109 protein-coding genes and 1 tRNA gene (2 of these 110 only partly in view) are annotated in these 112,123 nt (G+C 71.7%); 65 read left to right on the forward strand and 45 right to left on the reverse strand.

Translation table 11 applies throughout. The annotated features are described in order from the left end of the window. On the forward strand, positions 1-26 hold the 3' end of the coding sequence (locus tag QNA09_RS04420; RefSeq protein WP_010593051.1) for a cupin domain-containing protein. The gene continues 301 nt to the left of window position 1, outside the view; only the last 26 of its 327 coding nucleotides appear in the window; its start codon lies beyond the left edge, outside the window; its stop codon occupies positions 24-26. Between the two features lie 4 nt (positions 27-30). On the opposite strand, the gene QNA09_RS04425 is transcribed toward QNA09_RS04420, so the two are convergent. Together QNA09_RS04425 and QNA09_RS04430 are read right to left on the reverse strand one after the other, a co-directional pair. Then, complete coding sequence (locus QNA09_RS04425; RefSeq protein ID WP_010593050.1) at positions 31-1,557, reverse strand: carboxylesterase/lipase family protein; 1,527 nt, start codon at positions 1,555-1,557, stop codon at positions 31-33. Positions 1,558-1,595: 38 nt separating this feature from the next. After that, on the reverse strand, positions 1,596-2,831 hold the full coding sequence (locus tag QNA09_RS04430) for a hypothetical protein (RefSeq protein WP_119699493.1): 1,236 nt from the start codon (positions 2,829-2,831) through the stop codon (positions 1,596-1,598). A gap of 58 nt (positions 2,832-2,889) precedes the next feature. Between QNA09_RS04430 and QNA09_RS04435 the strand changes: the two genes are divergently transcribed. The 3 genes from QNA09_RS04435 (at position 2,890) to QNA09_RS04445 (ending at position 6,052) form a co-directional block, all read left to right on the forward strand. Then, complete coding sequence (locus QNA09_RS04435) at positions 2,890-3,495, forward strand: TetR/AcrR family transcriptional regulator (RefSeq protein WP_017679424.1); 606 nt, start codon at positions 2,890-2,892, stop codon at positions 3,493-3,495. Beyond that, entirely contained in the window at positions 3,492-5,126 is a 1,635-nt protein-coding gene (locus QNA09_RS04440; protein ID WP_119699494.1) for an acyl-CoA dehydrogenase family protein, read from the forward strand. Before QNA09_RS04435 ends, QNA09_RS04440 begins: the two co-directional genes overlap by 4 nt. A 110-nt stretch (positions 5,127-5,236) precedes the next feature. After that, positions 5,237-6,052 carry an FAD:protein FMN transferase gene (locus QNA09_RS04445; RefSeq protein ID WP_119699495.1) on the forward strand — a complete coding sequence of 272 codons (816 nt, stop codon included), beginning with the start codon at positions 5,237-5,239 and terminating at the stop codon, positions 6,050-6,052. Between the two features lie 87 nt (positions 6,053-6,139). Here QNA09_RS04445 and pgi read toward each other — a convergent pair whose 3' ends face one another. Then, the gene (gene pgi, locus QNA09_RS04450; RefSeq protein ID WP_119699496.1) at positions 6,140-7,774 is read right to left on the reverse strand and encodes a glucose-6-phosphate isomerase; all 1,635 of its coding nucleotides are present in this window, start codon (positions 7,772-7,774) and stop codon (positions 6,140-6,142) included. Positions 7,775-7,853: 79 nt separating this feature from the next. Between pgi and QNA09_RS04455 the strand changes: the two genes are divergently transcribed. Further along, entirely contained in the window at positions 7,854-9,305 is a 1,452-nt protein-coding gene (locus QNA09_RS04455) for an NAD-dependent succinate-semialdehyde dehydrogenase (RefSeq protein WP_026137462.1), read from the forward strand. 133 nt (positions 9,306-9,438) lie between these two features. Here QNA09_RS04455 and QNA09_RS04460 read toward each other — a convergent pair whose 3' ends face one another. Continuing rightward, positions 9,439-9,747 carry a chorismate mutase gene (locus tag QNA09_RS04460; RefSeq protein WP_003937752.1) on the reverse strand — a complete coding sequence of 103 codons (309 nt, stop codon included), beginning with the start codon at positions 9,745-9,747 and terminating at the stop codon, positions 9,439-9,441. 289 nt (positions 9,748-10,036) lie between these two features. Here QNA09_RS04460 and pcrA point away from each other — a divergent pair, with 289 nt between their 5' ends. Further along, complete coding sequence (gene pcrA, locus QNA09_RS04465; protein WP_162919283.1) at positions 10,037-12,475, forward strand: DNA helicase PcrA; 2,439 nt, start codon at positions 10,037-10,039, stop codon at positions 12,473-12,475. Between the two features lie 64 nt (positions 12,476-12,539). Here pcrA and QNA09_RS04470 read toward each other — a convergent pair whose 3' ends face one another. Beyond that, the gene (locus QNA09_RS04470) at positions 12,540-13,583 is read right to left on the reverse strand and encodes a M23 family metallopeptidase (RefSeq protein WP_010593041.1); all 1,044 of its coding nucleotides are present in this window, start codon (positions 13,581-13,583) and stop codon (positions 12,540-12,542) included. A 226-nt stretch (positions 13,584-13,809) separates the two neighbouring features. Here QNA09_RS04470 and QNA09_RS04475 point away from each other — a divergent pair, with 226 nt between their 5' ends. The 3 genes from QNA09_RS04475 to sucD all read left to right on the forward strand — a co-directional run bounded on the left by QNA09_RS04475 (position 13,810) and on the right by sucD (position 17,750). Further along, complete coding sequence (locus tag QNA09_RS04475) at positions 13,810-15,519, forward strand: hypothetical protein (RefSeq protein WP_010593040.1); 1,710 nt, start codon at positions 13,810-13,812, stop codon at positions 15,517-15,519. Between the two features lie 143 nt (positions 15,520-15,662). Next, on the forward strand, positions 15,663-16,832 hold the full coding sequence (sucC, locus tag QNA09_RS04480; RefSeq protein WP_010593039.1) for an ADP-forming succinate--CoA ligase subunit beta: 1,170 nt from the start codon (positions 15,663-15,665) through the stop codon (positions 16,830-16,832). Positions 16,833-16,847: 15 nt separating this feature from the next. After that, positions 16,848-17,750, forward strand: coding sequence for a succinate--CoA ligase subunit alpha (gene sucD, locus QNA09_RS04485; protein ID WP_010593038.1), 903 nt, complete (start codon positions 16,848-16,850; stop codon positions 17,748-17,750). Between the two features lie 81 nt (positions 17,751-17,831). Here the strand turns inward: sucD and QNA09_RS04490 are convergent, their stop codons facing one another. After that, complete coding sequence (locus QNA09_RS04490; RefSeq protein ID WP_017679430.1) at positions 17,832-18,455, reverse strand: YigZ family protein; 624 nt, start codon at positions 18,453-18,455, stop codon at positions 17,832-17,834. A 107-nt stretch (positions 18,456-18,562) separates the two neighbouring features. Between QNA09_RS04490 and QNA09_RS04495 the strand changes: the two genes are divergently transcribed. The 4 genes from QNA09_RS04495 (at position 18,563) to purH (ending at position 23,771) form a co-directional block, all read left to right on the forward strand. Next, complete coding sequence (locus QNA09_RS04495) at positions 18,563-19,795, forward strand: DUF5336 domain-containing protein (protein ID WP_248957468.1); 1,233 nt, start codon at positions 18,563-18,565, stop codon at positions 19,793-19,795. Positions 19,796-19,861: 66 nt separating this feature from the next. After that, a complete protein-coding gene (locus tag QNA09_RS04500) occupies positions 19,862-21,517 on the forward strand; it encodes a DUF6350 family protein (RefSeq protein ID WP_119699499.1) in 1,656 nt (551 codons plus the stop codon). Positions 21,518-21,571: 54 nt separating this feature from the next. Then, positions 21,572-22,219 carry a phosphoribosylglycinamide formyltransferase gene (gene purN, locus QNA09_RS04505; protein WP_082335532.1) on the forward strand — a complete coding sequence of 216 codons (648 nt, stop codon included), beginning with the start codon at positions 21,572-21,574 and terminating at the stop codon, positions 22,217-22,219. Further along, positions 22,206-23,771, forward strand: coding sequence for a bifunctional phosphoribosylaminoimidazolecarboxamide formyltransferase/IMP cyclohydrolase (gene purH / locus QNA09_RS04510; protein ID WP_010593033.1), 1,566 nt, complete (start codon positions 22,206-22,208; stop codon positions 23,769-23,771). The genes purN and purH overlap by 14 nt, the downstream gene beginning before the upstream one ends. Positions 23,772-23,798: 27 nt before the next feature. On the opposite strand, the gene QNA09_RS04515 is transcribed toward purH, so the two are convergent. The 3 genes from QNA09_RS04515 to QNA09_RS04525 form a co-directional block, all read right to left on the reverse strand. Next, entirely contained in the window at positions 23,799-24,035 is a 237-nt protein-coding gene (locus tag QNA09_RS04515; RefSeq protein ID WP_006945013.1) for a hypothetical protein, read from the reverse strand. A 315-nt stretch (positions 24,036-24,350) separates the two neighbouring features. Further along, a complete protein-coding gene (locus QNA09_RS04520; RefSeq protein WP_048774052.1) occupies positions 24,351-25,310 on the reverse strand; it encodes a S9 family peptidase in 960 nt (319 codons plus the stop codon). A gap of 22 nt (positions 25,311-25,332) precedes the next feature. After that, on the reverse strand, positions 25,333-25,905 hold the full coding sequence (locus tag QNA09_RS04525; RefSeq protein ID WP_010593031.1) for a DUF4126 domain-containing protein: 573 nt from the start codon (positions 25,903-25,905) through the stop codon (positions 25,333-25,335). A gap of 143 nt (positions 25,906-26,048) precedes the next feature. Between QNA09_RS04525 and QNA09_RS04530 the strand changes: the two genes are divergently transcribed. Both QNA09_RS04530 and QNA09_RS04535 read left to right on the forward strand, forming a co-directional pair. Beyond that, complete coding sequence (locus QNA09_RS04530; RefSeq protein ID WP_119699500.1) at positions 26,049-27,434, forward strand: sigma 54-interacting transcriptional regulator; 1,386 nt, start codon at positions 26,049-26,051, stop codon at positions 27,432-27,434. Beyond that, complete coding sequence (locus QNA09_RS04535; RefSeq protein WP_040274399.1) at positions 27,434-29,371, forward strand: VWA domain-containing protein; 1,938 nt, start codon at positions 27,434-27,436, stop codon at positions 29,369-29,371. Before QNA09_RS04530 ends, QNA09_RS04535 begins: the two co-directional genes overlap by 1 nt. Before the next feature lie 51 nt (positions 29,372-29,422). Here QNA09_RS04535 and QNA09_RS04540 read toward each other — a convergent pair whose 3' ends face one another. From QNA09_RS04540 to QNA09_RS04550, 3 genes are read right to left on the reverse strand one after another with little or no spacing between them, the layout of a single operon-like run. Continuing rightward, positions 29,423-30,589, reverse strand: a complete 1,167-nt coding sequence (locus QNA09_RS04540; RefSeq protein ID WP_017679437.1) for an MFS transporter — start codon at positions 30,587-30,589, stop codon at positions 29,423-29,425. 3 nt (positions 30,590-30,592) lie between these two features. After that, positions 30,593-30,985: a hypothetical protein gene (locus QNA09_RS04545; RefSeq protein ID WP_010593027.1), complete on the reverse strand. Its 393-nt coding sequence runs from the start codon at positions 30,983-30,985 to the stop codon at positions 30,593-30,595. 23 nt (positions 30,986-31,008) lie between these two features. After that, a complete protein-coding gene (locus QNA09_RS04550) occupies positions 31,009-31,935 on the reverse strand; it encodes an AEC family transporter (RefSeq protein ID WP_029539917.1) in 927 nt (308 codons plus the stop codon). A 169-nt stretch (positions 31,936-32,104) separates the two neighbouring features. Between QNA09_RS04550 and QNA09_RS04555 the strand changes: the two genes are divergently transcribed. Further along, positions 32,105-32,263, forward strand: coding sequence for a hypothetical protein (locus tag QNA09_RS04555; protein ID WP_017679440.1), 159 nt, complete (start codon positions 32,105-32,107; stop codon positions 32,261-32,263). 24 nt (positions 32,264-32,287) lie between these two features. Here QNA09_RS04555 and QNA09_RS04560 read toward each other — a convergent pair whose 3' ends face one another. Next, complete coding sequence (locus QNA09_RS04560; protein ID WP_010593025.1) at positions 32,288-33,004, reverse strand: GntR family transcriptional regulator; 717 nt, start codon at positions 33,002-33,004, stop codon at positions 32,288-32,290. Positions 33,005-33,100: 96 nt separating this feature from the next. On the opposite strand from QNA09_RS04560, the gene QNA09_RS04565 reads away from it, so the two are divergent. Genes QNA09_RS04565 through QNA09_RS04590 form a run of 6 tightly spaced genes read left to right on the forward strand, consistent with a single transcriptional unit; the run spans position 33,101 to position 39,389 of the window. Further along, complete coding sequence (locus QNA09_RS04565) at positions 33,101-34,231, forward strand: TIGR03364 family FAD-dependent oxidoreductase (RefSeq protein ID WP_119699501.1); 1,131 nt, start codon at positions 33,101-33,103, stop codon at positions 34,229-34,231. Positions 34,232-34,263: 32 nt separating this feature from the next. Beyond that, a complete protein-coding gene (locus QNA09_RS04570; protein ID WP_010593023.1) occupies positions 34,264-34,941 on the forward strand; it encodes a phosphonatase-like hydrolase in 678 nt (225 codons plus the stop codon). Between the two features lie 30 nt (positions 34,942-34,971). Next, positions 34,972-35,940 (forward strand): phosphate/phosphite/phosphonate ABC transporter substrate-binding protein, encoded by a 969-nt coding sequence (locus tag QNA09_RS04575; protein WP_048771991.1) that lies wholly within the window; start codon positions 34,972-34,974, stop codon positions 35,938-35,940. Between the two features lie 22 nt (positions 35,941-35,962). Further along, on the forward strand, positions 35,963-36,802 hold the full coding sequence (phnC, locus tag QNA09_RS04580; protein ID WP_059174866.1) for a phosphonate ABC transporter ATP-binding protein: 840 nt from the start codon (positions 35,963-35,965) through the stop codon (positions 36,800-36,802). Next, entirely contained in the window at positions 36,799-38,400 is a 1,602-nt protein-coding gene (phnE, locus tag QNA09_RS04585) for a phosphonate ABC transporter, permease protein PhnE (protein WP_017679444.1), read from the forward strand. The genes phnC and phnE overlap by 4 nt, the downstream gene beginning before the upstream one ends. Continuing rightward, on the forward strand, positions 38,376-39,389 hold the full coding sequence (locus tag QNA09_RS04590; RefSeq protein WP_119699502.1) for a zinc-binding dehydrogenase: 1,014 nt from the start codon (positions 38,376-38,378) through the stop codon (positions 39,387-39,389). The genes phnE and QNA09_RS04590 overlap by 25 nt, the downstream gene beginning before the upstream one ends. A 73-nt stretch (positions 39,390-39,462) precedes the next feature. Here the strand turns inward: QNA09_RS04590 and QNA09_RS04595 are convergent, their stop codons facing one another. The 5 genes from QNA09_RS04595 to rpmB all read right to left on the reverse strand — a co-directional run bounded on the left by QNA09_RS04595 (position 39,463) and on the right by rpmB (position 41,503). Next, positions 39,463-40,329 (reverse strand): DUF559 domain-containing protein, encoded by an 867-nt coding sequence (locus QNA09_RS04595; RefSeq protein WP_119700276.1) that lies wholly within the window; start codon positions 40,327-40,329, stop codon positions 39,463-39,465. Between the two features lie 193 nt (positions 40,330-40,522). Beyond that, positions 40,523-40,783, reverse strand: coding sequence for a 30S ribosomal protein S18 (gene rpsR / locus QNA09_RS04600; RefSeq protein WP_003937779.1), 261 nt, complete (start codon positions 40,781-40,783; stop codon positions 40,523-40,525). A 10-nt stretch (positions 40,784-40,793) separates the two neighbouring features. After that, positions 40,794-41,099: a 30S ribosomal protein S14 gene (gene rpsN / locus QNA09_RS04605; RefSeq protein ID WP_017679447.1), complete on the reverse strand. Its 306-nt coding sequence runs from the start codon at positions 41,097-41,099 to the stop codon at positions 40,794-40,796. A 3-nt stretch (positions 41,100-41,102) separates the two neighbouring features. Beyond that, positions 41,103-41,267 (reverse strand): 50S ribosomal protein L33, encoded by a 165-nt coding sequence (rpmG, locus tag QNA09_RS04610; RefSeq protein ID WP_003937781.1) that lies wholly within the window; start codon positions 41,265-41,267, stop codon positions 41,103-41,105. Then, positions 41,267-41,503, reverse strand: a complete 237-nt coding sequence (gene rpmB, locus QNA09_RS04615) for a 50S ribosomal protein L28 (protein WP_017679448.1) — start codon at positions 41,501-41,503, stop codon at positions 41,267-41,269. Before rpmB ends, rpmG begins: the two co-directional genes overlap by 1 nt. A 117-nt stretch (positions 41,504-41,620) precedes the next feature. Between rpmB and mrf the strand changes: the two genes are divergently transcribed. From mrf to QNA09_RS04665, 9 genes are all read left to right on the forward strand, one after another. Then, the gene (gene mrf, locus QNA09_RS04620) at positions 41,621-42,835 is read left to right on the forward strand and encodes a ribosome hibernation factor-recruiting GTPase MRF (RefSeq protein ID WP_119699503.1); all 1,215 of its coding nucleotides are present in this window, start codon (positions 41,621-41,623) and stop codon (positions 42,833-42,835) included. After that, positions 42,832-43,086 carry a type B 50S ribosomal protein L31 gene (locus QNA09_RS04625; protein WP_040274429.1) on the forward strand — a complete coding sequence of 85 codons (255 nt, stop codon included), beginning with the start codon at positions 42,832-42,834 and terminating at the stop codon, positions 43,084-43,086. The genes mrf and QNA09_RS04625 overlap by 4 nt, the downstream gene beginning before the upstream one ends. A gap of 24 nt (positions 43,087-43,110) precedes the next feature. Next, positions 43,111-43,284: a 50S ribosomal protein L32 gene (gene rpmF, locus QNA09_RS04630; RefSeq protein WP_040274431.1), complete on the forward strand. Its 174-nt coding sequence runs from the start codon at positions 43,111-43,113 to the stop codon at positions 43,282-43,284. Between the two features lie 97 nt (positions 43,285-43,381). Then, on the forward strand, positions 43,382-44,068 hold the full coding sequence (locus QNA09_RS04635; protein WP_017679452.1) for a response regulator transcription factor: 687 nt from the start codon (positions 43,382-43,384) through the stop codon (positions 44,066-44,068). 38 nt (positions 44,069-44,106) lie between these two features. After that, positions 44,107-45,495 carry a HAMP domain-containing sensor histidine kinase gene (locus QNA09_RS04640; protein WP_017679453.1) on the forward strand — a complete coding sequence of 463 codons (1,389 nt, stop codon included), beginning with the start codon at positions 44,107-44,109 and terminating at the stop codon, positions 45,493-45,495. 103 nt (positions 45,496-45,598) lie between these two features. Further along, complete coding sequence (locus tag QNA09_RS04645; protein WP_010593013.1) at positions 45,599-46,846, forward strand: S1C family serine protease; 1,248 nt, start codon at positions 45,599-45,601, stop codon at positions 46,844-46,846. Positions 46,847-46,920: 74 nt separating this feature from the next. Continuing rightward, the gene (locus QNA09_RS04650; protein ID WP_026137469.1) at positions 46,921-47,418 is read left to right on the forward strand and encodes a molybdenum cofactor biosynthesis protein B; all 498 of its coding nucleotides are present in this window, start codon (positions 46,921-46,923) and stop codon (positions 47,416-47,418) included. 784 nt (positions 47,419-48,202) lie between these two features. Continuing rightward, entirely contained in the window at positions 48,203-49,018 is an 816-nt protein-coding gene (locus tag QNA09_RS04660; RefSeq protein ID WP_010593011.1) for an MspA family porin, read from the forward strand. A 52-nt stretch (positions 49,019-49,070) separates the two neighbouring features. Next, entirely contained in the window at positions 49,071-49,709 is a 639-nt protein-coding gene (locus QNA09_RS04665; RefSeq protein ID WP_010593010.1) for an MspA family porin, read from the forward strand. 91 nt (positions 49,710-49,800) lie between these two features. Here the strand turns inward: QNA09_RS04665 and mscL are convergent, their stop codons facing one another. The 4 genes from mscL to QNA09_RS04685 all read right to left on the reverse strand — a co-directional run bounded on the left by mscL (position 49,801) and on the right by QNA09_RS04685 (position 52,171). Beyond that, positions 49,801-50,232: a large conductance mechanosensitive channel protein MscL gene (gene mscL / locus QNA09_RS04670; RefSeq protein ID WP_003937793.1), complete on the reverse strand. Its 432-nt coding sequence runs from the start codon at positions 50,230-50,232 to the stop codon at positions 49,801-49,803. Positions 50,233-50,397: 165 nt separating this feature from the next. Continuing rightward, positions 50,398-51,087, reverse strand: coding sequence for an RcpC/CpaB family pilus assembly protein (locus QNA09_RS04675; RefSeq protein ID WP_017679458.1), 690 nt, complete (start codon positions 51,085-51,087; stop codon positions 50,398-50,400). A 97-nt stretch (positions 51,088-51,184) separates the two neighbouring features. After that, positions 51,185-51,496, reverse strand: a complete 312-nt coding sequence (locus tag QNA09_RS04680) for an FmdB family zinc ribbon protein (protein WP_119699504.1) — start codon at positions 51,494-51,496, stop codon at positions 51,185-51,187. Positions 51,497-51,565: 69 nt separating this feature from the next. After that, the gene (locus tag QNA09_RS04685) at positions 51,566-52,171 is read right to left on the reverse strand and encodes a 5-formyltetrahydrofolate cyclo-ligase (protein ID WP_017679460.1); all 606 of its coding nucleotides are present in this window, start codon (positions 52,169-52,171) and stop codon (positions 51,566-51,568) included. A gap of 61 nt (positions 52,172-52,232) precedes the next feature. Between QNA09_RS04685 and QNA09_RS04690 the strand changes: the two genes are divergently transcribed. The 4 genes from QNA09_RS04690 to glpR all read left to right on the forward strand — a co-directional run bounded on the left by QNA09_RS04690 (position 52,233) and on the right by glpR (position 56,145). Then, positions 52,233-53,144 (forward strand): UTP--glucose-1-phosphate uridylyltransferase, encoded by a 912-nt coding sequence (locus QNA09_RS04690; protein ID WP_003937797.1) that lies wholly within the window; start codon positions 52,233-52,235, stop codon positions 53,142-53,144. Between the two features lie 32 nt (positions 53,145-53,176). Then, on the forward strand, positions 53,177-54,436 hold the full coding sequence (glp, locus tag QNA09_RS04695) for a gephyrin-like molybdotransferase Glp (RefSeq protein WP_010593006.1): 1,260 nt from the start codon (positions 53,177-53,179) through the stop codon (positions 54,434-54,436). Beyond that, positions 54,436-55,071, forward strand: coding sequence for a GNAT family N-acetyltransferase (locus QNA09_RS04700; protein WP_010593005.1), 636 nt, complete (start codon positions 54,436-54,438; stop codon positions 55,069-55,071). The genes glp and QNA09_RS04700 overlap by 1 nt, the downstream gene beginning before the upstream one ends. A 225-nt stretch (positions 55,072-55,296) precedes the next feature. Further along, positions 55,297-56,145 (forward strand): gephyrin-like molybdotransferase receptor GlpR, encoded by an 849-nt coding sequence (gene glpR / locus QNA09_RS04705; RefSeq protein WP_010593004.1) that lies wholly within the window; start codon positions 55,297-55,299, stop codon positions 56,143-56,145. A gap of 22 nt (positions 56,146-56,167) precedes the next feature. On the opposite strand, the gene QNA09_RS04710 is transcribed toward glpR, so the two are convergent. Both QNA09_RS04710 and QNA09_RS04715 read right to left on the reverse strand, forming a co-directional pair. Then, complete coding sequence (locus QNA09_RS04710; protein ID WP_017679461.1) at positions 56,168-56,959, reverse strand: class I SAM-dependent methyltransferase; 792 nt, start codon at positions 56,957-56,959, stop codon at positions 56,168-56,170. Continuing rightward, positions 56,956-58,605, reverse strand: a complete 1,650-nt coding sequence (locus QNA09_RS04715) for a LuxR C-terminal-related transcriptional regulator (protein ID WP_272942267.1) — start codon at positions 58,603-58,605, stop codon at positions 56,956-56,958. The genes QNA09_RS04710 and QNA09_RS04715 overlap by 4 nt, the downstream gene beginning before the upstream one ends. Positions 58,606-58,704: 99 nt before the next feature. Between QNA09_RS04715 and QNA09_RS04720 the strand changes: the two genes are divergently transcribed. The 3 genes from QNA09_RS04720 (at position 58,705) to QNA09_RS04730 (ending at position 60,007) form a co-directional block, all read left to right on the forward strand. After that, positions 58,705-58,780, forward strand: a tRNA-Ala gene (locus QNA09_RS04720). A 110-nt stretch (positions 58,781-58,890) separates the two neighbouring features. Then, positions 58,891-59,034, forward strand: coding sequence for a hypothetical protein (locus tag QNA09_RS04725; protein ID WP_155621893.1), 144 nt, complete (start codon positions 58,891-58,893; stop codon positions 59,032-59,034). Positions 59,035-59,146: 112 nt separating this feature from the next. Beyond that, positions 59,147-60,007: an SDR family oxidoreductase gene (locus QNA09_RS04730; RefSeq protein ID WP_010593001.1), complete on the forward strand. Its 861-nt coding sequence runs from the start codon at positions 59,147-59,149 to the stop codon at positions 60,005-60,007. A gap of 3 nt (positions 60,008-60,010) precedes the next feature. Here QNA09_RS04730 and QNA09_RS04735 read toward each other — a convergent pair whose 3' ends face one another. Together QNA09_RS04735 and QNA09_RS04740 are read right to left on the reverse strand one after the other, a co-directional pair. After that, on the reverse strand, positions 60,011-60,673 hold the full coding sequence (locus QNA09_RS04735; protein WP_119699505.1) for an ABC transporter ATP-binding protein: 663 nt from the start codon (positions 60,671-60,673) through the stop codon (positions 60,011-60,013). Between the two features lie 35 nt (positions 60,674-60,708). Next, entirely contained in the window at positions 60,709-61,779 is a 1,071-nt protein-coding gene (locus QNA09_RS04740; protein WP_119700277.1) for an ABC transporter permease, read from the reverse strand. A 112-nt stretch (positions 61,780-61,891) separates the two neighbouring features. Between QNA09_RS04740 and QNA09_RS04745 the strand changes: the two genes are divergently transcribed. Together QNA09_RS04745 and QNA09_RS04750 are read left to right on the forward strand one after the other, a co-directional pair. Then, entirely contained in the window at positions 61,892-63,073 is a 1,182-nt protein-coding gene (locus QNA09_RS04745; protein ID WP_051009366.1) for a sensor histidine kinase, read from the forward strand. Next, positions 63,070-63,687 (forward strand): response regulator transcription factor, encoded by a 618-nt coding sequence (locus QNA09_RS04750; protein ID WP_010592997.1) that lies wholly within the window; start codon positions 63,070-63,072, stop codon positions 63,685-63,687. Before QNA09_RS04745 ends, QNA09_RS04750 begins: the two co-directional genes overlap by 4 nt. Positions 63,688-63,690: 3 nt before the next feature. Here QNA09_RS04750 and QNA09_RS04755 read toward each other — a convergent pair whose 3' ends face one another. After that, positions 63,691-64,158: an FABP family protein gene (locus QNA09_RS04755; protein ID WP_010592996.1), complete on the reverse strand. Its 468-nt coding sequence runs from the start codon at positions 64,156-64,158 to the stop codon at positions 63,691-63,693. A gap of 115 nt (positions 64,159-64,273) precedes the next feature. Here QNA09_RS04755 and arcA point away from each other — a divergent pair, with 115 nt between their 5' ends. Continuing rightward, on the forward strand, positions 64,274-65,506 hold the full coding sequence (gene arcA, locus QNA09_RS04760) for an arginine deiminase (protein WP_010592995.1): 1,233 nt from the start codon (positions 64,274-64,276) through the stop codon (positions 65,504-65,506). Here arcA and arsC read toward each other — a convergent pair. Continuing rightward, a complete protein-coding gene (gene arsC, locus QNA09_RS04765) occupies positions 65,503-65,850 on the reverse strand; it encodes an arsenate reductase (glutaredoxin) (RefSeq protein ID WP_026137470.1) in 348 nt (115 codons plus the stop codon). The two genes, arcA and arsC, sit on opposite strands and share 4 nt — an antisense overlap. A gap of 114 nt (positions 65,851-65,964) precedes the next feature. On the opposite strand from arsC, the gene QNA09_RS04770 reads away from it, so the two are divergent. Next, entirely contained in the window at positions 65,965-66,327 is a 363-nt protein-coding gene (locus QNA09_RS04770; RefSeq protein ID WP_017679470.1) for a GntR family transcriptional regulator, read from the forward strand. A 36-nt stretch (positions 66,328-66,363) separates the two neighbouring features. After that, entirely contained in the window at positions 66,364-66,924 is a 561-nt protein-coding gene (locus tag QNA09_RS04775) for a cyclopropane-fatty-acyl-phospholipid synthase family protein (protein WP_017679471.1), read from the forward strand. Here QNA09_RS04775 and QNA09_RS04780 read toward each other — a convergent pair. Beyond that, positions 66,875-68,383 (reverse strand): dolichyl-phosphate-mannose--protein mannosyltransferase, encoded by a 1,509-nt coding sequence (locus tag QNA09_RS04780; protein ID WP_172603539.1) that lies wholly within the window; start codon positions 68,381-68,383, stop codon positions 66,875-66,877. The two genes, QNA09_RS04775 and QNA09_RS04780, sit on opposite strands and share 50 nt — an antisense overlap. 71 nt (positions 68,384-68,454) lie before the next feature. On the opposite strand from QNA09_RS04780, the gene rsmI reads away from it, so the two are divergent. The 3 genes from rsmI to QNA09_RS04795 all read left to right on the forward strand — a co-directional run bounded on the left by rsmI (position 68,455) and on the right by QNA09_RS04795 (position 75,110). Further along, positions 68,455-69,315 (forward strand): 16S rRNA (cytidine(1402)-2'-O)-methyltransferase, encoded by an 861-nt coding sequence (gene rsmI / locus QNA09_RS04785; protein WP_119699506.1) that lies wholly within the window; start codon positions 68,455-68,457, stop codon positions 69,313-69,315. A gap of 33 nt (positions 69,316-69,348) precedes the next feature. Further along, a complete protein-coding gene (locus tag QNA09_RS04790) occupies positions 69,349-70,743 on the forward strand; it encodes a sodium:alanine symporter family protein (RefSeq protein WP_119699507.1) in 1,395 nt (464 codons plus the stop codon). Positions 70,744-71,126: 383 nt separating this feature from the next. After that, the gene (locus QNA09_RS04795) at positions 71,127-75,110 is read left to right on the forward strand and encodes an AAA family ATPase (RefSeq protein ID WP_119700278.1); all 3,984 of its coding nucleotides are present in this window, start codon (positions 71,127-71,129) and stop codon (positions 75,108-75,110) included. On the opposite strand, the gene QNA09_RS04800 is transcribed toward QNA09_RS04795, so the two are convergent. From QNA09_RS04800 to metG, 5 genes are all read right to left on the reverse strand, one after another. Further along, on the reverse strand, positions 75,049-76,347 hold the full coding sequence (locus tag QNA09_RS04800) for an aminodeoxychorismate synthase component I (RefSeq protein ID WP_010592987.1): 1,299 nt from the start codon (positions 76,345-76,347) through the stop codon (positions 75,049-75,051). The genes QNA09_RS04795 and QNA09_RS04800 overlap by 62 nt on opposite strands. A gap of 50 nt (positions 76,348-76,397) precedes the next feature. Continuing rightward, entirely contained in the window at positions 76,398-77,318 is a 921-nt protein-coding gene (locus QNA09_RS04805; RefSeq protein WP_010592986.1) for an RNA polymerase sigma-70 factor, read from the reverse strand. Beyond that, on the reverse strand, positions 77,315-78,460 hold the full coding sequence (locus tag QNA09_RS04810) for an NAD(P)/FAD-dependent oxidoreductase (RefSeq protein ID WP_230831635.1): 1,146 nt from the start codon (positions 78,458-78,460) through the stop codon (positions 77,315-77,317). The genes QNA09_RS04805 and QNA09_RS04810 overlap by 4 nt, the downstream gene beginning before the upstream one ends. Before the next feature lie 93 nt (positions 78,461-78,553). Further along, positions 78,554-79,732, reverse strand: coding sequence for a DUF2786 domain-containing protein (locus QNA09_RS04815; RefSeq protein ID WP_010592984.1), 1,179 nt, complete (start codon positions 79,730-79,732; stop codon positions 78,554-78,556). A gap of 40 nt (positions 79,733-79,772) precedes the next feature. Then, positions 79,773-81,320 carry a methionine--tRNA ligase gene (gene metG / locus QNA09_RS04820; protein WP_010592983.1) on the reverse strand — a complete coding sequence of 516 codons (1,548 nt, stop codon included), beginning with the start codon at positions 81,318-81,320 and terminating at the stop codon, positions 79,773-79,775. 36 nt (positions 81,321-81,356) lie between these two features. On the opposite strand from metG, the gene QNA09_RS04825 reads away from it, so the two are divergent. Continuing rightward, positions 81,357-82,187, forward strand: a complete 831-nt coding sequence (locus QNA09_RS04825) for a TatD family hydrolase (protein ID WP_010592982.1) — start codon at positions 81,357-81,359, stop codon at positions 82,185-82,187. 44 nt (positions 82,188-82,231) lie between these two features. Then, positions 82,232-83,299, forward strand: coding sequence for a maleylacetate reductase (locus tag QNA09_RS04830; protein ID WP_010592981.1), 1,068 nt, complete (start codon positions 82,232-82,234; stop codon positions 83,297-83,299). A 189-nt stretch (positions 83,300-83,488) separates the two neighbouring features. Here QNA09_RS04830 and QNA09_RS04835 read toward each other — a convergent pair whose 3' ends face one another. Together QNA09_RS04835 and QNA09_RS04840 are read right to left on the reverse strand one after the other, a co-directional pair. Then, entirely contained in the window at positions 83,489-84,469 is a 981-nt protein-coding gene (locus QNA09_RS04835; RefSeq protein ID WP_010592980.1) for a pirin family protein, read from the reverse strand. Continuing rightward, on the reverse strand, positions 84,470-84,979 hold the full coding sequence (locus QNA09_RS04840; protein ID WP_010592979.1) for a VOC family protein: 510 nt from the start codon (positions 84,977-84,979) through the stop codon (positions 84,470-84,472). It abuts the gene before it with no gap. Between the two features lie 193 nt (positions 84,980-85,172). Here QNA09_RS04840 and QNA09_RS04845 point away from each other — a divergent pair, with 193 nt between their 5' ends. The 6 genes from QNA09_RS04845 (at position 85,173) to QNA09_RS04870 (ending at position 89,932) form a co-directional block, all read left to right on the forward strand. Beyond that, complete coding sequence (locus tag QNA09_RS04845; RefSeq protein WP_010592978.1) at positions 85,173-85,598, forward strand: DoxX family protein; 426 nt, start codon at positions 85,173-85,175, stop codon at positions 85,596-85,598. Between the two features lie 708 nt (positions 85,599-86,306). Continuing rightward, positions 86,307-87,434, forward strand: coding sequence for a resuscitation-promoting factor (locus QNA09_RS04850; protein ID WP_010592977.1), 1,128 nt, complete (start codon positions 86,307-86,309; stop codon positions 87,432-87,434). A 242-nt stretch (positions 87,435-87,676) separates the two neighbouring features. Further along, positions 87,677-87,841 (forward strand): hypothetical protein, encoded by a 165-nt coding sequence (locus QNA09_RS04855; protein ID WP_161800535.1) that lies wholly within the window; start codon positions 87,677-87,679, stop codon positions 87,839-87,841. Positions 87,842-87,976: 135 nt separating this feature from the next. After that, the gene (gene rsmA / locus QNA09_RS04860; protein WP_119700279.1) at positions 87,977-88,867 is read left to right on the forward strand and encodes a 16S rRNA (adenine(1518)-N(6)/adenine(1519)-N(6))-dimethyltransferase RsmA; all 891 of its coding nucleotides are present in this window, start codon (positions 87,977-87,979) and stop codon (positions 88,865-88,867) included. A 240-nt stretch (positions 88,868-89,107) separates the two neighbouring features. Then, the gene (locus tag QNA09_RS04865) at positions 89,108-89,314 is read left to right on the forward strand and encodes a cold-shock protein (RefSeq protein WP_003937832.1); all 207 of its coding nucleotides are present in this window, start codon (positions 89,108-89,110) and stop codon (positions 89,312-89,314) included. Positions 89,315-89,725: 411 nt separating this feature from the next. Then, positions 89,726-89,932: a cold-shock protein gene (locus QNA09_RS04870; protein WP_003937833.1), complete on the forward strand. Its 207-nt coding sequence runs from the start codon at positions 89,726-89,728 to the stop codon at positions 89,930-89,932. An 81-nt stretch (positions 89,933-90,013) separates the two neighbouring features. Here QNA09_RS04870 and QNA09_RS04875 read toward each other — a convergent pair whose 3' ends face one another. Further along, entirely contained in the window at positions 90,014-91,003 is a 990-nt protein-coding gene (locus QNA09_RS04875) for a YafY family protein (protein ID WP_010592975.1), read from the reverse strand. A 75-nt stretch (positions 91,004-91,078) separates the two neighbouring features. Here QNA09_RS04875 and QNA09_RS04880 point away from each other — a divergent pair, with 75 nt between their 5' ends. Continuing rightward, positions 91,079-92,005 carry a 4-(cytidine 5'-diphospho)-2-C-methyl-D-erythritol kinase gene (locus tag QNA09_RS04880; RefSeq protein ID WP_010592974.1) on the forward strand — a complete coding sequence of 309 codons (927 nt, stop codon included), beginning with the start codon at positions 91,079-91,081 and terminating at the stop codon, positions 92,003-92,005. A gap of 21 nt (positions 92,006-92,026) precedes the next feature. Next, positions 92,027-93,823 (forward strand): ABC-F family ATP-binding cassette domain-containing protein, encoded by a 1,797-nt coding sequence (locus QNA09_RS04885; protein ID WP_017679489.1) that lies wholly within the window; start codon positions 92,027-92,029, stop codon positions 93,821-93,823. A gap of 100 nt (positions 93,824-93,923) precedes the next feature. On the opposite strand, the gene QNA09_RS04890 is transcribed toward QNA09_RS04885, so the two are convergent. Together QNA09_RS04890 and QNA09_RS04895 are read right to left on the reverse strand one after the other, a co-directional pair. Beyond that, entirely contained in the window at positions 93,924-94,718 is a 795-nt protein-coding gene (locus tag QNA09_RS04890; RefSeq protein WP_017679490.1) for an enoyl-CoA hydratase-related protein, read from the reverse strand. Then, positions 94,715-96,229 (reverse strand): hypothetical protein, encoded by a 1,515-nt coding sequence (locus QNA09_RS04895; protein WP_064065649.1) that lies wholly within the window; start codon positions 96,227-96,229, stop codon positions 94,715-94,717. Before QNA09_RS04895 ends, QNA09_RS04890 begins: the two co-directional genes overlap by 4 nt. 91 nt (positions 96,230-96,320) lie before the next feature. Between QNA09_RS04895 and QNA09_RS04900 the strand changes: the two genes are divergently transcribed. The 4 genes from QNA09_RS04900 to QNA09_RS04915 all read left to right on the forward strand — a co-directional run bounded on the left by QNA09_RS04900 (position 96,321) and on the right by QNA09_RS04915 (position 99,133). Beyond that, on the forward strand, positions 96,321-96,944 hold the full coding sequence (locus QNA09_RS04900) for a TetR/AcrR family transcriptional regulator (RefSeq protein ID WP_119699508.1): 624 nt from the start codon (positions 96,321-96,323) through the stop codon (positions 96,942-96,944). Positions 96,945-97,041: 97 nt separating this feature from the next. Next, positions 97,042-97,521 (forward strand): nuclear transport factor 2 family protein, encoded by a 480-nt coding sequence (locus QNA09_RS04905; RefSeq protein ID WP_119699509.1) that lies wholly within the window; start codon positions 97,042-97,044, stop codon positions 97,519-97,521. A 44-nt stretch (positions 97,522-97,565) separates the two neighbouring features. Continuing rightward, positions 97,566-98,012 carry a glyoxalase/bleomycin resistance/extradiol dioxygenase family protein gene (locus QNA09_RS04910; RefSeq protein ID WP_017679494.1) on the forward strand — a complete coding sequence of 149 codons (447 nt, stop codon included), beginning with the start codon at positions 97,566-97,568 and terminating at the stop codon, positions 98,010-98,012. Positions 98,013-98,095: 83 nt separating this feature from the next. Beyond that, the gene (locus tag QNA09_RS04915) at positions 98,096-99,133 is read left to right on the forward strand and encodes an enoyl-CoA hydratase/isomerase family protein (RefSeq protein WP_017679495.1); all 1,038 of its coding nucleotides are present in this window, start codon (positions 98,096-98,098) and stop codon (positions 99,131-99,133) included. Between the two features lie 95 nt (positions 99,134-99,228). On the opposite strand, the gene QNA09_RS04920 is transcribed toward QNA09_RS04915, so the two are convergent. Continuing rightward, the gene (locus QNA09_RS04920) at positions 99,229-99,762 is read right to left on the reverse strand and encodes a hypothetical protein (RefSeq protein ID WP_119699510.1); all 534 of its coding nucleotides are present in this window, start codon (positions 99,760-99,762) and stop codon (positions 99,229-99,231) included. 104 nt (positions 99,763-99,866) lie between these two features. Continuing rightward, positions 99,867-101,537, reverse strand: a complete 1,671-nt coding sequence (locus QNA09_RS04925) for a peptide chain release factor 3 (RefSeq protein ID WP_010592964.1) — start codon at positions 101,535-101,537, stop codon at positions 99,867-99,869. Between the two features lie 217 nt (positions 101,538-101,754). Between QNA09_RS04925 and QNA09_RS04930 the strand changes: the two genes are divergently transcribed. Then, a complete protein-coding gene (locus QNA09_RS04930; protein ID WP_010592963.1) occupies positions 101,755-103,389 on the forward strand; it encodes a fatty acyl-AMP ligase in 1,635 nt (544 codons plus the stop codon). Positions 103,390-103,434: 45 nt separating this feature from the next. Here QNA09_RS04930 and pth read toward each other — a convergent pair whose 3' ends face one another. The 4 genes from pth to QNA09_RS04950 all read right to left on the reverse strand — a co-directional run bounded on the left by pth (position 103,435) and on the right by QNA09_RS04950 (position 107,658). After that, a complete protein-coding gene (gene pth, locus QNA09_RS04935; protein WP_010592962.1) occupies positions 103,435-104,007 on the reverse strand; it encodes an aminoacyl-tRNA hydrolase in 573 nt (190 codons plus the stop codon). A gap of 103 nt (positions 104,008-104,110) precedes the next feature. Further along, positions 104,111-104,716, reverse strand: a complete 606-nt coding sequence (locus tag QNA09_RS04940; protein ID WP_010592961.1) for a 50S ribosomal protein L25/general stress protein Ctc — start codon at positions 104,714-104,716, stop codon at positions 104,111-104,113. Positions 104,717-104,921: 205 nt separating this feature from the next. After that, the gene (locus QNA09_RS04945) at positions 104,922-106,391 is read right to left on the reverse strand and encodes an FAD-dependent oxidoreductase (RefSeq protein ID WP_010592960.1); all 1,470 of its coding nucleotides are present in this window, start codon (positions 106,389-106,391) and stop codon (positions 104,922-104,924) included. Between the two features lie 88 nt (positions 106,392-106,479). Further along, positions 106,480-107,658: an aminotransferase class V-fold PLP-dependent enzyme gene (locus tag QNA09_RS04950; protein WP_119699511.1), complete on the reverse strand. Its 1,179-nt coding sequence runs from the start codon at positions 107,656-107,658 to the stop codon at positions 106,480-106,482. A 45-nt stretch (positions 107,659-107,703) separates the two neighbouring features. Here QNA09_RS04950 and QNA09_RS04955 point away from each other — a divergent pair, with 45 nt between their 5' ends. The 4 genes from QNA09_RS04955 to egtC form a co-directional block, all read left to right on the forward strand. Continuing rightward, positions 107,704-108,945 (forward strand): APC family permease, encoded by a 1,242-nt coding sequence (locus tag QNA09_RS04955; RefSeq protein WP_119699512.1) that lies wholly within the window; start codon positions 107,704-107,706, stop codon positions 108,943-108,945. Between the two features lie 79 nt (positions 108,946-109,024). Further along, on the forward strand, positions 109,025-110,257 hold the full coding sequence (gene egtA, locus QNA09_RS04960; protein WP_017679502.1) for an ergothioneine biosynthesis glutamate--cysteine ligase EgtA: 1,233 nt from the start codon (positions 109,025-109,027) through the stop codon (positions 110,255-110,257). Beyond that, positions 110,254-111,549 (forward strand): ergothioneine biosynthesis protein EgtB, encoded by a 1,296-nt coding sequence (egtB, locus tag QNA09_RS04965; RefSeq protein WP_040274471.1) that lies wholly within the window; start codon positions 110,254-110,256, stop codon positions 111,547-111,549. Before egtA ends, egtB begins: the two co-directional genes overlap by 4 nt. After that, a protein-coding gene (egtC, locus tag QNA09_RS04970; RefSeq protein WP_026137478.1) for an ergothioneine biosynthesis protein EgtC crosses the window boundary here: on the forward strand, positions 111,542-112,123 show its 5' portion. It continues 165 nt past the right edge of the window; 582 of the gene's 747 nt are visible here — the first part of the coding sequence; its start codon is at positions 111,542-111,544; the stop codon falls past the right edge of the window. The genes egtB and egtC overlap by 8 nt, the downstream gene beginning before the upstream one ends.

The following is a 112,123-nucleotide window of genomic DNA, read 5'->3' on the forward strand; positions in this document are numbered from 1 at the left end:
TGTTCCTGCTGACCGTGGTCAAGTGAGCGCTCACCGCTGCGGCAGCGCCACTCCGCGGTAGCCGCGGTACCCGGCCCAGGCGAGTCGCCGCTCCCGCCACGGGTCGTACTCCACGTGCGTCGGGTCGTCGAAGACGACGGTGGCGCGGTCGTGTTCGTCGTAGCGCGGCCACGACGGCAGCGGCTCTCCCACGTGCGCGAAGTGCAGCCATTGGCGCTGCACCGCGTCGCTCACCGTGCGCAGCGCACGCCGGCCCCCGGCGGCGGTGACCACCCGTCCCAGGGCGGTGTCGGCCTGGCCGAACACGGAGAGCAGTTCGAAGGCGTGGGTGGCGTGGAAGCCGGTCCAGCGCAGCAGCGGCGGCGCGTAGTCGAACCGGTAGCTGTAGGTGGGGGCGTGGCGGGAGTGGGCCTGGGCGATCTCGATCGAGGGATGCCAGAACGTGAGGTCGCCGCCGAGGTCGACGGCCGCCCGGGCGTCCGGATACCCGGGATAGGCCGCGACGACGCGTTCCTGCGCCGTGGGATCGGTGAGCCCGAACATCTGCTCGATGCGGAGTTGATTGGTCGGCAGCGCGTCGAGGACCCGCGGGAACAGCGTCCCCTCCCGGGCGTTGGTGCCGATGACGAGCGGAACCCGATGTGCGGCACCGGTTTCGTAGGCCTCGACGGGGGTGGTGGGGAGGTAGTCGCCGTCGACGACGGGACCGAACGCGTGCAGACCGGGAGTCTCGTGCAGGATGCGCCCGCTGAGCCGCCGGGCGGCACGGCCGAAGTCGACCGGAGTGGCGGACCCGAGTGCCTCGACCGCGGAATCCCGGTCTGCGCCGAGCAGTTCGACGAAACGTCGCGCCCACTCGGCCGCATGCTCGGCGTCGACGACGAGGTTGGGTGCCGAACTCTGGGCGACGGCGCGGGCGAACAGTCCTTCGGCCGCCGGGGTGGCGAGCAGCGTGGTCACGGCATTGCCGCCGGCGGACTCGCCGAAGATCGTGATGTTGTCGGGGTCGCCGCCGAAGGCGGCGATGTTGCGGCGCACCCACGCCAGCGCGGCAACCTGGTCGCGTAGTCCGAGATTGGAGTCGAACGGTCTTTCGGCCGTGGAGAATTCGGTGAAGTCGAGATAGCCGAGGCTGCCGAGCCGGTAGTTGATCGACACGTAGATCAGGTCACCGCGGCGTACCAGCGATTCCCCGCCGTAGAGCGGCAGCGCCGTAGTGCCCAGCGTGTAGGCGCCGCCGTGGATGAACACCATCACCGGTCGGGGTGCCGCGGCGGGGGCCGCGGGTGCCAGCACGTTGAGCGTCAGGCAGTCCTCGCTCGCGGGCTGCTGTTTCCGGAAGCCGATGGTCAGGCCCCGTGGGTGCTGGCTCGCCGCGGCACCGAAGTGCGTGGCGTCGCGCTCGCCGGTCCACGGCTGCACCGGTTGCGGGGCGCGCAGTCGCAGCGGGCCGACCGGAGGAGCTGCGTAGGGGACTCCGCGCCAGGCGAGCAGGTCGCCGATGCGGGTGCCCCGCAGGGCACCGTCGGAAACTGTGACAAGGGTCTCGTCCGCCATGTTCGAACTGTACGTGACGGCCGGTCATAGGTGCCGCGTTACCAGTGCCGGCCGTGCAGGCCGTGGGCGGCGAGCTCGGCGTCGGTGTGGGCGCGCAGGGTGGCCCGGGTGGGGAAGCACTCGTCGTCGAGTGCGACGAGGGCCAAGGTGTAGCGGTCCCCCTGACGGCACAGGTATGCGGCGAGCCGGGTGGATGTCGCGGCCCGGGCGGTCGCGAGTCCCGGGTGGACGGCGCGGGTCGCGACGCCGGTGGTGCGGTGCGGCCCGAAGCCGTCGAGCACCGCGGGCAACGGTCCGATATTGGAGCACAGCAGGTCCCGCTCACCGGCCCCGGCGGCGAGGCGCGCGGCGAGCCGGTCGGGCAGCAGTTGCAGCGCCTCGTCCGGCAGGCCGTGCGGCGCCCCCTCCCGGCCGCGGGTGTACGCCTCCCGGGCGTGGTGGCGGATCGACGCCGGGGTGTCGGATGCGTCGACCACCACCTCCGTCATCGTCACCCCGTTGCCGGCGCCGGGGAGCCCGGGTGCGGCGGTGCGGCCGTCGACGGGTACCGCGATCCGCACTGGCCAGTCGAGTCCGGCGCGGTGCGCGATGCCCGCGGCGACGGCGAGGAAGAGCGAGTTGGGGGTGCCGCCGGACGTGTCGGCGGCGGTGTCCCAGGCACTCGCGTCCACGTCGAGCAGCGACGTGCGCGCGGGCGAGCGGATCGGACGGGGTTGCGGGGGCTTGTCGGTGCCGCGGGCCCAGCGGGCCCGGCGCAGGCCGCGGGCGACGCGCCGGACCAGCCGCGCCGCGTCGCGGATGTCGGAGACGCGCTCGGGGTCGGACGGACGGATCCGCTCGGCCAGTGCGTCGGCGACGGCGTCGATCAGACCGCGCGCGTCGGCGAGCACGTGCGAGCACACCAGCGAGACGACCGTTCCGCCGCCCTCGACGCGGGTGGCGGTCAGCGCCCAGCCCGGTCCGAGTTCGGGGTCGACGTCCACTTCCGCCTGCTGGTCCGCCCAGGTGAGGACGTCGGTGGTGGGGATCGGCTCGGGTGGGTAGCGCAGCGGGTAGCTGCGCAGGCCCGGCTCGAGCCGGGGGCGGGCGCCCGGGACGTGCGGGCGAACCACGCGGCGGCCGAGGGGGCCGCGGCCGAGTGCGTCGTGCAGCGAGATCAGCAGGGGGGCGCCCACGGTGTCGCCGGTGCGCCACAGTCCCTGCAGTGCGACGGGCAGGCCGAGGCCGCGATGTCTGTACAGGAAGATCTCGTCCACCACGCTGAGCCGGTTCACGGTCCCGACGGTAGCCGCCGTCCTTGACCCAAGCTGTGAATCGAGGTTCAATTCTTTCGTGGCCTACCGCCGGACCCCCGCCGTGCAGCAGCGGCTCGACGCGCAACGCGAGGCGATCGCCGACGCCGCCGTGAGCCTGCTGTCCGAGCGCGGCTACCAGGGACTGTCCATCGCGGCGGTCGCCGAGCGCGCCGGCGTCGCCACCGGCAGCGTCTACCGGCACTACGCCGACAAGTCCGAACTGATGGTGCGCATCTTCCGCAGCCTGTGCGGCCGGGAGGTCGACGCCGTCGTCGCGGCCGCCGACGCGGCCCGGCCGGACGGTGCGGCCGCACAGGTGGCCGCCGTCGTCGAGACCTTCGCCCGCCGCGCCCTGCGCAACCCCACCCTCGCATACGCCCTGCTCGCCGAACCCGTCGACGCGGCCGTCGACGCCGAACGCCTGGTGCTGCGCCGCGCCTTCGCGGCGGCGTTCGAGGACGCCGTGCGCCGCGGTGTCGACTCGGGCGATCTCACCTCTCGCAACCCGGCGCTGTCCGCCGCCGCCCTCGTCGGGGCGGTCGGCGAGGTTCTCACCGGCCCGCTGCAGTCCGGCGTGGCCGCCACCGACACCGTCCCCGAACTCGTCGCATTCGCCCTACGCGCACTAGGAGCCCGGCCATGACCGAATCACCCACGTTTCCCGCCACCCACGAGGTGTTCAACCAGGTGCCTGACCTCGTGCCGTACCAGGCGGCCGACGACGCGGCACTGCTCGAGGGCCTGCGCCGCGAAGGAGCCGCCTGGGCCGAGGACGAAGTCCGGGAGATCGGCGCGCTCGCCGGAGGGACGCGTGCGCAGGAATGGGGCAGGCTCGTCGACGAGTACCCGCCCGTGCTGCACACCCACGATCGCTACGGGCACCGCGTCGACGAGGTGGAGTTCCATCCGCACTGGCACGACCTCATGACGGTGGCCGTCGAGCACGGCATGCACGCGGCACCGTGGCGCGACCCCCGGGCCGGGGCGCACGTCGCCCGGGCCGCCAAGTTCTACGTGTGGGGCCAGGCCGAAGCGGGACACATGTGCCCGATCTCCATGACGTACGCGGTGATACCGGCGCTGCGGCACAATCCCGAACTCGCCGCGACGTACGAGCCGCTGCTCACCGCCCCGCACTACGACTTCGGGCTCCGGGAACCGTCCACCAAGCGCGGCCTGATCGCCGGCATGTCCATGACCGAGAAGCAGGGCGGATCGGACGTGCGGGCCAACACGACGACCGCGACCCCTCAGGCGGACGGCAGTTACCGCATCGTCGGACACAAGTGGTTCACCTCCGCACCGATGTCGGACATGTTCCTCACGCTGGCGCAGACCACCAGCGGCCTCTCGTGCTTCCTGCTGCCGCGGGTGCTTCCCGACGGCAGCCGCAACCGCATCCGCATCCAGCGGCTCAAGGACAAGCTCGGGAACAAGTCGAACGCGTCCTCCGAGATCGAGTACGAGGGCGCAACCGGCTGGCTCGTCGGCGCGGAGGGCCGCGGCGTCAACACCATCATCGAGATGGTGAACATGACGCGCCTGGACTGCGTGATCGGCTCGGCGACCGGAATGCGCGCGGCGACGCTGCGCGCCGTCCACCACGCCCGCCACCGGAAGGCGTTCGGCGCCCTGCTCGTCGCCCAGCCGCTCATGCGGAACGTGCTCGCCGACCTGATCGTCGAGACGGAAGCCGCGACGACCATGATGATGCGGCTGGCCGGTGCGACGGACCGCGCATCGACGGATCCGCAGGAGGCGGCGCTGCGCCGCATCGCCCTCGCGGTCACCAAGTACTGGGTGTGCAAGCGCGCCCCCGCCCACGCCGCGGAGGCCCTCGAATGCCTCGGCGGCAACGGCTACGCCGAGGAATCCGGGATGCCGCGGCTGTACCGCGAGGCACCGCTCATGTCGATCTGGGAAGGCTCGGGCAACGTCGCCGCCCTCGACGCACTGCGCGCGATGGTCAAGCAGCCCGAGACCGTGGACGCGTTCTTCGCCGAGGTACGCCTGGCCGAGGGCGCCGACTCCCGGCTCGACGACGCCGTGGCGCGCGTCGGCAAGGAACTCGCCGATCTCGAGAACGTCGAGTACCGGGCCCGCCGGATCGTGGAACTGATGGCGCTGGTCCTGCAGGGTGCACAGCTCGTGCGGCACGGGCATCCGGCCGTCGCGGACGCCTTCTGCGCCACCCGGCTGGGCGACGACTGGGGCATCGCCCTGGGGACCATGCCCACCGGCCTGGACACCGCGGCGATCCTCGCGCGCGTCTGATCCGCGGCGACCCTCACGCGAGCCGACGGGCGACGACCCACAGGGCATCCTGGAGGTCAGGGCATACTGGAGGTAACGACAACGATCGTCGAGCGAGCCCGGAGCCCCTCATGATCAGAAGCAGCGAATGGCGGGAATGGGGGGTCCCGGTGACGGTGGCCGTCACGGAGTACGCCGCCCTGGCGGAGGCCGAAACGCGGGTGCGTGCCGCGATCGCGGAATCCGAGGCGGCGTGCAACCCGCAGCGCGGCGACGCGGAGATCCACGAGGTCAACCTCGCCCAGGGCATTCCCGTCCAGGTCAGCCCGCGGCTGTCGGCGTTGCTGCGCTCGGCGCTCTGGGTCGCCCGGATGACCGACGGGACGGTGAGTCCCTTGGCGGCCGACGACGCAGGGATCGACGAGGACGCCACCCCGCCCATCCATCCGCTCCCCGATTACAGCGACATCCACCTCGACGGCGAGACCGTGCTGGCCCCGTTCGGCGTCAACCTCGACATCACCGAGACGGCCAGGGCCGACACCGCCGATCGGGCCGCCGCGACCGTGGCCCGCAGCCTCGAATGCGGTGTCCTGGTGCGGATGGGCGACGTGACGGCCACCGCCGGTCACAGTCCCGCCGGTGGGTGGCAGGTGTCCGTCCCCGGCGCCGGGACCGTCGAACTCCCGGCCGGAAGCGCCATAGCGACGCGCGTGCGCGACGACTCCGACGCAGAGCAGGACGGCGGAAAGGACGTCTCCGGACGGTGGGTGCAGGTCACCGTCATCGCCGAGGACGCGTTGTGGGCCGACGCCGCGGCCGCGGCAGCTCTGCGCCGCGGAGCGCCCGCGGTGCGGTGGCTCGAGCAGTACGACCTGGCCGCCCGCCTCGTCGACGGCGACCGGGTCCACACGACCCGCCGCTGGTCCCGCCCGCACGCCGCCTGAGCGGCAGAGCTTGCGCCCGAATCGGCGGGCTTGCCCCCGTTTCCGCAGTCGGAAACCGGTGCAAGCCCGCCACAACGGGTGTCTGCTCTAGTTCTTACGCCACCGCCGGATGGTGCGGACGAGGGTGTCGGTGGAGGTGTCGCCGGTGTCGGGGTCCGCCGCGCCGGTCAGGGCGGGTGTCAGTTGCAGGGCCTGGGTCTTGCCGAGTTCGACGCCCCACTGGTCGAACGAATCGATACCCCAGATCACCCCCTGGACGAACACCTGATGCTCGTACAGGGCGATCAACTGGCCCAGCGTCGCCGGCGTCAGCGCCGGGGCGAGCAGGGTGGTCGAGGGCCGGTTGCCGGGCATCACCTTGTGCGCCACCAGCGCCGGGTCGGTGCCGTCGGCGGCGACCTCGGCCGCGGTCTTGCCGAACGCGAGCACCTTGGCCTGGGCGAGCATGTTCGCCAGCAGCACCTGGTGCATGCTGCCGGTGCCGTCGATGGTGGGCAGATCCTCGAGCGCGGTGGCGAACCCGACGAAGTCGGCCGGGATCAGCCGGGTGCCCTGGTGCAGCAGCTGGAAGAACGCGTGCTGACCGTTCGTGCCCGGCTCACCCCAGAAGATCTCCCCGGTGTCGTGGTCGACGGGGCTGCCGTCGAGTCGCACCGACTTGCCGTTCGACTCCATGGTCAGCTGCTGCAGATACGCCGGCAGCCGCGCCAGGTCCTGGCTGTAGGGCAGCACTGCCCGCGTCTGCGCTCCCAGCACCGACGCGTACCACACCCCCAGCAGCCCGAGCAGCACCGGCGCGTTCGCCTCGAGCGGCGCGGTGGCGAAGTGCTCGTCGACGGTGTGCATCCCGGCCAGGAATTCGGCGAACCGCACCGGGCCGATCGCGCACATCACCGACAGGCCGATCGCCGAACCCACCGAGTACCGCCCACCCACCCAGTCCCAGAACCCGAACATGTTCGCCGGGTCGATACCGAACTCGGCGACCTTGGCGGCATTGGTGGACACCGCCACGAAGTGCGCCGCGACGGCGTCCTCGCCGAGGGCGGCGACCAGCCAGCGCCGCGCGGCGGTGGCGTTGGTGAGCGTTTCGATGGTGGTGAACGTCTTCGACGCCACCACGAACAGCGTCCGGGCCGGATCCAGGTCGGACAGCTGCGCGGTCAGATCCGCCGGATCGATGTTGGCGACGAACCGGGCGTCCGGGCCGTCGGCGTAGTGCCGCAACGCCCGCGCCACCATCGCTGGGCCCAGGTCCGAGCCGCCGATGCCGATGTTGATCACCGTGGTGATCGTCTCCCCGGTGGCGCCGCGCCAGGTGCCGGAGCGGACCTGCTCGGCGAAGCCGGCCATCGCGTCGAGCACGGTGTGGACGTCGGGGACCACGTCGGCGCCGTCCACGGGCAGCGTCGCCGACCGCGGCAGCCGCAGCGCGGTGTGCAGCACCGCCCGGTCCTCGGTGCTGTTGATGCGTTCCCCGGCGAGCATCGCGTCGCGGCGGGATTCGACCCCGGCGGCCCGGGCCAGATCCAGCAGCAACGCGACGGTGGTGTCGGTGATGCGGTGCTTGCTGTAGTCGATGTACCAGTCGCCCGCGGTCACCGACAACCGCTGCGCCCGACCCGGATCCGCCGCGAACAACCCTCGCAGATCCACCGCCTCGAGCTCCGAACGGTGCTGGGACAGCTGCTGCCACGGTGCGGTTCGAGTCACGTCGCTCATGAATTCAGAGCCTAGTGCGGGCCCGTAGTTACCGGCGGGTTCGGAACCCGCCCGGGTCCCGGAGCGCATGATGTGGGACATGGACACCGAAGAACTGATCCGGACCGTACCGACAGAACTGTTCCTCGGCGGGGAATGGGTGGCCGCCGAGAACGGCGCCACCTTCACCGTCCACGATCCCGCCACCGGCGACATCCTCACCGACGTCGCCGACGCGAGCCCCGCCGACGCCGTCCGCGCCCTCGACGCCGCGGTGGCCGCCCAGCACGAGTGGGCGGCGACCGCGCCGCGCGAGCGGGGTGAACTGCTGCGTTCGGTGTTCGCGAGGATCACCGAACGGGCCGAGGACTTCGCGCTCCTGATGACTCTCGAAATGGGCAAGGCCCTGCCGGAGAGCCGGGCCGAGGCCAAGTACGGGGCCGAGTTCTTCCGCTGGTTCGCCGAGGAGGCGGTGCGGATCTCGGGGCGCTACACGCACGCACCCGCCGGCAACGGACGGATCCTGGTGACCAAGCAAGCGGTGGGACCGTGCCTGGCGATCACGCCGTGGAACTTCCCGCTCGCGATGGGCACCCGCAAGATCGGTCCCGCCCTCGCCGCGGGCTGCACGATCCTGATGAAGCCCGCGTCGGAGACCCCCCTGACGATGCTGCTGCTCGCCCAGCTGTTCGCCGAGGCCGGGCTTCCGAAGGGGGTGCTGTCGGTGCTGCCGACCTCGCGTGCCGGCGCGGTCACCGGCCCGCTGATCGACGATCCCCGCCTGCGCAAGCTGACCTTCACCGGTTCCACCGAGGTGGGCCGGACCCTGTCCGAACGGGCCGGGAAGGCGATGCTGCGCACGTCGATGGAACTGGGTGGCAACGCGCCGTTCCTGGTGTTCGACGACGCCGACCTCGACGCCGCGGTGGAGGGAGCACTGGCCGCCAAGCTGCGCAACGGGGGCGAGGCGTGCACGGCCGCGAACCGCTTCCACGTCGCCAACCCGGTGCGGGAGGAGTTCGTGAAGAAGCTCACCGAGCGCATGGCGCAGTACCGGCTCGGGCCGGGTACCGACCCCGGCACCACGCTCGGTCCGCTGATCAACGCGGGCCAGCGGGAGACCGTCGGCACGCTGGTGCAGGACGCGGTCGCGGCCGGTGCGAGCGTGCGGCTCGGCGGGGACGTCCCCGACGGTCGGGGGTGGTTCTACCCCGCGACCGTGCTCGACGGAGTGACGGCCGACGCCCGGATCCTGCGCGAGGAGGTGTTCGGTCCCGTCGCCGCTGTGACCGGATTCGACACCGAGCAGGAGGCGATCGACGCGGCCAACGCCACCGAATACGGACTGGCCGCGTACATCTACACGCAGAACCTGGACCGGGCGCTGCGGGTGTCCGAGGCCCTCGAATCCGGCATGGTGGGCGTCAACCGGGGCGTGATCTCCGACGTCGCGGCGCCCTTCGGCGGCGTCAAGGCCTCCGGGCTGGGCCGCGAGGGCGGCAGCGAAGGCATCGAGGAGTACCTCGAGACGAAGTACATCGCGCTGCAGTGACCTGCGCGACGGCTACGCCCCCGACCGTCGCGTGCTCGGGGGCGTACCGGGGCCGGGGTGCCTCGGTGACCCCGGCGGCAGCCTCGGTGGGTCCAGGCGGCCGCGGCCTCGGTGGGTCCAGGCGGCCGCGGCCTCAGTGACCCAGGCGGCCGCGGCCGAGTCGCAGCAGCAGCATGGCCAGCGTGTGACCCTCCTGGCCCAGCTCGCTGAAGCGCTCGAGGACCTTCATCTCCCGGCTGTGGACCAGGCGGGTGCCGCCGGATGCCATCCGGGTCTGGCCGATGATGCGCGAGACCTCGGTGCGGCGCTTGACCGCCGCCAGGATCTCGGCGTCGAGCCGATCGATCTCCTTGCGGAGCTCGTCGATCTCCGCCTCGGTGGTGGGCAGGGCAGCATCGGATGCGCTGGCTCCGGAACCGGTGGCCTCGGTGTTGGTGCTCATGTCGTCTCCTCGCGTCAGCTCTGGGATCGCTTCGGATTCTGCGGGCGTTACCGGTCCGGCCGTCGGCTCGGGCTTCGGTGGCGCGGCAGCCGAAGCCTCGGGGTGCGGTCAGGCCTCGGTCATCGGCTCTCACACCGATGGCAGTGTCGCCGGTAGCGGCGACGTGGAGCACATGACATGACGTTCAGTTTGCCACCCGTCCCCGAACCGGCCAAGTAAGGCATACCTGTCGAATCGCCCCCGCCCGGCCGGCACGGCTGTCGGCGATCGCCGGTAGTTTGGTACCACGATGAACACTCCCGTTGCCTCCGGCCGTCCCGTCCCCGCCCCGAACCCGGGGGTGCGAGCGACGACCTCCGACGCTCTGCTCGAGGGCCTCAACCCACAGCAGCGGGAGGCGGTGACCCACACGGGTTCTCCGCTGCTCATCGTCGCGGGCGCCGGCTCGGGGAAGACGGCGGTGCTGACGCGGCGCATCGCGTACCTGCTGGGGGAGCGGAGGGTGACGCCGGGCCAGATCCTGGCCATCACGTTCACCAACAAGGCGGCCGCCGAGATGCGCGAGCGTGTCGCCCACCTGGTCGGCCCGCGGGCGAACAGCATGTGGGTGTCGACGTTCCACTCGAGCTGCGTGCGGATCCTGCGCGCGCAGTCGGCGCTGCTGTCGGGGATGAACTCGAACTTCACCATCTACGACGCCGACGACTCCCGGCGGCTGCTCACCATGATCGCCAAGGATCTCGACCTCGACGTCAAGCGGTACTCCGCGCGGCTGCTGGCTACGCACATCTCCAATCTCAAGAACGAGCTGATCGGTCCCGAGGAGGCCGCGGCCGCCGCGGATCGCGAGGCGGCGGACCTGCCGCGGATCGTCGCGACGGTCTACGCCCACTACCAGCAGCGGCTGCGCGCGGCCAACGCCTTCGACTTCGACGACCTGATCGGGGAGACGGTGGCGCTGTTGCAGGCGCATCCGCCGGTGGCGGAGTACTACCGCCGACGGTTCCGCCACGTTCTCGTCGACGAGTACCAGGACACCAACCACGCGCAGTACGTGCTCGTGCGCACGCTCGTCGGCGGGGCGGACGACACCGTGTCGGACGACGCGGTCGCGCCGGCGGAACTGTGTGTCGTCGGCGACGCCGACCAGTCCATCTACGCGTTCCGCGGCGCGACGATCCGCAACATCGAGGAGTTCGAACGCGACTATCCCGAGGCTCGCACGATCCTGCTCGAGCAGAACTACCGTTCCACCCAGACCATCCTCTCCGCGGCGAACGCGGTGATCGCCCGCAACACCGGGCGTCGGGAGAAACGGCTGTGGACTGACTCCGGTGCGGGGGAGCCGATCACCGGGTACGTCGCCGACAACGAGCACGACGAGGCGCAGTTCGTCGCCGTGGAGATCGACCGGCTCGTCGACGCCGGGGACGCGAAATTCGCCGACATCGCCGTCTTCTACCGCACCAACAACTCCTCGCGCGCCCTCGAGGACGTGTTCATCCGGCACGGCGTGCCCTACCGGGTGGTCGGCGGCGTGCGCTTCTACGAGCGCAAGGAGGTGCGGGACCTCGTCGCGTACCTGCGGGTGCTCGCGAACCCGGACGACACGGTCAGCCTGCGCCGGATCCTCAACACCCCCCGTCGCGGCATCGGCGACCGCGCCGAGGCCTGCGTGGCGGTGCACGCCGAACGCACGGGCGTCGGGTTCGGCCGGGCCCTGCGCGACGCCGCCGAGGGGACCGTGCCGCTGCTGAATTCCCGCTCGCAGAAGGCCGTCGCCGCGTTCGTCGACCTCATGGACGAACTACGGGCGATGCTCACCGAGACCGACGCCGACGGCAACGACCTCGTCGACATCGGCGACATCGTCGAAGCGGTGCTCGATCGCACCGGATATCGCGCCGAGCTCGAGGCCAGCGACGACCCGCAGGACGGCACGAGGCTCGACAACCTCAACGAGTTGGTCAGCGTCGCAAGAGAATTCTGTTCGGACGCGCGCAACGCCGCGGGTCTCGAGGACGAACGCGAGGTGCCGGAGGGGGAGCCCGAGCCCGGTTCCCTGGCGGCGTTCCTCGAGCGGGTGTCGCTGGTGGCCGACGCCGATCAGATCCCCGAGGAGGGCGACGGGGTCGTCACCCTGATGACGCTGCACACCGCCAAGGGGCTCGAATTCCCGGTGGTGTTCGTCACCGGGTGGGAGGACGGGCAGTTCCCGCACATGCGCGCTCTCGGCGACCCTGCCGAACTCTCGGAGGAACGGCGCCTGGCCTATGTCGGCCTCACCCGTGCGCGGCACCGCCTGTATCTGAGCCGCGCGGTGCTGCGCTCGGCCTGGGGGCAGCCCGTGACCAATCCGGAATCGCGTTTCCTCCAGGAGATCCCGCAGGAACTCGTGGAATGGCGCCGGGAGGATCCGGGGGTCGCCGGTGGGCACGCCATCGGTGCCGGGCGGGGCCGGAGCGGTTACGGCGGAATCGGTTCCGGCTTCGGGGGCGGGACTTCCCGGTTCGGCGGCGACCGGCCGTCGACGCCGAGTTCCGGGCGTTCGCGCAACAACCATCTCGTGCTCGCCGTCGGCGATCGGGTCAGCCACGACAAGTACGGCCTCGGCACGGTCCTCGAAACCCGCGGCTCCGGGCCGACCGCGACGGTGGTCGTCGACTTCGGCAGCGCCGGGAAGGTGCGGTTGATGCTCGTCGGCGGCGTGCCGATGGTCAAACTCTGAGCCGGACGCGATACGGGCCCCGCACCAGCCGGTGCGGGGCCCGTATCGCGAATGCGGTCGGCGGTCAGTCGTTCCGGATGCCGAGGGAGATGCCGCGAGTCGCGAGCCAGGGCAGCGGATCGATCTTGTCGATGCCGTTGAGGTGGACCTCGAAGTGCAGGTGCGGGCCGGTGGACTGGCCACGGTTGCCCATGGTGGCGATCTGGTCACCCGCCATGACCTGCTGACCGACGGTCACGAAGGACTGGTCGATGTGACCGTAGACGGTGACGGTGCCGTCGGCGTGGCGCAGACGCACCCACATGCCGAACCCGGACGCCGGACCGGAGTCGATGACGGTGCCGTCGGCGACCGCGAGGATCGGGGTTCCGATGGGACCGGCGATGTCCACACCGGCGTGCAGGGTTCCCCAGCGGGCGCCGTAGCTGGAGGTGAAGACGCCCGCGGCCGGCAGGACGAACAGGGGGCGACGGGCGGCGGCCTCGCGGGCGGCGCGCTCCTCGCTGAAGCGCTGGCCCTTGGCGAGCAGATTGGAGAACTGGGACAGGTCGTTCGGGTCCGCGATGTTGAGGACCTGAGGGGCCTGGGAGGGAGTCGCGCTCTCGGACTCGGTCTCCGCGGCGAACTGGGCGGCCTGCGGCACCGCGGTGGCGGTGATGACGTTCGAGCCGGTGGTGTCGGCGGCGAGGGCGACCTCGGAATGCTCGGAGTTCTGAGCGGGGCCGCTGGTGGCGGCCTGACCCGCGGCGACGACGGCGCCGGCGGCGACCGCGAGGACCGCGGCACGGCCCTTGAGGGCGGCGGGCGGAGTGGGAACGCGGTGGGCGCCGCCGCGACGAGGCGGGGCGGCCGGATCACCGTCGGACACTGCGGGGGCGGTGAGCGGGCGGGCCGGCTCGTCGCCGTAGAATTCGTACTGCTCGGTGGTGCTGGTGTTACGGAAATTCACAATGCTCGAGACGTCCGGATCGTCCGCAGGGCCCTCGTCGAAGTAGTGCTCGTGCGGCTGCCAGTGGCCCGGGTAGAGGCGGTCGGTCGCCCCTGCGAAGTCGATATCGTCGAACTCGCTGTCGGGACGGCTGTCGGCGCGGGGAGTGCAAGTGTGCATCGACTGCCGTCCTCCGTTCGTGACCTGACCGTTACTCGGACCGAAGCGACGGTAACGAAACGATCGCAAGCGTGGCAACCTAAACGGGCAGGAAATCGGACCTTGTGACCGGCATCACAGTTTGAGCTGGGCAAATCTGGAAACATTTCCCTGGTTACGGGGCGATACCGAAGACTTACGGTGTGTCACGCCGGGATGTACCGGAAGGCCGTCGTAGCGTCGGATCGTGCCGAGCCGCCCGCCCGTACTTCTCGCTGCGCTCGTCCTGGCCGCGCTCGGAGCCACCGCGGTGGCGGTCGCGCCGCTCCTGCCCGTGGTCCGTGCCGACACGGGACCGGTCGGCGCCGCCTCGGGCGCCGCGTCCCTCGTCGCTGCCGTCGTCGCGCTCGCGGTTCCCGCCGGTGCGGTGAGTCTTGCCCGCCGGCGCGGCCCCCTCCCCGCCGTCCGGGCCGCCGCGCTTCTCGCTGGAGCGGGGTTCGTCGCACTCGGCGCGGCCCTGCTCGACGTCGCGCTGTTCACCGACGCCCTCGACGCGGACCGCCTCGAGCTGTTCCGGCCCGTCACCGCCGCGGGACTCGCGGCAGGTCCCGGCGCGGGCGTCGTCCTCGCCGGTCATCTCGCCTCGGTCCTCGCCGGGGCCCTCGGAGCCGTCGCGGTCCGGCAACTGGAAGCCGAGCCCGACGCCCACCTCCCCGGCGAGGACCGGCCCGCGGTTGCCCGCACCGGGGCTCCGGCGGCGGCCGGTGTGGCGGGAGCTGCACTTGCCGCGGCCGGTGCGCTGCTCGCCCCGCCCTTCGTGTCGAACGACCCGGTCCTGCTCGGTTCCGGCGTCCTCGACGCCACGCCGGCTGCGGCGATCGGCGCCCTGGTGGCGGCGGTCGCGGTGCTGCTGGCGGCGACGTGGGCGCTGGTGACCTCGTCGTCGGCCGCCGCAGCCGGGGCGTTGGCCGGTGCGGGGCTCGGTGCGCTGGGCATCCTGGGGCCCCGGCTGGCGGCGGGACTGAGCGGTGCGCGGCTGACGCCGTCGTCCGCGGCCGCCGTCGGCGTGCTCGCTGCCGTCCTGCTCGTCGCGGCCGCGGCCGCGCTGCCCCGGCTCGTCGCACGGTCCGATCACGCCGCCGGGCCGGTGCCCAGGGTGCTGCCGTCCGCTCCCGCGGCGCGGCATCGGCAGGCGGGTGTCGCGGGGCTCGTCACCGGCGCCGTCGCGACAGTGGGTTCGCTGCTGCCGGCGCTGTCGGTGCCCGCCGGTGCGGCGCCCGAACTGCCTGCCGCCCGCATGCTGTTCGCCGCGGGTCTGCTCGTGCTGGCACTGAGCGTGTGGCTGCTGCTCTCCGAGTTCGCTGCTCCGCTGCGACCCGCCGTCGTGGTGCCGGCCGCCGGGGTGGTCACCGCCGCCGGGGCGGTGCTGCAGTCCTGGGTGCTCGCCGCGGGCCTGCCCGGTGTCGGCGCCGGGCCGGGCACCTGGCTGGCCGGGGCCGCCATCCTGGGGGCGGCGGTGACGGGCGTGTTCGTCGTCCTCGCGGGAGGTGCGGAACGCGACGGCATCGACACCTCCGTCGAACGGATCGCCGGGCCCGTCGCGCGCACGGTGGGCGCGGCGGCGGCGCTCACTGCCGGTGCCGGGGTGCTGCTGCCGTTGCAGCCCGGCGCCGGCTCGGTGCTGAGCTACCCCTGGGGGTACGACGTGTGGGGGCGGGCGGTGCTCGCCGTCGCGGTGGTCGCCGCGGTGCTGGTCGCAGCGCGTGCGCGGCCGGCCCGCGGCAGTGTGCTGTTGCTCGGTGCGGCGGCCTCGGTGGCCCTGTACGCGGCCTCGTGGGTGCTCGTACGGACCCCGGAGCAGGAGCCGGTGAACGGAGTCCTCACGCTGCCTGCAATCCTGGGGGTGGTGCTCCTCCTGGCTGCGGCGTGGCTCACAATCCGGGAGGAAAATCCGTGAGGTACCCCTCGGGGCCCCACTCCGGTGACATGCGACACATACCAGGAGTGCGGGCGTTTGGTGGGACTTCCGACTAGTTACAGTCCGAACGGACCCGCTCATACCCCTCGAGCGGGCGTCAACGCAGACGAGACGGTGAGCAGATGGATCTCTTCGAATACCAGGCGAAGGAACTCTTCGCCAAGCATGGTGTGCCGACGTCGCTGGGTCGTGTGACCGACACGGCCGACGATGCCAAGGCTATCGCCGAGGAAATCGGTAAGCCTGTGATGGTCAAGGCCCAGGTCAAGACCGGTGGTCGTGGCAAGGCCGGCGGCGTGAAGTACGCCGCCACCCCCGAGGATGCGAAGACCCACGCCGAGAACATCCTCGGCCTCGACATCAAGGGTCACATCGTCAAGAAGCTGCTGGTCGCCGAGGCCAGCGACATCGCGGAGGAGTACTACATCTCCTTCCTGCTCGACCGTGCCAACCGCACCTACCTGGCCATGTGCTCGGTCGAGGGCGGCATGGAGATCGAAGAGGTCGCGGCAACCAAGCCCGAGCGTCTCGCCAAGGTGTCCGTGGACGCCGTCAAGGGTGTCGACCTCGCGTTCGCGCGCAGCATCGCCGAGCAGGGCCACCTGCCCGCCGAGGTGCTCGACGCCGCGGCCGTGACCATCCAGAAGCTGTGGGAGGTCTTCGTCGCCGAGGACGCCACCCTGGTCGAGGTCAACCCCCTCGTGCGTACCCCCGACGATCAGATCCTCGCCCTGGACGGCAAGGTCACCATCGACGAGAACGCGGGCTTCCGTCACCCCGAGCACGCCGAGCTCGAGGACAAGGACTCCACCGATCCGCTCGAGGCCAAGGCCAAGGAGCACGACCTGAACTACGTCAAGCTCGACGGTCAGGTCGGCATCATCGGCAACGGCGCGGGTCTGGTCATGTCGACCCTCGACGTCGTCGCGTACGCCGGTGAGAAGCACGGCGGCGTCAAGCCCGCCAACTTCCTCGACATCGGCGGTGGCGCCTCGGCCGAGGTCATGGCCGCCGGCCTGGACGTGATCCTGAACGACTCCCAGGTCCAGAGCGTGTTCGTCAACGTGTTCGGTGGCATCACCGCGTGCGACGCCGTCGCCAACGGCATCGTCAAGGCGCTCGAGATCCTCGGCGACGAGGCCAACAAGCCGCTGGTCGTCCGTCTGGACGGCAACAATGTCGAGGCCGGCCGCAAGATCCTGGCCGACGCCAACCACCCGCTGGTCACGCTGGTCGGAACCATGGACGAGGCCGCTGACAAGGCCGCCGAGCTGGCGTACGCCGCGAAGTAAGGACACACGGAGAACATGTCTATCTTCCTCAACAAGGACTCGAAGGTCATCGTCCAGGGCATCACCGGCGGCGAGGGCACCAAGCACACCGCCCTGATGCTCAAGGCCGGGACCCAGGTCGTCGGCGGCGTCAACGCCCGTAAGGCCGGCACCACGGTGTCCCACACCGCGGCCGACGGTTCCGCCGTCGAGCTGCCCGTCTTCGGCACCGTCGCCGAGGCGATGAAGGAGACCGGCGCGGACGTCTCGATCGCGTTCGTTCCCCCCAAGTTCGCCAAGGACGCCATCATCGAGGCCATCGACGCGGAGATCCCGCTGCTCGTGGTCATCACCGAGGGCATCCCGGTGCAGGACACCGCGTACGCGTGGGCCTACAACGTCGAGAAGGGCAGCAAGACCCGGATCATCGGCCCCAACTGCCCCGGCATCATCACCCCCGGCGAGTCGCTGGTCGGCATCACCCCGGCCAACATCTCCGGCAAGGGCCCGGTCGGCCTGGTGTCGAAGTCCGGCACGCTGACCTACCAGATGATGTTCGAGCTGCGTGACTTCGGCTTCTCGACCGCCATCGGCATCGGCGGCGACCCGGTCATCGGCACCACCCACATCGACGCCATCGAGGCGTTCGAGAAGGATCCCGAGACCAAGCTCATCGTCATGATCGGCGAGATCGGCGGCGACGCCGAGGAGCGCGCGGCCGACTACATCAAGGCGAACGTGACCAAGCCGGTCGTCGGCTACGTCGCCGGGTTCACCGCTCCCGAGGGCAAGACCATGGGCCACGCCGGCGCCATCGTCTCCGGCTCCTCGGGCACCGCGCAGGCCAAGAAGGACGCCCTCGAGGCGGCCGGCGTGAAGGTCGGCAAGACGCCGTCCGAGACCGCCGCTCTCGCGCGCGAGATCCTGCAGTCGCTCTAGAACAGAGCGGAGCGGCTTCGCCGCCGGTGTGTCCTTTGGGCGGTCCAGGCAGCCCAAAGGACACACCGGCGGCTCCGCTGCCTACCCGTCGACCCATTCGGTGCCGACGGGCACGAGTTCCCCCGCACCGGCCGTCACCGACGCCACCACGCTCTGTAGGTCGGTCGCATCCCGCGCCGCGACGGTGAAGACGACACGCTCCGTGTAGGACACGTCGAGCACGCTCACTCCGCGGCCCCGTAGTTCCGACTCCACGCGTCCGGCATCACCGTGCCCCACCGCCAGCGTGAACACCTCCCGCCGCTCCCGCGGCACCAGCGTCGCCGCGTCGACCGCAACCGCCACCGCACCCGAATACGCTCGGACCAGTCCGCCCGCGCCGAGCTTGATGCCCCCGAACCATCGGGTGACCACCACCGCGACGTTCACCAGGTCGCGGTGGTGCAGCACCTGCAGCATCGGCACCCCGGCCGTGCCACCCGGCTCCCCGTCGTCGCTCGACCGCTCCGCCCGGTGCGCCGGCTCGTCGCCCACCACGAAGGCCCAGCAATGATGCCGCGCATCGGGATACAGCCGCCGCTGTTCCTCGACGAAGGCGAGCGCGGCGGTGTCCGAGTCGACGCGGCGCAGCACGGCGAGGAAGCGGGAGTGCTTGATCTCCGTCTCGGCGACGACGTCCGGTCCGGGCTCGAGGGTGCTGGGCATGGGCACATTCTCGCCGGTGGGGATTCGCCGGATTCGCGGGACTCCTGCCGCCCACGGTGATCGTGCCTAGGCTGGTCGCAGAGCAGCCGACGACATCAGGAGGAGCGATGACCTACCCAGCAGGCTCGGGAACGGGCCGGTCCGACAACCCGGCAGGCCCCTCGGGGTCGTCGACCGGGGCAGGACCCGGGTCCGCCGCCCGCGGCGTCTCCGACAAGGTGGTGCCGCTGCTCCTGCCGATCGCCGTCGCGGTGCTGGCGGTGCTGAACTTCCTGCTCGGCCTGGCGCCGTACGTGCGCATCTCCTTCGGCACCCAGGTCGCGCTGTCGTCGTTCGACTTCGGGTTCGCGGTCGTCCCGCTGGCCTTCCTGCTCTTCGGCGGCGCGGCCGCTGCGCTGTCGCTGCTGCCGGGTCAGGACCTGCGCTCCGTCGCGGTGGCGGCCTCCGCGGTCGGCTTCGTGGTGTCGCTGTTCCAGCTCTTCCACCTCCCGGACGACACCGGCATCTCCTGGGGTGGGGTGTCGATCCTCGTCCTCGGTTTCCTGCAGACCGCGCTCGCGCTCATGGCGCTGCTCTTCGGGATCGGGATTTTGGTGCCCGGCCAGCGTCGTTCGCCCGCGCAGTCGTTCGGCGGCCAGGGCGGCGGCCAGGGTTACGGCGGGCAGGGTTACGGAGCGCAGGGTGCCGGAGCGCAGGGCTACGGTGCGCAGGGCTACGGTGCGCAGGGTGCCGGTGGGGGGCAGGGTTACGCTCCCGGCGCGACGGCGAGCGGATACGGAACGCCGGGCTCCGGGTACCCTTCCGGATCCTCGGCCTACCCCTCCGGGACCTCGGCCTACCCGTCCGGGACCTCGGCGCAGTACCCCGGCTACCAGCAGGCGCAGTACCCCTCGGGTCAGTACCCGTCCGGTCAGTACCCGTCGGGCCAGTACCCGTCGGGCCAGTACCCCTCCGGCCAGTACGCCGGGGGCCAGTACCCCGGCACCCAGTACTCGGGGGCGCAGCCGCGCGAGCACTACCCCAGCCCGGACGCCGGCGCCCAGACCGAACACCTGAGCCAGCCGCTGCGCGTCGACCGGCAGCATTCCGAGGGCCAGCACCCCGGACAGCAGGCCTACACCCCGACGGGCGCGCAGGCGCCGTACGGTGCGGGGACTCCGGGTCCCGCCGGTCGGACGGGCGAGTCTGCCGGCGGCGACGTCGACGAGCCGACGGTGCTCGCCCCCCGGGACGCAGACTCCGAGCGGGAGGCCACCGGCCGTTCCTCGGAGGGGGACACCGAGCGGACGTCGGATCCGGCGCCGACGCAGGCGTTCCGTCCCGGCGACGAACCGCGGTGAGGGCTCCCGCACATGCTGCGGCGCGCCTGACCGTCCCGATCGTCGCCGGGTGACACTCTCGACACGATGACCTCGACGCTAGGCCGGTCCGACCGGCACACGACCCCGGAAGGCACCCCGGTCGAACCGGAGCAGTTGCGGATCCTGCTCGGCACGGCGGCCAAGGTGCCGGCGGTGACCCTCGCGTTGATCGCCACGCTGGTGGTGACCACGATGGTGGCCGCGAGCAGCGACCTGACCGGCATCTACGCGGCCATCGCGGGCAGCTGGCTGGCCCTGCACCAGGTGACATTGACGATCGACGGGGTACCGCTGGGGGTGCTGCCGTTGCTGCCGACAGCGGTGCTGGTGTGGCTGACCGCTCGGGCCGCACGGTCGGCCACCGACGGTGTCGTCGCCCTCGGTGGCCGTCCGCTCGATCGCCGGAACGCCTCGCGCATCGCGGCGGCCACCCTCGCCGGTCCGACGGTGATCACGGTGGCGGCACTGATCGTGATCCAGGATGCGGCAAGTGTCCTGCCTGTCGTCACCCCCAATCCCGCGTCCGCGCTGGCGTGGGTGACCGCGCTGTACCTGGTCGGGGCCGGGCTCGGCATCGGTTCCCGGACGTGGCGGCCGCTGGCGTCCCGCTACGGCGTGCCGAACTGGCTGGTCGCCGCCGTGCGTCCCGCGGCCCGGACGGTGCTGGGGATGTTCGCCGCGGGCGGGGTGGTGACCGTGCTCGCGCTGCTGTGGTCGTGGACCGTGGTCGGTGACCTGATCGGCCGCGGCGGGGGAGCGGTCGGCGCCCTCGGGCTGACGGTGTTGTCGGTGCTGTACCTGCCCAACGTGCTGATCGGGGCCGCCGCCGTGGTGACCGGCAGCACGGTGCAGTTCGGCGACGTGCGCCTGAGCCTGTTCGAGGCGACCGGCGGGGACCTGCCTGCCCTGCCGGTGCTTGCCGTGATCCCACCGGGACCGGCCGCGCCGTTCTGGCCCGTGCTGCTCGCCGTCCCCGCGACGGTGGGCGCGCTGCTCGGGCGGTACGTCGCCCGGTGCCACCTCGAGGCACGCGCCCGAGGGGAACGCGTGTCGTCCACCGACGCCGCCCTCACGGTGGTTGCTGCGGCGGCGCTCGCCGGTGCGACGACCGCGCTGGCCACGTGGGCTGCCGGTGGCCCGCTGGGGGTCTTCGGTGTGGTCGGCGGAAACTGGTGGCTGGCCGGGGTGCTGGTATTCGCGTGGACGGGACTGCTCGGCCTCGTCACCTCGCAGCTGTTGCTGTGGCGCGAGCACCGCCTGGCTGCGGTGGAAGCCGCCCGGCAGTCGGCCGCCGAGGAGAAGCTCACCGATGACGAGGTCGCCGGAGAGCAGCTCGCCGACGAGGAGCTCGGCGACGAGGCGGCCGAGGGCCCCGGCGACGAGCCGGACGAGAACCCCGACGACGACGTCCGGGAGCTCGAGGCGGCACCGGCCGCCGACGTGCTCGACGCCGAGATCGTCGAGGACGACCCCTCGGCCGCCGACGATGCGGCCGTCGCCGCGGACCCGGACACCGAGGACCCGGACACCGAGGACCCGGACACCGCGGACCCCGTGGCCGAACGTACGGACGTCGTCGACGCGGCGATCGAGGACGCGGCCGACGAGCCGGCCCGGCCCGGCGAGAGGGACCGGGATGCCGGCGCGCCACCGGAGCCCAACGGCGACCTGCCGGAGGGTGCCACACCCCCCAAGGGCTAGGCTCTACCCGGCCGAGCCTCCGGCCGACCCCTCTCGAGTTCCAGGAGTAGAGCGCTGACTGCCTCGCGTGACCAGCTGCCGCCCACTGCGCCGGCACGGGTCGTCGTCCTCGCTTCGGGCACCGGCAGCCTGCTGCGGTCGCTGATCGACGCGACGCACACGGACGGATATCCCGCCCGGATCGTCGCCGTCGGAGTGGACCGCGAGTGTGCCGCCGAGGGGCATGCGGAGGCCGCCGGTATTCCCCACGTCCGCGTCGCGCTGCGCGAGCACCCGGACCGGGCCGCGTGGGACCGCGCCCTGACCGACGCCGTCGCTGCGCACGAGCCGGACCTGGTGGTCTCGGCCGGTTTCATGAAGATCCTGGGGCCGGTCTTCCTGGACCGGTTCGGGGGCCGCATCGTCAACACCCATCCGGCGCTGCTGCCCGCGTTCCCCGGCGCACACGCCGTGCCGGACGCCCTCGCCTACGGGGTGAAGGTCACCGGCTCGACCGTGCACCTGGTCGACGCGGGTGTCGACACCGGTCCCATCCTGGCGCAGGAACCCGTGCCGGTCCTCGACGACGACGACGAGGCCACCCTGCACGAACGCATCAAGGTTGTGGAGCGACGACTGCTGGCCGACGTGGTCGCCGCCGTCGCCACCCGTGGAGTTGTATCCGATGGACGAAAGGCCGTGATCCCCAGTGACCGAACGTAAGGCTGTGCGACGCGCACTCGTCAGCGTCTACGACAAGACCGGTTTGGTCGAACTGGCGACGGGCCTGCACGAGGCGGGTGTCGCGCTGGTCTCCACCGGGTCCACGGCGGCCACCATCGCCGGCGCCGGAATCCCCGTCACCAAGGTGGAGGACCTCACCGGATTCCCCGAATGTCTCGAGGGCCGGGTCAAGACGCTGCACCCGCGGGTGCACGCCGGCATCCTCGCCGACACGCGCAAGCAGGATCATCTCGATCAGCTCGCCGAACTCGGTGTCGAGGCGTTCGAACTGGTCGTGGTGAACCTGTACCCGTTCACGCAGACCGTCGCCTCCGGCGCCACCGCCGACGAGTGCGTCGAGCAGATCGACATCGGCGGCCCGTCCATGGTGCGTGCCGCCGCGAAGAACCACCCGTCGGTCGCGGTGGTCGTCGACCCGGCCCGCTACGACGACGTGCTCGACGCCGTCAAGGGCGGCGGTTTCACCCTGTCTCAGCGCAAAGCCCTTGCCGCCCAGGCATTCCAGCACACCGCCGCCTACGACGTGGCGGTGGCGAGCTGGATGAACGCCGGCTACGCCGCCGGGGAGTCCGACACCGCCGAGCAGTTCCCGGCGTGGGCCGGTGCGACGTGGGAGCGCGCGGCCGTGCTGCGCTACGGCGAGAACCCGCACCAGGCGGCGGCGCTGTACGTGAACGAGGCGGGCGAGCCGGGTCTGGCGCGGGCCGAGCAGTTCCACGGCAAGGAGATGTCGTACAACAACTATCAGGACGCCGACGCGGCCTGGCGCGCCGCACACGACCACGACCGGCCGTGCGTCGCGATCATCAAGCACGCCAACCCGTGTGGGATCGCGGTCGCGGAGTCCGTCGCCGAGGCGCACCGCAAGGCACACGAGTGCGATCCGGTGAGTGCGTTCGGCGGCGTGATCGCCGTCAACCGTGAAGTGAGCGTGGCGATGGCCGAGCAGGTCGCCGAGATCTTCACCGAGGTGATCATCGCCCCCGGCTACGCGGACGGCGCGGTCGAGGTGCTCAGCCGCAAGAAGAACATCCGCATTCTGCGGGCCGACTCGCCGCAGGCGGCGCAGATCGAACTGCGGCAGATCTCCGGCGGAATGCTGCTGCAGGAGCGCGACACCCTCACCGCGCCGGGCGATTCGGCCGCGAACTGGGAGCTGGCCTGCGGCGAGGCCGCCGACGCCGAGACCCTCGCGGATCTCGAGTTCGCGTGGCGTGCCTGCCGGGCCGTGAAGTCCAACGCGATCCTGCTCGCCGCGGGCGGCGCCACCGTCGGTGTCGGCATGGGGCAGGTCAATCGTGTGGACTCCGCCCGGCTCGCGGTCTCCCGCGCCGGGGACCGGGTCGTCGGATCCGTCGCCGCATCCGACGCGTTCTTCCCGTTCGCGGACGGCCTGCAGGTGCTCACCGAGGCCGGTGTCCGGGCCGTCGTGCAGCCGGGCGGTTCGGTGCGCGACAACGAGGTCATCGAGGCCGCTCGCGAGGCCGGCGTGACCCTGTACCTCACCGGCGCACGCCACTTCGCGCACTGAGCGACGCCGGCCGCCCGCACGCGCCGGTCAGGCCGCGTGCGGGTGCCCGGTCGCCGGGCGGGTCACCGTCCGCGGCGCGGCGTCGCGGGCGTCGGAGATGACCAGCCGGGCGGCACCGCGGTCGAGCAGTTCGCGGATGAGGTCCGCAGCGGCCGCAGCCTGTTCGGTGCCGACGTGGCTCAGGTCGATCGTGATCGCGTGACCGGTGAGATCGTCGGGCAGGTCCTTGGGGACGGCGCCGGTGGCGCCGAGTCGCAGTTTCATCGTGTTCTCCTCTTACTGGACAAGATCGGTATGCGGGGAAAAGAAAGGGCACCCGAGGCGATGTGCCCGGGTGCCCGAGAAGGAATCGATCGAGTCGTCGACTCATTCCCGGGGTCGCCACTTGGCGAAGTGGAAGTACGCGTAGGTGTGGCGGCACCAGCTGGGTACGGCAACGCGCATCGACTTCGCCGCGATGACCTTGTCGTCTCGCATCGGACCGTACCTTTCTCGTGTGTTCCTACGGGTTAACCGGACACCATACCCGAGTAAAGCGAATCTGACATCTCTTGTGTTCCGCCCGTCTCGGGCGAGGGGTCAGAGCTTGGCGAGCCACGCCTCGAAACCGCGGGTGAACTCGTCGGAGAAGGGCAGATCGGCGATGTAGTCGGCACCGGTGGACTGCTGGTCGCCGATGTCCTTGAGCACGTGGTTGGACCGGTACAGGCGCAGGGACGTCAGGTTCGTGTGCACGAGCGCCGAGTCGAGGGCGTCGACGTCCTCGACCCGCACCTGGATGTCCTTCGCCGAGACGCTGGTCAGCACCGGCAGCCCGCCCTCGAGCTGAGCCGCGAGCATCCGCGGATCGAGCGCGTCCTCCTCGGCGAGGGCCTTGGCGTTGGCCGAGACCAGACCGGCGTTGCGCAGCGGCTCGGGCAGGGTGTCGCTGAGGGTGCCGTCGGCGCGCAGCGATTCCACGGCGCCGGCGAGGGCCAGGCGCAGTTCGTCGGCGACCTGGATCGGGAGCTGACCGGCGTCGACGACCGCGTCGAGCTGGGCGTCGATCTGGGCGGTGAGCAGGTCCAGCAACCGCACGGCCAAGGGCTCGAGCAGCGCGATGCCTGCGACCGGGGCACCGGCGTCGGCGAGGGTGAGGGCGATGAGGGCGCCCTCGCTGTGCCCGACCACGTAGAGCCGCTCGGCGTCGATGCCCGGCTGCGCGGCGAGGAACCGGAGGCCGTCCGTGGCGGCGTCGATGAACGTGGAGAACCCGAGGTCGGCGACGTCGGCGACGTCGTACGGGCCGAGGCCGGTCACACCGCTGCCGAGCTTGTCGTAGCGCAGGCTCGCGAAGCCGTTGCGCTCGAGCACGTCGGCGAGGTGGCGCAGCGTGCCGATCGGGCCGGGCAGCAGCGCACTGTCGCCGTTGCGATCGGTGGGACCGCTGCCGGCGAGCAGCAGCACGGCGGGGACGTTTCCGTCGCTCGCGGCGGGCACGCGCAGGCTGCCGTGCAGGGTCACGTCGCCGCTGGAGAAGGAGATGTCGGTGTCCGCCATGCGTCGTGTCTATCAGAACCGGTCAGACCGTCCGCAGGCGGCTCAGCCGTCGATACCCGCGGTGGACGGCCCACACGAAGCCCGCGAGCAGGGGCACGACGAGCAGCGGGACGACGAGCGCGATCAGCGACGTGACGAACGACAGCAGGTCGTCGAGCAGCGACAGCGCCGGGTTGCCGAGTCCCGCGGTGGTGACCGTGCTCGCCGCGCGGGTGCCGGTCTGCACAGTGCTCACCGCCATCGCGGTCGGGGCGCCGACGACGATGCCGGCGAGAGCGGCCATCGCCGGGTCGAGATCGGCGAACGCCGCCCAGGCGGCCAGCGCGCCCGCGACGGGCCGCACGACGGTCGCGACGGCCGAGAGGACGTTGTCGACGAAGGGGACGAGGTCGGCGCCGACCTCGACGACGGTGGCGATCGCCAGGGCGACGAGCGCGCCCGTCGACCCGACCCACTGCATCGACTCGTTGAGCGCGATTCCGAACAGGCCGAAGTGCACTGCGGTGCCGAGCATCAGCAGCGGGAGAAAGGTGCGCAGGCCGGTGGCGGCGGCCAGCCCGATGCCCAGCAGTGCCGCGAGGAGCCAGGTGTCCATGGCGGGAGTCTAGGGATCGGTGCCGACAGCGCGCTCCGGCACGGCCCGATCCGGGAAGAGCTGCCGGTACGGCGCCGGTTCCGGGTGGGGCACCGCCGCGGCTGCAGGTGCCGAAATCACCGAACGCTCGTACCTTGGGAGGGGTGACGTCACCCACACTCAGGCCGTCCACCGTCGGAGAGCTGCGTGCCTCGGGACACGAGCACCGCTCCGTCAAGGACGAGATCCGGCAGAACCTGCTCGCCGCCCTGCGCGACGGCCTCGACCCGTGGCCGGGCATCGTCGGATTCGACGACACCGTCGTTCCGCAACTCGAACGTGCGCTGCTCGCGGGCCACGACGTGGTGCTGCTCGGTGAACGCGGGCAGGGCAAGACCCGGTTGCTGCGCACCCTGCCGCTGCTGCTCGACGAGTGGACACCGGTTATCGCCGGTTCCGAACTCGGCGAGCACCCCTACGACCCGATCACCCCCGCCTCGATCCGCCGCGCCGCCGAACTCGGCGACGACCTGCCCGTCGCCTGGCGGCACCGCAGCGAACGCTACGCCGAGAAACTCGCCACCCCCGACACCTCCGTCGCCGACCTGGTCGGCGACGTCGACCCCGTCAAGGTCGCCGAGGGCCGCAGCCTCGGCGACCCCGAGACCATCCACTTCGGTCTCGTGCCGCGCGCCCACCGCGGCATCGTCGCCGTCAACGAGCTGCCCGACCTCGCCGAGCGCATCCAGGTCTCGCTGCTCAACGTCATGGAGGAACGCGACATCCAGGTGCGCGGGTACACGCTGCGGCTCCCGCTCGACGTCCTGCTCGTCGCCAGCGCCAATCCGGAGGACTACACCAACCGCGGCCGGATCATCACCCCGCTCAAGGACCGGTTCGGCGCCGAGATCCGCACCCACTACCCGACGCAGCTCGACGACGAGATCGCCGTCATCGAGCAGGAGGCGCAGCTGCAGGCCCGGGTCCCGGACTTCCTGCTCGAGATCCTCGCCCGCTTCACCCGCCTGCTGCGTGAATCCACCTCGGTGGACCAGCGTTCCGGTGTGTCGGCGCGCTTCGCCGTCGCCGGCGCCGAGACCGTCGCCGCCGCGGCGATGCGTCGCGGCGCCGTGCTCGGCGAGGCCGACCCCGTCGCACGTCCCGTCGACCTCGGCACCGTCGTGGAGGTGCTGCGGGGCAAGGTCGAGTTCGAATCCGGCGAGGAGGGACGGGAATTCGAGGTCCTCGATCACCTCCTGAGGCGGGCCACCGCGGACGCCGCCCGCACCCGGCTCGCCGGGGTGAACCTCGGCCCGCTCGTCACCGCCGTCGAGCAGGGACAGCCGGTGGTGACCGGGGAACGGATCACCGCCAAGGCACTGCTGGACGAACTGCCCGACCTGCCCGTCCTCGACGTCGTCGCCGAGCGGCTCGGCGCGGAGGACATCGGAACGCGGGCTGCCGCCGTCGAACTCGCGCTCGAGGGCCTCTACCTCGCGCGGCGGATCGCCAAGCACGCCGACGACGACGGCGCCGCGGTGTACTCCTGATGAGCCGGGGCGCGCGGTACGGGCCCTACGACGGCGGCGACCCCCTCGCCCCGCCGGTGGATCTGCGTGAGGCCCTCGCCGCGATCGGCGAGGACGTGCTGGCCGGCAGTTCGCCGCGACGTGCGCTGCGGGAACTGCTGCGCCGCGGTCACGGCTCGATGCGCGGGCTGGACCGCCTTGCGGCGCAGGCGAATCGGCGTCGGCGGGAGCTGCTGGACCGGACGAACCTCGACGGCACGCTGCGCGAGGTGCGTGAGCTGCTCGACCGGGCCGTCCTCGAGGAACGCAAGGCCCTCGCACGCGCACTCGACGACGACGCCCGGTTCGCGGAGATGCGGATCGAGGAACTGCCCGCCTCCACCGCGCAGGCCGTGCAGGAGCTCGCCGACTACGACTGGCGCAGCCCGCAGGCCCGGGAGGACTACGAGAAGATCCGTGACCTGCTGGGCCGCGAGGTGCTCGACCAGCGGTTCGCCGGGATGAAGCAGGCCCTCGAAGGTGCCACCGACGAGGACCGTGAGCGCGTGAACCGCATGCTCGAGGATCTGAACGATCTGCTGGACAAGCATTCCCGCGGGGAGGACACCCAGGAGGACTTCGAGCGGTTCATGGCCGAACACGGCGACTTCTTCCCGGAGAATCCCGGCAACGTGGAGGAACTGCTCGACTCGCTGGCCCAGCGCGCGGCGGCGGCGCAGCGCCTGCGCAACTCGCTCAGCCAGGAACAGCGCGACGAGCTCGACGCCCTCGCTCAGCAGGCGTTCGGTTGGCCGAGCCTGATGTCGCAGCTCGACCGTCTCGACTCGCACCTGCGTGCCGCCCGCCCGGGGGAGGACTGGACCGGGTCGGAGCGGTTCCGAGGGGACCGGGGAATGGGCCTGGGCGAAGCGACGGGGGCGCTGCAGGACGTCGCCGAACTCGACGCACTCGCCGAGCAGCTCTCCCAGCAGTACGCCGGCGCCTCCCTCGACGACATCGACCTCGACGCGCTGGCCCGCCAGCTCGGCGACGACGCCGCGGCCGATGCGCGCACGCTCGCCCAGCTCGAGAAGGAACTGCAGCGGCAGGGGTTCTTCGACCGGGGCGCCGACGGGCAGTGGCGCCTGTCGCCCAAGGCGATGCGCGAACTCGGCCGGACCGCGCTGCGCGACGTCATGGACCAGCTGTCCACCCGGGGCGGGCAGCGCGAGACCCGCCGGGCGGGGGCCACCGGTGAGCCCACCGGGGCGTCGCGCCCGTGGGAGTTCGGCGACACCGAGCCGTGGGACGTGGTGCGCACCCTCACCAACGCGACCCTGCGCGCCCCCGCGCGGATCCCGGTGCGGATGGATGTCACCGACGTCGAGGTCGTCGAGACCGAGCAGCGCACCCAGGCGGCGGTGGCGCTGCTGGTGGACACGTCGTTCTCGATGGTGATGGACGGCCGGTGGGTGCCGATGAAGCGCACGGCCCTGGCCCTCAACCACCTGGTCTCGACCCGGTTCCGCGGCGACGCGCTGCAGCTGATCGCGTTCGGCCGGCACGCCCGCGTCGTCACCGCCTCCGAACTCGCCGGGCTGGACGGGGTGTACGAGCAGGGCACGAACCTGCACCACGCGCTCATGCTGGCCGGCCGGCACCTGCGCCGGCATTCCAATGCCCAGCCGGTGGTGCTGGTGGTCACCGACGGTGAGCCCACCGCGCATCTCGAGGCGGACGGCTACGCGGCGTTCGACTATCCGCCCAGCGCCCGCACGCTCGGCATGACGGTCCGTGAGCTCGACCATCTCGCCCGCGTCGGGGCGCACGTGACGATCTTCCGGCTCGGCGACGATCCCGGGCTGGCGCGGATCGTCGACCGGATGGCCCGCCGGGTCGGTGGCCGGGTCGTCGCGCCGGACGTCGACGGCCTCGGGGCCGCCGTCGTAGGCGACTACGTGCGGCTGCGCCGCCGCTGACCCACCCCGTGCGCGATTCTGGTAGCGGGAACTACCGGAAACGCGCACGGGCTACCGGCGCAGCGCCCGCCAGGTGCTCACCGCGGCGGTCGAGAGCAGTCCCGCGGTCACCAGGAACACCGACGCCGTGCCGGCGACGCCGGCGATCGCGCCGGCTGCCAACGGCACCGACACCTGGCCGAGACGGTTGCCGGTGAGGCGCACGGCCAGCGCCGACGCCCGGTCCGCCGGTGCCACCAGCTCGACGACCCACGTCATGGTCAGTGGCTGCCCGAACCCCCAGAAGGCACCGCAGATCGCCAGGAGTATCCCCAGCGCCCACGGGTTCGGCAGGAACGGCAGCGCCGCGACGGGCAGGGCCGTGCACGCCGTCGCCGACAGCAGCAGACGTCGCCGCGGAATCGTCCGCAGTGCCCACGGCAGCACCGCACGCGAGACGATCGACGCGACGGTACGAGCGGTGAGCAGGGCCGACACCAGCAGCACCCCGAAGCCGAACTCCTCCCCGAGCAGCGGCAGGTACGCGACCACGATGTCGACGGACGCCAGCACGACGAGGCTCGAGAACATCGCGGGCTTCATCCCGCGTGTGCCCAGCATCGACCGCACCGACTGCGGTGGCGCGTCGCCCGGGGCGCGACCGGAGCCGGGCGGTTCGCGCAGGCCGACGACGAACGGCAGGGCTGCCGCGGCGAGGACCGTCATCACCAGCAACGCCGGGGTGGTCTCGACGGTGTCCCCGTTGCTCGCCGCGGCGATCACGCCGGCGAGCGGCACCCCGATCGCCTGACCCACCGACACTCCCAGGGTGATGCCCGCGAAGCCGCGGTCGAGTTCACCCGGTGGCGACAGGATCGACACGAACGCCTGTCCGGACACCGTCACCAGAAGCTGACCGAGACCCAGGACGGTGTTGCCGAGGCCGAGGACCCACAGGTCCGGGCTGACCGCGATGATCAGCGCACCGGCCACCGACACCACGACACCGCCCCGGAGAATCCCCGCCGCGTGCCGGCGGTCGACGGCCCGGCCCAGCTGCACCGCCAGGACCAGCGGGACGAGGGCGAACAGGGCCGTCACCACGCCGATCACGGCCGCGTCGCCGCCGAGGGCGAGCACGCGGTAGGAGACGAGGACGCGCACCGACTGGAACGTCGCATGCAGCAGCGCCGTCGCCGTGCACAGGAGCAGCAGCCAGTGCCGGGGGATGCGGGACATCGGTCAGCCGGCCGTCACGATCCGGTCGGCCAGCGGTGCCTGCAGCGTCAGCTCGAGCACACCGGTGACGGCGATCATGATGCACGCCCGGTCCACCGCCTCCGGCAGGGTGCCGCCACGCAACGCCACCGTCACGGCGGAGTCGGACTCGCCGACGGTGGCGTCGACTCCGAAACACGCGGGTGTGCCGGTCTCGAAGTGGACGGCGATGCGGTCGTCGTCCACTCGGGTCCACGAGCGCAGCGGGATCGGGTGCGGCTCGACGAGGTCGTCGCGGGCGGTGAAGACCGTCGCCCCCACCGGTGTCGGTTCCTCCGGTAGGGCGGGGACGTCGGCGCCGCCCGGACCGCACGCGCCGGCCAGGACGCAGCACACGGCGAGCACCGGCAATCGCATGGCTCTCAACCTAGCCGCGCCCGTCATGCGAGGAGCGCGGCGACGACGCCGATCGCGGGGATCGAGGCGAGGGTGGTGACCAGCGCGGCGTCGCGGGCGAGCACCATGCCGCGGCCGTAGCGGCTCGCGTAGACGAACACGTTCTGTGCGGTCGGCAGCGTCGCCACCACGACGATCGCGAAGAGTTCGTGCCCGTCCAGGCCCATCAGGTGCCGGGCCATGACGTAGGCGAGGACGGGCTGCACCACGATCTTGAGCACCGATGCGAGCGCGACGTCGCGGCGCGGGCTGGTGCCCTTCTCGAGCACCCGCACCCCCTGGAGCGACAGGCCGAATGCGAGCAGGGCACCCGGTACGGAGGCGCCACCGAGGAGGTGGAACGGCTGCATCAGCGCGGCAGGCGGCGTCCAGCCGGCGACGGCGACGGCGAGTCCGGCCGCGCCCGCCAGCACGATCGGGTTCTTGAACGGGGCGGTGATCGTCTCCCGTCGTGACGCGCCGGGGCGCATCGTCGACAGGTCGAGCATCGTCAAGGCGATGGGGGAGAACAGCACGATCTGGAACAGCAGCAGCGGCGCGACGAACGAGGCGTCGCCGAGGACGAACACCGCGATCGGAATGCCGAGATTGGCGGAGTTGACGTACGAGGCGGCAAGCGCGCCGATCGTCAGCTCCGGCAGGGGCCGGCGCAGCCACAGCTTCGCGACGACGAGGTAGAGCGCGGCGACGGCGAACGCAGTGGCTGCGGCGACGTACAGGGTGGGGGAGAAGATCACCGACAGGTCGGAGGTGGCCAGCGAGTCGAACAGCAGCGCGGGGGTGGCGACGAAGAACACCATCCGGCTGAGCACGAACTGGGCCTCGGGTCCGAGCGTGCCCGTCCGGCCGAGTACGAATCCGATCGCGATGATCACGAAGATGACGCTGAATCCCGCGATCACGCCCGACACCGACACAACCCTTCGAAAGCACACGATATGCAGGCGCTGCACGCCAGACCGAGAACCTTACCGGCGGTAACGGCACGGGGCACATCCCGCCCTTGTCGCCCCGTCCGGTGAGACGCCGCGAACGGACGCCGACCGGGCACCGGGGCCGGGAATCTGCGATGCTGAAAAAATGCCGACCGACCCGATTGTTCATCCCCCGGCCAACGTCATCGCGCTGGCCCAGCATCCGCGGTATCAGCACGCGGACTGGACGCTCTCGGAGCGGCTCGTACGGCGGCAGGAACTGGTCCTGCAGCATCTCGGCGTCTGGGGCGACGACGGTTCGTGAGGTCTGCCGGGCCCCGGGAACGGCTCAGGGCGTCACCGTGGCGACGAACGTCATCCGGTCCCCACGGTAGAGCGAGCGCCGCTGCTCGATCGGTGCCTCGTGCCGATCGTAGGAAACGCGGTTGAGCAGGAGCATGGGCGTGCGGATGTCGGCGTCGAGGAGCGCCGCCTCGCGTGCGTCGGGCAGGGTGGTCTCGATGTACTCGACCGCGCGCGCGAAGGTGATGCCGCGTGCGCGGATCGCCGCGTACAGCGACGACGTGGCGTCGAAGCTGTCGGCGAGTCCCGGAAAGCGGGCGGCGGGCAGGCGGGTCCGTTCCAGTCCGACGCGGACGCCGTCGGTGAGCAGGACGCGTTCGAGTTCGAGGACGGGATCGCCGACGGCGATCGCGAGGACCGCGGCGAGGTCGGGGTCGGCGGCGAGGTCGGTCCAGCCGACGAGGATGCGTCCCGCGCTCCGGCCCTCCGCGAGGGCCGCCTCGGTGTAGGAACCGATGATCAGCGGTTGCAGGATCTTGGGCTTCGCGACGACGGTGCCCCGGCCGCGGCGTTCGATGCGGCCGTCGACGAGGAGCTCGCGCAGCGCCTGGCGGACGGTTTCCCGGGCCACGTCGAACCGGCTGGCGAGTTCACGCTCGGAGGGCACCGGGTCGCCGACGGAGAGCTCGTCGAGCAGGGCGGTGACCTGATGCCGCACGATCTGGTGCTTGGGGACCCGGGTCTCGCGAGCGGTTTCTGGCACGGTCGAATCGTACCGGATTCTGGTCTATACCAATTGTTCACCGGGCGTTCGCCTGCCGTCCCATTATTGGTCTAGACCATCACTCAGGCTCGGGTCATGCGAGTCCTGATCATCGGCGGCGGCATCCTGGGCACCGCCCACGCCGACGCCGCCGTCCGCCGCGGACACGACGTCGTCCACCTCGAACGCGAGCCGGAAGCCCGGGGCGCCACCGTCCGCAACTTCGGCCTCGTGTGGGTCTCCGGGCGCACCGAGGACGAACTGGCCGCCACCCTGCGCTCCCGCGAGCTGTGGGCCGACCTCGGCGCCCGCGTCCCCGGCATCGGTTTCCGGGCGAACGGTTCGATCACCCTTCTCCGCAGCGACGCGGAGGTGGTCGTCGCCCGGGCGGCCGCCGACCGCGCCGACGCCCGCGACCGGGGTTTCACCCTGCTCGAGGCCGAAGCGATCCGCCGGCTCAATCCCGCCCTCCGGGGCAAGTTCGCCGCCGGCCTGCACTGCAGCACCGACGCCGCCGTCGAATCCCGCGTCGCCCTGCCCGCGATCCGGTGGCACCTCGCCACCTCCGGGCGGTACCGCTTCCGGCCGGAGACCGAGGCCCGCAGCGTGACCCGCAGCGCCCACGGCACGGTGCAGGTGCGCGACGACCACGGCACCGTCCACGAGACCGACCTCGTGCTCGTGTGCCCCGGGGCGACCCTGTCCGGTCTCGCCCGTGAACTCGGCGGCGACCTGCCCCTGCGCCGCGTGCGCCTGCAGATGATGCAGACCGCACCGCTGGGCGAGAAGCTCACCACGTCCGTCGCCGACGGCGACAGCCTGCGCTACTACCCGGGATTCGCCGGGGCCGCGCTGGACGAGCTGAAGGCGCGCGAACCGCAGGCGCTCACCGCCGAGCAGCACCGCATGCAGTTGCTGTGCGTGCAGCGACTCGACGGCGGGCTGACCCTCGGCGACACGCACGAGTACGACGAACCGTTCGCGTTCGACGTCGACGAGGCCCCGTACGAGCACCTCGTCACCGTCACCGAGGAGCTGCTCGGACGCCGGCTCCCGCCCGTGGTGCGCCGGTGGGCCGGGGTCTACAGCCAGTGCCTCGATCCCACCGAACTCGTCCACCGTGCCCGCGTCGACGACGACGTCTGGATCATCGCCGGACCGGGCGGCCGCGGCATGACCCTCGGCCCCTACCTCGGTGAGTGCACCGCCGACCTCCTGAGTCTCTGAACATCCTCTCTCGCAACCATTCCGGAGTACCGATGACTGTCATCCGACTGGCCGTGCTCGACATGGCCGGCACCACCGTCGCCGACGGTGGCCTCGTCCTGCGCGCCTTCGACGCGGCCGCCACCAGCGTCGGACTGCCCACCGACGGACCCGAACGCGACGCCGCCCGGCGCTACGTACTCGACACGATGGGCCGGTCCAAGATCGTCGTCTTCCGGTCCCTGTTCGGCTCCGAGGAGCGCGCCCGCGCCGCCAACGCCGCCTTCGAACGTGCCTACGACGACTTCGTCGACGCCGGCGAGGTCGAGCCGATCCCCGGAGCCGCGGACGCGATCACCCGGCTGCGCGACGCCGGGCTCGTCGTGGCGCTCACCACCGGCTTCAGCCGCGCCACCCAGGACCGGCTGCTTTCGGCGCTCGGCTGGCAGGACCTCGCCGACCTCACCCTCGCACCGTCCGACGCCGGTCGCGGCCGGCCGTACCCCGACCTGGTGCTCACCGCGCTGCTGCGCGCCGAGATCGACGACGTGCGCGAGGTCGCCGTGGTCGGCGACACCGTGGGCGACATTCTCTCCGGGCGCCGCGCCGGCGCCTCCGTCGTCGTCGGCACCCGCACCGGCGCCCACGACGAACAGACGCTGCGCGACGCCGGGGCCACCCACATCGTCGGTTCCGTCGCCGACCTGCCCGATCTGCTCCTGCAGTCCTGACCGACACCTCCGACCCCGAGGACTCCCGACATGCACCCGTACTTCTCCCGCCGCACGGTCGCCGCGACCGCGCTCGCGACCGGCCTCGCTCTCACCCTCACCGCCTGCGGCGGCTCCGATCCCGACGCCGTCAATGCTCAGGGCTTCCCCGAGAAGCTCACCCTGGCCGCGATTCCCGCGGAGAACTCGGCGGATCTGCAGGCCAGTTACGATCCGCTCCTCGCGCTCCTCGAGCGCGAGACCGGCGCCGAGGTCGAGTTCGTGCAGGCCTCCGACTACGCCGGCGTGGTCGAGGGCATCATCGCCGACAACGTCGACCTCGCCTTCTTCGGTCCGTTCGCCTACGTCGTGGCCGGCGTCAACGGCGCCGCCGTCAGCCCGCTCGGCGCCGTCGTCCAGGAACCCGGCGGAGAGCCGGGTTACCGGTCCTACGGCCTCACCCGCTCCGACAACACCGAGATCGACGGCATCGACGACTTCGCCGGCAAGGACGTGTGCTTCGTGGATCCGGGCTCCACGTCCGGATTCCTGTACCCCTCCGCGGGACTCATCGAGGCCGGCGTCGTCGAATCCGGCACCGAGCAGGCCGTCGCCGCCGGTGTGAACCCGGTCTACGCGGGCGGCCACGACGCGTCGGCCCTCGCGATCGCCGCCGGCGACTGCGATGCGGGCTTCGCCTTCGACACCATGGTCGACGAGACCATGATCGCCAGCGGTGACCTGGAGGAAGGCGAACTGAAGAAGGTCTGGGAGTCCGAGACGATCGCCGGCTCGCTGTTCGTGGCGAGCAACTCGCTCGGTGCCGACGTCGTCGACCGGCTCCGCGCGATCTTCGTCGACAAGGCCAACGCCGATCACATGCGCGGCGCGGGACTGTGCGAGGGCGAGTGCCGTATCACCGACGAACGGGCATGGGGCGTCGTCCCCGCGACCGACGCCGACTACGAGGGCGTGCGCGAGGTGTGCGCCCTGACCGAATCCGACAAGTGCAAGGGCTGAATTGAACAGCGATCACACCGTCGTGGGCGACGACGCCCCGACCGTCGCGGGCGACGACGCCCCGACCGTCGCGGGCGACGACGTCGTCGTCTCCGCCCGTCGCGTCACGAAGAAGTTCGGCGGCACCGTGGCTCTCGACGGTGTCGACCTCGCCGTGCACCGCAGCGAACTCGTCGTGCTGCTGGGCCTGTCCGGCTCCGGCAAGTCGACGCTGCTGCGCTGCCTCAACGGCCTGCACAGCGTCACCGACGGGGCCGTGGAGGTGGCCGGCACCCGCGTCGATCTGGCGTCGCGCGCCGAGCTACGCAACCTGCGCCGGGACGTGGGGTTCGTCTTCCAGCACTTCAACCTCGTCGGCCGGCTCAGCTGCCTCGAGAACGTCCTCGTCGGCGGACTCGGACGGCTGCGCGTTCCCCGCTACGGCGCCGCGACGTACCCGAGGCGGATGCGCACCGAGGCCCTCGCCCATCTCGACCGCGTCGGGTTGGCCGACCTCGCGGACCGTCGCGCCGACACCCTCTCCGGTGGGCAGCAGCAGCGAGTCGCGATCGCGCGGACGCTGATGCAGCGCCCCACCGTCCTGCTCGCCGACGAACCGGTCGCGTCCCTCGACCCCGAGAACGCCGGGGTGGTGATGGACCTACTCTTCCGGGTGTGCATGGAGGACACGCTCACCGTCGTGTGCACCCTGCACCAGGTGGACCTTGCGCTGGGCTGGGCCCATCGGATCGTCGGCCTGCGCGGCGGGCGGAAGGTGCTCGACCGGCCCGCCGTGGAACTGAGCCGGGCCGACGCCATGGACATCTATCGACGGGTCGACCCGGCCGCCCAGCCGGCCTCGGCGCCGACGGGACCGTCGTGAGCACCGCCCTCGCGCCCGCGCCGCCCGACCGCGTCGGGCGGCACCTGCCGGGGTCGGCCGTCCGCCGCCGGCGTCTGCTGGGGACGTGCGGGGCTGTCGCGTTCCTCGCGGTCCTGGCCTCCGCCCGCTACATCGACTTCGCCCCCGCGGCGCTGCTCGACGGGCTCGACGACGTCGCCGGCCTGCTCGGCCGCATGCTGCCCCCAACCCTCGACGATCCGGGCCGGATCTGGAAGCTCGCCCTCGACACCCTGCTGATGGCGGTGCTCGGCACGGTGCTCGCGACCGTCGCGTCGGTGCCGCTGGCCTTCCTGGCCGCCCGCAACACCACCCCGCACCCCGCCGTGTACACGGTGGCGCGCGCGGTGATCACCTTCTGCCGGGCGGTGCCGGACCTGCTGTTCGCGGTGCTGTTCGTCCGCGCCCTCGGGATCGGCGTCCTACCCGGCGTGCTCGCGCTCGCCCTGCACTCCATCGGCATGCTCGGCAAGCTGTTCGCCGACGCCGTCGAGCAGACCGAGCCCGGGCCCCGGGAGGCGGTCCGCAGCACGGGGGCCGGGTACGTCCGCGAGATGATCAATGCCGTGTTGCCCCAGGTGGTTCCCGCCTGGCTGGGGACGTTCGTCTACCGCATCGACATCAACCTGCGTACCTCCGTCGTGCTCGGATTCGTCGGCGCCGGCGGCATCGGGTTCGCGCTCCAGGACGCCCTGCGCGGTCTGGTGTATCCGCGGGCGCTGGGCATCGTGTGCGTGATCCTCGCGATCATCGCCGCGATGGAGGTGCTCGCGGTCCTCGTCCGGCGGACCCTGCTGGCACCCACCGATCCGGATCCGCGCCGCGAGAAGGCCGCGCGACTCATCTTCTCCGGCGCGGTCGCCGCCGCCACCGTCGGTGCGCTGATCAGCCTGCGTATCGACCCGCGCGCGCTGCTCACGTGGATCGGCCCCTCGCTCGAGGTGTTCACCCGTCTGCTCCCGCCGGACTTCACCGCGGTCGGCGGCAAGCTGGTCGACGCCGTGCTCCAAACCCTCGCGATCGGTGCGGTCGCCACGGCCGCCGGCATCGTGCTCTCGCTGCCGTTCGGGATACTCGCCGCCCGCAACGTGTCCCCGCATCCGGCCGTGTACTGGTCGGCGCGCTCGGTGATCCTGTTCGTCCGCGCGGTGCCCGAACTGATCCTCGCGGTGATCTTCGTCGCCGCGATCGGACTCGGCCCCGTCGCCGGGGCGTGCGCGCTCGCTCTCGGATCCGTGGGATTCCTCGGCAAGCTCGTGGCGGACGCCGTCGAGGAGATCGACCCCGGTCCCGTCGAGGCGGCGCGGGCCGTGGGCTGCGGTTGGTGGAAGACGTTGTTCGCGGCGGTGATTCCGCAGGCGGTGCCGTCCGTGATCGGCTCGAGCCTCTACCTGCTCGACGTCAACATCCGCACCTCGACGGTGCTCGGCATCGTCGGCGCCGGCGGCGTCGGCTTCCTGCTCTTCGAGGCGATCCGGACCCTGAACTTCGAGTTCGCCGGAGCGATCGTGCTCGTCGTGTTCGCCGTCGTCTACCTGATCGAAAGGGTGTCGGGATGGATCCGGTCGCTGGTGGTCTGACGCGCGCGGCCGTGTGGACGGGCACCGGCGTCGACGTGCGCGACGTGCCCGTCCCGCGCCTCGGTGACCGGGAACTGCTGGTACGGATCCGGCTCGCGACGGTGTGCGGCAGCGACCTGCACACCGTCGCCGGACGACGGCCCGGGCCACAGCCGTCGGTGCTCGGACACGAGGCCGTCGGCGAGGTCGTCGCGGCCGGACCCGGTGCGGGGACCGTCGTCGGCACGCGGGTCATGTGGACCGTCACGGCCTCGTGCGGTGCGTGCGACAGGTGCGGGTCCGGCCGGACCGCCAAGTGCCGGACCCTGCGCAAGGTGGGTCATGAACCTTTCGACGGCGCCTGGGGGTTGTCCGGCACCTACGCCCGGCACATCGTGCTGCCGGCCGGAGTGGGCGTGGTCCGGGTGCCGGACACGGTGCCGGACGTCGTCGCGGCCCCGGCGGCATGTGCGACGGCGACGGCGCTCGCCGCCGTCGAGGCGGCCGGTGACGTCGCCGGACGGCGGGTCCTGGTGTGCGGCGCGGGCATGCTCGGGGTCACCGCGACCGCGTTGTGCGTGGAGGCCGGCGCCGATGTGCGCGTCGCCGACCCGGACGCGGAGCGGGTCGCGGTCGCCGAGCGGTTCGGGGGCGTCGGCGACGAAGGCGGCTCCGTCGACGTCGCGCTCGACTTCTCGGGATCCGTCGCCGCGGTGGGGGAGTGCCTGCACCGGCTCGACGTCGGCGGCCGCCTCGTCCTGGCGGGATCCGTGACGCCCGGCCCTTCGGTGCCCGTCGACCCCGAGGCCGTCGTGCGCGGGTGGCTCACCGTCACCGGAGTCCACAACTACGAGCCCGCCCACCTGCGTCGTGCCGTGGCCTTCCTGACCCGCACCGCGGGTACGTACCCGTGGGACGAGCTCGTCGCGGCACCGGTCCGGCTCGACGACGTCGCGCACGCCCTGCGTCGGCCCGCCGCGCCTGCCCTGCGGGCGTCCGTCGTCCCGTGAGGTCAAGTCCCGTGAGCGCGCACTTCTCGTGGCGACACGCCGGGCAGTGGCACGAGAAGTGCGCACTCGGCGGTCAGACCGCAGCGCCCGCCGATCGAAGTCGCGCCCGCACGCGTGCCACGATCGACGCGGGGCGCAGGCGAAGCTGCTCGGAGTTGACGCGGACGACGGACCAGCCCAGCGCCGCGAAGGCCTCGTATCGTTCGATGTCCTTGGTGCGCTGGCGCTCGTCCGTCCAGTGATGGATGCCGTCGTACTCGACGACGGTGCGCCATTGCTTCCAGCCCAGGTCGGCCCAGCCCAGAATGCGTCCGTCCACCCCTACGACCGGGACCTGGGTGCTGGGGCGGGGGAGGCCGCCGCGCACGAGAAGCAGCCGCACCCGCGTTTCCGGAAGCGACTCGGCTCCGGGGTCCACCAGCGCCAGGGCCTCCCGCAACCGCCGCACGCCACGGGCGCCGCTGTGCCGATCGGCCAGTTCGGCGACACACGCAGGATCGGAGCGAGTGGCACGACACAGTGCGTCGAGCTGTTCGACCGCGGCATCCAGGGCGAGGCGACGGCCGAGGTCGAACGCGGTGCGAGCCGGTGACGTCACTCGCATGTCTGCCAACTCACACACCTCGTCGTCGGGGAGCGTCCCGGCGTGCACGACGACCCCTGCGGTGCCCCGGCGGCTACCGCGCCGGATCAGCTCCGCGGGCGCGGTCGCATCGATCCACCGGCTGCCGAACAGGGCCGCAGCCGAGTAGCCGGCCAGCACTCCGTCGCCCCCTGCCCAGAGCCATGCCGCTCGCGCGCGGCCGCTCGGTGTGACGGCCGCGTCCCGGTGGATGTACACATTCCGATGGACGCGCCGGAATCGCCGGAGCTGATGCGGCGTCAGAATGCCCGCCTGGACGGCGTGCGTCCCCAGGAACGGTTCGTCGAATTCCCCCATGATCGCCGAGAATGCCCGGTGGCCGTACCGGAGGGAACCGAGGTCACGGGGGCCTGTGGACAACTCGCGCGAGTGTGCACTTCTCGTGGCGACACGCCGGGCAGTGGCACGAGAACTGCGCACTCGACGGTCCACGAATGCGGCGAGGGCCGCGCGGGCACGTGCCCGCGCGGCCCTCGCCGCGAGTGGAGCTCTACTTGCTGGTGGTGGTGAAGGGCAGCAGGGCCATCTCGCGGGCGTTCTTCACCGCGGTGGCCACCTGACGCTGCTGCTGCGGGGTCAGGCCGGTCACGCGACGGCTGCGGATCTTGCCGCGATCGGAGATGAACGTGCGGAGCAGGTTCACGTCCTTGTAGTCGACGTACTCGATCTTCGCCGCGAACAGCGGGTTCTTCTTGGGCTTGCGGCCTTCCACGGCACGCGACTTCTTCGACGGGCCCCTCTTGACTGCCATGACTCGCTCCTCACCAGCTCGACTTGTGGACGCCGGGCAGCTCGCCGCGGTGCGCGAGTTCCCTCACGCGCACGCGTGAGAGCCCGAACTTCCGCAGGTGGCCGCGCGGACGTCCATCCGCAGCGTCTCGATTGCGCAATCGTACCGGACTGGCGTCGCGCGGCAGACGCTGCAGGGCGGTCTGTGCGGCGAGGCGCTGCGCGTCGGTGCTCGAGGGCCGCCGCACGATCTCCTTCAGCTCCGCGCGACGTTCGGCGTAGCGGGCGACGACGAGCGCCCGCTGCTCGTTGCGCGCGATCTTCGACTTCTTGGCCATGACCTACTTCTCCTCGCGGAAGTCGATGTGGCGGCGCAGCACGGGATCGTACTTGCGCAGGACGAGCCGGTCGGGATCGTTGCGCCGGTTCTTGCGGGTGACGTACGTGTAGCCGGTGCCGCCGGTGGAGCGGAGCTTGACGATGGGCCGGATCTCGTTGCGGGCCATCAGAGCTTCACTCCCCGGGCGCGGAGACGGGCGACGACGGCCTCGATGCCGTCGCGGTCGACGGTCTTGATGCCCTTCGCGGAGAGCGTCAGGGTGACGCGGCGTCCCTCGGACGGCAGGTAGTAGGTCTTGCGCTGGATGTTCGGATCCCAGCGCCGGTTGGTGCGGACGTGGGAATGGGAGACGGATTTCCCGAAGCCGGGCTTGCGTCCGGTCACCTGGCAGTGCGCCGACACGGCGGGCTCCCTTCTGTCGGCGCCCCGTGGGCGTAACGACAATCGTTTTCGACAAATGGCCCGAGCGACTGTACGCTCTCGGCGAGCTAATGACAATCGTTATCGAAAGGGGCTCCGGTGGACACCAGAACGCCGCTGATCGTCGTCTCCGGCCGGCGCGGACCCACCGAACGGACCGCGCGGGCCCTGCTGCGTCCGGGGACCGTCGTGGTGCATCACGACCTCGTCCACGTCGGTGAGGGCGTCGTGCGCCGCACCCTCACCACCGAGCACGATCACCGCCTCGACGTGCTCGAACTGGCCCACGGCTGCGTCTCCTGCACCCTCCGCGAGGATCTGCTCCCGCTGCTGCGCCGCCTGCATGCCCGCAGCAACGTCGACCGCATCGTCCTGCTGCTCGACCCGCTGCTCGAACCCGAGGCGTTGTGCTGGGCCGTCGAGCACGTCGTCGTCTCCGGCATCGTCGGGCAGATCGACGGACCCGCCGCCCACGACGTGCGGATCGAGGCCACCGTCACCTGCATCGACGCCGCCACGTGGCTCGCCGACGCCACCGGCGACGAGGAACTCGACGACGACCGCACCGTCGCCCAGGTCGTCGTGGGCCAGGTCGAATTCGCCGACGCTCTCGTCGTCCGGCCCGGCGCCGACGGCTGGCACCAGGCGAAGCTGCATGCGGTGCTCGCCCGGCTCGCGCCCGACGCCCCCGTCGCGTGGGGTGAGGACGTCGACGTCGAACACCTGCTCCGGCAGATCCCCGCCGGGGCGCGGCGCGGGACGGTCTCCGACGCCCACTCGCCGCTGCTGCGCGGCCAGCCACCGCTCGGCGAGGATTGCGGCGTGCGGCTGCTCGAGTTCGGTGCCCGCCGGCCCTTCCACCCGCAGCGCCTGCACGAGGCGATCGACGTCCTCCTCGACGGCGTCGTCCGGGCTCGCGGGCGGGCCTGGGTCGCGACGCAACCGGACACCGCGCTGCTGATCGAGTCCGCCGGGGAAGGGCTGCGCGTCGCCCACGCCGGACCGTGGCTCGCCGCGATGACTTCCGAGCAGCAGCAACGAGTCTCCGGCGAACGGCGCGCCATGGCGGCGCTGCGCTGGGACGACACCTACGGAGACCGCGACACCTCGATGGTGATCCTCACCCACGACGCCGACCCCGACGAGATCCGTCGCGCCCTGGAGTGGGCGCTGCTCACCGACGAGGAGTTCGCCGACCCGGCGGCCTGGCCGACATGGGACGACCCGTTCGGCGACTACCACGAAGACCCGTGCGACGACCTCCCGGCACCCACAGCCGACGCCGCACCGACAGAAGGAGAAGGACGAGCATGAAGCCCGGCATCCACCCCGACTACCGCCCCGTGGTGTTCCAGGACGCGAACACCGGATCGACGTTCCTCACCCGCTCCACCGTCACCTCCGACCGCACGGTCGAATGGTCCGACGGCAACACCTACCCGCTGATCGTCGTGGACGTCACCAGCGAGTCCCACCCCTTCTGGACGGGAACTGCCCGGGTGCTCGACGCCGCCGGCCGCGTCGAGAAGTTCGAACGCAAGTACGGCAAGCGCCGCCGTCCCTGACCGACCCACCCGAGGAGAACCACGATGGCAGTACCCAAGCGCCGGATGTCCCGGTCCAACACCCGCAGCCGACGCTCGCAGTGGAACGCGCAGGCCCCGGCCCTGGTGCCGGTCACCGTCGCCGGTGTCACCCACCACGTGCCGCGACGGCTCGTCAAGGCCGTGCGGCTCGGAGTGATCGACCCCAACGAGGTGTGACGGCCGGCGAGGGGATCGCAACCCCCCGCGATTCCCTCGCCGGACACGCCGCCCTCCTCTCAGACACCTCTCAGCGGTCGGGTCCACACTGGAAGCCATGCGCATTCTGGTGGTCGACGACGACCGGGCGGTGCGGGAGTCCCTGCGCCGATCACTGAGCTTCAACGGATACAGCGTCGAGCTCGCCACGGACGGGCAGGACGCCCTCGAACACGTCGCGGCCGAACGGCCCGACGCGATGGTCCTCGACGTGATGATGCCGCGGGTCGACGGCCTCGAGGTGTGCCGCCGACTGCGCAGCACCGGCGACGACCTCCCCATCCTCGTGCTCACCGCCCGGGATTCCGTCTCCGAGCGCGTCGCGGGCCTGGACGCCGGCGCCGACGACTACCTGCCCAAGCCGTTCGCGCTCGAGGAACTGCTCGCCCGGCTGCGCGCGCTGCTCCGTCGCGCCTCACCCGACCCGGCCGAGTCGGAGGAGACGCTGCGGTTCGCGGACCTGACCCTGAACCCGTCCACCCGTGAGGTCACCCGCGGTGCCCGCTCGATCAGTCTCACCCGCACCGAGTTCGCCCTCATGGAAATGCTCATGGCGAACCCCCGCCGCGTCCTGAGCCGCAGCCGGATCCTCGAGGAGGTGTGGGGCTACGACTTTCCCACCTCGGGCAACGCCCTCGAGGTCTACGTGGGGTACCTGCGCCGCAAGACCGAGGCCGAGGGTGAGCCGCGCCTGATCCACACGGTGCGCGGCGTCGGCTACGTCCTGCGGGAAACCCCGCCGTGACCCGACTCGAAGGCGCCGACCCGGATTCCGGGCGCCCGATGCGGCCCCCGCTGCTGCTGACCCGGTCGGTGCCGCTGCGCCGTCGTGTCACGCTGCTGGCGGCCGGCGCCGTGGCGATCGCCGTCGCGGTCACCTCGATCGCGGCGTATGCGGTGGTCGCGCGCGCTCTCTACGCCGACGTCGACAAGCAGTTGCGGGCGCGCGCCGCCGCGCTCGTCGAGAGCAGCACCCTCATCACCTACGACCCCCGCTACATCGGTGGCGCCCAGCTCTACAGCTCCGACATCAGCGTGGCGCTCGTCTATCCCGACCTGGGGCAGTACGTGCCACCCGGATCCTCCGTCCCGATCGGCAGCGCCGAGTTCGCCGTCGCGAAGGGCGAACGGGAGTCGTCGCTGCGCACCGTCGGTCATCAGCGGGTGCTCGCGCAGCGCATCCCCGACGGCAGCACCATCGTCATCTCGCAGCGACTGCAGCCCACCGCGGACATCCTGAAACGGCTCGCGAGCGTGCTGTTCGTTGTCGGCGGGTGCGGGGTGGTGCTCGCCGCGGCCGCCGGTGCGACGGTCGGACGCACCGGTCTGCGCCCCGTCGCGCGGCTCACCGCGGCGGCCGAGCGGGTCGCCCGCACCGACGACCTGCGGCCGATCCGCGTGACCGGGCACGACGAGCTGGCCCGCCTCACCGAGAGCTTCAACACGATGCTGCGCGCGCTCGCCGAGTCGCGGGAGCGGCAGAGCCGGCTCGTCGCCGATGCCGGCCACGAGCTGCGCACCCCGCTGACGTCGTTGCGCACGAACATGGAACTGCTCATCGCGGCGAGCCGGCCGGACGCCCCGAACCTGCCCGAGGAGGACATGGCGGAACTGCGCGCCGACGTCGTGGCGCAGATAGAGGAGCTGTCCACCCTGGTGGGGGACCTCGTCGACCTCGCCCGCGAGGACGCACCCGAGACGGTGTTCGAGCCGGTCGACATCTCCGACGTCGTCGAGCGCAGCCTCGAACGGGCCCGGCGGCGCCGCTCCGACCTCGACTTCACGGCCCACACGGAACCGTGGTTCGTCTACGGCGACCAGGCCGCGCTGTCGCGGGCGGTGCTCAACGTCCTCGACAACGCCGCCAAATGGAGTCCCGCCGACGCCGAGGTGCTCGTGTCGATGCGCCAGCTCGGGCCCGGCCTGATGGAACTGACCGTCGACGACGCCGGCCCCGGCATCCCGGAGGAGGACCGCGAGCTGGTGTTCGAGCGGTTCTACCGTTCGACCGCGTCGCGGTCGATGCCCGGATCCGGCCTGGGCCTCGCGATCGTGCGGCAGGTCGTGATGAAGCACGGCGGCACCATCGCGGTCGACGCCTCGTCGCGCGGGGGTGCCCTCGTCCGGATCGTGCTGCCCGGCGCGCCGCACCTCGAACACCCGGCGGATTGACAGGAAAATCGGCGTCGGGTCTAAGCGGACTCTCAGCCGCCGCGGGCATGCTGGGAAGCCGACGAGCCACCGACCCGGCGGCCGTGTACACGAAAGCGATGAGATGAGCGAGGACCCCACCCAGGGTGGCGGCCACCGAGAGCCCCACCAGCCGATACCGCCCCAGCCGAATCCCTACCAAGCCCCCTCCGGTCCGGGGTACGGGCACACCGCGCCGTTCGGCGCCCCGCCCCAGCCCGCGCCGGGACCCCAGGGCGCACCGCGGTCCGCGCGGGGCCTGCTCGCCCTCGGCGCCGTCGCGCTGGCACTGGTCAGCGGCGGCATCGGCGGCGCGGTCGGCGCGTGGACCACGCAACAGTCGACCGGCGGTGCGTCCGTCACCAATGCTCTCGACGCGCCGAGGCCGTCCACGACGACGGTCGCCGCCGCGCCCGCGGGGTCGGTGCAGGCCGTCGCGCAGAAGGTCGTGCCGAGCGTCGTGCGCATCGAGGTGGTCGGCCGCACGGCACAGGGCGAGGGCTCGGGGGTGATCCTGTCCTCCGACGGCCTGATCCTCACCAACAACCACGTCGTCGCCGGCGGCGGCGCCGGCGCGCAGCTCACCGCATACTTCTCCGACGGAAGTTCCGCTCCGGCGACCGTCGTGGGGACCGATCCGATCTCCGACATCGCCGTGATCCGGGCCGAGGGCCGCACCGACCTCACGCCGATCGAGCTCGGCGATTCCGCCGCCGTGCAGGTGGGCCAGCAGGTCGTCGCGGTCGGCTCACCGCTCGGGCTCGAGAGCACGGTGACCACGGGGATCGTCTCGGCCCTCGACCGGCCGGTGTCGACCAGCGGGGAGACCGGGAACCAGAACACCGTCATCGACGCGCTGCAGACCGACGCCGCGATCAACCCCGGCAACTCCGGTGGCGCGCTCGTGGACATGGACGGCCGGCTGATCGGCGTCAACACGGCGATCGCCACCGCCGGTGGACAGTCCGGATCCATCGGTCTCGGCTTCGCCATCCCGGTCGATCAGGCCCGTCGCATCGCCGACCAGCTCGTCGACACCGGGAAGGCCACCCACGCCATCATCGGCGTGCAGGTGCCGTCGCAGAGCGACGTGCGTGGCGCCCGGGTCATGGAGGTCACCGCGGGCGGACCGGCGGAACGGGCCGGAATTCCGAGTGGCGTGGTCATCACCAAGGTCGACGACCGGCTCGTCACGGACGGGGACTCCCTGATCGCGGCCGTGCGCTCGTACGCGCCCGGCGATACCGTCCGCATCACCTACACCGACGCTCAGGGTGGCGGCGAGAAGACCGTCGAGGTGCAGCTCGCGGAGGCGGAGGCGGGTGGCCGATGAGAGCAGAATCGACCGCCGGGTTCATTCTCGGACATACAGCTCGTTCGACGGACAGGGGAACTACGGTGGGCATCATGGAATTCGAAACCCCCAGGACCGGACGAGCCCTCGTGGTGATCGTGGACGACCGGGTAGCGCACGGCGACAACCCGGACTCCGCCGGACCGCTGGTGACCGAACTGCTCGCCGAGGCGGGGTTCGCCGTCGACGGTGTCGTCACCGTGTCGGCCGACGAGGTGGAGATCCGCAACGCCCTCAACACCGCCGTCATCGGCGGTGTGGACCTGGTGATCTCCGTCGGTGGGACCGGGGTGTCGCCGCGCGACGTGACGCCGGACGCCACGTCCGACGTGCTCGACCGGGAGCTCCAGGGGATCGGCGAGGCGTTGCGCTCCTCGGGTTTCTCCGCCGGCGCGATGGATGCCGGCCTGTCCCGCGGTCTGGTCGGGCTGTCGGGGTCCACGCTGGTCGCCAACCTGGCGTCGTCGCGCGCCGCGATCCGCGACGGCATGGCCACACTGTTGCCGCTCGCCTCGCACGTGATCGAGGAACTGTCGCGAGTGGAGGGATAGCCATCACAGGCACGGACGAGAGTGCTGCCGGTGCGTCGCCGGACGACGCACCGCAGCGCGGCGACGCCGGCCGGGCCCGGATCGACCGGGCCCGGCTCCGCCGCGTCTTCGGTGACGTGCTCCCCGAGACGACTCGCGACGAGCGCTCGCCGGGCGACGAGTCGTCCGACTCGGACGAGTGGCTGCGACGGCAGGTCCCGCCCCACCACGGCAGTGTGTGATCTACCCCACTTACAGTTGTTTCCCGAGGGGCGGTCGTTCATTTCTCGGCCGACCGTTCGAAATCTCTTCGTAACCCTTCCGCTCGGCGTTTCACCTTGATCATCGGCACCCTTTCAGGTGAGGTCGATCACCGTCGCACCGGGCGGATGCACCGCATCACACCCCGGTTTGCGGGTGTCACCTGTGGGTATGCACGAATGCGGATAAGCCGAACCTAAGATTTGACATCGCGCGGCCTCTGTGTGCCGCCGTGGGTGCTGGTCACCCGTTGTTTCACTGGGCCGAAACATTTCCGTCCCGGCGGGGCTCTGCGCGCCGACGTAGCCGTTGCTGGGGTTCGAGGTCACGGTCTAGTCTCTGTCGTGGTTCGCTGAGGTCAAGATCAACGGCACACGTCGCGGTCTTCATCACGAATCGGAAACGCAACCGTGCGGATGACGCACACGTCGCACCGGCGGGCGGGTGCCCGCCGGTGTTCATGGTGTGGCATGCCTCGCGGGCGACAGGGCAGTTGTCGGACGCGTGTGCGTGACCCGGCACGCAGAGAATGGATGAGGCATTCATGAAGATGCAGACGCGACGCGGTGTGAAGGCCGCCCGCAACGTCACGGTGGCCGCCGCCGCCGTGTTCGGCCTGGTTCTGGGATCGACCGGGACCGCCGGCGCTGTGGTCGACGACCAGAACCGGATCGTGTCGGACGGTCACGAGGTCGTCGTGACCCAGGAGGACACCTTCATCCAGGGTGTCCCCCCGATCGGCGGTAGCCCGCTCAGCCGTGAGTGGTTCCACAACGGTCGTGGCATCGCCAACATCGTCGGCCCCGACGCCGCGGACTTCGAGGGCTCGACGTTCCAGTTCGGCTACCAGTTCGCGTGGTCGGCCGCGGTCGACGGCTCGATCGGCATCGCGTGGTCGAGCCCGCAGGCTGAGCTCGAGGCCACCCGTGGTGTGGAGAACGTCGACCAGTTCGATCCGGTCTGGAACACCAATGACGCGGGTGAGTACATCGACTACGAAGGCAATGTCGTCGAAGAGGAAAATCGTGTTCCTGCGACCGACGACGACACCGCCGACGGCAACCCGCTTTACATCCCCAACGGCGAGACGAGCCCAGCGCCGTATGCAGAGGACGTTCTCACCGTCGACAGCATCCTGCCCCAGTTCACCGCCGGCATCGAGCTGACCCCGGCCCCGGGCATCGAGGAGCTCGTCGTCGCCGAGGGCGAGTTCGACGGCGATTACAAGCACGTGCAGTTCGCCAACGTGCACGGCGCCGCCACCGGCGTCATCGGCGCGGTCTCGGTCCGCCCCTTCGTCCGCGTGATCACCGCGAACGGCGACAACGTCACCACCTACGGCAAGGTCTGGACGATCTAGTCCTGCTCCGCCCCACCCCGCAGTAATCCCCACCAAGAAATACGGAGAAATCATGGGAATCAAGTCGCGTGGCTTCAAGGCCGCACGTAACGCCGCGGTGTCCGGTGCCGCCGTCCTGGGCCTGGTCCTCGGTGCGACCGGCTCCGCGCAGGCTGCGGTCGACGATCAGAACCGGATCGTCTCGGACGGCCTCGAGGTCGTCGTGACCCAGGAGGACACCTTCATCCACGGCGTGCCGGCCCTGGGTGGCAGCCCCTTCAACCGCGAGTGGTTCCACAACGGCCGCGGCACCGCGAACCTGATCGGTGAGGATGCTGCCGACGCCGAGGGCACCACGTTCCAGTTCGGCTACCAGTTCGCGTGGGCCGGCAGCATCGACGGAGCCATCGGCGTCACCTACTCGACCCCGCAGCTGGAGCTCGAGCTCTCGGCTGCGGACGGTGCCACCGCCACCGTGACCGACATCCTCCCGCAGGCCTACGCCGAGCTCGAGCTGACCCCGGCTCCGGGCATCGAGGAGCTCGTCGTCGCCGAGGGCGAGTTCGACGGTGATTTCAAGACCGTCCAGTTCTCCAACGTCCACGGCACCGCCTCCGGCGTCATCGGCGCCGTCCAGGTCCGTCCGTTCGTCCGCGCCATCACCGCGAACGGCGACAACGTGACCACCTACGGCAAGCCCTGGACCGTCTGACACGACGTCCCGGCCGCAGGCTGAAACGGGTTGGGCCCGCTCGGAATTCCGAGCGGGCCCAACCCTTTTCGTTGTCCGGTGCAGTTCGTGCCTATCGCTCCTGCTCTTCGAGGCTCGGCTTGGCGTGTGCACCGCTCTGACCGGTCTGCGCCTCGAGGATGTCGCGGATCTGGATGAGCAGATCTTCGGCACTCGCCTTGGTGTCGTCCTTCTCGGTGGCGAACCGCTTCTTGGCGGCGTTCGCCGGGACGATCAGCACGAAGTAGACGACGGCGGCGATGATGAGGAAGTTGATGATCGCCGACACCACGGCGCCGAAGTTGAGGAAGGTCTCGGGGTTGTCGGGCAGGATCTGGACGCCCCAGCCCATCTCGTTGTCCCCACCGATCGCCGCGATGAGCGGTTCGATGATGTAGCTGGTGAAGGCGGTGACGATGGCCGTGAACGCGGTGCCGACGACGACCGCGACGGCGAGGTCGAGCACGTTTCCGCGGAGCAGGAAATCCTTGAAGCCCTTCAGCATGGTGCGTCTCCTTGACAGGTGTTGTCGTCGTGCTCGCAGTCGCACCATAAACCAGCAGGTGTGCGGCTCAGACCGAAATACGAGACGTCGTCCGGCCCAGTGCAAGGTGACTGTCCGGCCCGGTGCAAGGTCACTGTCCGGCCCAGTGCAAGGTCACCGTCCCGCTCAGTGCAAGGTCACCGTCAGTGCGCTGACGAGTGAGGCCGCGGCCACGGCTGTCGCCGGCTCGGGCGGCAGCGCGAGCAGCACCACCTTCTCTCCGCGGTTGTTCGTCTCGTCCGTTCCCTGAGCCAGCACGACCGTCGCCCCCGTCGCCAGCACCCGTACCTCCGGTGCCGACGGGGCAGAGGCCTCGGCGACGGTGAGGACGTCGACGAGGTCGCCTTCGCGGAGCAGATCCCCGACGCCGGGGTCGGCCAGGCGGACCGGCACCACGCGGGCCGCGCTGTCGCCGGTGGTGGCCGCCGCGAGGCGCGGCCCGAGCATCCGCACCCCGACGAGGACTTCGCCGGCGGGCACCGGTCCGGCCAGGGTGTGACCGAGGGCCTCGGCGGGATCGGTGAGGGCCCCGGACGGGAGCTGGGACGCGTCGCGCTCGACGACGGTGACGTCGTCGACGGTGAGGGTCTGCCCGGGCCGCAGGTCGCGGGCGGCGACGACCGTGCGGGTCCGGTCGTCCGACGCGCCGCCGGTGACGGCGGAGACCGCCGCGACCCCGACGAGACCGGCCGCGATCGCGCGGCGCACGGCGACGGTGCGCGCCCAGCCGGGTCGCGTCAGCGCCGTGAGCCGGTCGGCCAGGGTGGGGTCGAGCGGATTGCGCAGGGGCAGGAACGAGAACGGGCCGGCGGGCATGGCCCGAACCCTAGGGGTTCGGTCGTACCCGCCGGCCCGTCGAAGCGCCGATCAGGGGCGGACTGTGGATGAATCGTCCGCTTGTGGATGAACGGTGTCAGCTCGCGGCTGCGGCCGGAGCCGCGGTGCTCGACGACGTGCTGCTCGACGACGACGTGCCCGACGACGACGTGCTCGACGATGCGGCCGGCGACGAGTCGGACTTCGCCGGCTCGCTGGCGGTGCTGCCGCCGCTGCGGGAATCGGTGCGGTAGAAGCCGCTGCCCTTGAAGACGATGCCGACCGAATTGAACAGCTTGCGCAGCTTGCCCGAGCACTCGTTGCATTCCGTCAGGGCGTCGTCGGTGAACGACTGCACGATGTCGAAACGGTTGTCGCAGGACGTACAGGCATAGGAGTAAGTGGGCACCGGTGGATCCTCCGCGAGTTGGTTGGCGACCGCAGCGTTAGCACTCTACAGCCGACAGTGCCAACATCGCTACTGGGGTTCCCTATTCCCCGTCCCGGCCGACCCGTTCAGCGGCACCAGGCCGCGGCCGGGCGTCAGGGCCCAGCCCATCCGGATGTCGTGGGGATCCTCGGGCAGTTCCGGTACGAGTTCCTCGTCCCGGACCACTGCCACGAGGACGGTGTCGGCGGCCGCCAGATGCAGCGTCCGATCGTAGAAGCCGGCCCCGCGGCCGAGTCGCACGCCGCGCTCGTCCACTGCGAGCGCCGGCACCAGCACGGTGTGCGCGCGGCGCACCTCCTCCGGTCCCAGGGCCGGCCCGGTGGGTTCGAGCAGTCCGTACCCGGCCGGTGCGAGCCCACCGGCCCCGGTGTACTGCGCCCAGTCCAGGGTGCTGTCCGCCCGGGTGAGCGGCAGCAGCACCCGGTTTCCGGCCTCGCAGAGCGCGTCGAGCAGGGACAGCGCGCCGGGCTCGGACCCGACCGGGACGTAGGCGCACACCGTCGCCCGGTCGGGGGCCAGGGACCGTGCCGCCGCGGCGAGGGCGGCGTCCTCCCCGCGGCGCTCCTCGTCGTCACGGGCCCGTCGCGCGGCAACGATTCGGGCCCGCCATTGTGACTTGGAGAGTGCGCTCATACCCGTCACCTTAGGATCTGACCTATCTACCGGGTGGTAGCCGAAAGTTAGGGTGGGATCTATGACGAACAATGCGACCGGTGCAGCGGGCCACTTCCGCACGGCAGTGGTTCCCGCGGCCGGCCTCGGTACGCGCTTTCTGCCCGCGACCAAGACCGTGCCGAAGGAACTCCTCCCGGTGGTGGACACGCCGGGAATCGAGCTCGTGGCGGGGGAGGCCGCGGACTCGGGTGCCGAGCGACTGGTGATCGTGACGGCGCCGGGCAAGGACGGCGTCGTCGCGCATTTCGTCGAGGACCTGGTCCTCGAGTCGAAACTGAAGGAGAGCGGCAAGTACCACCTGCTCGAGAAGGTCCGCAAGGCGCCGGGGCTGCTCGAGGTGGAGTCGGTGGTGCAGGAGCAGCCGCTCGGACTCGGGCACGCCGTCGCGTGCGCCGAGGCCGCCCTCGATCCCGACGAGGACTCCGTCGCCGTCCTCCTGCCGGACGACCTCGTGTTGCCGCGCGGAGTCCTCGAGACCATGCAGCGGGTGCGGGCCAAGCGCGGCGGCACGGTGCTGTGCGCGATCGACGTGCCCAAGGACCAGGTGAGCGCCTACGGTGTCTTCGACGTCGAAGAGGTGCCCGACGCCGTGAACCCGGACGTGCTGAAGGTCGTGGGCATGGTCGAGAAGCCGGCGCCCGAGAATGCGCCGTCCACGTTCGCCGCCGCCGGGCGCTATCTGCTCGATCGGGCGATCTTCGACGCGCTGCGCCGGATCACTCCCGGTGCGGGCGGTGAACTGCAGCTCACCGACGCAATCGCCCTGCTCATCGAGGAGGGTCACCCCGTGCACGTGGTGGTCCATCGGGGCACTCGACACGACCTCGGAAATCCCGGCGGCTATCTGCGCGCTGCGGTTGACTCTGCGTTGAACAGCGAGGAGTACGGCCCCTCCCTGCGGGAGTGGCTCGTCGAGCGCCTGAAGCACTGACGGCGCGACAGGTCGGGAGGACGAGAAGCGGTATGCGGTCGGTCGAGGATCAACAGGCCAGGGTCACGGCGGCAGCGGTGGCGCCCCGGCCGGTCCGGGTCGCCATCTCCGAGGCGCAGGGCCTGCTCTGTGCGGAGGAGGTCGTCACCGAGCGGCCCCTGCCCGGCTTCGATCAGGCCGCGATCGACGGCTACGCGGTGCGCAGCGTCGACGTCCAGGGTGCGGGCACCGATGCGATCGGCGACGACGGCGAACCGATCGAGTTGACGCTGCCCGTGGTGGGCGAGGTCTCGGCCGGGTCGCGTCAGCCGATCCGGCTGCAGCCGCGGCAGGCGGTGCGGGTGGACACCGGGGCGCCGCTGCCGACCCTCGCCGACGCCGTCCTTCCGCTCGACCGCACCGACGGTGGCCGCGCGCGTATCAAGGTCCTGCGTCCCGTCCGGTCGGGTGAGTACGTCCGCCGGGCGGGCGACGACGTCCAGCCCGGCGATGTCGCGGTCCGGGCCGGCACGATCATCGGCGCCGCCCAGGTCGGTCTGCTCGCGGCGGTCGGCCGCGACAAGGTGCTGGTCCATCCGCGTCCCCGGCTGTCGGTGATCTCCGTCGGCGGCGAGCTCGTGGACGTGGACCGCACCCCGGGTCCCGGCCAGGTGTACGACGTCAACTCGTACGCCCTGGCGGCGGCCGCCCGCGACGCAGGCGCGGACGTCAACCGCGTGGGGATCGCCAGCACCGACCCGAAGCGCCTGCGGGAGGTGGTCGAGGGCCAGCTGATCCGGTCCGAGATCGTCGTGGTCGCGGGAGCCGTCGGCGGTGGTGCGCTCGAGGAGGTGCGCGAGGCGCTGGCAGACCTCGGCAAGCTCGAGGTGGAGCGGGTGGCGATGCACCCCGGCTCGGTGCAGGGATTCGGCCAGCTCGGCCGCGACGAGGTGCCCACCTTCCTGCTCCCGGGGAATCCGGTCAGCGCGCTGGTCGTGTTCGAGGTGATGGTGCGGCCGCTGATCCGGATCGCGCTCGGGCGCCGGCAGCCGATGCGACGCGTCGTCACGGCCCGCACCGTCACGCCGATCACCTCGATCCCGGATCGCAAGGGATTCCTGCGGGGGCAGCTGATGCGCGACGAGGCGACGGGCGAGTACATGGTCCAGGCGCTCGGTGGTGCGGCGGGCGCGTCGTCGCACCTGCTGGCGACGCTGGCCGAGGCGAACTGTCTGGTGCTGATCGATCCGGAGGTGACCGAGGTGCGCACCGGCGATCCGGTGGACGTCGCCTTCCTCGGACAGCGCGGCTGATGAGCCGTCATCCGGGATGGCCGGCGGAGCTGGGTCCGCTGCGGGTTGCCGGTGGACTGGTCACGGTGCGGCCGATCCGGTTGCGCGACGCGGCGGTGTGGAGCCGGCTGCGGATCCGGGACCGGGCGCACCTCGAGCCGTGGGAGCCCACCGGGGACGTGCCCTGGGAGATGCGCCATCACATCACGGTGTGGCCCGGGCTGTACCGCAGCCTGCGGGCGGAGGCCCGCCGGGGTCACATGCTGCCGATGGCGATCGAGCTCGACGGGGAGTTCTGTGGACAGATCACCGTGGGCAACGTCGTGCGCGGTGCGCTGCGGTCGGCGTGGATCGGCTACTGGGTGGCCAAGCACGTCAACGGCCTGGGTGTGGCCACGGCCGCGGTGGCGCTCGGGTTGGACCACTGCTTCGGCCCGGCCGGGTTGCACCGGGTCGAGGCCACGGTGCGGCCGGAGAACGTCGCGAGCCGCGCGGTGCTGCGCAATGTGGGTTTCCGCGAGGAGGGCCTGCTGCGGCGCTACCTCGACGTCGACGGGCGCTTCCGCGACCATCTGCTGGTCGCCATGACGGTCGAGGAGGTACCCGGCAGCGTGTCCGACGTGCTGATCCGGGGCGGCCGGGCCGGCTGGGCCTGACGGCTGTAACGCAGATTACGTGTAGCGATGCGTAGTAATACCCACACGTGGGTATATGCGTGTGACTAGAGTGAAGAGAGTGTCACATGGTTCGCGTGACTCGTGTGACAGCTGTAGTCATCTGAGTCGGCGTTTCTGTCCTGGTGACGGCCTCGGGGCCGCTAACCTGACGGGGTCAGTGGCGTCGACGGACTGGTAGGCGACGACTGGGAGGAGGGCCGCCGAATGCCGAACTCGCTCCTGTGGATCGGGTTGGTCGCCGTGTGGTTGTTCGTTCTGGTGCCGATGCTGGTCACGAAGCGCCCCCGTATCCGTCAGACGACCGACGCCGCACTCGCAACCCGGGTTCTGCACCGAGGTGACGACGAGCCACTCGCCCCGCGCGGGCCGGCCGCAGGTCATCGCCGCGATCCCCACTGGCGTCCGAGTCGGGATTCCGCCCGTCCCACTGCCGGCGACGACTCCGGTCGCGTCCGCACGGTGGACGACCGCAGACACCGCCACCCAGCGGAGGACCGCATGGACACACAGCTCGACACCGACCACGACACCGACTTCGACGACCGTCCCGAACGTGCTCCCGCCCGGGAGTTCGTGCCTCAGCGCCGCGGACGCGGCGGATTCGATCCCCAGGCCGACGCCATGGCCCGCGCCGCGCGCTACGAGTTCCGGCAGCGCACCGTGCTCGGCCTGCTGTTCGCAGCGATCATGACCGCCGCCCTCGCCCTCGTCGTCTCGTCGGCGCTGTGGTGGCTGTGCGCGGTCGCGACGGCCGCCCTCGCGGGCTACCTCGTCTACCTTCGTCGTCAGGTGCGCGTCGAACAGGAGATCCGTCGTCGTCGCATGGCCCGCCTGAACCGCTCGCGCCTGGGCGTCGAGTCGCACAGCGACGACGAGTTACGTCTCGTCCCGGCGCGGCTGCGCCGTCCCGGCGCGGTCGTGCTCGAGGCCGACGACGAGGACCCGGTGTTCGAGCACCTGGACCGCTACGCGGACGACGAACCCGCCTACGAGGCGTACGAACCCCGCTACGACGCCGACGACTACCCGGTGCGCCGGGCATCCGGCGAGTAGCCGTCGGTCCGCTCGGGAGTATTCAGCGCCCGGTGACGATGTGTGCCACGAGAGGCGCCGACACCGAGCCGTCCGGGTCGGTGAACCGGGCCAGCACCGATCGGGCCTCCGAGGTGATCGCCTCGTACGTGCCGGCGTCGATCCGTTCGATCAACGGGCTGCCCTCGACCTCGGTCGCCACCATCGCATCCACGGACGGGAACCGCGCGCTTCCGGTGTGCGTGGTGAACCGATCGACGGTGAGTCCGGCGTCGCGGAACCATCCCCGCAGTTCGTCGCGGTCCCCACAACTCCAGTAGGTGCCCAGGAGAGACGCCGCGGGCGGACCGGCGTGCCGGACCGCGACGTCGACGAAGTCCCGGTAGGCCGGCTGCTCGTCCAACGCGGCCGGCACACACACGGCGACCACCTCCGTCGCCACGCGTCGCATCTCGCGCAGCGCCCGGGCACGATCGGGAAAGAACATCAGCGCCATCTGGCACAGCGCCGCATCGAACGAACCGTCCGCGAACGGCAGCGCGCCGGCGTCACCCCGGCGCCATTCGACGTCGGGACACATCCGGCGTGCCACCGCCAGCATGGCCTCGCTGACATCGACACCGACGACCCGGCCCGACGGCCCTACCCGGTCGGCGGCCACGCGCGCGACGATCCCGGTTCCGCATGCCACGTCCAGCACCCGTGTGCCCGTCGTGATCGCAGCCTGGTCCAGCAGCCGTGGCGCCCACTGCGCGAAGAGCGCGGGTACGAAGCGTGACTCGTACACCTCCGCGGCCGCCGGTGAAATCCCGAAGTTCTCGGTCGTGTTCGTCATACCCCGAGGGTGGCGCCGCGCCCGGGTGCGGCGCATCGGGCAGGTGACCCATCTTCCGGGTGGGCGGCGGCATACGCGGCGGCCTCCGAGCGGTTCCGCACGCCGAGCTTGCGGAGGATGTGGCTCACGTGGTGCGCCACCGTCTTGCGGGAGACGAACAGCCGGCCGGCGATCTCCGGATTCGTCAGGCCCACCGCGAGCAGGTCCAGCACCTCGCGTTCGCGGGCGGTGAGGCCGCTGTCGAGGCCCGGGGCGGTGCGAGCGGTGGCGCGGATGCCGGGGCCGCGCACCCCGAGACGCCGCAACAGGGCCGCGGAGCGGTCCGCGGCGGCGACGGCTCCGAGTTCCCGGAAGATCGTCACCGCCGTTCGCCCCCGTGCGGCCGCGAGGGTGGGATCGTCGTTCATCGCCGATTCGGCCAGTTCGAGCAGGCAGCGGGCCGCCTCGAACGGCGCCGCGCGGTCCGCCCAGCGAGCAGCGGCCGTCTCGAAGGCATCGACTGCGGCCACCACGCGGCCCCGCGCCGCGGCGGTCAGCCCCGCCGCCTCCACCGCCTCGGGACCGTCGGGGTCGAGCGCCGCCGCGGTGGCCGTCGCCGCGTCCAGGTCGCCCGTGGCCGCCTGGGCCCGGGCGCACAGCAGGGACGTGGCGCCGCGACGTTCGAGCAGCCGCCGGGCGGTTGCGGGGTCACCGTCGGCGAGGACGACCTCGGCGCGGGCGGTGTCCAACTCCGCGGTCGGGCGGGGGGATCGGTCCAGCATCGCCCGGGCCTCGTCGAGCCGCCCCTGCCGGACCCGGAGCGTGGCGAGGGCCGCGACGGCGCGCGCGTGGACAGCGGGGCAGACCTTCTCGTCGAGCGTGAGCACCGCCGTCAGCAGACGGTCCGCCTCCGCCCAGCGGCCCGCGGTGAGCAGCAGTGCCCCGTAGAGGGTGCGGCACTCGACGTACAGGAAGGGGCACCCCCGGCGGGAGGTGAAGTCCTCGGCGACGCGGCACCACTCGCCGGCGCGACGGGTGTCGCCGGCGAGCGCACACGCGCCGAGCATGTCGCAGCAGACGAACACGACGGTGTCGAATCGGCGGTCCGCATCGCCCAGGGCGGCCGCCGCGGCCTCGTCCAGCAGCGCGAATCCGGGTTCCAGGTCGCCCCGGGCCACAGCCACGTGTCCGGACTGGGCGAGTGCCACCAGTTCGAGATCCCGGTCGCCGCATCGGCGTGCGGCGTCCAGGGCGCGCGCCACCCACGGCGCGGCCGCCGCGGCGTCCGGGAGCAGGCGGTGGGCGTGTGCCACCCACACCAGGGCGTGCAACGCGCCCGGTGCCCCCTCGGGCAGCAGTCGCTGCGCCCGGCGGACCCAACCGTGGGCCACCGACCGATTGCCGAAATCGGACGTGTAGCTGATGCTCAGCCACGCCGCGCAGCGAACCGCGCTCTCCCGGTCGCCGCTCCGGAGAGCCGTCGTGTAGGCCCTGCGACAGGCGGCGACGCTGTCGTCGAGGCGCCCGAGCCACCACGACGCCTCGCCGATGCCGAGCCACGCCGCCGGATCGTCGGTCGCGGCCGCCACCGACGTCAGGTCGGCCAGCGCGGCGGCCCACCGACCCTCCCGCAGGGCCTGGTCCCCACGTAGGCGCACTGCATCCACAGGTCGATTGTCCGCCGCCGTGACCTGTGCCGATACCTCAATTTCGTCTCCGGCGCGCACGTTTGCTACAGTTTGCGGGCGGTTCCGAACGGAACCCGCGGGGCTGTGGCGCAGTTGGTAGCGCGCTTCGTTCGCATCGAAGAGGTCAGGGGTTCGATTCCCCTCAGCTCCACCACCGAAGGGCGTCTCCCGGGCCGGGAGGCGCCTTTCGTCGTCGATGTCGTGCCGCCGATTGCGGGCCGAACAGCCGCGCGGTCGGGGAGACTGTGTGACATGGAACACAGGATGAGTGACGACGAGTTGCGGCGCGCTATTCGAGTGCTCCGCGAACGTGCCGACAGCGCCCGCAGCGAAGGCCGCGACGCCGACGCCGACGGCATCGAGGAGACGATCCGCAAGTACCAGGAGGAAATGGCCCAGCGCCTCTGACTCACCCCGCGGACGGGAGGACGAACGCTCCTTGCACCACGGCACCTGCGCGGCGCCGCGGCGGTCGACGTCGCGCTAAGGTGGCCCGCAGACGACGAGAGCGGGGGCGGGAATGGCGATCAAGGACCTGCGGGACAGGAAGTTCCTCGTGACCGGAGCGGCCAGCGGTATCGGCCGGGCACTGGCCCTGGCCGCCGCCGCGGAGGGCGCCGAACTGGTGCTCACCGACCTCGCCGCCGACGGTCTCGACGACACGGTCCGCACCGTGCGCGAACGTGGGGGCTCGGTGCTGCACGCCGCGGCGCTCGACGTCTCCGACTACGACGCCGTCACCGCCTTCGCCGCCGACGTCCACGAGCGCGCCGGGGCCCTCGACGTCGTCGCCAACGTCGCCGGAACGTCGGTGTGGGGCACGGTCGACGCGCTCGAGCACCGGCACTGGAAGCAGATGGTCGACGTCAACCTCATGGGCCCGATCCACGTCATCGAGAACTTCGTGCCGCCGATGATCGAGGCCGGCCGCGGTGGGCATCTCGTCAACGTCTCCTCCGCGGCGGGACTGCTGGCCCTGCCGTGGCACGCGGCGTACAGCGCGAGCAAGTTCGGTCTGCGCGGCGTGTCCGAGGTGCTGCGGTTCGACCTGCACCGGCATCGCATCGGGGTCTCGCTCGTCGTGCCCGGTGCGGTCCGCACCCCGCTGGTGAACTCCGTGCAGATCGTCGGCGTGGACCGCGACCATCCGGCCGCCCGCAAGCTCACCGCCCGGTTCGAGCGGCACGCCGCGTCGCCGGAGAAGGTCGCCGGGTGCATCCTCGCCGGGATCCGGAAGAACCGCTTCCTGGTGTACACGTCGTTCGACGTGCGTTTCGGCTACTGGTGGGCCCGCAAGTTCGCCCCGCCGTACAACGTGGTGATGCAACTGGCCAACAACTACTTCTCCCGCACCCTCGAGGCCGTCCGCACCCGCCGGTGACGCTCAGGCCGAGGTCTTGTCGAGGGCGAACTCGCGTAACCGCGTTCCCGCCCGCAGCGCTTCCCGATCGTGCGTGACCATCACGACGGCGACGTCGCGCTCGCGCGCCGTGCGTTCGAGCAGTTCGACGATCTCGCGGCTGCGGTCGGCGTCCAGCGCCGACGTCGGTTCGTCGACCAGCAGGACCGCAGGATCGTTGACGAGACTGCGGGCGATCGCGACCCGCTGCCGCTGCCCGCCGGAGAGCTGGTGGGGACGGCGGTCGGCCTGCTGCGTCAGCCCCACCGCCGCGAGCAGGTCGCGGGCGCGGGCCCGGTCGATCCGGCGCCCGCTCAGGTGCGCGACCAGCGCGAGCTGCTCCGTAGCGGTCAGCGAGGGCAGCAGGTTCGCCTGCTGGAACACGAAGCCGATCCGGTCCCGCCGCAGCCGGGTCCGCGTCGCCGCGTCGAGTCCGGTCGTGTCCACGCCGTCGAGGACGACGCGGCCGGAATCGGGCACGGTGAGCAGTCCCGCGACGGCGAGCAGGCTCGACTTGCCGGATCCGGACGGGCCGGTGACGGCGACCGTCTCGCCGGCCTCGGCGTGGAAGTTCAGGCCGTCGAGGACGCGCAGCGTGGCGTCGCCGTCGGGATAGGTGAGAACGATGTCGGTGAGCCGCACGCTCATGGTGGTGCCTTTCTCGAACGGATCTCTCGAACAGCTCAGTGGGCCGCGGCGAGCGCGGTCAGCGGGTCGACGGAGCCGATGCGGGCGACGGCCGCCGCGGCACCGAGGAGGCCGATCCCGACCAGCGCGACAAACGGCAGGACGGTCGTGGCCGCGCTCAGCGTGAACGGAACGACGGTGGCCGCGGCCGCCCCGGCGGCGGTGGCGGCGACGGTGCCCAGCCCGGTTCCGAGCACGAGCACCACGGCGGCCTGTCCGAGGGCGTCGCGCAGCAGGTAGGAGGTGGAGGCACCGATCGCGCGCAGCACCGCGATGTCCCGGCTGCGCTGGACGGTCCACACCGTGAAGAACGCCCCCACGACGAGGGCGCCGACGACGAGCAGCATGGCCTGCATCAGCAGCAGCGACCCGCGTTCGGAGGTGTACGACCCGATGGTGTCCAGGGTCGCGGAGGTGTCGAGCACGCTCGTGCCGGTCGCGGCCGCGACCGTGGCCGCGTCGAACCCGGATCCGGTCCGCAGCGCGATCACCGTCCCGTCGGCGCCGGCCGTTGCGGGCAGATCGCGCCAGGTGCCGAGGTCGAGCCACACGACGGGCTGATGGCTGTAGTAGGAGTCCTCGACGAGGGCGGCGACGGTGACCTCCCGGCCGCCGACAGTCAGGATCGTGCCCGGCGACCAGCCGTTGTCTGCGGCGAGTTGCGCGTCGACGGCCGCCGTCGCCGGGCGCAGGCCTGCCGGTGCCGCGAAGGACCCGGGAGCGACCCCGAACAGGGCCGCCGCCACCTCGCGTCCGACCGACCCGACGCGGCCGGGCGCGACCCCGAGCACGGCGGTGTCGGCCACACCGGGCTGCGCGGCGAGTGCGGCGCGTTGCGAGTCGGTGACGGTGGACTCGCCGAACGACACGTCGGACGGATCGGTGCCGCCGCCGTCGAGGGCGAAGTGCTCGGCGCCGATGCCGCGGATCGCGGCGATCGACTGGTTGCCCAGGCCCGCGGTGAGGCCGGAGAGCATGACGACGAGGAACGAAATCAGGACGAGCACCGCCGTCATGACGGCGAAGCGCCCCGTGGCGAAGCGCAGATCGCGCAGTGCGAGGAACATGAGTTCCACCGTGCCCGGCGCGACGGTGCCCGCGCATCGCTCGGCGGATGGGTTCGCGGATCAATCGAAAGTAGGAGGCGACGGCGTGGTCGGCGGTGTTAGCGTCGGTGCAATGCAGACCGCCCGACCGCACCCTCCCGAGGGGACGGTCCCGGTGCTGCGTGCGATGCAGCTGGGCCAGCACGCGCTGTTCGTGCTGCTGCTGCTGGTCGGGGCACTGCGCGGTGCCGGCTCGGCGGGGGTGCTGGTCCTCGCGGGCGCCGAATTCGCCTGGTACGTCTCGGGGCTGTGGTTCGCCCGGCGCGGATCCCGCGGCGGAATCTGGCTGGCGGTGCTGCTGGCCGGGTGGCTGGCGCTGGTGCTGCTCGCGCCGGATTTCGTGTGGCTCGCCTTCGCGCTGTTCTTCCTGTGCTTCCATCTGCTGCCCACGGTCGCCGCGATCGCGGCGACCGCGGCGCTGACGGCGGTCGCGATCGCCGCGAGCATCGGGCACGGCACCGCCAACCCGACGGCCGCCGTGCTCGGGCCCCTGTTCGGGGCGCTCGTGGCGTCCGGCACGGCCCTGATCTACCGCCAGCTCGTGCGCGACGCGGAGCAACGCGACGCGCTGCTCACCGAACTCACCGCGGCGCACCGCGAACTGCTCGACGCCCAGGACGAGCTGGTGCGGTTGCAGCGGGAGACCGGCGCCACCGCCGAACGGGCCCGCCTCGCCCGCGACATCCACGACACGCTGGCCCAGGGCTTCTCGTCGATCCTGCTGCTCGCCCGCGCCGGGTTGCGGACCGGCGGCGACACCGCGGCGCTGCTCGGCCGGATCGAGGAGACCGCGCGGCGCAATCTCGTCGAGGCCCGCCGGGTCGTGGACAAGCTGCGTCCGTCCGACCTCGACGACGCGCCGCTGGCGGCAGCCCTCGGCCGCGTCCTGGACCGGTTGCGCGGCGACACCGGCATCGACGCCGAACTGCGCGTGGACGGTGAACCGCTGCCGCTGCCCACGGGATTCGACGTGGCGTTGCTGCGGGTGGCGCAGAGCGCGCTGGCGAACGTCCGGCTGCATGCGCGGGCCCGCCGCGTGCGGGTGACCCTCGCCTACGCCCCGGACGAGGTCCGGCTCGACGTGGTCGACGACGGAGCCGGTTTCGACGTCGACGCGGCCGGTTCGGGCGGGGGCTTCGGGCTCACCGCCATGCGGGATCGGCTCGCCGAACTCGGCGGCGCGGTCGTCGTCGAGTCGGCGCCCGGCGACGGAACCGCCGTGGCCGCAACGCTGCCCGTGCGGATGCTGCCGTGATCCGGGTGCTGCTCGTCGACGACCATCCCGTCGTGCGGGCGGGCCTGCGCGCGCTGCTCGCGTCGGAGCCCGGCCTCGAGGTGGTGGCCGAGGCCGCGTCCGGGCGGGAGGCCGTCGCCCAGAGCGCCGCGCACCGCCCGGACGTGGTGCTGATGGACCTGCGGCTCGGACCCGGGATGGACGGGGCGGACGCGACGGCCGAACTCGCGGCCGCGCCGGATCCGCCGAAGGTGCTGGTGCTGACCACGTACGACACCGACTCCGACATCCTGCGCGCGGTCGAGGCGGGGGCGGCCGGCTACCTGCTCAAGGACGCCGACCCCGCCGTGCTCGTCGACGCGGTGACCCGGGCGGCGCGGGGCGAAACCGTGCTGGATCCCGGTGTGGCGCAACGTCTCTACCGCAGCATGCAGACACCCCGGGTGGAGCTGAGCGCCCGCGAGATCGAGGTGCTCGCCGCGGTGGCGCGCGGCCTGTCCAACCGGGCCGTCGCCAAGGAACTGTTCGTGAGCGAAGCCACCGTCAAGTCCCATCTGGTGCACGCGTTCTCGAAGCTGGGTGTGGACTCGCGCACCGCGGCGGTCGCCGCGGCACGCGAGCGCGGCCTGCTCTGAGGGTCAGCCGGCGCGTCGCAGCGTCGCGTGCAGATGGTGCGTGAGCGGGGTCTGCGCGTGCGCCATCCACAGGTCGTAGGACAGGTCGTCGCCGTCGAGTACGAACCGCCGCCGCAGCTCGTGCACCGGCTTGGCGTGCGGAGAGCGCTCGAGGTGGACGGGCGTGAAGTCGAGGACGCCCTGGGTGAGCCGGGAGCGCTGGATCTCGACGAATCCGGTCGGCTGGGAGACCAGCAGCTCCACGTCGTGGTCGGCGAGACGGAGGTAGCCGTTCTCGGTGTGCATGGGCTGACCGGTGCCGGGGTTCTTCGTGCGGCTGACGTACATCAGGAACGGCTTCCCCGGGACGGCGGTGAAGTCGATGGTCTCGTCGTAGGTGAAGTCCTCGATGGTGGGGTAGTGGCCTTCGCCGCCGCCCACCCAGCGGCCGGCGAAGTCGGCGAGGTCACCGAGCGGGTCGGTGTCGGTCATGAATGTCTCCTCGGTCGTCGGGCACCGCCGATCCTGCCACCGCGGATGGACGCCGGGTCGGGTTCGGGGAGTTTCGGCGCACCGTGAGGCGGCCCGCGGCATTACGGTCTATTCCATGAACGCTGCGCTGGGTGTGGACTCCGAGGTGGGGGCGCTGAAAGCGGTGCTCATGCACCGGCCGGGCGCGGAACTCGAACGCCTGACTCCCCGCAACAACGACCAGTTGCTGTTCGACGCGCTGCCCTGGGTGGCGCGGGCGCAGGAGGAACACGACGCGTTCGTCGAGCTGCTGCGGGGGCGGGGCGTGGAGGTGCTGCTCCTGTCCGACCTGCTCACCGAGACCCTCGAGGTCAGCGGCGCCGCCCGCGTCCAGGGGGTGTCGTCCGCGGTGGACCCGCGCCGGCTCGGGCACGGGCTGGCGCACGAACTCGCCGCCCACCTGCGCGCGATGTCCGCCGCGGACCTCACCCGCGTCCTCGTCGCGGGCATGACGTTCGACGAACTGCCCGCCGCGGGACTCGGGGCCGCGCCGTCGCTGGTGCGGTTGATGCACCACGGTGCCGACTTCGTGATCGAGCCGCTGCCGAACCTGCTGTTCACCCGGGACTCGTCGTTCTGGGTCGGTCCCCGGGTCGCGATCCCCACCCTGGCCCTGCCGGCCCGGCGCCGGGAGGCGGCGCTCACCGACCTGATCTACGCGTTCCACCCGCGGTTCCTGGGGGTGCGGCGGGCCTACGAATCGCACACCGCGCCGGTCGAGGGCGGGGACGTGCTGCTGCTCGCTCCGGGCGTCGTGGCCGTGGGCGTGGGGGAGCGCACGACCCCGGCGGGTGCGGAAGCGCTCGCTCGGAGCGTCTTCGAGGACGGTCTCGCGCACACCGTGCTGGCGGTGCCGATCGCGCAGCAGCGGGCCTCGATGCATCTGGACACCGTGTGCACGATGGTGGACGTCGACGCCGTGGTGATGTACCCGGCGGTGCGGGAGACGTTGCAGGCCTTCACTCTCCGCCGGGAGAACGGTGACGTCCGGATCAGTGGGCCGCGCGGGTTCCTCGAGGCGGCCGCCGACGCGATGGGGATCGAGAAGCTCCGCGTCATCGACACCGGCCTCGATCCGGTCGTCGCCGAACGGGAACAGTGGGACGACGGCAACAACACCCTGGCCCTCGCGCCCGGCGTGGTGGTGGCCTACGAACGCAACCTCGAGACCAACACGCGCCTCGAGGACGCGGGCATCGAGGTGCTGCGCATCGCCGGGTCCGAGCTGGGCTCCGGACGCGGCGGGCCCCGCTGCATGTCCTGCCCGCTCGCCCGCGCCCGGCCGACCGCGGGCGAGGCGGGGACCTAGAGGATCTCGCGCACCTTCTCGACGGGCCGGGCCAGGACGGTGCCCTTGTCGGTGACCACGATCGGGCGCTCGATGAGGATCGGATGGGCCACCATCGCGTCGAGCAACTCGTCCTCGGAGGCATCCGCCAGGTTCAGCTCGCCGAACAGCGACTCCTTCCGCCGGATCGCCTGGCTCGGGACCAGGCCGGCGTCGTCGAGCAGCTTGCGCAGCCCGTCGCGCGACGGCGGGGTCTCGAGGTACTTGACGACGGTCGGTTCGAGGCCCGCCTCCTGCAACACCTTCAGGGTGTTGCGGGACGTGCTGCACCGGGGGTTGTGGTAGATCGTCGCGGTCGTTGCCATGGCCACATTCTGCCGTGCGGCACGGGCGAGTGCGGGGGTGCCGCGGCGCATTCGGGAACGGTCGGCCGGCACTGTTAGCCTCGACGCACCATCAGCCCACCTGAGGACGCCCCGATGCTCGACATCGTCATCGACCCCGGCTCGCCGGTCCCGCCGTACGAGCAGTTGCGCCAGCGGATCGTCACGATGGTGCGGCGCGACGAACTGATCGCCGGCACCAAGCTGCCCACCGTCCGCGGGCTGGCCGAACACCTCGGCATCGCCCCGAACACCGTGGCCAAGACCTACCGTGAGCTCGAGCAGCTCGGCATCATCGAGACGCGGGGCCGGGCGGGCACGTTCGTCGCGGATTCCGGTGACCCGACCCGCACGCTCGCCCAGCGCGCCGCCACCGGCTACGTCCGCGAACTGCGCACCCTCGGCATGTCCGACGACGAGGTGCTCGAGTTCGTCGTCGCGGCGCTGCGCGGCGCCTGAAACCACCGACACCCACCCGTCCACGAGGAGTTTCCCATGAGTGGCACCGTGCCGGCGCGCATCGCGTTCGCGGTCGAGGCCATGGATCCGCAACCGGGCAGCGACGTGCTCGAGATCGGCTGCGGAGGGGGCGTCGCGCTCGCGCTCGTGTGCGAGCGGCTGCGCCGCCGCGGCTGCGTCGTGGGGGTGGACCGCTCGGCGACGCAGATCGACCGGGCGCGTCGCCGCATCCGGGACGGCCTCGACGCCGGGCTCGCCGAACTGCGTGTCGGCGAGTTCCCCGGCGTCGACCTGCCGGGGTCGTTCGATCTCGTCTTCGCCGTCAACGTCCCCAGTTTCCGCAGCGACGACCCCGCCGCGCCGACGGCTGTCGCGTCGCTGTTGCGACCCACCGGCGAGCTGTGGGTGTTCGACGAACCCCCTCCGGGGCTGGCCGTCGGACCGGTGTCGATGCGGATCAGCGCGCTGCTCTCGCGCTGCGGTTACGCGATCGTCGACATCGTCGAGGGCGGCCGGACCGTCGGCGTGCGGGCCGCGCCCGCGGACGTCACCGCCAGCTCGGCAGCCACAGCTGCTGGTGCCACGTCTCCACGGTGATCGGCGCGGCCGTCAGGATCGGCCACAGCCACACGAAGTTCGCCACCACCAGGCCGACGTAGAGGCACACGACCAGCAGACCGGTCGACCGCCGCTCGGCCGAGGCCCGCGGCGATCCGAGCACATCGCCGAGCACCAGTGTCAACCCCATGACCAGGAACGGCGCGAGCGGAACCGCGTAGAAGTAGTACATCTGCCGGTCGAGCGTGGCGAACCACGGCAGCAACGTCGCCGCGTACCCGGTGAGCACCGCGGCCCACCGCCAGTCCCGCCGCACCAGCAGTTGCCATCCGCCCCACACGAGCATCGGCAGTGCCAGCCACCACATCGCCGGGGTGCCCACCAGCATGACGGCCTTGACGCACTGCTCACCGCCGCACCCACGGATCTGCTCGCCGTCGGCGAAGTAGTACAGCATCGGACGCAACCCCATCGGCCACGTCCACGGCTTGGACTCCCACGGATGCACGTTGCCGGCCGAGTTCGTCAGACCCGAGTGGAACTCGAGCACGGAGGCGCTGTAGTACCACAGCGAGCGCAGCGCGTCCGGCACGAACGAGAACGCCCCGTCCGTGCCGATCTGCCGGCCCACCGCATGCCGGTACACCCCGGTCTCGCCCGCGAACCACGCCCAGAACGTCGCCAGATACACGGCCAGCGGCACCACCACGAGCGCGTAGAGGGCCGGGCCGACGTCACGCAGACCGGTCCCGAGCCACGGTCGTCGCACGCCGTAGGCGCGGCGCGCGGCGACGTCGAACGCCACCGACATCAACCCGAAGAACGCGATCAGATACAGCCCCGACCACTTCGTGCCCACCGCCAGGCCCAGCAGCACACCGGCCCCGAACCGCCACCACCGCACGCCCAGCCGGGGACCCCACACCGTGTCGGCGATGCGTCCCTCGGCGTGCACGCGCGCCATCCGCGCCCGCACCTCGTCCCGGTCGACGATCAGGCACCCGAACGCGGCGACCGCGAACAGCGCCAGGAAGATGTCCAGCATCCCGAGGCGCGACGAGACGAAGGTGACGCCGTCGGCGATCAGGAGAATCCCGGCCAGACCGCCGAGCAGGGTCGAGCGGGTCAACCGCCGCACGATCCGCACCACCAGCAGGACCAGCAACGTCCCGGCGACGGCGGCCGAGAACCGCCATCCCCACCCGTTGTAACCGAACAACGCCTCGCCGAGCGCGATGAGCTGCTTGCCCACCGGTGGGTGCACGACGAGGCCGTAGCCGGGGTTGTCCTCGATCCCGCCGCCGGTGAGCACCTGCCAGCCCTGCGGGGCGTAGTGCTTCTCGTCGAACACCGGCGTCTTCGCGTCGGTGGGGTAGTGCAGCATCGTGAACCGGGTGATCGCCGCGATCGCGGTGACGAACAGCGTCACCACCCAGCCCCGGCCGCGGTCGACCGGACCGAAATCCGATGCCGGCACCGTCGGACCCGGGCTGTGCATCCGGCGACGGTCCGATGCCTCGGCAGGGCGCTCGTCCGTCACGGTCACGTCCCGATCGTAGGCTGAGGCGCATGCAGCCAGACAATCCGGGACAGGGCCGGCTCGTGCTCGCCGCCACCCCCATGGGCGACATCGGCGACGCCTCCAAACGGCTCTGCGACGCGCTCGGCACCGCCGACGTCGTCGCGGCCGAGGACACCCGTCGGACCCGGTCGCTCGCCGCCGCGCTGGGGGTCACCGTCACCGGGCGGGTGGTCAGCTTCTACGACCAGGTGGAGTCCGCCCGGACCCCGGCGCTGGTCGCCGACATCGAGGCGGGCCGGACGGTGCTGCTGGTCACCGACGCCGGGATGCCGTCCGTCAGCGATCCCGGCTACCGGCTGGTGGCGGCGTGCGTCGCGGCCGGGCTGCCCGTCACGTGCCTGCCCGGTCCCTCCGCGGTGACCACCGCGCTCGCGCTGTCCGGTCTGCCGGTCGAGCGGTTCTGCTTCGAGGGCTTCCCGCCCCGCAAGGCCGGCGCGCGTCGCGCGTGGCTGCAGACCCTGACCGCCGAGCCGCGCGCGGTGGTGTTCTTCGAGGCCCCGCACCGCCTCGCCGCGTGCCTGGCCGACGCGGTCGACGTGCTCGGCGGGCAGCGACGCGCCGCGGTGTGCCGGGAACTGACCAAGACCTACGAGGAGGTGCGTCGCGGCACGCTCGCGGAGCTGGCGCAGTGGGCCGCCGAGAGTGCCCGCGGCGAGATCACCGTCGTGCTCGAGGGCGCCTCGGCGCAGGTGGCGGAGCTTGCCGACCTGGTCGACGCGGTCGAACAGCTCGTGGCGGACGGAATGCGGCTGAAGGACGCGTGCGCACAGGTCGCGACCGCCGGGGTCTCCAAACGCGAACTGTACGACGCGGTACTGGCCGCGCGGCAGGACGAGTCGTCGTCGTAGACTCTGCCCCTTACCGCGCAGCAGGAGGTACGGATGGAGTCGGTGAACGAATTCCTCGTCGAGGTCGCGTCGGTGGTATGGGGCCCGTACATGCTCATACCGCTGCTGCTGGGCACCGGCGTGATCCTGACGGTGCGGCTGCGGGGGGTGCAGTTCCGCAAGCTGTGGCCGGCCCTGCGGCTGGGGCTGATCATCCGGAAGGACCCGGACGCCACCGAAGGTGACATCTCTCAGTACCAGGCACTGACGACCGCCCTGGCCGCCACCGTGGGGGTCGGCAACATCGCCGGCGTCGCCACCGCCATCTACTTCGGCGGGCCGGGGGCCCTGTTCTGGATGTGGGTCACCGGCCTCGTCGGCATGGCCAGCAAGTACTCCGAGGCGTTCCTCGGCGTCAAGTATCGCGTCACCGACGCCAAGGGCGAGCAGTCCGGCGGCCCGCAGTACTACCTGGCCCGCGCCATCCCCAACAAGTTCGGTCTGGTGCTGAGCCTGATGTTCGCGGTGTTCGCGGTGCTCGCCAGCTTCGGCATCGGCAACATGACGCAGGCCAACACCGTCGCCACCCAGATGGACTCCACGTTCGGGGTACCGACCTGGCTGTCCGGGATCGTCATGACGGTGCTCGCCGCCGCGGTGCTGCTCGGCGGCATCAAGTCCATCGGCAGGGTCACCGCCGGGTTCGTGCCCGCGATGATCCTGCTGTACGTCGGTGCCGGGATCATCGTCCTCGCGGTCAACATCACCGACATCCCCGAGGCGTTCGCCCTCGTGTTCACCGACGCATTCACCGGCACCGCCGCGACCGGCGGCTTCATCGGTTCGGTGTTCATGATCGCCCTGCGCTACGGCGTGGCCCGCGGCATCTTCTCCAACGAGTCCGGCATGGGCAGCGCCGCGATCGCCGCTGCCGCCGCGCAGACCACCCACCCGGTCCGGCAGGGCCTGGTGTCGATGACCCAGACCTTCATCGACACGATCATCGTCGTGACCTTCACGGGCATGGTCATCATCACCACCGGAGCCTGGACATCCGGGGAGCAGGGCGCGGCGATGACCTCCCTCGCCTTCTCGGACGGCCTCGGCGGTGACTGGGGCAGCTGGATCGTCACGATCTCCGTGGTGTTCTTCGCCTTCTCGACGATTCTCGGGTGGTCGTACTACGGCGACCGCTGCGTCGAACGTCTCGTCGGCCGCGGCGGCGTCCTCCCGTACCGGGCGATCTTCGTACTCGTCGTCTACGTCGGCGCCACCACCGAGCTCGAGGTGGTGTGGAACTTCTCCGATGTGATGAACGGCCTGATGGCACTGCCCAACCTGATCGGGCTGCTCATCCTCTCGGGACTCATCGCCCGCGAGACGAAGGAGTACCTCGCCCGGGATCCGTACCTGCTCGGCGCGAAGGACAGCCGCACGCCGACGCGGTAGCCGCGGCCGGGCGTTACGGCGCGGCCGAGGAGAGCGCGACGATCAGCAGCACGGCGACCGCGACGATCAGGGCCGCGACCAACGTGGGCGGAACGCCGTGGACGATCCGGTCGACGAGCTTGTACACGGTCCCTCGGTTCGGGTCGCGCGCCGCCTTCCCTCCGCACCGGGCGGAACCACCCCTCGTCGGGTTCCGGCCGGTGTGGAGGTGCAGCGCGTCGCGGGGTCTTCCCGCTCGGGAACAACTCTGTCGGGGATATCCCGGGTGACCAACCGGTTCGCGTCCCGCTCGCGATATCATCCCAGGTCAGGACCGGTGAGGAGTTTTTCCGCAGCGGACGATCCGGGCCCTCGGGGGGTGCGGAGCAGGGAGGATGCGGGAGATGGAACCGGTCGACGAGCGAACCGCGGCGGAGCCCCGGCAGCTGTTCGCCGACCAGCTCCGGACGCTGTTCGCGGCGGCGGGACGTCCCGCGCTCAAGAAGGTCGCCTCCGAGGCGTCGGCCGTCGCCCGCTCCGTGGGCAGCGAGCGCACCGTGTCCGTGCAGCGGATCAGCGACTGGCGATCCGGTGCCCGGGTACCCGCCACGTTCGAGACGATCCGTCCGGTCCTGGTGGTGCTGATCCGCTCCGCCCGGGCCCTGCACGCGCAGCCGCCGACGCCCGGCCTCTACTCGATCAAGCAGTGGGAGCGGTGGTGGGAACACGCCCGGGGACCGGCCGGGCGGGCCCGGACGGAGCCCACCGAGCCGCCCGCCGCGGCACTGCCCCCCGGCGTGCGGCCCTACCGCGGTCTCGAGGCGTACCGCGATCGGGACGCGCAGCTGTTCTTCGGCCGGGCCCGGAACGTGCGCGAACTCGCCGAGACCGTCGTCGCCGCCCACGGTCACGGCATCGTGGTGGTGACCGGTGCCTCCGGCGTCGGCAAGTCCTCCCTCGTGCAGGCCGGCCTGGTCCCGGAACTGTGCCGTGACGACCGTTGGCGGCCGGTGGTCCTGACCCCGGGACGGCACCCGGTGGCGCAGCTCGTCGAGTGCGTACCCGAACTCGCCGACATCTCGGATGCGGACGAGCCGACCGCGGTGGCGCGGCTGCACGCCGCCGCCGCCCGAGAGGGCGGCGCGGGCCTGCTGATCGTCGTCGACCAGATCGAGGAGCTGTTCACCCACTGCGAGGACGCGGCCGAACGCTCGGCGTTCCTCGCGCTGCTCGATCAGGCCGCGACCGTCGGTGACGGCGACACACCGGTCTCGGTGGTGGCCACGCTGAGATCGGACTTCTACGAGCGGGCCGTGACCTATCCCGTGCTGGCCCGGGCGCTGGAGCGGCACAGCAAGACGGTCCAGCCCCTGACCCGGGACGACCTGGTCGAGGTGATCACCGCGCCGGCGCGGTTGCTCGGTCTGCGGTTCGAGCCGGGCCTGGTCGAACTGATCCTGCACGACCTCGGAGTGCTGACCGACGACGACGTCGGCGGGGCCGAACTGCCCCTGCTGTCACACCTGCTCGACGCCCTGTGGGAACGCCGGCGCGGCGGTCACCTGACCGTGGCCGGGTACCGCGCTACCGGCGGGGTACGCGGATCGATCGCGGCGAGCGCGGAACGTGCGTGGGAAGAGCTCGACGACCGCGGCCGCCGACTCGCGCGCGCGATGCTCGTCCACCTGGTCTACGTGACCGGCACCGGCACCGACGTGAAGATCCGGCGCCCGCTGGATCGGCTGCTCGCCGCCGCCGGCGACGACGCCGAGGCGGGACGCCGGGTGGTCGACCACTTCGTCACCGCCCGCGTCCTCGTCGTCGACGACGGCAGCGTCGAGCTGGTTCACGACACGGTCATCGACGCCTGGCCGCGCCTGAAGTCGTGGATCCGGGCCGACCGCTCGTACGCTGCGCTGCGCCAGCAGATCGAGGCGGACGCGGCAGGCTGGGTCGCGGGCCGCCGGCACGCGGACCTGCTGTACCAACGGGGCCGGATGGACCTCGTCGCCGAGCACGAGGATCGGGAGCTCGTGGGGCGGGCCCCGGCCGGCGGTGTCGAGACCGCGCTCAGCCCGACAGCGGTGGCCTTTCTCCGGGAGTCGCGACGGCAGATCCGTCGCCGGACCCGCGTCCGCAACGGTGCCATCGCCGCCCTCGTGCTCTCCACCGTCGTCGCGGTGGTGATGGGGACGCTGGCCTGGGCCGGCAAGAGCCGCGCCGAGGCCGAGCGCAGTGCCGCCCAGTTCCAGCAGGTCGTCGCGCTCGCCGACTCCATGCAGGAGCGGGACCCGTCCACCGCGGCCCAGCTGGCGCTCGCGGCGTGGCGCCTGCGTCCGGACAGCGAGGTCGCGTATTCGCGGCTCGTCGCGACCGAGCAGATGCCGCTGGCACTGCCCGTGGAGGGTCACAGCGGTCCGGTCTACGGGCTGGCGATCGCCCCGGACGGCACGACCCTGGCCTCGGCGAGCGACGACGGCAGTGTCCGCCTGTGGGATCTGTCCGACCGGGGCGCGCCGCGGCCGCTCGGAGCGCTGGTGTCCGACGAGCCCGAGTATCTGGCCTCGGTCGCCTTCAGCCCGGACGGCACCCTGCTCGCGGCGGGTGGTGCAACAGGTGCGGTGTGGATCTGGGACGTCACCGACCGGGACCGGCCCGTCGCGCTGCTGACCGGCGAGGTGTTCGTGCCGGAGGTCGTCCACAATGTGCGGTTCGGCCCGGACGGCCGGTCGCTCGCGGTGCCGTACGACAACGGATCGGTCGTGCTCGTCGACACGAGCGAGCCCCGGACGCGGGGATTTCCCCGCACCGTCCTGCCCGCGCACGGCGCGGCGGTGCGCACCGTGGCGTTCCACCCCGGCGGTACCGTGCTGGCCACGTCGAGCGACGATCGGTCGGTGCGGCTGTGGGATGTGACCGACCCGGCCGCCGCCGTGCCCGTCGGCGCTGCGCTGACCGGTTTCCGCGACGTGGCGCACTCCGTCGCGTTCGCCCCCGACGGCCGGACCCTCGCGGTCAGCAGCGACGACGGTGTCGTCACGATGTTCGACACCACGGACCCGGCGGCGGTGCGCCCGACCGGCCCTCCCGTGCAGGCGCACACCGGCGGGGTGTGGACCGTCGCGTTCGCACCCGACGGCCGCACCCTGGCGAGCGCGTCGTGGGACGGGACCGCGAAGCTGTGGGCGGTCGACCCGAAGACGCGGACGATCGACGAGATGCGGCCGGCTCTCGCAGGCAACGGCGGCGGCGTCCCCGCGCTCGCGTTCACCCCCGACGGCGCCGCGTTGGTCACCGGCGGGCACGACGGCAACATCCGGATCTGGACGCTGCCGCGCGGACGCGTCGCGGTCGCGGACTCTGCGCTGACGCTGCCCGCGATCGATCGCTCCGGCTCGTTCGTCGCCACCGGCGGGTACAACTCCTCCGTGCCGCTGTGGCGGATCGGCTCCGACGGGCACTGGGCGCCGCTCGGCGTCGTGGATCGTCCCAGACCGGTGGGCGGCGCGGTGACCACCGCCCTGTCGCCCTCCGCCGCGACTCTGGTCACCGCCTCGACGACCGACGGCGAGATCCACCTGTGGGATGTCCGCGACCCCACGGCCCCGCGGCTGTGGGTGGACCCGATCGTGACCGAGACCCGGTTCACGTCCGAACTCGACTTCGGCCCCGGGGGCACCACCCTCGTCACCGGCCACGACGACCACTCTCTCGTGCTGTGGGACGTGTCGGATCCGGCGCGTCCGGTGCGCCGGGGAGCACCGCTGCGGGGCCCGACGAATCTCGTGCGGGCGGCCGCGTTCACGCCGGACGGCCGGCATCTGGTCGTGACCAGCGCGGACGGCTCGCTCTATGCGTGGGACGTCACCGATCCGTCCGCCCCCGTCGCGCTGCCGGTGTCGGACGGTCACACCGCCGGCGTCAACGCCCTCGCGTTCAGCGCCGACGGCAACGTCCTCGCCACCGGCGGCGACGACCACACGGTCCGCGTGTGGGACCGCGGACCCGACGGATCGTTCACCGTCCGGCCCGACGCGCTGCGCGGCCACACCGGCACCGTCTACTCGGTGTCCGTCACCCCGAACGGCAGCGAGGTGGTCAGCGGCAGTGACGACGGCACGGTACGACTGTGGCACGTCGCCGACTCGGAGCACATGCACCCGGTGGGCGGCCCGATCACCGAGATCGGTGTCGGACGGTGGCAGGTCGGCTTCCTGCCGGGCCGCAACGCCGTGATCGCGGCGGGCGGCGACGGGACGGTGCGCACCTGGAGCCTGGACGTCGAGTCGATCGTCGCGCGGATCTGCGCCTCGACGACGGGCCGGATCACCGAGACGCTGCCACAGTCCGATCTGCCGGTGGCCGGCCGGACGGTGTGCGAGGGCTGAGCCCCAGGATGCTGGCGGCCTTGTCGAGGCACTCCTGCCATTCGGCGTCCGGATCGGAATCGATGGTGATGCCGCCGCCGACGCCGAGCCCGCACGAGCCCGGCGTGTCCGCGTCCCCGCGGCCGAACTCGACGGTGCGGATCGCCACGTTCAGTTCCACCCCGGCGACGGGACTGGCCATGCCCACCGTGCCGCAGTACACGCCCCGCGGGTGCGGCTCCCAGACCTGCAGGAACTCCCGCGCCCGGATCTTGGGGCAGCCGGTCACCGACGCCGGGGGGAATGCCGCATCGAGCAACCGCGCGGTGTCCACCCCGATCCGCAACGAGGCCGCGACGGTGGACACCAGGTGCCAGACCCCGGGGGCCGGATGCACCCCGAGCAGGTCCGGCACGGTGACGCTCCCCGTCTCGGCAACGCGCCCCAGGTCGTTGCGCACGAGGTCCACGATCATCACGTTCTCCGCGACGTCCTTGACGGACGCGCGCAACCGGGCCGGATCGGCGCCGATCGGGAGCGTGCCCTTGATCGGGCTCGACGTCACCCGGTCGCCGTGGCGCGCGAGGAACAACTCCGGTGACAGGGACGCGACCGCACCCCAGTCGCCCGCGACGTACGCCGCCCGGGCCGGGGCGGTGCGCTCGATCCCGTCGGCGAAGAAGTGCAGCGGACTGCCGGACCAGGCACCGGTGAAACGAGTGCACACGCACGCCTGGTAGACCTCGCCGGCGCGGATCGCCTCGAGGCATTGCCGCACGCCGCGGCGGTGGGCGTCGCGATCGGGCGGTGTCCAGTCGATGCGCCACGGTGCCCGAGCGGAGGCGTCGGGCGCCTCGCGGACGGCGGCGGCGAGCCCGGCCGGGCACGCCGCGTCGGTGAGGCTCTCGTACCACCAGCAGCCGTCGTGGTCGAGCCGCAGGACGGTGTCCGTCCATCCTCCGGCCGCGCGAGGCAGCGCCGGGTGGGTGGGCGTGCGGTCCGGATATGCGAGATAGCCGATCCACCCCCCGCCGACGACCGGTTCGCCGCGGCCCGGGGCCGAGCGGCCGCGCAGGACGAAGGCGTCGGCCGGTGGGGTGGCGACGGCACGCACGTGGGGCGCGAGGACCGCAGCTGCGCCGAACCACGTTCCGGTCAGTGCAGCCGGTGGCGGGGCGCCCGCCGCCTCGGCCCGGGCGCCCAGCAGTCGCAGCACCTGCGCCGGGCTGCCCCCGGTGCCGAGCCGTTCCATCCGCATGGGCACAGCTTCCCACGCGGCCCCGGAACGGACCGAATCCCGCCGGGCGGTCAGCGGACGAGCGGCATCACCCGGTCCGCCGCACCGAGCTTGTCCGGGTTCCGCACCACATACAGGCCGGTGACCAGGCCCGCGTCCATCTCGATCAGCATGACCAGATCGAGTCGCTCGCCCGAGTACACGGCCAGCGCGGGCAGGCCGTTGAACGCGGCGAACTCCACTCGCATGTCGGGCAGCGGCCGGCGGCTCAGGCCGCTCAGCACGCGTGCGACCTTCCGCGCTCCGCTCACCGGGACCCGCGCGGCCGTCACCTTGCCGCCGCCGTCGGCGACGTAGACGACGTCCGGTGCGAGTACCGCCATGAGTGCCTCCACGTCCCCGCCGGCAGCGGCGGACAGCAGCTCCGTCACGACCCGGCGCGCCTGCTCGTCGGACGCGGCGTACCGCCGGCGCCGCGCCTGCACGTGGCTGCGGGCGCGGTGCGCGATCTGCCGCACCGTCGCCTCCTGCCTGCCGACGGCCGCGGCGATCTGGGCGTGGTCGAAGCCGAACACCTCGCGCAGCACGAACACCGCTCGTTCGAGCGGGCCGAGTGTCTCGAGCACCAGCATCATCGCCATCGACACCGATTCGGCGAGCAGCACGTCCTCGGCGGCGTCGGGGGCGGTCCGCACCGGTTCGGGCAGCCACGGCCCGACGTAGTCCTCCCGGCGCCGCTGCGCCGTGCGCAGCGAGTTCAGCGCCTGCCGGGTGACCACGCGGCTCAGATAAGCACGCGGGTTCGCCACCTCGTCGAGCTCCACCTCGGCCCAGCGCAGGTAGCTGTCCTGCAGGATGTCCTCGCTGTCGGCGACGCTGCCGGTGATCTCGTACGCGATGCCGAACAGCAGGCCTCGGTGCCGGGTGAACAGTTCATCGTGGGTCGTCTTGTCGTGCGTCGTCTCGTCGCGAGGCGTGTCGTCGGGGGTCATCGACGGACCGCGATCGGCTCGGACGCGGGGGCCGGACCCGCGGGGAACGGGTAGCTGTGCCCTCGCGCCTGCCGTCGCAGCATCCAGACCGTCCCGCGCACCACCGCCTCCTTGCCGAACGACCCCAACGTACCGCGCAGCGCGAGGGAGCGGGGCGTGTCGTCGGGACGGGTGCGCTGCACGACGCCGGAGGAGCGGCCCAGCGAGATGCACTGCGCCGCGAACCCCAGCGACAGCGGCCGCGGATCCGTACCCGTCAGCAGCGCCCAGGTGGTGTCGGCGCCGTGGGCGCCGAGCGGCAGCGCCGCCTGGCAGCTCATCCGGATGTGATCCTGGCCCGCGACGGTCACGGCGTCGCCCACGCCCACGACGTTCGCTCCGTCCGCGCTCCGCAGGGTCGCGTCGACCCGCAGCCGGCCCGTCTCGTCGACGGGCAGAGCACTGCGCCGGGCCAGGTCCGGCACCGTGAATCCGCCCGCCCAGACGACGAGCTCGGCCGGTACCGCGTCGCCGTCGGCGAGCAGCACCGCGCCGTCCTCGACGGCGACGACCCGGCCCGGCCGGATCCGGACACCGAGCCGTCGCAGCCGCGCGGCGACGAACCGCCGGGTGGACCCGGGCAGGTGTGCGACGGGATCCCCGACGAGGGTGACCGACAGGCGGGGATGCGCCTCGGCGATCTCGGCGGCCGACTCGACGCCGGTGAGCCCGCCGCCGACGACCACCACGCCCGCCCCGTCGCCGAGTTCCCCGAGCGCGGCGGCCGTGTCCAGGGCGCGTTCGAGCTCGGCCGTCGAGTGCAGCCGGTCGGCGCCCGGGATCGCGGGTACGGCGGCGCCGCTGCCGACGGCGTAGATCGCGACGCGGAACGGCAACGTCGTCCCGTCGGCGAGCAGCACCCGGTCCGCTCCGATGTGCACTGCGGTGCCGACGTGCACGGCCGCCGCCGGATGCAGCACGTCGGCGAGGTCGTGTGTGGCCGCACCGGAGCCGGCGGCGACCTGATGCAACCGCACCCTCTCGACGAACACCGGTCGCGGCGCGACGACCGTCACCGATACCCCCGGATGCGTGGCGAGCAGACGGTTCGCTGCCATCACTCCCGCGTACCCGGCTCCGAGCACCACCACATCGGTTGTCATCCTGACCACCCCTTCTGTTGTCGACGATGTCCGCGGTCGCACATGGGACACCGCTCGGCCCCCGAACGTGACAGGCGGCGACCGGGGCAGTGCTCACCCGGGCGGGGATGCGAGGAAGGCGGTCTCGGCGGCGTCGCGGCCGGCGAACCATCCCTCGGCATCGACGCTGCGTGTACGGGTCGACCGGGTCGTCGGGAACAGGCGGCGGAACTCCGAGTCCACGGCCTCGGAGCGACGGGCCAGCAGCGGCGCGAGTTGTGTGACGGACATGCTCGCGTCGGCCGCGGCGGTCGCGGTCGCGCATGCGTCCGCCTGCCGCAGCCGTTCGCCGACCCGATATGCGTATCCGGTCAGGAAGGCACGGCGGAACGCCGTCGCCGCGCCGCCGGTGCGGCCACCCGTCCCGGCGGCACGCACGGCCCGGGCGGCCTGCACCGAGAGCGACGCGAACAGCAGCTCCACCTGCTGCAGGTCGACGTCGGCGCCGACGATCGTGGCGATTCCGACCTTGGTGAACCACACCGTGCGCGTGCGGTTCGCGTTCCCGATCGCGGTGAGCAGCAGAACCTTCTCCTTCGCGTACGGATTGTCGACGTGCACGCGGCGTCCTCGCGCAGTGTCCGCGCCCGCACGAGTGACCAGGGCCGTGCCGATCGCGTACCGGGTCATCAGTTCCTGGGCCTTGGCGGTGAGGGTCTCGGCCTCTTCCGGATAGTCCGTGGACTCGGCCTTCGCCAGGAGGCCGCGGATCCGGGCGAGCACCCGCGGATCCGGGGTCGCGGCCTCGCCGGCCGCAGGGACCGGTCGCAGCGGCGGCCACTGCGAGGGCAGCGGCAGGAGTGGGGAGAACTGCGGCAGGTACTTCCAGGCGAACGCCAGCCCCATCACCTGGAAGCGGGACAGGCCGGGCAGCTCGCGCAGCAGTTCCGCGCCCAACTGGCGGGCGGGCGCGTCGGGTGGCACCCGGTCGGCGATCCGCGCGGCGGCGGGACAGCGTTGCGCGATCGCACCGAGCTGGCGCACCCAGTCGAGGGGTGCCCGGTCGGCCGCGCCGCTGCGGCGGGCGTCGAAAAGCACCGCGGCGGCCGCCAGTGGGACGTCCGTGGTGTCGCCGGAACGGGCCGTCACGTGCAGGACGTCGACCGGTTGCCAGCCGCGCTCGTACGCGGCGCCCAGTTCGTCGAGTAGCGGCCGGATTCCGAGGTGGAAGACCTCCTCGGATGCGCCGGACCCGGTCGCCGCCTGTCGAAAGTGTGTTCTATCTCGCCCCATGCGCGGAGTGTGCACGAGGCCACCGACAGGCGGCGTGGCGCTATTCGTAGCGCGGGAACACAGGGGCCGGGGCCGGCAACTGCGTGCCCGGCGCGAGGCGCGTGGCGATGTCCGCGAACTGCCGCGCCTGCGGATCCTGCCCCACCAGATCCAGGATCTTGGCGGCGGAGTCCGGCATCACCGGCTGCACGAGCAGGCCGACGATCCGCACGACTTCGAGCGTCACGTACAGCACCGTGGCCATCCGGGCGGGATCGGTCTTGCGCAGCACCCACGGCGCCTGTGCGGAGAAGTACCGGTTGGTCTCGCCGAGGACGTGCCAGATCGACTCGAGCGCGAGGTGCAGCGCCTGCACGTCGAACTCCGCCCGGACCTTGTCGAGCAGCGCGTCGGCCTGCGCGAGCAACGCTCGGTCGTCCTCGGTGAACTCACCGGGCTCCGGGACCACACCGTCGAGGTTCTTGGCGACCATCGTCAGCGAGCGCTGCGCGAGGTTGCCGAGTTCGTTCGCCAGGTCCGCGTTGATGCGGGTCACGATCGCCTCGTGGCTGTAGCTGCCGTCCTGACCGTAGGAGATCTCCCGCAGCAGGAAGAAGCGCAGCGGATCGAGGCCGTACTGCTCGACCATCTCGAGCGGGTCGACGACGTTGCCGACCGACTTGGACATCTTCTCGCCCTTGTTGAACAGGAAGCCGTGTACGAACACCCGCTCGGGCAGCTCGATTCCCGCCGACATCAGGAACGCCGGCCAGTACACGGTGTGGAAGCGGGTGATGTCCTTGCCGATGATGTGCAGGTTCGCGGGCCAGTAGCGGCGGAACGACTCCGACCCGGTGTCGGGAAAACCCGCACCGGTCAGGTAGTTGGTGAGCGCGTCGACCCACACGTACATCACGTGCTCGGGATGATCCGGCACCGGCACGCCCCAGTCGAAGGTGGTGCGGGAGATCGACAGATCCTTCAGCCCGCCCGAGACGAAGCTGACGATCTCGTTGCGGCGGGTGGCCGGCGCGATGAAGTCCGGGCGCTCCTCGTACAGCTTCAGCAGCTTGTCCTGATACGCCGAGAGCCGGAAGAAGTACGTCGACTCCTCCGTCCACTCCACGGGGGTGCCGGACTCGGTGGCGATGCGCGAGCCGTCGTCGAGCGCGGTCGTCTCGGCCTCGGCGTAGAACGCCTCGTCGCGCACGGAGTACCACCCCGAGTAGGTGTCGAGGTAGATGTCCCCGTTGTCGGCCATCCGCTGCCAGATCGCCTTGCTCGCCTCGAGATGGTCGGCGTCCGTGGTGCGGATGAACCGGTCGAAGGAGATGTTCAGCGACTTGTCCATGGCCTCGAACACGCCGGAGTTGCGGGCCGCGAGGTCCCGCACGTCCAGGCCCTCCTTCGCTGCCGTCTGCTGCATCTTCAGGCCGTGCTCGTCGGTACCGGTCAGGAAGTACACGTCGAAGCCGTCGAGGCGCTTGAACCGGGCGATCGCGTCCGAGGAGATGTACTCGTAGGCGTGGCCGATGTGCGGGGCGCCGTTCGGATAAGCGATCGCGGTCGTCAGGTAGAACGGCGGGCGGGAGGCGGCAGGAGCAGTCATGGTGCGTCCACTTTATAGGTAGATAGTGTATGGGCCGTGAGCCGAACCCGTCCCGCGCCCGAGCCTCCGCAGCCGCTCTCGCCTCTCGTCGACGCCCACACGCACCTCGACGCGTGCGGAGCCCACGATGCCGAATCGGTGGCGGCCGTCCTCGACCGGGCGGCCGCGGTGGGTGTCGGACGGGTCGTCACCGTGGCCGACGACATCGCCGCAGCCCGCTTCGCCGTCGACGCCGCGCACTGGGACGCACGGGTCTACGCCGCCGTGGCGCTCCACCCCACCCGTGCGAACGCGCTCGACGACGTCACGCGCGCCGAGATCGAGAAGCTCGCCGCCGACCCGCGCGTCGTCGCCGTGGGGGAGACCGGCCTCGACCTGTACTGGCCCGGCAAGCTCGACGGCTGCGCCGACCCGCTCGAGCAGGAGGACGCGTTCCGCTGGCACATCGACCTGGCCAAACGTCTCGGCAAGACCCTGATGATCCACAATCGTGACGCCGATGCCGAGTTGCTGCGCGTCCTGCACGACGAGGGTGCGCCGGAGACGGTGATCTTCCACTGCTTCTCGTCGGACGCAGACATGGCGCGGGCCTGCGTCGACGCCGGCTACCTGCTCAGCTTCTCCGGGACGGTGAGCTTCAAGAACGCGAAGGCGCTCCGTGCCGCAGCCCCGTTGGTGCCGCCCGAGCTGGTGCTCGTGGAGACCGATGCCCCCTTCCTGACGCCCCATCCGTTCCGCGGCGCCCCCAACGAGCCGTACTGCCTGCCCTACACGGTGCGGGCGCTCGCGGAGGTGCGCGGCGCGGACCCGGCCGAGCTGGCCGCCACGACCACCGCGAATGCCGAACGGGTATACGGACTTTCGTAACGGTGTCCCCGTTCCGAGGCGGCCGGAGCGGGTGGCCGGGGACAATGGGTGACATGCACAGTTTCGTCTACAACGCTCAGCCGTCACGGGTGGTCTTCGGTCCGGGAACCGCGGCGCGGGTCGCCGACGAGGTGCGCCGCCTGGATCGCTCCCGGGTCCTGCTGCTCGGCGGCGAACACGTCCGTCCGCAGGCCGAGCTCGTCGAGAAGGCCCTCGGGAGCCTCCAGGTCGCCCGGTTCGACGGGGCCGTCATGCACACCCCCGTCGCGGTCACCGAGAAGGTGCTGGGTCTGGTCTCCGAGCACGACATCGACGCCGTCGTCGCCGTGGGCGGAGGGTCGACGACGGGGCTGTCGAAGGCGATCGCGGTGCGCACCGGCGTGGACCAGGTGATCCTGCCGACCACCTACGCCGGATCCGAGGTCACGCCCGTCCTCGGGGAGACCGCGGACGGGGTGAAGACCACGCACTCGTCGCCGGCCATCCTGCCCGAAACCGTCATCTACGACGTCGAGTTCACCCTGTCGATGCCGATCCCGATGGCACTGACCAGCGCGATCAACGCGATGGCGCATGCCGTGGAGGCGTTGTACGCCGAGCACGCCAACCCGATCATCGACACGCTGGCGCTCGAGGCGATCCGCGCGATCGCCCGGGGTGTGCCGGTCCTCGGTGCCGACGCCGCGGACCGCGAGGGTCGCTCGGACCTGCTGCTCGCGGCATGGCTGGCCGGCACGTGCCTGAGCGCGGGAGGAATGGGCTTGCACCACAAGCTGTGCCACGTCCTGGGCGGCAGTTTCGACCTGCCGCACGCGGCGACGCACACCGTGGTGCTGCCGCACGTGATGGCGTTCAACGCGCCGTCGGTACCGGCCGTGATGAGTCGCATCGCCGATGCGCTCGGCACGCCCACCGCCCCGGCCGGGGTCTTCGACCTGGTGGCGGCCGCGGGTGGCCCGACGACGCTCGCCGAACTGGGCATGTCCGAGGGCGACCTCGACGAGGCGGCACACCTGGCCACCGAACGGCAGTACCCCAACCCCCGCGAGGTGACCCGGGTGGGGGTGCGGCGACTGCTGGGCGATGCCTATGCCGGGATCCGTCCCGAGTGAGGGTGCCGCTCGGTGTTCCTGGTGAGGGTGCCCCTCGGTGTTCCTGGTGAGGGTGCCCCTCGGTGTTCCTGGTGAGGGTGCCCCCTCGGTGTTCCTGGTGAGGGTGCCCCCTCGGTGTTCCTGGTGAGGGTGCCCCCTCAGTGTTCCTGGTGAGGGTGCCCCCTCAGTGTTCCTGGTGAGGGTGCCCCCTCAGTGGGCGGTGGGGGGATTGCGGCGCGGCCGGATCTGCGCGTTGGGCAGCGCCGGTGCGGGTAGCCGCGCGACCTTCCCGGTGTAGCCCTCGACCCGGCCGAAGCGTTCTCCCTCGCGCTGCCACTCGTCGCGGAACGCGACGATCTCGTCGTGGCTGCGACCGACGAAGTTCCACCACATGACGATCTCCTCCCCGAACGGCGTCCCGCCGAGCAGCACGGCACGTGCGGGTTCGTCGGTGAGATTCGTCAGGGGGAGCGTGGAGACGCCGGTGCCGACGTAGCCGAGCGCGGAGCGGGACAGGACGGTGCCGGCGAGCCGGATGCTGCCGGTGTCGACCAGCAGGCCGTGCTCGAACGCGGGATCGACGGTCAGTTCGACGCTCGCGCCCGGGTCGAGGGTGATCTCGGCCCCGAGCAGCGGGGTGAAGGTGGGCACCGGCGACGTGGAGCCGGCGAGGGAGCCGAGGAAGACGGCGACGGTCGCGCCCGCGAGCCGGACCGGTTCGGGCACGTGGTGCCGGAAGTCACGAGGAGCGTCCCGGTGTGCGTCGGGCAGGGCCACCCACAGCTGGACGCCGTGCAGGACCGTCGTGGCCGGTGTGGAGACCTCCGAGTGCGCGATGCCGTGGCCGCCCGTCATGAGGTTGAGTTCGCCGGGGCGGACGAATGCGTGCTTGCCGAGGCTGTCGCGGTGCTCGATCTCGCCGGCGAACAGCCAGCTCACCGTCTGCAGGCCGGTGTGCGGGTGCGGCGCGACGTCCATTCCGCCGGTCGCGGCGACGTCGTCGGGCCCGTAGTGGTCGGCGAAGCACCAGGCTCCGACGAGGGACCGGGCGCGCTGCGGCAGCGTGCGGCGGACCGGCATCGCGCGTGGGCCGCCGAGCGGCACCTCACGGGAAGTGATGATCTGTACCCGGGTGGGCGCGGGCTCGGATTCGCAGACGATCTCGGTGGGCTCGGCGTCGACGTTGCTCATCTACAAGACCTTGCTTCCGTACATCTCGCCGAGGGGATCGGCGATGAGTTCGATGCGGGCGCCGTCGGGGTCGCGGAAGTACAGGGAGACCTCGCTGTGCTCGACGAGGTCGACGCCCGCTTCGGTCAGTTTGGTGCGCAGGCGTTCCCAGCGGCTCTGCTCGACGCTGATCGCGATGTGGTGCAGCCCGCCGAGGACCTCCTGGTAGGGACCGACGTCGAGGCCGGGAAAGTCGAAGAAGGCCAGCAGGTTTCCGTTTCCGATGTCGAAGAAGAAGTGCGACGAACCGGGGTAGTCGCGGTTCTCGATCAGTTCGGTGAGCGGGAACTCGAGCACGTCCTGGTAGAAGCGCACCGTGCGCTCGACGTCGCTGCTGACGAGTGCGGTGTGGTGCAACCCGCGCGCCGACGACGCGGGTCGTTCGCCGACGGGCCGGAGGTAGCGGGTGCGGAGTTCCTCCCGCAACGTCGCGGAGCGGCGGCTGCGTTCCTCTTCCACGCTGGTGCTCACGGGGGGCTCCTTCGGCCGGTGGTTGCGCCTTCGACGAAAGCATACCCCATGTGATTGATCGATCAACTACTTTTCGGATGCCGTCCGGCGGCGGGTGGCCGATTAAGTTGAACCTTCAACCTTGCGCCGCTACCGTAGGGGCGGCTTCGATCGAAGGACGAGCCCCCACCGCCCGCACCGAAAGGTCACCCCCATGAACAACCCCGTCCTGCGCAACGTCGGGCTGCTCGTCGCCCGAGTGGTCATCGGGATCGTCTTCCTGGCCCACGGGCTGCAGAAGGTGAACCAGGGATACTCCGCCACCAAGGCCGGATTCGAGGGCATGGACGTGCCCGTGCCCGCGCTGTCCGCCTTCTACGCCACCTGGGTGGAGACACTCGGCGGCATCGCCCTGATCATCGGCCTGCTCGTGCCGGTCTTCGGTGTCCTGCTGCTGGTGAACATGCTCGGCGCGTTCTTCTTCGTCCACATCGGCAACGGCATCTACGTCACCGACGGTGGATGGGAGCTCGTCGGAGCACTCGGCGCCGGAGCGCTGGTTCTCGCGGTCGTCGGCGCCGGCGCGTATAGCGTCGACGCCCTGCTCGGCCGCCGGGTGCGGTTCCTGCAGACCGCGTAGGCCGAGGGCCGGCGTCCGGGAGACCGGGCGCCGGCCTTCGGAGCACTTTCGCGCGAAGATCGCGCATCCGTTCCCGCCGAACGGCTCCCTCGTGGCGTAACCGTCGGCCGGGAGCAGCTCCCGGCGGCGCTCCCGCGCAACCCGTCGCGTTTTTCGCCGCGCGGATCCCGACCGCCTCCTCCGTCGCCTGTCGCCGCCGGGCGGTCGTCGTTCGCCCCGGCGCGTCGCCGTTCGCCCGCCGGGCAGAGTCCCCGCCGCGCGTCGGACTTTTCGGCCGCTCCTCGTCTGCGGCCCTTCGCAGAACGGCCGTCCGTTGTGACGGTGCCGTGCCTCCCGCCTTGCGCGAGCCGACAGCCGCGGCTGTGCGCAGTTCCGCGTCGCCCCCTGGCCCGGATCGCGGCACCGTGGGTCCACGCGTCGAGAGCGCGACGATGTCCGGGGCGCGTGGAACCGCCCCCCGCCGCGGCCCCGGACGGTGGGTCACCCGCGCAAATTCCACAGCGGTAATTCACGCTTCGCGTGGGGTGATTTTCCGGGCGTCGAATCGACGCGGTTCCGGCTCGGACACGACTCGGTCATTGATCGAAAATTACGAATCGTCACCTACTTCCTTACGGGAAATTCGCAGGTAGACCCACTGCAGTTGCCGTATCAATGCCGATTCGTTACCGTGCTGTGATCGAAGTTGTCGACAGTCCAGGAATTACCGTGTCACCTTTCACCAAGATCAACAGAGCGAAATCGCCGACGCTGTACGTGGTCGTCGCCGCGCTCTTCCTCACCCTCGCGGCCGGCGGAGTCGCCGCGCTGATCCAGCACAAGGAACTCACCCTCGACGTGGACGGCGAGCGGGTCGCGCTCAGCACCATGAGCTCCGAGGTCGGTGACGTGCTCGCCGGCGCCGGCTACCCGGTCGGCGAGCACGACGTGGTGGCCCCGGCCGTCGACGCCGCGGTCTCGGACGGGGACACGGTGGTGCTGCGGCGGGCACGTGAGGTGCAGCTGAGCGTCGACGGTGTCGAGCGCACCGTGTGGACGACGGCGTCGACGGTGGACGAGGCGCTGGCGCAGTTCGAGCTGGCCGCGGACGTGTACACCTCGGCGTCCCGGTCGCACCGGTTGCCGCTCGAGGGTGCCGAGCTCGACGTGGTGAGCCCGAAGACGGTGCGGTTGCTCGACGGTGGTGCCCCGCCGGTCGAGGTGCGGATGGCGGCGCCGACGGTCGGGGAGTTCCTGACCGCGCACGGTGTGGCGCTCGAGCAGGCCGATTCGGTGATGCCCCCGGTCGATGCGGCGCTGACCGAGGGCCTCGAGATCCGCGTCACCCGCGACCGCATCGAGACCCGCATCGAGAACCAGCCGGTGCCGGCCCCCGAACAGCGCGTCGACGACCCGAACATGACCGAGGGCGAGACCGCCGTCGACACCCCGGGTGCTCCCGGTGAGCGCACCGTGACCTTCGAGGTGCACACGATCGACGGCGTCGAGGTCGGCCGCACCGAGAAGGCCTCGACGACCCTCCGCGAGCCGGCCCCGGCCGTCGTCCGCGTCGGCACCAAGCCCAAGCCGGCCGTGCCCGCTTCCGGCCGTGCCTCCACCTGGGACGCCCTCGCGCAGTGCGAGGCCACCGGCAACTGGGCCATCAACACCGGCAACGGCTTCTACGGCGGCCTGCAGTTCACCCAGCAGACCTGGGCCGCGTTCGGCGGCACCCAGTACGCGCCGCGCGCCGACCTGGCCAGCCGCGAGCAGCAGATCGCCGTCGCCGAGAAGGTCCAGGCCGCACAGGGCTGGGGAGCCTGGCCGTCGTGCACCAGCAAGATGGGCCTGCGGTAGGAACTCCGCCTCACGTCCTCGCGGACGAGGATCGCCGACACGCGTTTCGTGCTGCAGCACACCGTCGTCGCGGCGCTCCTGGCGACATCCGTCGCCGGGGCGCCGCGACGACGCTCTTCCGGCACGAGACCTTCCTCCGGCACGACCCCGCCGGTCGACGTCGGCCGGGGACAGCGCTCGCCGGCCACCGTGCGCACCGACGTGACGGCCGGGTACACGGAGTGCCGCGGAGGGCGCGTGAGGTGCCGTCGAGTATCGACGGAGTCGAGACCCGTCGCGAACCGGTCGACGCCCTCGTCGCGGTCACCGTCACCGGCGCCTACGGCCGCCCACAGGTGGGCCGGAAGGGTCGACCGAAGCGCCGGGGAGCGTGGCCGTCCTACTCGTCCCGCAGCGGCGTGCGCTAGGTTCGGCACGTGCCAGACCACTCCTCCGGCGATCCCGGCTCGGCCCCCCGCGACGGTTCCGACGGGACCGCCCGCGACGGTTCCGACGGGACCGCCCGCGACGGTTCCGACGGGACCGCCCGCGACGGTTCCGACGTGACCGCTCGCGACGGTTCCGACGGGACCGCTCGCGGTCGTGCCGCCCTCCTCGGCCCCGCCGAGGTGCGCGCCCTCGCGGAGGAGTTCGGTGTCCGGCCGACGAAACAGCTCGGCCAGAACTTCGTGCACGACGCCAACACGGTGCGCCGCATCGTCTCCGTCGCCGGTGTCGGCCGCGACGACGTGGTCCTCGAGGTGGGCCCGGGTCTCGGCTCGCTGACGCTCGCCCTGCTCGACGTGGTCGACCGCGTCGTCGCCGTCGAGATCGACCCCAGGCTCGCCGAGCGACTGCCCGCGACGGTCGCCGACCGCGCCCCCGACCTCGCCGACCGGCTCGACGTCGTCCTGAAAGACGCCATGCGGGTGCACCCCGCCGACCTGCCGGTTGCCCCGACGGCCCTCGTTGCGAACCTGCCCTACAACGTCGCGGTCCCCGTGCTGCTTCACCTTTTCGCCGAATTCGACTCGCTGCGTACGGCTCTGGTGATGGTGCAGGCCGAAGTGGCCGATCGGCTCGCCGCCGCGCCCGGCAGCCGCGTCTACGGCGTGCCCAGCGTCAAGGCCGGCTTCTTCGGCCATGTCCGTCGCGCCGGCTCGGTCGGCCGGGCCGTGTTCTGGCCGGTGCCCCAGGTGGAATCGGGCCTGGTGCGCATCGACCGCTACACCGAACCGCCCTGGCCCACGGACGAGGCGCACCGCCGCACGGTGTTCGCCGTCGTCGATGCCGCCTTCGCGCAGCGCCGCAAGACGCTGCGCGCAGCGCTGAGCGGCTGGGCCGGCTCGGCCGCCGAAGCCGAGCGCCGCCTGCTCGCCGCCGGAATCGATCCGTCGACGCGGGGCGAGAAACTCGATGCCGCCGCCTTCGTGCGGATCGCCGGCACGTCGTGACGGCGGCGCGCAGACCGGTGCCCGCGCAACGCTTGGCAGACGGGCGGATCTGTGCTCTACTGGTACACGGTCGTTAGGTAGTGTGTTCGTGGTTTACCCCTCGCACATTTCTCTAGTTGCGAGCGGATGCGAAATTCCCACGGAATCCTTCTCAGCCGTCGAGTGACAGGCCCGGGCGACGTCGTGTCGTTCGACGAAACGTGAAGGCCTCGAGGCTTTCCGAGATGTATGAGGTTGAAAATGGTTGAAGGTACCGTGAAGTGGTTCAACGGCGAGAAGGGCTTCGGCTTCATTGCCCCCGCCGACGGCTCCGCGGACGTCTTCGTGCACTTCTCCGAGATCCAGGGCCGCGGCTTCCGCACCCTCGAGGAGAACCAGCGCGTGAGCTTCGAGGTCGGCCAGGGCCAGAAGGGCCCGCAGGCCACCGGCGTCACCGTCATCGGCTGACGTAGCTCGCTGCGCGTTCTTCCGGACGCGCGCATTCCCCGACGGCCTCGTGAGGTCGCCGCGGAAGTGCCGCCGGCAGAGGTGTGACAAGCAGTGAAGAGGGACCGGTCCGCACGGACCGGTCCTTCTTCCGTCTCCGGACCCCGCGTGTGCTCCGCGAAAAAGGGCTCGCACAATGCGCTTTCGAGTTCTTTCCGGGCGTTTCGCTGGCGGTGCGGGCGTCGATGTGATCTACTGGCTCTCGGTCGTTAGGTTGTGTTCGTGGTTCACCCCTCGCACATTTCTGGTTGCGAGCGGATGCGATAGCCCACACGGAATCGTTCTCTACCGTCGAGTGACAGACCCGAGCGGCGAAGTGTCGCTCGACGAGTGGGGAAGCCCGGCGCTTCCCGAATCTTCTTAGGAATGAACATGGTTGAAGGTACCGTGAAGTGGTTCAACGGCGAGAAGGGCTTCGGCTTCATTGCCCCCGCCGACGGCTCCGCGGACGTCTTCGTGCACTTCTCCGAGATCCAGGGCGGCGGCTTCCGCACCCTCGAGGAGAACCAGCGCGTGAGCTTCGAGGTCGGCCAGGGCCAGAAGGGCCCGCAGGCCACCGGCGTCACCGTCATCGGCTGACCCACCTGCCTCACCGACCGAATGTCACACGCACTCGATCGAACCGAACCGATGTGACATTCGGTCACCGCACGCGCCGGCTCAGTCGCTTCCCGCGACGGAGCCGGCGCGTTCGTATCGCCGGGCGAGCAGCTCGTGCCGGCGGCCTGCCTGCAGGCACGCCTCCCGCAGTTCCGGCGGATCCAGCACCGTGAAGTCGACGTCGAACTCCGCGAGCCAGCTCGCGATCGACCCGAGCGACGAGCCGCCGAGCGCGACCGCACAGTGATTCTCGTCGACCGGCTCGAGAGTTCCCCACTGCTCGTCGACCATCGGCACGATCGAGTCGAACGGCGCGTGCAGCAGCACCCGGGCCCGCGTCCGGACGATGCCGCGGGCGATGCCCCGGCTCACGAACTCCGCCGCCCCGCCCGGCGGCAGCTCGCGCGGGACGAACCGGGGACCGGTGGGGATCTTCGGCTCCATCCGGTCGACCCGGAACGACCGCCAGTCCTGCCGATGCAGATCCCACGCCATCAGATACCAGCGTGCACCCGACCGCACCAGCCGGTACGGCTCCACCTCCCGCCGAGAGCAGCCGCCGTCGTGCGCGCGATAGTCGAACCGCAGCCGCTCGTGTGCGTGGCACACCGCGGCGACGGCGGACAGCAGCGCCGCGTCGACTGCGGACGCGGCGGGCGCCCGCTCGACGACCTCCACACGCAGCGCCTCGAGCCGGTGCCGCAGCCGCGAGGGCATCACGTGCCGCAACTTGGCGAAGGCACGCCCCGACGCCTCGCCGATCCCCGTCACCGAGCCGGTCGCCCCGGACTGCAGGGCGACGGCCACCGCGACGACCTCCTCGTCGTCGAGCAGCAGCGGCGGCATCTCCGCGCCGGCGCCGAGGCGGTATCCGCCGCCGACCCCGACGGTGGCGTCCACGGGGTAACCGAGGTCGCGGAGTTTGTCCACGTCCCGGCGCACCGTGCGGGTCGTGATCTGCAGGCGGTCGGCCAGCTCGGCACCCGACCAGTCCCGCCGGGTCTGCAGGAGCGACAGCAGCCGCAACAGGCGAGCGGACGTTTCGCGCATGGTCCGAGCATGCCAGCGAACGAGGACAGCCGCCGTCCGCATTCGGGACCGCAGGGGTGCGTAAGCTGTATATCCGTGCTGTCCGTCGTCCCGAGCCCCGTCACCGTGCGAGCACCGTCCAAGGTGAACCTGCATCTCGCCGTCGGTGACCTGCGCGAGGACGGGTACCACGAGCTGCGCACGGTCTTCCACGCGCTGTCCCTGAGCGACGAGGTGTCGGTCGTGCGAGCCGACGTGTTGAGCCTGCGGGTGCGCGGAGCGGACGCCGCGGCCGTCCCCGCGGACGCCACCAATCTCGCCTGGCGGGCCGCGACGCTGCTGGCCGAACGCGCCGGGCGCGCACCCGAGGTCGCCATCACGATCGACAAGGGCATCCCCGTGGCCGGCGGGATGGCCGGTGGCAGCGCCGACGCCGCCGCCACCCTCGTCGCACTCGACGCCCTGTGGGGACTCGGTCTCGCCCGCGACGACCTGGACGACCTCGCGGCGGAACTGGGCAGCGACGTGCCGTTCTGCCTGCACGGCGGCACCGCCATCGGCACCGGCCGCGGCGAGCAGCTGGTGCCGGTCCTCTCCCGTGGCACCTTCCACTGGGTGCTGGCCCTCGCGAAGGGTGGCCTGTCGACTCCGGTGGTGTTCCGCGAACTCGACCGTCTCCGGGCGGAAGGTTCCCCGCCCCGGGTCCGCGGCCTCGACGACCTGCTGCAGGCCCTCGCCGCCGGTGACGCGCACGTGCTGGCACCGCTGCTGGGCAACGACCTGCAGTCCGCGGCCCTCTCGCTCGCGCCCGCACTGCGCCGCACCCTGCGGGCGGGCGTGGAGGCCGGCGCGCTGGCCGGCATCGTCTCCGGGTCCGGCCCCACGTGTGCATTCCTGTGCGCCGACGCCGCCGCGGCGGTGACGGTGAGCGCCGAACTGGCCGGGGCCGGCGTGTGCCGGACGGTGCGCGTGGCCTCCGGCCCGGTCCCCGGCGCGCGCGTCGTCGACAACTCCCACCCCTGATCTCGGAAGGCATTGCTCCGCGTGGCGAATCTGATCAACCTCGAACAGGTCTCGAAGTCCTTCGGCATCAAACCGCTGCTGGACTCGGTGTCGCTCGGTGTGCAGGAGGGCGAGCGCATCGGCGTCGTCGGCCTCAACGGCGGCGGCAAGACCACCCTCCTCGAGGTCCTCACCGGCCTCGAGGAGCCCGACTCGGGCCGGGTCAGCCGGGTCGGCGGGCTGCGCATGGCGGTCGTCACCCAGCGCGGCGTCCTGCCGGCCGGATCCACGGTCGGACAGGTCGTGCTGGGACCGCTGGGGGTGGCCGAGCACGAATGGGCCGGCGACGCCCGGATCCGCTCCGTCCTCGCGGGTATCGGTGTCGACCGGCTCGGCCTCGACGCCCTCGTCGACGGGCTCTCCGGCGGCGAACGCCGACGCGTCGCGCTGGCCGCCGCCCTCGTGCAGGACCTCGACCTGCTCGTCCTCGACGAGCCCACCAACCATCTCGACGTCGAGGGTGTGCAGTGGCTGGCCGAGCACCTGCTCGCCCGGCGCAGCGCCCTCGTCGTCGTCACCCACGACCGGTGGTTCCTCGACACCGTCGCGACCCGCACGTGGGAGGTCGTCAACGGGCAGGTGGAAAGCTACGAGGGCGGCTACAACGACTGGATCTTCGCTCGTGCCGAGCGGGCCCGGCAGGCCGACGCGATGGAGGAACGGCGCCGCAACCTCGCGCGCAAGGAACTCGCCTGGCTGCGGCGCGGGGCCCCGGCCCGCACCTCGAAGCCGCGCTACCGCATCGAGGCGGCGGAATCGCTGATCGCGAACGTGCCGCCGCCGCGGGACACGGTGGCGCTGGCGTCGTTCGCCAAACGCCGTCTGGGCCGGGTGGTCATCGAGCTCGAGGACGCGACACTGACCACCCCCGACGGCCGCGAGCTGGTGCGCGACCTGACGTGGCGGCTCGGCCCGGGGGAGCGGATCGGCCTGGTCGGGGTCAACGGCTCCGGCAAGACGACGCTGCTGCGCACCCTCGCCGGGGAGATCGAACCGGCGTCCGGTCGTCGCATCCAGGGCAAGACCGTCGAGATCGGCTGGCTGCGGCAGGAACTCGACGACCTGCCCACCGACCTGAGGGTGCTCGACGCGGTGAAGGACGTGGCCGAACGGATCACACTGGGGGACAAGGAGATCTCGGCCGGCCAGCTCGCCGAGCGGCTCGGGTTCACCCCGGCGCGGCAGCGCACACCCGTCGGCGATCTCTCCGGTGGCGAGCGTCGACGGCTGCAGCTGACCCGGGTGCTCATGGCCGAGCCGAACGTGCTGCTGCTCGACGAACCCACCAACGACCTGGATATCGACACCCTGCAGCAGCTCGAGGACCTGCTGGACGGGTGGGCGGGCACCCTCGTGGTCATCTCGCACGACCGCTATCTGATCGAGCGGATCTGTGACTCGACGTGGGCGCTGTTCGGCGACGGCGCGCTCACCAACCTGCCGGGCGGGATCGACGAGTACCTGCGCCGTCGTGCGGCGCTCGGTGACGGGGACATCCCGTCGTCGGCCTCCACGGTCGCGAAGACGTCGATGCCCGAACAGGGCGCGGAACAACCGAAGCGCGACGGCGCCGCCGAGCGGGCCGCCCGCAAGGAGCTGGCGCGGCTCGAGCGGAGCGTGGCGAAGCTGACCGAGCGGGAGGAGAAGCTGCACCACGACCTCGCCGACGCGGCCACCGATCCCGACCGCCTGCAGAAGCTCGACGCCGAGCTGCGCAGCGTGGTCGCGGAGAAGGAAGCCGCCGAGGAGCAGTGGATGGAGCTGGCCGAGAACTTGTAGACCGGTGTGTCCTTTGGGCGGCAGTAGCAGCCCAAAGGACGCACCGGCGGCGGAGCCGCCCGCTCGGGGGTGTCCCAGGTCTCCCGATCCAGTGCGGTGGTCATCGTCCGCTCCAGACGGGTGCGCGCTTCTGCATGAAAGCCATGACGCCCTCGACGGTGTCGGCGCTGGTGGTCAGCCGGGCCAGGGCGGCTTCGGTCGCGTCCCAGGCCGGTTCCTCGGACGGGACGATGCCGTCGACGATGCCGCGGGCGATCGTCTTGCTCGCCTGCACGGCCAGGGGCGCGCCGGTCGCGACGAGGTCGGCGAGCTCGAGCGCGGTGGTGAGGACGTCGGTCCGGGGGACGACGCGGTTGACCAGGCCCCAGCGCAGAGCGTCGGCCGCGGACATCGGCCTGCCGGTGAGCACGAGTTCCATCGCGACGGACCGCGGGATGGCCTGCACGATGCGGAACACCCCGCCGGCGCCGGCGATGAGGCCGCGGTGGACCTCGGGCAACCCGAACTCGGCGGTGTCGGCGGCGACGACGAGGTCGCTCGCGAGGGCGAGTTCGGTACCGCCGCCGAGGGCGGTGCCGTTGACCGCCGCGACGATCGGCTTGGCGATCGGGTGCCTGACGACGCCGGCGAACCCCCAGTGCGCGGTCTCGGGCGGGGTGACCCCACCCGGTCCGGCGGTCCCGAGGGCCTCGAGGTCGGCGCCGCCGCAGAACACCCGCTCTCCGGCACCGGTGAGGACGACGACGCGCACGTCCGGGTCCCTGTCGGCGCGTTCCCACGCCTCGCCGAGGCCGGTGTGCACCTCGGCGTCGATGCTGTTGGCGGCCCCGGGCCGGTTGATGGTGACGAGCAGCGTGTGGCCGCGCTGTTCGACCAGGACGACGGGCTCGGTCATGCGGGGGACTCCTCGGTGACGGGATCGGTCAGGGTGACGGTCAGGGCGCCGCCGCGGTCGACGACGTGGACGGTGCGCCCGACGATGTCCGCACCCGCGGCGAGCACCTGCGCGCCGGCGGCGTCGGTGTAGCCGGAGACTCGACGGCCGTCGGGGGTGGTGCCCACCAGGAACCCGATCGCCGGATGGCCGTCGCGTCCGTATTCCGCGGTTGCCGTATGGATCTCGACGTCACCGCTGTAGCCGACGGCGGGATCGGGTCCGGTGGCGGGCAGTACGTGTGGCTCGGGATCGCCGACGTACCCGCGCGTGTGCGGGGCGGCGGCGAGCACGACGGTGTGCTGGTAGGTCAGGTAGCCGCCGTTGCCGTGGACGAGGGCGATCTCGCCGTCGGTGCGCAGCCGGCGGGTGACGGCGACGAGGGAGTGCAGCGTGTAGCTGTTGAGCGGTCCGCCGAAGAAGGAGTGGCCGCCGGTGACGCTCGGGACGGTCTCGCGGGGCAGGCCGAGGTGTTCGACGAGCAGCTTCGGCACCACGGGGAAGCAGCTGTAGGCGTCGACGATGTCCAGGTCGGCCGGCCGCAGGTCGGTGCGTTCGAGCGTCCGGGCGAGGGCGTCGGCGAGTGCCGCGGACCGGCCGAGGCCGGCGCGGGCGAGGATGTCGGCCGGTTCGGTCGCGCCCGCCCCGCCCCACACGTACACGATCCGGTCCTCGGCGACGCCGAGTTCGCGGGCGGTGGCGAGGGAGGTGACAACGACGGCGGCCGCCTGGTCGACGAACGGCATCGCGTTGAGCAGCAGCGGGTACGGAGCGGTGACCATCCGGTTGCGCGGGCCCACGGTGGTGATGTCCTCGGCGGTGCGCAGATCGGGGTTCCAGGCGGTGGGGTTGCGTCCGGCGATCTCGGAGAACGCGGCGTACAGCTGCGCGGACCAGGCCAGCGATTCGTCGTGGGAGTGCCCGAGTTGGTGGCTGAGCCGGGTCTCGAACAGCGGGTAGACGCGGGTGGGGGCGAGCATGCCGGCGCGTTGCATCGCGGGGCTGCCGAGGTCGTCCGGGTCGAAGGCGGGTGGGCCGCCGGGGTCGGTGGTCCAGCCGAGTGCGGCGGGGTCGGTGCCGGCCTTCGTCGCGGCGGTGACCGAGGCCTGGGATTCGCCGCCGACGAGGAGCGCGACGCCGGTCGTGCCGGTGGCGATCTCGTGGCCGATGCGGTCGAGCAGCGCTGCCGGCCAGTGCCCCCCGAGGGGACTGGTGTGGGTGCGGGCCGCCGCGGCGCCGAGGCGTGCGGCGAGGAGCGCCGGGAGGTCGTCGTACGCCCAGCTCGCGGTCTTGACGGCGTACACGGCGTCGATGCGCCGCGCGATGCCGTCGACGCCGGTGTCGGCGAGGGCCGCCCCGGCGGCGTCGTGGATCAGGTCGAGCGGTTCGCGGGGGTCGGCGGGGGCGCCGGCGCGGCCGGAGCGCAGGTCGCCCACGCCGACGACGACGGGTGTCCGGGCAGGGTCGGTCATGTGCGGCCTCGGGGGAGTGGTCGGGGCAACGGTCACCCGCACAGTAATACGGACTGATTCAGTCTGTAAATAGTCTGGCACACTGCTCACCGTGACCGAGCCGATCGTGCGTCGCCGTGGCCGACCCCGCGATGCCGACCTCGAGGATCGCGTCTACGACGCCGTGATCGAGGTCTACTCCGAGACGAGCTGGCGCGGCTTCACGCTCGACGCGGTCGGCCGGCGCGCCCGGGTGGGACGGGCGGCGCTGTACCGCCGCTGGGCCACCAAGGACGAACTGCTCGTGCAGGCGCTCGAGGCGCGCAGCCCGCTGCCGGTGCCGATCGACACCGGGGCGTTGCGCACGGACCTGGTCGAACTGGTCACCCAATTGCTGCGCGGCTACCGCACCACACCCGGGCTGGTGAGCCTGCGCGTCGCGCTCGACGCGCGCGTGCACCCGGACCTGCTGGCCCACCTGACCACCACGCTCAACCGGAGCCGCCTCGTCGCGGCCCGCACCATCGTGCTGCGGGCGGTCGAACGCGGCGAGCTGCCACCGCAGGTCTCGGTGACCCTCCTGCTCGAGATGGTCACCGGTGCGGCGCTCAGCCACGTGCTGTTCTCCCTCGCCGGACCGGCGGCGGACGACGACGCCTACGCCCGCACGCTCGTCGACGCCGCGATCCGCGCCCTGATCGCGAAACGGGAACACGATCCAGGTCCCGTGACCTAACTGCAATCCAATTGCCCGGCGAGCCGCCGGAATCGATACCCCCCGAGGGGGATCCCGGCTAGCCTGGCAGACAGGCCCTGTGGTGGGAGGCGCGAGAATGGACCTGCAGGCGATACGTGAGATCGAGCGGCTGAAGTACCGCTACGCGCGGGCGCTCGACACGAAGTCGTGGATCGAACTGGCCGACACCATGGTTCCCGAGGCCACCGCCGTCTACGGCGAACACCTGAGTTTCGAATCGCGCGACGCGTTCCTGAACTTCCTCGAGAACACCCTCGGATCCCACGTCATCACCGAACACCACTGCGGCCACCCCGAGATCGACGTCGAGGGGGACACGGCCACGGGTATCTGGTTCCTCGCCGACACGGTGGTGGTGCCCGAGGACGGGCTCGTGATGCGCGGGTCCGCCTACTACCACGACCGCTACGTGCGCGGCACGGACGGGCTCTGGCGCATCTCCCACACCGGCTACGAAAGGAACTGGGAGACAGTCACGTCCGTTTCCGACATGCCCAGCTTCCGGCTCACCTCGAACCGGTGGTCGCTGCTGCAGCAGCCGCCCCGCGCGTCCTGAACCGGCCGCGAACCCGTACCGGCCGAGAGGAGGGGACCCGTCCGATGACCGCGACCGACACCGAAGTCTTCCCCCGGGCCGGTGCGCTCCCGTACCTCATCGTGGGTCGCGCCCGCAGTGCCATCGACTGGTACCGGCAGGTGTTCGACGCGACGCTGGCGGGGGACCCCGTGGTGCTGGAGGACGGCCGGATCGGCCACGCCGAGTTGGTCTTTCCCACCGGGATGGTGTATCTGGCGGAGGAGTTCCCCGAGATGGGCCTGTCCGCGCCCGAGGCCGGCGCGACGTCGGTGAGCCTGATGCTCCCGGTCGACGACACCGACGCCGTGCTCACCAAGGCCCGCGACGCCGGCGGCACCGTCGAACGCTGGATCGCCGAGAGTCACGGTCACCGCAACGCCACGCTGCTCGATCCGTTCGGACACCGATGGCTGCTCGTCGGGCCCCTGACCGGCCGCCGGCAGGGCGCCGCCACCGGTACCGGCAGGTAGGTCCGGCGCCCCGCGCAGACACGTGCGCGATCGGGGCTCCCACATGATCGGCTGCCGGGGCAGGGGCCGGTAGGCTCCGGCGCGTGACCGACACCTTCATCCGCACCCGCGTCGCCAACGGCATCGGCGAGGTGGTGCTCGACCGGCCGGTGGCCCTCAACGCCCTCGACTCGTCGATGATCCGCGACATGTACGAGGCCCTGCTGGCATGGCGCGACGACCCGGAGATCACCGCGGTCCTGGTCACCAGCGCATCCGACCGCGCGTTCTGCGCCGGTGGCGACATCAAGTCGGTGCGGGACGCCGCCGTGGCCGGGGACACCGCCACGGTCCGGGACTACTTCGCGAACGAGTACCGGCTCGACGAACTGGTCGCCACCTACCCCAAGCCGTATCTCGCGCTCCTCGACGGAGTCACGATGGGCGGCGGGCTGGGCATCTCGGTGCACGGCGCGGTCCGTGTCGTGACGGAGAGGGCCGTGCTGGCGATGCCGGAGACGGCGATCGGCTTCATCCCCGACGTCGGCGCCAGTCATTTCCTGCCGCGGCTGCGCGGCACCACGGCCCGTTGCGACGCGGTCGGCCTGTACCTGGCGCTGACCGGCGCCCGCGTCGACGCCGGCGATGCCATCGCCGTCGGCCTCGCGACGCACTTCGTTCCCAGTCACCGGATCGACGCCCTCGCCGACCGGATCCGCGAGGGCCACTGGCAGCCGGCGCTCGACGAGTTCGCCGAGGCGGCCCCCGCGTCGGCGATCGCGGACCGGTACCCGGACATCGATGCGGTGTTCGGTGACGGCACCGTCGCCGACGTCGTCGAGCGCCTGTCCGGCAACCACGACATCGACGAGACGTGGGCCGTCACCACCCGGGCGGCGCTCGGTGCGGCATCCCCGACGAGCCTCTGGGTCACCGCGGAGCTGCTGCGCCGCGGCGCCGAGAGCCCGCTGCGCGAGTGCTTCGCGCGGGAACTCGAGGTCGCGGTCCGCATCACCGCCGAGCCGGACTTCGCCGAAGGGGTGCGCGCGGTGCTCGTCGACAAGGACCGCAACCCGTCGTGGTCGCCGCGGGGGATCGGCGACGTGGACCCGGCCGTCGTGGCGGGACTGTTCCGGGAGTAGGCACCCGGCCGGCCGGACGACCATCCGCGCACGAAATAGTCATCCGCACAGGTAATTTCGTGCGCGTTCGACCAGGGGGTGCGCGGATGCGGACGTCAGAGCGCGGTGCGCCGCGGGGCGAGCAGGTCGACGACGATCTCCTGCCCGCCCAGCACGGCGCGGATCTCCGGCTTCTCGAATCCGCCCGCGACGAGGTACTCACCGAGCAGGGTGAGCAGTTCGTCGGTCTCGACCGTCGGATCGGAGGCGTGGGGACGCTGCGCGCGGGCGGCGAGCTCGGTGTGCGCCAGTCGCGCCGCGATCCGCACGGATGCCACTCCCATCGAGTTGCGGCGCGACGCGGCGGTCGGCGTGCTGTCCGCGGCGACGCCGTTCGTGCCGGCGACGATCTCGTCGAAGCTCGGCAGCGAGAGCGGATCGCTGCCGTTGCCTCCGGCCTCGTCGGCGACGTCGTGGTCCGCCGCGTGGCTTCCCACCGCGTCCGGGGCGGACGCGCCGTTGCCGGTCAGGGTTCCCGGCAGGGGATAGACGAAGGTGCCCGCCCGCTTGGGTCCGGGCGACTCGTCCGCCGGCTCGGAACGGCCGCGCAGCGGCGTGCCGTCGGTCGGTGCGGTCGAGTCGTCGTCCATGAACGCTCCTGACATCCGCGAGCCCGGGTCGGCTCGACGGCACAGCAAACTACCAGCAACACCGGTCCCACGCACAGCCACACCGGTCCCACCCACCACAGGTGTCACTGGTCGGCGGCGGCCACCAGCGGCTCGAGGGTGAGGTCGGGCAGTTCCTTGAGGAGGTACTGCAATCGCCACTTGTCGCTGACCAGCGCCAGCAGCACACCGTCGGACCGGGTGAACACCTCGACGCCGCGCTGCCGGTTCAGTTCGTCCACCGAGGCCGCGTCGGTGCGGCGGGCCAGCGCGTAGCCCAGCGGTTCCATCCGCGGCTCGACGTTGTACTCGGCCTTCATCCGGGCCGCCACCACCTCGAACTGCATGGGACCGACGGCGGCCATCACCGGGGACGCGTCGCCGCGGATGTCGTTGCGCAGGATCTGCACCACGCCCTCGGAGTCGAGCTGATCGACGGCCTTGCGGAACTGCTTGTATTTCGAGGCGCTCTCGGCGCGCAGGATCGAGAAGTGCTCGGGCGCGAACGACGGGATCGGCGGGAACTCCACCTTCCGGTCCACGTACAGGGTGTGCCCGGGGGCGAGGGCCGTGGCGTTGACCAGCCCGACCACGTCGCCGGGGTACGCGTTCTCCACCGTGGACCGTTCCCGGCCGAACACCGTCAGCGCGTACTTGGTGGCGAACGGCTTGCCCGTCTGCGCGTGGGTGACGACCATGCCGCGCTCGAACACCCCGGACACCACCCGCATGAACGCCAGGCGGTCGCGGTGCGCGGTGTCCATCCCCGCCTGCACCTTGAACACCACGGCGCTGAACGGGTCGTCGACGTTGCGGGGAGCGTCGTTCACGTCGAGCCGGGCGCGCGGCGGCGGCGCCAGCGCGACGAGGGTGTCGAGGATCTGCCGGACGCCGAAGTTGAGCATGGCCGACGCGAAGATCACCGGCGACGTCTGTCCGGCCAGGAACAGCTCCTGGTCGTGGTCCTGACCGCTGGCCGACAGCAGTTCCGACTCCTCCACCGCCTCGGTCCACGTCCCGCCCTCCCGGTCCTCGGCCTCCGCGGGGGAGAGCCGGTCCTCGGGAGCGATCCGCGCGCCGCCGGCGGTGCGGGTGAACTTGACGTACTCGACGGGTGCCCCGTCCTCCCCGCGCCGCAGCAGGCCACGGAAGTCCCCGGCGATGCCGACGGGCCAGAACAGGGGGGTGGGAGTCAGGCCGATCCGCTCGTCGATCTCGTCGAGCAGTTCCAGCGGGGTCCGGCCGGGCCGGTCCCACTTGTTGATCACGGTGATGACCGGGATGCCCCGGTGACGGCACACCTGGAACAGCTTGAGTGTCTGCGGCTCGAGGCCCTTGGCGGCGTCGATCAGCATCACCGCCGCGTCCACGGCGGTGAGCACCCGGTAGGTGTCCTCGGAGAAGTCGGAGTGACCGGGTGTGTCGACGAGGTTGATCACGTTGACGACGTCGTCGTCGGACTCCTCGGAGCGGTAGTTGAACTGCAACGCCGTGGAGCTGACGGAGATGCCGCGGGCCTTCTCCATCTCCATCCAGTCGGACACCGTGGACTTGCGTCCGGCCTTGCCGTGCACCGCACCGGCCTCGGCGATGACCTTCGCATGCAGGGCCAGCGCCTCGGTCAGCGTGGACTTGCCGGCGTCCGGATGGGAGATCACCGCGAAGGTGCGGCGGCGACCCGCCTCCGCGAGCACTTCCTTCGACGACACGGCGGTGGTGCCGGCGTCGTTGCCGGTGGAAACGGGCGGGGTAGTCAACGCGGAAGTACCTCTCGAAGCGGATGTGCGGCTCGTCGATGCACGCGGGCGGCTCGCGCATCGCAGACAACTCGTCCATGTTACTCGGCAATCGAATGTCGATTTCCGTGAGATTCGGTCACATTCTCCGAAGAGACTTACTCCCGGGACGGATCGGGGGCACCCTGGGCAACGTCGTACCCGGTGCCCGGGGGCGAATCGACGTGAGGAGTGGTTCGTGAGCAGATTCACCGACGAGATGTACGAGACCGCGGATCGTTCCCCGCACGGTCTGGTCACCGGCGAGCCCGACGCTCCCCGGCGCCAGAGCTGGGGGCAGATTCACGAGCAGGCCCGGCGCATGGCCGGTGCCCTCGCCGCGGCCGACATCGGTCACGGCGACGCCGTGGGCATCCTCGCGGGGAATCCGGTGGACATCGCACCCGCCTGTCAGGCGGTGTGGATGCGCGGCGCCTCGGTGACGATGCTGCACCAGCCCACCCCGCGCACCGACCTGGCGCTGTGGGCACGGGACACCGAGGTCGTCATCGGCATGATCGGCGCCCGCGCGGTGGTGCTCGGCGCGCCGTTCGAGATCGCCGCGCCGCTCCTGGCCGAGCGGGGAATTCCCGTCGTCACGATCGCCGAGATGGATGCCGGCACGCCGGTCGACCCGCTGCCCACCGACGAGCAGGACATCGCGCTGCAGCAGCTGACCTCCGGGTCCACGGGCTCCCCGAAGGCCGTGCAGATCACGCACGAGAACTTCTACGTCAACGCGTACGCGATGATCGAGCGGATCAAGTTCTCCCTCGACGACGACGTGATGGTCAGCTGGCTGCCGCTGTTCCACGACATGGGGATGGTCGGCTTCCTGAGCGTGCCCATGCAGGTCGGCGCCGAGGTCGTCTCCGTGACCCCGCTCGACTTCCTGCGCTCCCCGCTGCTGTGGGCCGAGCTGATGAGCAAGTACCGCGGAACCGTGACGGCCGCACCGAACTTCGCGTACTCACTCCTGGCTCGCAAGCTCGCACAGGCGCCCGACGGCGCCGTCGACCTGTCGTCGGTGCGGTGGATGTGGAACGGTGCCGAACCGGTCGACCCGGACACCATGGAGGCCCTCGCCGCCGCCGGCGCCCGGTTCGGGCTCGATCCGGCGGCGCTCGCGCCGGTCTACGGCATGGCCGAGACCACCCTGGCGGTCTCGGTGCCGGATCCGGGACGCGGGCAGATCCTCGATCTCGTCGACCCCGACCTGCTCGAGGCCGGCGGGATGGCGGTCCCGTCGACCCGGTCCAACGCCCGGCGCCTGCCCACCCTCGGGCATCTCGTGCCCGGCCTCGAGGGCCGCGTCGTCGGGGAGGACGGGCAGGTACTGCCGCCCCGCGGCGTCGGCATCATCCAGCTGCGCGGCAAGGCCGTCACCCACGGTTACCTCACCGTCGACGGTCCGGTGCCCGCGCAGGACCCGCAGGGCTGGTTCGACACCGGCGACGTCGGCTACTTCACCGAGGACGGCCTGGTCGTGGTGTGCGGGCGCGTCAAGGACGTCATCATCATGGGTGGCCGCAACGTCTATCCCACCGACATCGAACGAGCCGCGTGCAGCGTCGACGGCGTGCGCCCCGGCAACGCCGTCGCGATCCGGCTCGATTCCGGCGAGAAGCGGGAGTCGTTCGCGGTCGCCGTCGAGACCAACCGGATCGACGACCCGGAGGAGGTGCGCCGCATCGAACGCGACGTCGTGCACGCGGTCGTCGCGGAGGTGGGGGTGCGGCCGCGCACCGTCGCGGTGCTCGGCCCGGGCAGCATCCCGAAGACGTCGTCGGGCAAGCTGCGGCGCGGCAGTTCCGTCCACCTGCTCGGCGGGTAGCGCGGGGTGTCCTTCCGGACCGCGGCCGGTCCGGAAGGGCACACGTCAATGGACCCGGTTCTGGGCGTCCTCCAGGCCGACCCGCAGCAGCAGCTCCACCGCGTCCGCGGCCTGCTCGCGGATCAGGTCGAGTTCCTTGCGTTCGGTCGACGAGAACGGTTTGAGCACGTAGTCGGCCGGGTCCATGCGGCCCGGCGGGCGGCCGATCCCGACCCGGGTACGCAGGTAGAGCTTGGTGCCGAGGGCACTCGAGATCGACCGCAGCCCGTTGTGGCCGTTCTCCCCGCCGCCGAGCTTGAGCCGGACCGTGCCGAAGTCCAGATCCAGTTCGTCGTGCACGACGACGATGTCGGCGGGCTCGACCGAGAAGAAGCGGGCGAGACCCGCGACGGGTCCGCCCGAGAGATTCATGAAGGTGCGCGGCTTGGCGATGATCACCTGCCGGCCGTCGAGGCGGGCCTGGACGATCTCGGCGTTGCTGCGCTTGTGCGCGCTGAACTTCCCGCCGACGCGGGCGGCGAGCGTGTCGGCCACCATGAAGCCGATGTTGTGGCGGGTCTTCTCGTACTGCGGGCCGGGATTGCCCAGCCCGACGACGAGTGCGGTGGCGTCGCTCACCTGGCGGTGTCCTTCCGTTGCGGCGGGTAGTGCTACGACGACGGCGCGTCACCCCGAGGGGATGACGCGCCGCTCGCCCGTGTCACGCGGAACCGGTTGGGGCTCAGGCCTCTTCGGCCTCGGCGGCCTCACCCTCCGCGGATTCGCCCTCCATCGCGGCGGCGGTCGGTGCGGCAACCACGTTCACCAGCAGCAGCTCCGGGTCGCCCTGCAGGGTCGCACCGGCGGGCAGCTGCACGTCGTTCGCGAGGATCTGGGTACCGGCCTCGACACCGTCGATGGACACCTCGACCTGCTCGGGCAGGTTCAGGGCGTCGGCCTCGAGCTGGACGGTGCTGACCTCGTTGACGACCAGGGTGCCGGAGGCGGCCTCACCGGTGACCACGAGCGGGACCTCGACGGTGACCTTCTCGCCCTTCTTCACGACGAGCAGGTCGGCGTGCTCGATGTAGTTGCGGATCGGGTGGACCACGACCGACTTGGTCAGCGCCAGCTCCTCCGAGCCGTCGACGTCGAGGGTCAGCACGGCGTTGGTGCCGTGGGCGCGCAGCACGGCCGCGAACTCGCGGGCCGGCAGCGACAGGTGCTGGGGATCGGTGCCGTGGCCGTACAGGACGGCGGGCACCTGCCCGTCGCGGCGGGCGCGGCGGGCGGCACCCTTGCCGAACTCGGTGCGGACGACGGCGGCGATACGGTTTTCCTCGGACATGCTGAAAGGCTCCTACGCATATGGCTCGAACTGGGGCGGTCTTCCCGGCGAGGGGCGACGCGCGCGGCCAGGAGCGTGGGCACGCTCGAGCGGAGCCGCAGCCGCGTCGATCACGGTGAGCCAGCGATTTCGCGGTTCACCCTCGCCGAGACAACTCGATCGACTCTACCGGATCCGCCCGAGCGGGTCGAATGCCCCCCTGCGCTCAGCCGCCCGCGGCGGCGATGCCCGCCCGCCGTCCGAAGAAACTGCCGTCGCCGAGGGAGACACCGCTGCAGTACCCCCACGCCGACAGTCCGGCCGCCGCGCGTCCCGCCGCATACAGCCCCGGAATCGGGGCACCGTCGACGTGCAACACCTCCGCGTGCAGGCTGGTCCGCAGGCCGCCGAGCGTGAACCCGCCGGTCATGCCGCGCAGGTCGATCGCCGCGACGGGCGACCCGATCGGCTTCACCCATTCGCGCTTCTTGCCCAGCAGCGGGTCGGCGCCCCGTTCGGCGTGCAGGTTGTACACCTCCACCGTGGACTGCAGCGCCCGCTCGGGCAGACCCATCTCGGCCTCGAGTTCCGCGACGGTCTCGCACACCCACTTCGGCTGGTGGCGCAGCTGCGCCGACGACGTCGGGGCGGCGACCCCGGCCTCGTACGACTCCTCGTCGATGACGAGGAACGCCTCGTTGTCGTTCTTCAGCAGGGTCAGCTGCCCGATGCGGCCCGGGTAGGTGTCCTCGGGCACGTACCGCTGGCCGCGACCGTTGACGAGAATGCCCCGCGCGATCAGCTGGGGATCGCAGAAGAACGCCACCTCGGTGGCGTTCATGTGGGCCAAGTCGGCGCCGAGCGCCTGCGCCATCCGGATCGCGCGACCGTCGTGTTCCTCGATCGACGCGGCGGGACGACCCACCAGGTGCGGGGCGTGGGCCCGCACCATGTCGTCGTTGTAGGCGAAGCTGCCCGTGGCGAGAACGACCCCGCGGCGGGCCCGGATCGCCAGGTCGGTGCCGTACCGCTTGGCCAGCACCCCGACGACCCGGCCGGACGCGTCGGTGACGAGGGTCTGCACCCGGACGTCGTACTCGGCGCGGACCCCGAGGGCTTCGGCCTTCTCGGCGAGCGGCTTCACGAGCATGTAGCCGCCGCCCTGCTCACCGGTCCGCTTGTTGCTCATCTGCGGCACGTGGCCGCGCGGCGCGGGCCGGGCGACGGCGGCGTACGGCGCCGAGTTCTCCCCGCCGGTGTACTGCAGGCCCGCGTCGGTGGGAGGCTCCCAGCCGGGCTCGCCCCAGAATTCGTGCTTGAACGGCACACCGCAGCCGACGAGCCAGTCGAAGTGCTCGACGGAGCCCGCACAGTAGGCGGCGATCTTCTCCTCGTCCACGCCCGGTCCGAGTGCCGCGGTGAGGAACGCGCGCATGTCGTCCACCGAGTCCTCGAATCCGCAGGCTTTCTGCACGGCCGTGCCGCCGCCGAGGTAGACGAATCCGCCCGCGAGGGCGGCGGCGCCGCCCCACCCGCCGGTGCGTTCGAGCACCAGCACGTCGGCTCCGGCGTCGGCAGCGCCGACGGCCGCGCAGACCCCGGCGATGCCGTACCCGGCGATCACGACGTCGGCCTCGAGATCCCAGGCGGAGATCCGGTCGACGGGAACAGGACGGACGGGACTGGTCTCGGTCATCGCGATCCTCTCGAAGTGGTGCGGGGATTCGCACACCTTGACCGCGTGAGCCGCCGGACGGAACCGGTCGTCCCGGTCGCCGGGACGGTCAGGACCGGGTCAGCGACCGCACGGCCGCCAGGAACCGGTCCACGTCGGCGGGGGAGACGAAGTAGTGCGGGGAGGCGCGCACCACCGACTCGAGCCGTCGCGCCGACATCTCGAGCAGCGTCGACCCGCGCCCGCTGACCGTGACCGTGATCGCCTCGGCGGCCAGCGCCTCCCGCAGCCGCGGCGGCTCCCAGCCGTCGACGGTGAACGAGACGATGCCGCTGTGCTCCTTCCCGAGGTCGCGCACGGCCACGCCGGGGATCCGGCCCAGGCCCTCGCGCAGGTGTTCGGCGCGGTAGGCGACCGCCTCGGTCACCGCGTCGACCCCGAGGTCGAGCAGGTAGTCGACGGCGGCACCGAGCCCGAGGCGGGCGGCGACGTTCGTCTCCCACAGCTCGAACCGCGTCGCGTCGTCGGCGAGGCGGTACTCGCCCGGGGCCGTCCACTGCGCGCTGTGCAGATCGAGGACGGCCGGTTCGAGCTCGGTGACCAGCCGGGGGCGGACGTACAGGAAGCCCGTGCCGCGGGGTCCGCGCAGCCACTTGCGTCCGGTCGCGGAAAGGGCGTCGACGTCGAACTCGGGCACGCTCACCGGCAGCTGCCCGACGGACTGGCACGCGTCGAGCAGCACCAGCGCGCCGACGGCGTGCGCCGCGTCGGCGACCTCCCGCACGGGGTTGACGAGCCCGCCGTTGGTGGGGGCGTGCACGACGGACACCAGTTTGACCCGCTCGTCGAGCGTGCGGGTGAGGGCGTCGACGTCGATGCGGCCGAGCGCGTCCGTCGGCATCGTCTCCACCGTCGCGCCGGTCGCCCGGGCCCGTTGCAGCGCGGAGACCGCATTGCTGGCGTATTCGGAACGGGTGAGCAGGATCCGGTCGCCCGCGCGGAGCGGCACCGAGTAGAAGAAGCTCGCCCACGCCCGGGTGGCGCTCTCGACGAGGGCGATCGACGGTGCCTCCGCGCCGACCAGCCGTGCGATCGAGGTCTTCACCGCGGCGAGGTCGTCGGCGCGTTCCGCGGCGGCGACGTACCCGCCGACCTCGGCCTCGCGTCGCAGGTGCGCGACGGTCGTCTCCAGCACCGGGGTCGGGGGCAGCGACGAGCCCGCGCTGTCGAGGAAGACCCGGTCGAAGCAGCCGGGCGTGTCGCGACGGGCGCGCTGCAGGTCGAGCATCGAGGACGCACCTCCCGTTCATGTCTTCGTGCTTGGAATGTATACGTGAGCGAATCGAAATCCCTGCAACGCCGGCTCGGCACCGGCGACGCCGTCGCCATCGGGCTCGGCGCGATGATCGGGGCGGGTGTGTTCTCGGCGTTCGCGCCGGCCGCGGCAGCCGCCGGCGCGGGCCTGCTCGTCGGCCTGGCCCTCGCCGCGGTCGTGGCGTACTGCAACGCCACCTCGTCGGCGCAGCTCGCCGCGCAGTACCCGACGTCCGGTGGCACCTACGTGTACGGGCGGGAACGGCTCGGGCCGTGGTGGGGTTTCGTGGCGGGCTGGGGCTTCGTGATCGGCAAGACCGCCAGTTGTGCGGCGATGGCCGCGACGTTCGCCTCCTACATCGTGCCGGAACCGTGGCGGCGGCCCGTCGCCGTCGCCGCGGTCCTCGCCCTGACCGCCGTGAACTACCGCGGCATCACGCGCACGGCCCGGCTCGCCCGCATCATCGTGACCCTCGTGCTCGTGGCGCTGGCCGTCGCGATCACGGCGAGCTGGGCCGGTCCCGGGGCGCAACCCGCCGATCCGTTCGGTCCCGTCGGCGGTGCCTACGGGGTGCTGCAGGCGGCCGGCCTGCTGTTCTTCGCCTTCGCCGGCTACGCGCGGATCGCGACCCTCGGTGAGGAGGTGCGCGAGCCGCGCCGGACCATCCCGCGGGCGATCGTCGGTGCCCTCGGCTTCGTGGTGCTGCTCTACGCCGTCGTCGGCGTGACCCTGCTCGCATGCCTCGGCCCGGACCGGCTCGCGTCGAGCAGCGCGCCGCTGCTCGACGCGGTCCGCGTGGGTGGCTGGGCGTGGGCGGCGCCCGTCGTGGTCGCCGGGGCCGCGGCGGCGTCGCTGGGGGCTCTGCTCGCCCTCGTCACAGGCGTCGGCCGCACCGCGCTCGCGATGGCGCGGCAGGGTGATCTGCCCCGGCCGCTCGCCGCGGTGCATCCGCGATTCGCGGTGCCGTACCGGGCCGAACTCGCCGTCGCGGCGGCGGTGTGCGTGCTCGTCGCGACCGTCGATCTGCGCGGAGTGATCGGATTCTCATCCTTCGGTGTTCTCGTGTACTACCTCGTCGCGAATCTGGCCGCCTTCACCCAGCGGGACGAGAACCGGCGCTACCCCCGGTTCCTGCAGGTCGTCGGCGCCGTCGGATGCGTCGTCCTGGTGCTGACGCTGCCGCCGAGTGCGGTCGTGGCCGGCATCGTGGTGCTCGCGGCCGGTGTCGTCGTCCGGGCGACGCGCCGGGCCGCGGCGTGAGCGTTCAGCCGCCTCCTGTCGCCGGTTGACGTTAGGCTCGTCCGTGAGCTGGCCCACAGGCAAGGGAGGGGCGGACCGAGTGGTGATCACAGTCGACCCGGCGGTGCCGCGCGCGGACGCCGGCATCGCCTCACGAACCGCCGCCGAGCTGCACGTGCGCCGGGTGAGCTTCCGCTTCGGGCCGCCCCGGCTGATCGGCGTGGAACTGGAATGGCTCACCGCCCGGGCCGACGGCACTCGCGCCCGGCCGGAGTTGCAGGCCATCCTCGAGGCCCTCGGTCCGCACGCCCCCCGGCAGCTGGCTCCCGGCTCCTCGGCGCGGCCGTTGCCGTCGGGCAGCGCCGTGACCCTCGAGCCGGGTGGGCAGGTGGAACTGTCGAGCGTGCCGTGTGTCTCGGCGCGGCAGGTCTGCGATCGTCTCACCGCCGACGCCCGCATGCTGGGTGCGTTGCTGGCGCGCCGGTCGGTGGACCTGGTCGACGCGGCGGCCGACGGGCTGCGCCCACCGCAGCGGCTGCTGCGCACTCCCCGCTACAGCGCGATGGAACTGCGGTTCGATCGGATCGGGCCGCTGGGCCGGCTGATGATGAACAGCACCGCCGCCACCCAGGTGAGCGTCGACGCCGGCGCCGACGACGACGAGCTGGCCCGGCGGTGGCGGGTACTGCACGCCGTCGGACCGGCGCTGGTGGCCGCGTTCGCGTGTTCGCCTTCGCTGCGTGGGGCACCGGACGGGAACTGGGCGTCGCAGCGGATGCGCACCTGGCTGGCGCTGGACGCCGACCGCACCACCCCCGTGCCCGATCCGGCGCGCTACCCGGCGTGGGCGCTGGACGCGCCGCTGCTGTGTGTGCGCGCGACCGGCGGGGACTGGCATGCGCCGCCCGGCGCGTCGTTCGCGGACTGGCTGGGTGGCGACCTGGACGACGAGATCGGGCGCCGGCCCACCGTCGCCGACCTGGACTACCACCTGACCACCCTGTTCCCGCCGGTGCGTCCCGCCGGGCACCTCGAGGTCCGGTACATCGACGCGCAGCCGGGGGCCCTGTGGCAGGTCCCGGTCGCCGCGGTCGAGGCACTGCTCACCTCGCCGGCCGTCATGGACGAGGCCCTGGCCGTCGCCGCCCCCGTCGTGGATCGCTGGCAGGAGGCGGCCGAGTTCGGACTCGCGGATCTCGAGATCCGGGCCGCGGCGGTCGGACTGCTCGCCCTCGCCGCGGAGGCGTCGCCGGACATGCGGTTCACCGCGGCGCTGGACGCGGCGGCGGAGCGGTGCTGCCGCGGTCGCACCCCGGAGGTCCAGGATCGGTGAGCGGTCTGCATGCCCGGCTCGACCGGGACCTCGCGCGGGCGCGGGCGCGGGTGCTCGCGCTGACCGACATCGACGACGCGGAACTCACGGCCCAGCATTCACCGCTGATGAGTCCCCTCGTGTGGGACCTCGCGCACATCGCCAACCAGGAGGAACGCTGGCTGCTCCGGGCGGCCGGCGGTCACGCCGGTGTGCGCCCGGACGTCGACGACCTCTACGACGCCTTCCGCCATCCGCGGGCGGACCGGCCCGCGCTGCCGCTGCTCGGGCCGCGGGCGGCCCGCGACTACGCGGCGGAGGTCCGCGCGCACACGGCGGACGTGCTGGCGCGGTGCCGCTTCGACACCGACCTCACCCGCGAGGGTTTCGTGTTCGCGATGAGTGTCCAGCACGAGGTGCAGCACGCGGAGACGATGCTCGCGACACACCAGCTGCGGGCGGGGCCCCCGGTCCTCGACGCGCCGCCGGCGCCGCGGCGCGCCGAAGCACCGGCCGCGGCGGAGGTGCTGATCCCGGGCGGGGAGTTCGAGATGGGGACGTCGACGGATCCGTGGGCGTTGGACAACGAGCGGTCCGCGCACCGGGTGTACGTGCCGGCCTTCGCGATCGACACCGTGCCGGTCACCAACGGGCGCTATCTCGAGTTCCTCGCCGACGGCGGCTACGCCCGCCGGGAACTGTGGAGCCCGCAGGGGTGGCTGCACCGCGAGCAGGCGGGACTCGAGGCTCCCCAGTTCTGGACCCGCGACGACGCGGGCACGTGGTGGCGCCGCCGGTTCGGGGTGACGGTGCCGCTCGACCCCGACGAGCCCGTCGTGCACGTGTGCTTCCACGAGGCCGAGGCGTTCGCCCGCTGGGCCGGACGCCGGTTGCCCAGCGAGGCCGAGTGGGAGAAGGCCGCCCGCTGGGACCCGCTGACCGGGCAGAGCCGGCGCTACCCGTGGGGCGACGAGGAACCGACCGAGGCCCACGCCAACCTCGGCCAGCGGCACCTCGAGCCGGCCGTCGTCGGGGCGTACCCCGCGGGTGCGTCGCGTCTCGGGGTGCACCAGCTGATCGGGGACGTGTGGGAATGGACGGCGTCCGGATTCGAGCCGTACCCCGGATTCGCGGCCTTCCCGTACCGGGAGTACTCGGAGGTGTTCTTCGGGGGCGACTTCCGGGTGCTGCGCGGCGGCTCCTTCGGCACCGACCCTGCAGCCTGCCGCGGCACCTTCCGCAACTGGGACCTGCCGATCCGGCGGCAGATCTTCGCCGGCTTCCGCTGCGCGCGGGACGTGCCGGATGTGTAGACACCTGGGATACCTCGGGCCGGTCCGCTCGGTGAGTTCCCTGGTGACCGAGGGACCCCGGTCGCTGGTGCGCCAGTCGTGGGCGCCGAAGGACATGCGTGGCGGCGGCACGATCAACGCCGACGGGTTCGGGGTGGCATGGTGGGGTGCGGACGGCTTCGGCCGCTATCGGAACCCCACCCCCATCTGGTCCGATCCCTTTGTCGCCGAAGGTCTTTCGCATATCAGCGCCGGAGCCGTCATGGCGTCGCTGCGTTCGGCGACGGAAGGCATGCCGGTGGAGCGCTCGGCGTGCGCCCCGTTCACCCGCGACGGCTGGGCGTTCAGCCTCAACGGCGTCGTCCGCGGCTGGCCCGGGTCGCTCGTCTCGCTGGCCGAGCGCCTGCCGGTGGCCGAACTGCTGCGGCTCGAGTCGCCCACCGACGCCGCCGCGCTGTGGCTGCTGTTGTATTCGCGGCTGCGTTCCTCGCGGCCCGAGCAGGCGTTGATGCGGCTCGTGCACGACGTGCTCGACGTCGCCCCGGCTTCGCGGCTGAACCTGTTGCTGGGCAACGGTTCCGGGCTGTGGGCGACG

Source organism: Rhodococcus sp. AH-ZY2, assembly GCF_030916465.1.
In the GTDB taxonomy this organism is placed as follows: domain Bacteria; phylum Actinomycetota; class Actinomycetes; order Mycobacteriales; family Mycobacteriaceae; genus Rhodococcus; species Rhodococcus ruber.

What these genes read in the sequence shown, in the direction of transcription:
- QNA09_RS04865 (WP_003937832.1), top strand. Translation starts at nt 89,108, where the DNA reads ATGGTTGAAGGTACCGTGAAGTGGTTCAACGGCGAGAAGGGCTTCGGC.
- QNA09_RS04875 (WP_010592975.1), bottom strand. Translation starts at nt 91,003, where the DNA reads ATGCGCGAAACGTCCGCTCGCCTGTTGCGGCTGCTGTCGCTCCTGCAG.
- QNA09_RS04460 (WP_003937752.1), bottom strand. Translation starts at nt 9,747, where the DNA reads ATGAGCACCAACACCGAGGCCACCGGTTCCGGAGCCAGCGCATCCGAT.
- mscL (WP_003937793.1), bottom strand. Translation starts at nt 50,232, where the DNA reads ATGCTGAAGGGCTTCAAGGATTTCCTGCTCCGCGGAAACGTGCTCGAC.
- metG (WP_010592983.1), bottom strand. Translation starts at nt 81,320, where the DNA reads ATGACTGCTCCTGCCGCCTCCCGCCCGCCGTTCTACCTGACGACCGCG.
- QNA09_RS04920 (WP_119699510.1), bottom strand. Translation starts at nt 99,762, where the DNA reads ATGGACGACGACTCGACCGCACCGACCGACGGCACGCCGCTGCGCGGC.
- QNA09_RS04590 (WP_119699502.1), top strand. Translation starts at nt 38,376, where the DNA reads ATGGATCCGGTCGCTGGTGGTCTGACGCGCGCGGCCGTGTGGACGGGC.
- QNA09_RS04890 (WP_017679490.1), bottom strand. Translation starts at nt 94,718, where the DNA reads ATGACCGAGCCCGTCGTCCTGGTCGAACAGCGCGGCCACACGCTGCTC.
- QNA09_RS04575 (WP_048771991.1), top strand. Translation starts at nt 34,972, where the DNA reads ATGCACCCGTACTTCTCCCGCCGCACGGTCGCCGCGACCGCGCTCGCG.
- QNA09_RS04540 (WP_017679437.1), bottom strand. Translation starts at nt 30,589, where the DNA reads ATGTCCCGCATCCCCCGGCACTGGCTGCTGCTCCTGTGCACGGCGACG.
- QNA09_RS04730 (WP_010593001.1), top strand. Translation starts at nt 59,147, where the DNA reads ATGGCGATCAAGGACCTGCGGGACAGGAAGTTCCTCGTGACCGGAGCG.
- QNA09_RS04565 (WP_119699501.1), top strand. Translation starts at nt 33,101, where the DNA reads ATGCGAGTCCTGATCATCGGCGGCGGCATCCTGGGCACCGCCCACGCC.
- QNA09_RS04870 (WP_003937833.1), top strand. Translation starts at nt 89,726, where the DNA reads ATGGTTGAAGGTACCGTGAAGTGGTTCAACGGCGAGAAGGGCTTCGGC.
- QNA09_RS04800 (WP_010592987.1), bottom strand. Translation starts at nt 76,347, where the DNA reads ATGCGGATGGAACGGCTCGGCACCGGGGGCAGCCCGGCGCAGGTGCTG.
- QNA09_RS04775 (WP_017679471.1), top strand. Translation starts at nt 66,364, where the DNA reads ATGAGTGGCACCGTGCCGGCGCGCATCGCGTTCGCGGTCGAGGCCATG.
- QNA09_RS04725 (WP_155621893.1), top strand. Translation starts at nt 58,891, where the DNA reads ATGAGTGACGACGAGTTGCGGCGCGCTATTCGAGTGCTCCGCGAACGT.
- QNA09_RS04700 (WP_010593005.1), top strand. Translation starts at nt 54,436, where the DNA reads ATGAGCCGTCATCCGGGATGGCCGGCGGAGCTGGGTCCGCTGCGGGTT.
- QNA09_RS04910 (WP_017679494.1), top strand. Translation starts at nt 97,566, where the DNA reads ATGACCGCGACCGACACCGAAGTCTTCCCCCGGGCCGGTGCGCTCCCG.
- QNA09_RS04645 (WP_010593013.1), top strand. Translation starts at nt 45,599, where the DNA reads ATGAGCGAGGACCCCACCCAGGGTGGCGGCCACCGAGAGCCCCACCAG.
- QNA09_RS04470 (WP_010593041.1), bottom strand. Translation starts at nt 13,583, where the DNA reads ATGCACACTTGCACTCCCCGCGCCGACAGCCGTCCCGACAGCGAGTTC.
- QNA09_RS04835 (WP_010592980.1), bottom strand. Translation starts at nt 84,469, where the DNA reads ATGAGCAACGTCGACGCCGAGCCCACCGAGATCGTCTGCGAATCCGAG.
- sucD (WP_010593038.1), top strand. Translation starts at nt 16,848, where the DNA reads ATGTCTATCTTCCTCAACAAGGACTCGAAGGTCATCGTCCAGGGCATC.
- QNA09_RS04445 (WP_119699495.1), top strand. Translation starts at nt 5,237, where the DNA reads ATGATCAGAAGCAGCGAATGGCGGGAATGGGGGGTCCCGGTGACGGTG.
- rpsR (WP_003937779.1), bottom strand. Translation starts at nt 40,783, where the DNA reads ATGGCAGTCAAGAGGGGCCCGTCGAAGAAGTCGCGTGCCGTGGAAGGC.
- QNA09_RS04940 (WP_010592961.1), bottom strand. Translation starts at nt 104,716, where the DNA reads ATGTCCGAGGAAAACCGTATCGCCGCCGTCGTCCGCACCGAGTTCGGC.
- QNA09_RS04665 (WP_010593010.1), top strand. Translation starts at nt 49,071, where the DNA reads ATGGGAATCAAGTCGCGTGGCTTCAAGGCCGCACGTAACGCCGCGGTG.
- QNA09_RS04640 (WP_017679453.1), top strand. Translation starts at nt 44,107, where the DNA reads ATGCGGCCCCCGCTGCTGCTGACCCGGTCGGTGCCGCTGCGCCGTCGT.
- QNA09_RS04625 (WP_040274429.1), top strand. Translation starts at nt 42,832, where the DNA reads ATGAAGCCCGGCATCCACCCCGACTACCGCCCCGTGGTGTTCCAGGAC.
- QNA09_RS04440 (WP_119699494.1), top strand. Translation starts at nt 3,492, where the DNA reads ATGACCGAATCACCCACGTTTCCCGCCACCCACGAGGTGTTCAACCAG.
- QNA09_RS04795 (WP_119700278.1), top strand. Translation starts at nt 71,127, where the DNA reads ATGGAACCGGTCGACGAGCGAACCGCGGCGGAGCCCCGGCAGCTGTTC.
- QNA09_RS04490 (WP_017679430.1), bottom strand. Translation starts at nt 18,455, where the DNA reads ATGCCCAGCACCCTCGAGCCCGGACCGGACGTCGTCGCCGAGACGGAG.
- rpmG (WP_003937781.1), bottom strand. Translation starts at nt 41,267, where the DNA reads ATGGCCCGCAACGAGATCCGGCCCATCGTCAAGCTCCGCTCCACCGGC.
- glp (WP_010593006.1), top strand. Translation starts at nt 53,177, where the DNA reads ATGCGGTCGGTCGAGGATCAACAGGCCAGGGTCACGGCGGCAGCGGTG.
- rpmF (WP_040274431.1), top strand. Translation starts at nt 43,111, where the DNA reads ATGGCAGTACCCAAGCGCCGGATGTCCCGGTCCAACACCCGCAGCCGA.
- QNA09_RS04810 (WP_230831635.1), bottom strand. Translation starts at nt 78,460, where the DNA reads ATGACAACCGATGTGGTGGTGCTCGGAGCCGGGTACGCGGGAGTGATG.
- QNA09_RS04690 (WP_003937797.1), top strand. Translation starts at nt 52,233, where the DNA reads ATGACGAACAATGCGACCGGTGCAGCGGGCCACTTCCGCACGGCAGTG.
- QNA09_RS04500 (WP_119699499.1), top strand. Translation starts at nt 19,862, where the DNA reads ATGACCTCGACGCTAGGCCGGTCCGACCGGCACACGACCCCGGAAGGC.
- QNA09_RS04790 (WP_119699507.1), top strand. Translation starts at nt 69,349, where the DNA reads ATGGAGTCGGTGAACGAATTCCTCGTCGAGGTCGCGTCGGTGGTATGG.
- QNA09_RS04710 (WP_017679461.1), bottom strand. Translation starts at nt 56,959, where the DNA reads ATGACGAACACGACCGAGAACTTCGGGATTTCACCGGCGGCCGCGGAG.
- QNA09_RS04745 (WP_051009366.1), top strand. Translation starts at nt 61,892, where the DNA reads ATGCAGACCGCCCGACCGCACCCTCCCGAGGGGACGGTCCCGGTGCTG.
- QNA09_RS04740 (WP_119700277.1), bottom strand. Translation starts at nt 61,779, where the DNA reads ATGTTCCTCGCACTGCGCGATCTGCGCTTCGCCACGGGGCGCTTCGCC.
- QNA09_RS04525 (WP_010593031.1), bottom strand. Translation starts at nt 25,905, where the DNA reads ATGGACACCTGGCTCCTCGCGGCACTGCTGGGCATCGGGCTGGCCGCC.
- QNA09_RS04735 (WP_119699505.1), bottom strand. Translation starts at nt 60,673, where the DNA reads ATGAGCGTGCGGCTCACCGACATCGTTCTCACCTATCCCGACGGCGAC.
- QNA09_RS04555 (WP_017679440.1), top strand. Translation starts at nt 32,105, where the DNA reads ATGCCGACCGACCCGATTGTTCATCCCCCGGCCAACGTCATCGCGCTG.
- glpR (WP_010593004.1), top strand. Translation starts at nt 55,297, where the DNA reads ATGCCGAACTCGCTCCTGTGGATCGGGTTGGTCGCCGTGTGGTTGTTC.
- QNA09_RS04570 (WP_010593023.1), top strand. Translation starts at nt 34,264, where the DNA reads ATGACTGTCATCCGACTGGCCGTGCTCGACATGGCCGGCACCACCGTC.
- QNA09_RS04805 (WP_010592986.1), bottom strand. Translation starts at nt 77,318, where the DNA reads ATGACCCCCGACGACACGCCTCGCGACGAGACGACGCACGACAAGACG.
- QNA09_RS04945 (WP_010592960.1), bottom strand. Translation starts at nt 106,391, where the DNA reads ATGACCGAGACCAGTCCCGTCCGTCCTGTTCCCGTCGACCGGATCTCC.
- QNA09_RS04635 (WP_017679452.1), top strand. Translation starts at nt 43,382, where the DNA reads ATGCGCATTCTGGTGGTCGACGACGACCGGGCGGTGCGGGAGTCCCTG.
- QNA09_RS04495 (WP_248957468.1), top strand. Translation starts at nt 18,563, where the DNA reads ATGACCTACCCAGCAGGCTCGGGAACGGGCCGGTCCGACAACCCGGCA.
- QNA09_RS04595 (WP_119700276.1), bottom strand. Translation starts at nt 40,329, where the DNA reads ATGGGGGAATTCGACGAACCGTTCCTGGGGACGCACGCCGTCCAGGCG.
- rsmI (WP_119699506.1), top strand. Translation starts at nt 68,455, where the DNA reads ATGCAGCCAGACAATCCGGGACAGGGCCGGCTCGTGCTCGCCGCCACC.
- QNA09_RS04545 (WP_010593027.1), bottom strand. Translation starts at nt 30,985, where the DNA reads ATGCGATTGCCGGTGCTCGCCGTGTGCTGCGTCCTGGCCGGCGCGTGC.
- QNA09_RS04675 (WP_017679458.1), bottom strand. Translation starts at nt 51,087, where the DNA reads ATGCCCGCCGGCCCGTTCTCGTTCCTGCCCCTGCGCAATCCGCTCGAC.
- QNA09_RS04770 (WP_017679470.1), top strand. Translation starts at nt 65,965, where the DNA reads ATGCTCGACATCGTCATCGACCCCGGCTCGCCGGTCCCGCCGTACGAG.
- sucC (WP_010593039.1), top strand. Translation starts at nt 15,663, where the DNA reads ATGGATCTCTTCGAATACCAGGCGAAGGAACTCTTCGCCAAGCATGGT.
- QNA09_RS04905 (WP_119699509.1), top strand. Translation starts at nt 97,042, where the DNA reads ATGGACCTGCAGGCGATACGTGAGATCGAGCGGCTGAAGTACCGCTAC.
- arcA (WP_010592995.1), top strand. Translation starts at nt 64,274, where the DNA reads ATGAACGCTGCGCTGGGTGTGGACTCCGAGGTGGGGGCGCTGAAAGCG.
- QNA09_RS04650 (WP_026137469.1), top strand. Translation starts at nt 46,921, where the DNA reads ATGGAATTCGAAACCCCCAGGACCGGACGAGCCCTCGTGGTGATCGTG.
- QNA09_RS04830 (WP_010592981.1), top strand. Translation starts at nt 82,232, where the DNA reads ATGGGTGACATGCACAGTTTCGTCTACAACGCTCAGCCGTCACGGGTG.
- QNA09_RS04780 (WP_172603539.1), bottom strand. Translation starts at nt 68,383, where the DNA reads ATGCACAGCCCGGGTCCGACGGTGCCGGCATCGGATTTCGGTCCGGTC.
- QNA09_RS04520 (WP_048774052.1), bottom strand. Translation starts at nt 25,310, where the DNA reads ATGGCGGACACCGACATCTCCTTCTCCAGCGGCGACGTGACCCTGCAC.
- QNA09_RS04660 (WP_010593011.1), top strand. Translation starts at nt 48,203, where the DNA reads ATGAAGATGCAGACGCGACGCGGTGTGAAGGCCGCCCGCAACGTCACG.
- rpsN (WP_017679447.1), bottom strand. Translation starts at nt 41,099, where the DNA reads ATGGCCAAGAAGTCGAAGATCGCGCGCAACGAGCAGCGGGCGCTCGTC.
- QNA09_RS04755 (WP_010592996.1), bottom strand. Translation starts at nt 64,158, where the DNA reads ATGACCGACACCGACCCGCTCGGTGACCTCGCCGACTTCGCCGGCCGC.
- QNA09_RS04845 (WP_010592978.1), top strand. Translation starts at nt 85,173, where the DNA reads ATGAACAACCCCGTCCTGCGCAACGTCGGGCTGCTCGTCGCCCGAGTG.
- QNA09_RS04455 (WP_026137462.1), top strand. Translation starts at nt 7,854, where the DNA reads ATGGACACCGAAGAACTGATCCGGACCGTACCGACAGAACTGTTCCTC.
- QNA09_RS04950 (WP_119699511.1), bottom strand. Translation starts at nt 107,658, where the DNA reads ATGCTCGACCTGCAGCGCGCCCGTCGCGACACGCCCGGCTGCTTCGAC.
- QNA09_RS04425 (WP_010593050.1), bottom strand. Translation starts at nt 1,557, where the DNA reads ATGGCGGACGAGACCCTTGTCACAGTTTCCGACGGTGCCCTGCGGGGC.
- QNA09_RS04535 (WP_040274399.1), top strand. Translation starts at nt 27,434, where the DNA reads ATGAGCCGGGGCGCGCGGTACGGGCCCTACGACGGCGGCGACCCCCTC.
- arsC (WP_026137470.1), bottom strand. Translation starts at nt 65,850, where the DNA reads ATGGCAACGACCGCGACGATCTACCACAACCCCCGGTGCAGCACGTCC.
- pcrA (WP_162919283.1), top strand. Translation starts at nt 10,037, where the DNA reads ATGAACACTCCCGTTGCCTCCGGCCGTCCCGTCCCCGCCCCGAACCCG.
- QNA09_RS04515 (WP_006945013.1), bottom strand. Translation starts at nt 24,035, where the DNA reads ATGAAACTGCGACTCGGCGCCACCGGCGCCGTCCCCAAGGACCTGCCC.
- pgi (WP_119699496.1), bottom strand. Translation starts at nt 7,774, where the DNA reads ATGAGCGACGTGACTCGAACCGCACCGTGGCAGCAGCTGTCCCAGCAC.
- QNA09_RS04815 (WP_010592984.1), bottom strand. Translation starts at nt 79,732, where the DNA reads ATGGGGCGAGATAGAACACACTTTCGACAGGCGGCGACCGGGTCCGGC.
- QNA09_RS04895 (WP_064065649.1), bottom strand. Translation starts at nt 96,229, where the DNA reads ATGACCGACCCTGCCCGGACACCCGTCGTCGTCGGCGTGGGCGACCTG.
- QNA09_RS04685 (WP_017679460.1), bottom strand. Translation starts at nt 52,171, where the DNA reads ATGAGCGCACTCTCCAAGTCACAATGGCGGGCCCGAATCGTTGCCGCG.